This is a genomic window from Microvirga sp. ACRRW (genome assembly GCF_022346925.1).
Taxonomy (GTDB): Bacteria; Pseudomonadota; Alphaproteobacteria; order Rhizobiales; family Beijerinckiaceae; genus Microvirga.
In genome coordinates, this window is the sequence record NZ_JAKRNJ010000005.1 from 57,672 (window position 1) to 171,250 (window position 113,579).

The window sequence follows — 113,579 nt, forward strand, 5'->3', positions numbered from 1 at the left end:
AGCTTGCCGCTCGTCATCCATGCGCGAAATGCCGACGATGACATGATCGAGATTCTGTCGGACGAAATGAGGCGAGGGCGGTTCAGTGCGGTTCTGCACTGTTTCTCGTCAGGCGAGAAACTAGCGCAGGTCGGCGTCGAGCTTGGACTTTATGTTTCGCTCTCCGGGATCCTGACCTTCAGGAATTCGGAGGAAATCCGTCGCATTGCCGCTGCCGTGCCCCGCGACAGGCTGCTCGTCGAAACGGATGCGCCTTATCTCGCTCCGGTGCCGTTCCGTGGCAAAACCAACGAGCCTGCCTATGTGGCCCACACCGCCCATGTTCTGGCGGGTGTCATCGGCGTTTCTGATAGCGAGATCGCGAAGATCACAACTGACAACTTCTACCGTCTGTTTTCCAAGGCGGCTCAGGCCGACATGGTTCGTGATCGGGTTCACGCGCCATGACGCTGAAATTAACCATACTGGGCTGCGGTTCTTCGGCAGGGGTGCCACGTGTCGGAGTCGGCTGGGGAGCCTGCGATCCCGCCAATCCCAAGAACCGCCGCCGCCGCTGTTCGTTGCTCGTTGAGAAGCTGGCAACAAGCGCAACGACAAGCGTTCTAGTCGATACGACGCCTGATCTTAGGGATCAGCTGCTCGGAGCCGATGTGAGGCGCCTCGACGCGGTTTTGTATACCCATGAGCACGCGGACCATACCCACGGCATCGATGACCTGCGGCCGCTGGTCATCGCCATGCGCAAGCGTATCCCGGTCTATGCCGACCGCATGACGAGCGAGCTGCTGCAGATGCGGTTTGGCTATTGTTTCGAGGCACCTGCAGGGAGCAGCTATCCGCCGATCCTGGACATGGGCCTTCTTAAGCCGGGCATAATGACCACAGTGCTAGGGCCGGGCGGCGCCATTGAGGCCATGCCGTTCAGAATGGTCCATGGAGATATCGACGCCTTGGGCTTCAGGTTCGGCAACGTGGCTTATGCGCCGGACGTTAGCCGGATGCCCGAGGAAAGCCTGAGCTATCTGGAGGGTCTCGAAGTCCTCATCCTGGATGCCTTACGCTACACGCCGCATCCGACGCATTTTTCCGTCGCCGAGGCTTTGGAGTTGATCGACAAGGTCAGGCCAAAGCGCGCCATCCTCACAAACCTACATACGGATCTGGATTACGAGACACTACGCCGAGAGCTGCAGCCACAGGTCGAGCCTGCCTATGACGGATTGCAGATTGAGATGTGCTGAGTCGAGAGATGAGCCGCCATCTTTAAGAGGCCACAACAACAGCACGGAAGCCTTAAGGACCTAAGCCTATCTAAGGATACATCAATTTAAGTTCCATAATATATCTTATGCGAATTATATATATGGGCTTTCTATTCCTCCCTCTCCACTTTGGCGACTTATCGTCTGGTGGTTTGCGGACAGCGGACGAGCTCTACCTCGGTTTGACCGACCACAAGCTTCAGGCGGTCTGAGTTCGGCATAGAGATCTTGGCCGTCGTGTTGTAGCTGCTTTCTTCGCCTTCCTCGGCGCAAGACGCAGCAGCTTGCCAGCCGCTCTGTGTTCTCTGGAGCCGCTTAAAGGTACAGACCGAGGCATAGGACTCATAACCCTTCGACGTCAGATCGACGATGCCGTTGTCGGTATCCAAAGTGTCGGCTCCACAGTTCTCAAGTGCGTCCGGTCCCGTAGCCCAGCGCCCTTCCCACACCTCGGCGGCAAAGGCAGCTGGAACCGCGATCCCAGCCGAAAAGCCCAGGATTATGAGAAATGCGAATTTTGCGGTTTTCATAGGACTTACAGGCTCTTAGTCGTCAGCTTTACGCCGCGTCCTCGACGACCGTCCAGTTATGCGTGATCTTGGCGACGGCACCCAGCATGATCGAGGCTGAGCAATATTTCTCTTTGGAGAGCTCGATGGCGCGCTCGACCTTGGCTGAAGCCAAATTCCGGCCTTTGACACGGTACTCGATATGGATCGAGGTAAAGACCTTTGGGCCGGTTTCTGCCCGTTCGCCGCTGACCTCGACATCGCAATCGGTGACATCCTCGCGGCCTTTGCGCAGGATCTGCACGACGTCGAACGCCGTGCATCCACCAAGGCCAATCAGCAGCATTTCCATGGGCCGAATGCCGAGGTTGCGGCCGCCATATTCAGGCGCGCCATCCATGACCACAGCGTGTCCGCTGCCAGATTCCCCGACAAACATCATTCCGTCGACCAGTTTGACTCGTGCCTTCATGGTTTTCGCCCCTGATACCTTGATGTTCTTTGAGCATCTTTTGCTCTGATTCCCCATCGGAATCGGGCTATGAAGCGCCAGACGAGTGAGGAAATCCTGGATGAAGCCTTCTTCCGATATCGCGCGGCTTATTGAGATCATGGCGGCCCTGCGGGCGCCCAAGACAGGCTGCCCCTGGGATCTGGAGCAGGATTTCGCGTCCATTGCGCCCTACACGCTCGAGGAAGCCTACGAGGTCGTGGATGCCATCGAGCGCGGCGATCTAGCCGATTTACGAGACGAGTTGGGCGATTTGCTGCTCCAGGTCGTGTTCCACGCTCGCATGGCCGAGGAGCAAGGCGCTTTCGCTTTTCCCGATGTGGTCGAAGCCATTACGCGGAAGCTGATCCGCCGCCATCCACATGTGTTCGGAGAGGCCAAGGATCTCGCACCGGAGCAGGTCAAGGCTCTCTGGGATGAAATCAAGCGGGAGGAAAAGGCCGAGCGTCGTCTGGCGCGGGAAAAGATGGGCCTGCCGCCGGAAGCTCATGAGACCGGTTTCCTGGGGGGAATTCCAACAGCCCTGCCCGCCCTAACCCGCGCCCAGAAGCTGACGGCGAAGGCTGCCAAGGTCGGGTTCGATTGGCCCGAGGCCATTCAAGTGATCGACAAAATTCACGAGGAATTGGAAGAGGTTAAAGAGGCGTCTTCAAGCGGCGATAGAAATCGCATAGAGGATGAGATCGGAGACCTTCTGTTTTCGGTCATCAATCTCGCCCGGCATTATGAGATTGATCCGGAAGCAGCTCTGCGCCGGACCAATGCGAAGTTCGAACGACGCTTTGGAGCTGTCGAGGATGCGCTGAAGCAGCAAGGCCGCAACCTGAGTGAAGCCTCGCTCGAGGAGATGGAAGATCTCTGGATTCAGGCGAAGCTGGATGAGCGGAAAATTTAGACCACTTTAGCGCCAGGGAACCGGTTCAGGAACCGCGGCTCCTTGCCGGGAACCAGGCGCACCTGGAGGAGGGTGCGTCCATTCTCCAGCGCTTTCCGCTCCAGGATCTCAGTGTTTTCATGAAGCCACGCGAGGCCCTGCCCGTCTTCCGGTGCCACATCGACCTCGTAAGTCTGTCGCCCCATGGCGAGATGCTGCTCAATGGTCTCAAGCAGTTCGGACATGCCCTCCCCGGTCAAAGCCGAAATCAGGATTGGCCTACGCTCGATGCCCGTGCGGTGAGATGCGGTTGCAAGCCGCTCCCGATCTTCCGGTGAGAGCAGGTCGGCCTTGTTCCAGACTTCGATGATCCGCCTGCTATCGTCAGGATCGATCCCGAGTTCCCGAAGGACGATGTTCACGTCGCCAGCCTGAGCCTCCGTCTCTCCATGCGAAACATCCCTCACATGCAGGAGGACATCCGCCTCGACCACGTCTTCGAGGGTCGCGCGGAAGGCCGCGACCAGCATGGTCGGCAGGTCCGAGATGAAGCCCACCGTATCGGACAGGATCGCCTTTTCGCCGTGAGGCAGGTCGATGGCACGCGTCGTCGGATCGAGGGTTGCGAACAGCATGTTCTCGGCGAGCACCTCAGCCCGTGTCATTCGGTTGAACAGGGTCGATTTGCCGGCATTGGTGTAGCCCACAAGAGCCACGATCGGGTAAGGCACCCTCCTCCGGCTCGTCCTGTGCAGGGAGCGGGTTTTGACCACGCTTTCGAGATCGCGCTCGATCCGGTTCATACGCTCCTGGATCATGCGGCGGTCGGCCTCGATCTGCGTTTCGCCGGGGCCACCAAGGAAGCCGAAGCCGCCGCGTTGGCGCTCGAGGTGGGTCCAGGAACGGACCAGCCGTCCCTTCTGGTAGGACAGATGCGCCAGCTCGACCTGAAGGGTGCCCTCTTTCGTACGGGCACGCCTGCCGAAAATCTCAAGGATTAGCCCGGTTCTGTCGATGACCTTGGCGCCCCAGGCCTTTTCGAGATTGCGTTGCTGGACCGGACTGAGCGCGCAATCCATCACCACGAGGCCGACTTCCTCCGCGCGGATCAGGGCCGCCAGCTCGTCCACCTTGCCGCTGCCGATATAAGTGGCGGGGCGAGGCGACGAAAGCGGCGCAATCAGGGATTGGACAACGGAGAGATCGATGGCAAGCGCAAGCCCCGATGCCTCTTCCAACCGGGCTTCGGGCGGGCGGGGATTGGATGCTTCGGCGTCCGTATCAACGGAGCCCGAACGGCGCCTGCGGGTGAGGTAGGGACCGACGACAATCGTGCGCGTACCAGCCGCAACCTCTTTCTCAGGTTCGGCAAGCTCTGCGAGACGATGTTCCCCCGGAGTGCGCGGTTCAGTCACCTCAGGCCTTTTCGCCAGCCTCGTCGATCTGGTCGAACAATTGGACGGGCTGCCCCGGCATGATGGTGGAGATGGCGTGCTTGTAAACCAACTGAGAGTGGCCGTCCCTGCGCAGGAGAACGCAGAAATTATCGAACCAAGTGACGACGCCTTGCAGCTTCACGCCGTTTACAAGGAATATCGTCAGGGGAATCTTCTGCTTCCGGACGTAGTTGAGAAAGGTGTCCTGCAGATTCTGCGCGCGATCGCCCGCCATTGAAGTTGCCTCGCCAGCCCATCGCCGCCGGTCTTGGCTATTGGGCCGTCATTATATGGTTGTCCGCTATCGTGCGGTCGTTGACCGGCATGCCTATTACAGGGCGAAGTTGACCATTCGGCAAGAGGGTCTCGCGTGATCTAACCCCTTAGGAACATATTTTCCGTGGATGAGGCCCGCAGAAAGCAGACCACCTTCCGTAACGTTATGTTCAACAGGTGGCGGAGAGATGTCGCTAGCTGCCGATCCCGAGAGATTTCAGCTTGCGGTGAAGGGCCGAGCGCTCCATGCCGATGAACTCCGCCGTACGCGAGATATTGCCGCTGAAACGGGCGATTTGAGCCAAAAGGTATTCCCGCTCGAAGATTTCACGTGCCTCGCGCAAGGGGAGGCTCATGAGTTTCTCACCCCCTGCCCCGCCCGGCGTCGACGGTACGAGCGTGCCGATTTCAGACGGCAGCATATCCGCCGTGATCTCGGCCTCGGGATCGCCGGAGCTAAGGATCATCAGGCGCTCGACATTGTTGCGCAACTGGCGAACGTTGCCGGGCCAATCATGGGACTGAAGGACAGCCATGGCATCCTCGGCTATCCGCCGTTTCGGCAAGCCGGTGGTGGTGGAGATCTGATCCATAAAGAACTCGATCAGTTCCGGCACATCCTCACGCCGCTCAGCCAGTGAAGGCACGCGGATCGGAATGACGCCGAGACGATGGAAAAGATCCTCGCGGAAGTTTCCGGCCGCAATCTCCGCCGGCAGATCGCGGCTCGATGATGAAATGATGCGGACATCCACATGCACGCGCGTCGTTCCGCCGACGCGCTGGAAGTTTTGGTCTACGAGAACACGTAAGATGCGGTTCTGGGTCTCGCGCGGCATGTCGGCGATCTCATCGATATAGAGAGTGCCGCCGTGCGCTTCCTCGAGCGCGCCAACACGGCGCCCCCCGCCCTCCTCACCCTCTGTGCCGAAGAGTTCGGCCTCCATGGTTTCCGGCGTGATATTGGCGCCGGTCAGCACGACGAACGGGCCGTTGGCACGGGTCGACATGCTGTGAACCGTGCGAGCCGTCAGCTCTTTGCCTGAGCCTGGGGAGCCTGTGATGAGGATTCGTGCATTCGTCGGCGCGGCACGCTCAACGGCCTGCCGGAGTTGGTTGATGACGATGGATTTGCCGGCGATACGGCTTGCCTGAATCGAGCGTGAACGCAGATCGCGCACCTCGCGCTTGAGGCGAGACGCTTCGAGAGCGCGCTCGGCGACGAGAACGAGGCGATCCGCCTTAAAGGGCTTCTCGATGAAATCATAGGCACCGGCCTTGATGGCCGAAACCGCAGTCTCGATGTTGCCGTGTCCCGAGATCATCACGACCGGCAGGTCCGGATGCTGAGCCTTGATAATATCCAGCACCTGAAGCCCATCCAGGCGGCTGCCTTGCAGCCAGATGTCGAGGAAGACAAGGTGCGGACGTCGCGATTCAATCGCGGCCAGCGCGTCGTCAGAGGTGCCGGCCGTACGGGTGCGGTGGCCTTCATCTTCGAGAATGCCGGCTACCAGCTCACGAATGTCGATTTCGTCATCGACGACGAGAATATCAGCGCTCATAGGCTTGCTCTGCGAGTTTCGTTGCGCTCCGAGGCGGCAGGTGCCTCTTCCGCTGCAACTTGCTTTATCTTGGGGATCCACATGCGGACCTGACCACCCCGTCCTGCGGGATTGTCGGCAAGGTCCATGCCTCCGCCATGGTCTTCGAGAATTTTAGCAACGATCGGGAGGCCCAATCCGGTCCCTCCCTCGCGGGTCGTCATGTAAGGCTCCAGCAGGCGCTGGCGGCCCTCCACGGGGAAGCCCTTGCCGTTGTCGGTCACGGCCAGGATAAGATAATCCGGGTGCGTGTCGTCCAGCGTCACCGAAATCTTCGGCTGTCCGCGCTCTTCTTCGGGCACGGCTGCAATCGCCTCGGTGGCATTCTTTACGATGTTCGTGACAGCCTGAGAGATCAATCGCCTGTCGAAGGGCGCGATCACTTGGCCCTCCGGGAATTGATCCGAAAACTCGATTTCCGGGTGCGCGATGCGCATCATGAATGTCACCTGGCGGATCGTCTCGGCCAGATCCTCTTGTCCAATCTTGGGTTTCGGCATGCGCGCGAATGATGAGAACTCATCGACCATTCGCTTGATATCATCCACCTGCCGCACGATTGTGTCGGTACATTGATCGAACACCTCGCGGTCGGTCGTGATGACCTTGCCATACTTGCGACGGATACGTTCCGCCGAGAGCTGGATCGGAGTGAGCGGGTTCTTGATCTCGTGCGCGATCCGTCGAGCCACGTCGGCCCACGCGGATGTGCGTTGTGCCGTAACAAGGTCCGTGATGTCGTCGAGGGTGATCACGAGGTCGCGTTTGTCATTGCGGGCCTGTTCGCTCGTGACGCGTACGTTGATGGTCCGCTCCCGGCCCTTCCGAGCAATCTGGATCTGCTCCTGCATCAGGCGCTGGCGGCCCTGGGTCATCTCCACCACCAATTGAGTGACTTCCGGCAGAGCCTCGGTGATGTCTCGGCCGATCAACTGCTCCCGCGTGGTTTGGAGCAGGGCCTCGGTAGAAGGATTGACGATCGTGATCTGCCCGCGCGCATTGATGCCGATCACGCCGGCTGAAACGCCGGCGAGGACAGCCTCCGTGAAGCGCCGCCTGCGGTCGATCACCTCGCTCGCCGCGGTCAGTCCGTCGTGCTGCCGCCGCAGCTCGGAAGTCATCTTGTTGAAGGTTTCGCCCAAGTGTCCCAGATCGCCCTCGCCTCGACGGACGGGCACCTGGACATAGAAATTGCCGGTAGCAACCTGATCGGTCGCATGAATCAGGCGGCGGATGGGGGCAACAAGGTGATTGGCAAAGTTCAACCCGAACCAGATCGCCGACAAAAGAACAATGAGCGTGATCAAGATAAACATGGAGGCGAAGGCGAACTGGAGCCCTGCCTTTCTCTGATCCAGCGCATCGTAGAAGGCGACACCGCTTTCAGCCACGGCCGGGAATTCCATGGCCTGCCTATCAACTTCACGAGCAACATAAAGAATACGGCCGCTATTGTCGTCGAGTTTCAGAACCGAGCGCAGGATATTGGTGGAACCGGGGAGCAGGCAGACAGGGTCTTGTGTGTTTGCTTCTGAAATATCTGCCAGAGTCAGGTCGGGCAAGTTCGGCAGCGGCTTCACGACGGCCTTTTCGACCACGGCACCGTTCGAATCTACAATCATCGCGACCGGAAGGCCCAGGAGCCTAGCTCGCGTGCTCATGAATGCGCGAAAAAAGTTCTGATCGACGTTATAATAAGCAATGGCGCGGCTGACATCCGCAGCCATCAATTGCGTTTCGCGAGCAAGGGTTCGGCATTGCATCTCGCGATAGGAGTGCGCGATGGCCACCGTGTTGACCATCAGATCTTTGATCTGGCCCGTAAGCCGGGAATCCATCCCGCGCTCGAAGGAAACCGAGGCGACGCCAGCGATAAGAATGGCGGGCACACCGGCAACCAGGCTGAGTAGTCCGACGATCCTTACATGAAGGCCTGCTGCGGCAGCGCCCTGTAGCCTTGCCCGAATAATCTTCTGTGCCTGCCAGGCGACGATTCCGAGAAGCAGGGCAATGAGGGCGGCGTTCACAATGAACACCCCTTGCACAACAGCATTCGTCGGGAGAACAGGAGTTGCACCGGCCAAAATCAGGAAGGTCGCCAATGCCGAAGCAAGGGCGATCGGAACAGCAATATAGCCGACCCAGGCCAGCTTGCTCGGGCCCTGGGCCGGTTCCGCCGCTTGGCGCTGTTCGTGAATGCTCTGGTCGGTCAAGACGTGAGGCCCCGCAAAACAGGGTGCCTCGGTGCAGCACCCTTTAGTGGGTGATGCACCAACACAACACTGTGGTCAAATTATTACAGTTTTCGATTTAACCCCGATTAGTCCGTACCACCATCAATTCCAAGTCTCGCACCTTCTTCCGTAAGGTGTTGCGGTTGACGCCCAGGAGTTCCGCCGCGCGGATCTGATTGCCTCTGGTGGCAGCCAGGGCCGCGCCGATCAGGGGCCCTTCGATCTCGCGCAGGATTCGGTGATAGAGGCCGGGAGGCGGCAGGGTATCCCGGAAGCCGGAGAAATACTCCGCCAGGTGACGCTCCACAGCCTCGGAGAGCCCCTCGGAGCCCGCCTGGGCCTGTGCGGTAGCCTTGCCCACCGGCTGGGGTGGCAGAAGGGGCTGGGCATCGAGTTCCGTGTCGATGATCGCTCCGGTGATCATATCCTGCGGATAGAGGGCAGCGAGGCGCCGAACGAGGTTTTCCAGCTCGCGCACGTTCCCGGGCCAGCGATAGCGCTTCAGCCGGTCCATGGCCTCCACATCAAGCTGCTTTCTCGAAAGCCCCTCCTTCTCCACGAGGGTGAAGAAATGGCGCGCGAGATCGGGAATGTCTTCGACACGCTCGCGCAGGGGCGGCAGCCGCAAGGGAACGACATTGAGACGGAAATAGAGATCCTCTCGGAACAGGCCCTGCTGGATCAGTATTCGCAGATCCTTGTTCGTCGCCGCAACGATACGAACATTCGTCTTGATCGGTACCCTGCCGCCGACTGTGGTGTACTCGCCTTGCTGGAGAACGCGCAGGAGACGTGTCTGCGCTTCCATGGGCATGTCGCCGATCTCATCGAGGAAAAGCGTGCCGCCTTCAGCCTGCTCGAAGCGTCCGGTGTTGCGCGCGGTTGCGCCGGTAAAGGCCCCCTTCTCGTGCCCGAAGAGTTCGGACTCGATCAGTTCGCGCGGGATGGCCGCCATGTTCACTGCAACAAACGGCCCCTGACGGCGCTTGCCGTAATCATGCAGCGCCTTGGCGACGAGTTCCTTGCCAGTGCCGGACTCGCCCGTAATCATCACCGTGAGATCCGTCGGCATGAGACGGGCGAGTGCCCGATAGATTTCCTGCATCGCATGGGAGCGGCCAACGAGAGGGATGTCCTCGTTCTCGACGGGATTGGCGCCCGACACGGCCGTCCTAGGGCGAGAGAGCGCACGGCCCACGACCGCAACCAGCTCCTTCAGATCGAACGGCTTCGGTAGATATTCGTAGGCGCCGCGCTCGGAGGCCTTGATCGCCGTCATGAACGTGTTCTGCGCGCTCATGACGATGATGGGAAGTTCCGGCCGCAGCTTCTTGATGCGCGGCAGAAGGTCGAAGGCATTCTCATCCGGCATCATCACGTCTGTGATGACGATATCGCCCTCCCCTTGTGCGACCCAGCGCCAAAGCGTCGCCGCGTTGCTGGTAGAGCGAACCTCGTATCCCGCCCTGGACAAGGCTTGGTTCAGCACCGTCCTGATGGCGGCATCATCATCGGCGAGGAGAATTTGTCCGCTGGGCATGTATGTCCTCACATATCGGTGTCGCCACCGGCGGTGGCCCGGTGCATGGGCAGGAGAATTCGGAAGGTCGTGCGCCTGGGCGCCGGTTCGCATTCGATGATGCCGCCGTGGTCGCCCACAATTTTGGCGACAAGGGCCAGGCCGAGGCCGCTGCCCTGAACCTTTGTGGTGACGAAGGGATCGAAGAGATCGCTCATCAGTTCCGGAGGAATTCCGGGGCCATTGTCGCTGACGCTGAGTTCGATAGGTAGGCTCACGCGCTCCTGAGCGCCTGGCACCTGAAGTCTGACGCCGGTTCGGAAGGCGGTCGACAGGGTGATCTCCCCTTCCGTCGCATCGATTCCCACTGCTTCGGCGGCATTCTTCACGAGGTTCAGGATCACCTGGATAAGTTGGTCCCTGTTGCCGAGGACCGGCGGCAACGAAGGATCGTAGTTCTCGACAAAGCGGATGTGGCGGGCAAAACCGGATTGAGCCAAACGCTTCACGTGGTCGAGGACGCCGTGAATATTGACGGGGCCGCGCTCGACAGGACGCTCCTCTCCGAAGAGCTCCATTCTTTCGACGAGCTTCACGATCCTGTCCGTCTCGTCGCAGATCAGCCGCGTGAGAAGCCGGTCATCCTCATCCGCCGATTGCTCGAGAAGTTGCGCGGCACCGCGAATGCCTGAAAGTGGATTCTTGATCTCATGCGCCAGCAAGGCGCCGAGCGCAGTAATCGACCTGGCTGCTCCACGATGAGTCAGTTGCCGGTTCATCTTGTCCGCAATGGTGCGCTCCTGCAGCATCACCACGACGTTGTCGCTGCCGTCGCCCAAGGGGGTCGCGAACACATCCACGATCCGCTCAGGCCCCAGTCGCGGACTTCCGATATCGACCCTGTGCTCGCTGACGCTGGAACCTCGTTGCCGCACATCCTCCACGAGGCTCATGACAGGGGAGCCGAAGGGCAGGAAATCCGTGAGCTTCTGGCGCTGCATCATGCGCAGGCTCACTTCGAAGAAAGCCTCGGCGGCGGCATTGGCATGAACGATCTGGTGCTCCTCGCCAATGGTCAGGACCGGCAAAGGCAACGCGTTCATGATGAGATCGTTGATAGCCACCGTCATGCCGCATCCCGCTCTTGATGATTATAAAGGGAACGCAACAGCGACATGACGAAGGTCGGATCGTCCGACGTCACCAACCCGGTCCGAATGCTCTGTGCCACATGGAAACCCGCCTGGATGGCAGCATCGGCATAGGCCGCAAGATGCTTGCGCGCATGCCGAATGCCGATCTTGGCACCATAAAGCGCGAGCAATCCTTCGTAATGCTCCAAAGCCAATGCGGTTTTTTCCTCGGAGCTTGGCTCGGGAATGACGCGACCCTGGAGAGCAGCGCCGATCTGGGCGACGATCCACGGCCGGCCTACCGCTGAGCGGCCGATCATCACGGCATTTGCTTGAGAGAGGGCAAGGCACGCCTGGGCGTCTTCAAGCGTGCCGATGTCGCCATTGGCGATAACGGGAATGCTGACGGCATTCACGACAGGAGAGATGGCACTCCAATCTGCCCGCCCCTTGTAGAATTGCTGCCGCGTGCGGCCATGGACCGTCACGGCCTTGACGCCGAGCGCCTCGGCCCGCTGGGCGAGTTCCGGCGCATTGATGGAATCGTGATCCCAACCCAGGCGCATCTTCACCGTGACCGGCACGGAGACGGCGTTAACGGTTGCCTCGATCAGACGGCACGCATGGTCGAGATCTCGCATCAAGGCGGAGCCCGAATAGCCTCCGATCACCCGCTTGGCGGGGCAGCCCATGTTGATGTCGATGATCCGTGCCCCAGCCGCCTCGGCGACCTTGGCCCCCTCCGCCATCCAGCGCGGCTCGCACCCAGCCAGCTGGACGACATGCGGTTCGATTCCCGCTCCCTCCGCCCGAAGCTGCGCTTCCTCCGAGCCCTGAACGAGCTCGTCGGAGGCCACCATCTCGGAAACGACCAGCCCAGCCCCTAAGCGCTTGGCAATGCGCCGGAAAACCACATCCGTAACGCCGGAAAGAGGCGCGAGAACAGCCGGGAAGCCCATTGTAATCGGGCCTACCTGGATGTTGTCGCCTATTTTTTGATCAGGTTTCATTGTGCCTATTTACTAGCCATTCTCAGTCTGAGCGCAAGCCCCAAGCTGGGGGATTTGCCTTCTTTCTGAGTCACGCTTAGGAGAACTCTCACCCTGGAGAGCCTACTTGATGTCAGTCGCCGCCCTCATCGTTGCAGCAGGACGTGGTTCCAGAGCCGGCGATGGCATCCCCAAGCAATACCGCTCCTTGGGGGGGAGGCCTGTCTTGGCGCGAACGCTGGAAGCCTTCCTGCAACACCCGAGAGTCGAGCGGACGCTCGTCGTGATCCACCCGGACGATCTGGACCTCTATCAAGAAAGCACCGCAGCTCTGCCCGAGGAGCTGGGCGAGCACCTTCTTGCCGTGGCCTATGGGGGAGAGACGCGGCAGGATTCGGTTCGGAATGGACTGGAAGCCTTAAGCGAACTCACCCCTAAGCATGTGCTCATCCACGACGCGGCGCGTCCGTTCGTGAATGCTTCCCTCATCGACCGCGCCGTCGAGGCCGTAGAAGAATGGGGCGGAGCCGTCCCCGGCATAACAGTCACAGACACGATCAAGGTAATCGGATCTCGAAGCGAAGTGGTATCGACGCCGGAACGGGCGAGCTTGCGGGCGGCGCAAACGCCCCAGGTCTTCAACTTCACGCCTTTGCTTAGCGCCCATCGCAAAGCGGCGGCAGCGATGCTCACGAATTTCACGGATGATGGCGCTCTGGCGGAATGGGCCGGCCTCCCGGTGCATGTGTTCCACGGCGATGCGGACAACATCAAGCTCACCCATTCCTCCGACTTTCCAGAGGCCGAGAGGCGCTTGCGAGGCTTATCCATGGCTTATGTGACCAGACTCGGCACCGGTTTCGACGTTCATGCCTTCGGTGACGGCGATCATATCTGGCTCGGCGGTATCAAGGTGCCGCACGACCGAGGCGTGGTGGCTCATTCGGACGGCGATGTCATTCTTCATGCCCTGACGGATGCGCTGCTGGGCGCTCTCGCGAACGGCGATATCGGAACCCATTTCCCGCCAAGCGATCCGCAGTGGAAAGACGCATCCTCCGACCGCTTCCTAGCTCACGCAGTCGAACTGGTGCGCGGTCGTGGAGGATTGGTCGATCATCTGGATGCGACGCTGCTTTGCGAGAAGCCGCGTCTCGGCCCGCATCGGGAGACGATGCGCCACCGGATCGCGGAAATCGCCGGCCTTCGGATCGATCAGGTTTCGCTCAAAGCTACGACGACGGAGAAGCTCGGCTTTACGGGCCGCAGCGAAGGCATTGCCGCTCAGGCTGCGGCGACGATCCGCTTGCCGGAGGTGCCGCATGAATCCTGACCTGAAGCAACGGGCGGCCGATCTGCTCAAGGCTTATGAGCGGAAGGGTTTGAAGATCGCGACCGCAGAATCCTGCACGGGCGGTCTCGTGGCCGCCTTGCTGACCGAGATTGCCGGATCGTCCACTGTGGTGGAACGGGGTTTCGTGACCTATTCCAACGAGGCGAAAACGGAACTGATCGGCGTGTCTGCCGACCTCATTGCCGCTCATGGCGCAGTGAGCGAGCCAGTGGCACGCGCCATGGCGGAAGGGGCGCTTGCTCATTCCCACGCCGATGTGGCGGTTGGCATTACCGGGATCGCAGGGCCAGGCGGAGGTTCGGCAGCGAAGCCCGTTGGGCTCGTACATTTCGGTCTGGCGCGGAAGGGGTTCGCGACAATCCATCTGGAGCGTCGTTACGGGGATCTCGGGCGTGAGGCGGTGCGGAGTAGCGCGGTTGAAGATGCATTGAACCTTTTCGAGCAGGCTCTCTATCTGGGATGAGGCGACCTTCCATCCCTGAGATTATGGGGCAGATCGTCCTGCTCATCCTCTTCGCCGCGTTGAGCGCAGATTTGTTCTCCGCTCTGCATGTGCTGCCCTGCGGGCATCCCGATGCGGGACACGGTTGCTATCCTTGGGGCACAGGAGCCGGTGGAAGCTTCTGGTACTATCGGTCAAAAGAACTTTATGTCGGCTCCGCACTCGTTCAGCTGATTGGTATCGCGCTTGCGGCATTTGCACCGCTATGGGCTCCAAATCCAAGATCCGGTTTGCTGGCCCTGATCCTCATTGCCGTGTCAGTACCTCTGCTCATCCAAGTGATCGGTTTGATCCTCTAATCGATCAGGCTGCCACGCCACCCATTACCCAAAGACTGTATCCGCGCGCTGCTCAAAGGCTTCGGTAAATTTGCGGAAGGCCTTTTCGAAAACGGTACCCATAAGAAGGCTGAGAGCAAAGCTCTTGAACTCGTAGTTGATGTAGAACTCCACCTCGCATCCGCCCGGCGCGTCGCGGAAAGTCCAGCGGTTCTCGAGATATTTGAACGGCCCATCCACGTATTCGACCTGGATGCGCAGGCGCGGCTCGTCAAGAGTGACGCGGGTGGTGAAGCTCTCGTTGATCGCCTTGTAGCCTACGCGCATGGTGGCGACGAGCGTCTCCACGCCCTCCCCGCTCTGCACGCGGCGGATGATGCGCAGTTCCTCGCAGAGCGGCAGGAACTCCGGATAGCGCTCCACATCCGCGACGAGGGCGAACATCTGGGCCGGCTTGTGCTTGACGGTTCGCGTCATGCGAAAGGTCGGCATTCAGGCGGCCTCCTTGACAGGTGTGAGAGCGGCCATCAAACCCGGAATTTCTGAACGGGAGCGCAGCACGAAAGCTCGCTGGCTAGGGCGCAAACGTTCGATCATACGAGCCGTCTTGGGGCGCATCTTGTCGGAATAGGACCAGATCCAGCGCATGAACGACCAGTCGAATTTTTCAGGTCCGGCAACACCGAGATCAGCTCGCGAGCGTCCGTAATTCATCGCCACGCGCCAAAGCACGGACAGTGCGCAGCGCCAGCGCGGCAGGTCGAGCCAGACGATATCAGTGGCACGAGGGACTCGGATGTCGAAGGTCGAAGCATAGTTGCCGTCCATGACCCAGGCGGGGCGAGAAGCGAGAACGGTCACGCGCTCGCGCCATTCGGAGCGCGCAGGCGTAGACCAACCCGGACCGAAATATTCCCGGTCGAGATGGATCAGCGGTAATCCAAGCCGCTCACTGAGTTGGCGCGCCAGGGTGCTCTTGCCCGCACCCGGGCATCCGATGACGAGAATACGCTGCATGCCCCATCCGCTAGCTTTAGCCGAGCTTGGCGAGACGGGCCGCCTTGAGCTTGGCAAAATCCTCGCCTGCATGATGCGAGGAACGCGTCAGCGGGGTCGAGGAGACGAGGGAGAACCCTTTGGCATAGGCGGTGGTTTCAAAAGCCTTGAACTCGTCCGGCGTGACGAAGCGGATCACAGGATGGTGCTTCTTTGTCGGCTGCAGGTATTGGCCGATGGTCATGAAGTCCACATCCGCCGAGCGCAGGTCGTCCATGAGCTGGAGAACCTCGTTCCGCTCCTCGCCGAGGCCGACCATGATGCCGGACTTGGTAAAGATGGTGGGGTCGATCTCCTTAACCTGCTGCAGCAGGCGGATGGAGTGGAAATAGCGCGCGCCGGGGCGGACCTTCAGGTACTTCGAGGGCACGGTCTCAAGATTGTGGTTGAATACGTCCGGCCGGGCCTTCACGACGATCTCCAGCGCGCCGGGCTTCCGTAGGAAGTCGGGTGTCAGAATCTCGATGGTGGTCTTCGGCGAACGGGCGCGGATGGCGTTGATCACGTCAGCAAAGTGCTGCGCCCCTCCGTCGGCTAGGTCGTCGCGGTCCACTGAGGTGATGACCACGTGCTCGAGGCCGAGCTTCTCTACGGCCTTCGCCACGCTCTCCGGCTCGTTCGGATCGAGGGCCTGCGGCAGGCCGGTCTTCACGTTGCAGAAGGCGCAGGCGCGGGTGCAAGTGTCGCCCATGATCATGAAGGTGGCGTGCTTCTTCTCCCAGCACTCACCGATATTGGGGCAGCCTGCCTCTTCGCAGACCGTCACGAGCTTGTTCTCGCGCACAATGCGGTTGGTTTCAGCCCATTTGGGCGAGCCCGGAGCCTTCACGCGGATCCATTCGGGTTTTCGCTGCTGAACAGGCTGATCCGGCCGGTGCGCCTTCTCGGGGTGGCGGGGGCGGTTATCCTTGTTCAGAAGGTCGAGAACGACGGCCATGAATAAAACCCTAAATCGAAGGAGCCCTGCTCCTTCCGGTTGCGCCTGATTTAAGGGTTTTGGTGCCCTTTCGCAAATGCTCAGATACGAGAGGCGATCCCCGCAAACAGCATGGCTGAGGGAAACCCGCCCTTGTCCCTTGAAAGATAGGAGACTTTTCGGCTGGGCCGGCTCACGCCCTTTCGAGCGTAAGGCCCTTTACCAGCCCGGATTCGGATGGGAGCAAAATAACCCAAAAGAGGCCGCTCCCGGAAAAGTCCGAAATCTGGACAGCGGTATCCTGCAGGAGCACACTCTCGCCCGTTGGGAACCCTACCCATTCCGCGCCAGGAGAGACGCCATGCAGATCATCTCCAACCGTGTGCGTGTTTCTTCGAACAGCTCGGCCCCGATCCGGGAGTTTATCTTCCAGTCCCGCTATGCTGAAAGGCGTCATGAGCCAGGCATATGCGACTTCACGCTGGGCAACCCTCACGAAATGCCTTTGCCCGGGATCGTCGATGCGATCCAGCGCCATGCCGTGCCGCACGACAAGGACTGGTTCGCCTATAAGACGAGCGAGCCCGAGCCGCAGGCGTTCCTGGCCGAGTGCTTGACGGAAGAACTGTCGTTGCCCTTCGAGCCTGCCGACATTGCGTTGACCAATGGCGGGTTTGCCGCCATCGCCGTTGCGCTTCGCTTGCTGCTCGATGTCGGGGATGAGGCGATCTTCCCGGTGCCGGCGTGGTTCAACTATGAGGCAATGCTACTGGCGGCAGATTCCGTGCCAAAGAAGGTGAATCTCCAGGGCGCACGCTTCGACCTCGACCTCTCCGCCATTGAAGAGGCTATCACATCCCGAACCCGCCTCGTCATCATCAACTCGCCCCACAACCCGACGGGACGCATTTATGGCCGATCCGAGCTTGAGAGGCTCGCCAGGATGCTGGACCGGGCATCCGAGCGGATCGGACATCGCATCTTGATCCTCTCGGACGAACCCTATCGCCGCATCCGCTTCGATAATCACGAATTCACCAGCCCCGCCAAGATCTATCCGTGGACTTTGATCGCTTACAGCTATGGCAAGGTTCTGCTCGCTCCCGGCCAGCGACTGGGCTATCTGGCCGTTTCGCCTTTGATGCCGCGCGAGGAGCGGCAGGCTCTTCAGCAAAATTTCTTTTCCGCTCAGAAGAACCTGGGATGGTGCTTTCCCAATGCGGTGATGCAGTACGCATTACCGGATCTCGAGAAACTGAGCATCGACATGACGGCCCTCGCAAGCAAGCGTCGACTGATGACAGAGACATTGGGGGGAGCGGGCTACGAAGTGCTTCGGCCCGAGGGAACCTTCTACATGTTCTGCAAATATCCGAACGGTGACGCACAACAGTTTCTCGATGCATTGGCGGATCATGACGTGTTCGTTCTGCCGGGTCGTATCGTGGATGCTCCCGACCACTTCCGCATTAGTCTCACCGCCTCCGCGGACATGGTCGCGCGCAGCCTCCCTATCTTCGCGGATGTTGCAGGAACAATGCGGAAAAAACATCAACCCGCGGCATAACCGTTTGCCCGGACGTGGAGGAGTTTAATGACGATTCCGCAATGGGCGCTGCTCGGCTTTGCCGTCTGGACGCTGCTTGTGCTCTTTGGAACGGTCGGGGTCTATCGCTGGTCGAGGATTCTTACCGGCCGGGCGCGGATTTCAGAATGGCAGGCCAACGTGCCTCAGGGCAGCGACTGGTATCAGCGGGCCATGAGAGCCCACATGAACTGTGTCGAGAATCTGCCAGTCTTTACTGCGATTGTCGTGTGCGCCACAGCAGCCGGAGCGGACAATCCGCTCCTTGACCTGCTTGCCGGCGTCATCCTCGTCGCGAGAATCTGTCAGACGACAGTTCATCTCTCTGTTGCTCAAACCGATAGTGCCGCTTCAGTACGGTTTGCGTTCTTTTTCATGCAATCGGTTTGCATGCTTCTGATGGCTGCATCTGTGGCAGTCACGGCGATTGGGGCCACGGAGTCCGAGGCGCGAGCCCTTGGCAGCGTGTGCAGCCAAGGGCTTTAGAACGTCCGTCTCAAAAGATGTTAGCGGCGAGACCCCGATCCTCCATGGCCATCTCCGGGATCGCCGCGCCCACCATCATGACCAGCGCGTCCGCCGTGGTCTCCTCGGCCACCGCCGTGTCCACCATCGCCGTGACCGCCTCTCCCGCCACCGTGGCCGCCTTTGCCGCCGCCAGGGTCACCGCGTCCTCCACCATGATCACCGCGCCCGCCATCGTCGTCGCCTCGCCCACCGCCATGGCCACCTTTGCCACCACCGTGATCGCCGCGACCGCCACCATCGTCACCTTTCCCTCCACCATGGCCGCCTCGGCCGCCTCCGTGATCATCGCGTCCGCCGCCGTGACCGCCTTTTCCCCCACCATGACCTCCCTTGCCGCCACCATGGTGGTCACCTTTGCCGCCGCCGGGGGAGCCGGTGCCCGGATTGCCAGTCCCTGGGTCGCCATTTCCAGGATTTTCGGTTCCTGGGTCTTCCGTTCCGGGATTATCGTTCCCGGATCCGCCAGTACCAGGGTTTCCCGTACCGGGGCTTCCCGTGCCTGGACTACCCGTACCCGAACCTCCTGTCCCTGGGTTGCTCGTACTGCCCCCAGAGGAACCAGTGTTCGTGCCGCCGCCTCCCGAACCTCCCCCCTTGCCTGAGCCATTGCCAGACTTGCCGCCACCTCCGTCACCGCGCCCGGAGCTGCTACCGCCTGTGCTTCCTCCGCCGGTGTTTCCACCGCCATTGCCGCCATTGCTGTTTACGCTCGGACCGGTATTGCTGGCGACCGTATCGCTTCGACCGCGATCCCCATCTCCACTAAAACCGAGGATACCCGTTGCCGGATCGATCCAGCCGTCGCGCAATGGGGAGCCTACGGCCGAGGAAAAGCCGGAAAGCGAGCCCGTGACGGGAGGATTGAGGATGGTGCGCCGGGCCTGAGGAAGGAGCGCACACCTGCAGAATTCTTGCCCTTGTACGATGCGCAGTCGACAGTTGCCGTACATTGACGGATCGGCGACCGCGGGCACGCATTGTTGCCCAGGCTTTACGGCTTGGGCAATGGATACGGTGGAGGATGCGAGGAAAAGGGCGACGCTAGACAAGGCGAGAGCGTGCGAACGCTTCATGGTTTTACCTACCTAATCTGGAATGTCTAATTAAAGCCACACAAAAGATCTTGACGTGGCTAATTTACGCCAGAATAGGAATGTCGTTCCAATGAATAACGTAGTAATATATGAGTGTTACTCTCAGATAATACCTAGTGAGTATCCACTAATGCTTAAGTTCCCGATGATGAAAAATGAGATCTTATGACCCCCGAAGATCATAAGGATTACGCCAATCAAAGAGTATTCTGAGCCTCTCCAGGCTGCACTGCCCTAGCTTGCCACATGGATCCTAAATCAACTGTCAGTTCGTGAGCGCGCCATGAAGAGAATTGCCCCATGTCGGCAGGCGCCGCGCAGTGGCATCCGTGCGCTGCGCCTGCATCGACAAACTCCCTCTACTTTCCGTGGCGGGCACATCATTTTGAAGGATGGCCACAGGAAAGAGCTGTGTGGGACGCGTTGCAGAAAGCGCGTCAATGCAGAGCCAGCCAGCCCATAGCCTGCTTTATATGACCAGGAAAGCGGCCGCGCTCAGCTCTATCTGTCCGACAATCGCGAACTTGATCTGCGGAGCAGCGCCTGTGCCGTCCGGATCGTAAGACAAAGCCCCTGCACTCTTGTCATAGATGATCCGGTCGGACGCCGTGTGCGCCTTCGCTCCGATCCAGAACTGATCGTTGCTGAGCCGCCCAGTCCGCCCGATACCGCTGAAGATGGAGAGCTTCAGGCGGATCTGATCGGCCCAGGGGTTGAAGTCGGTGATGGCGTCGATGTTGGCGCCGCCGAGGCGCGTATCGAAGACGATAATGTCGTAGCCTTCACCGCTGGACAGAGTGTCCCTGCCGAGGCCGCCATTGAGCGTGTCGTTGCCCGTGTGGCCGTGCAGGATGTCGTTCCCGGTATCGCCGTAAAGAAGATCGTTGTTCCAGTAGCCGTAGAGCACATCGTTGCCGGAACCGCCGAATAGAAAACCGTCTTCTGAGCCGCCATAAAGCGTATCGTTGCCCGCCTCACCGTAAAGGCGGTCGAGACCGTTGCCGCCGTAGAGAGCATCGTTCCCGGAGCCGCCCTGGATAGTATCGCCGCCAAGGCCGCCATAGAGAATGTCGTTGCCACCCAGACCCTTCAGGAGGTTTTCGGCATCGTTTCCGCTGATGGTGTTCTTGCCTTCATTGCCGGTGAGGCGAACGGCACTGTAGCCTGTGGCCATCAGATTCTCGATGGCGCTGTTCTTCGTGAGCGTATAGCTCAGCGCGGTTCTCACCGTATCGGTGCCGCCAGCGGCTTTTTCGATGATCACTGTGCGCGCGTCGTTGATGACGTAAGTATCGTTTCCACGTCCGCCCTCCAGCGTGTCTCGACCGCCCCCTCCGGCAAGGGCGTTCGCGCCGTCACTGCCGATGATGAGATTGGCGAAGCTGTTGCCGGTGAGCGTAAGCTTCTTCAATCCTTTCGATGCCTGAAGAACCTCGATTTCCATTGCCGTGGGCAGCTTATAGCTGACGCTGGCGATGACTACATCGCGGCCTGCACCATGATATTCAAAGATGCGGTCGGCAACGCTGCCGACATAGTATATGTCGTTTCCGGTGCCGCCCACCATCGTGTCGTTGCCGCCGCCACCGTTGAGCGTGTCGTCGCCCGCATATCCGTCGATATAATCGCCCTTGGACGAGCCGCGCATATAATCTGCGCCTGCCAGGGCAGTGGCCGCAGCCAAAGCGCCATTACCGTGGAATGCCGCAAGTCCGTTGCCATACCAGAGCCGGATCATCGTATCCGCGGCACTGCCATAGGTGAGCCACGGCTTGTGGTCGGAGCCGAAGGTGATGGCGGAAACGGAACCTTGCGCGAGTGTTAGGCCGGACCCGTAGTAGGTAACAGGTACCCCACCCTTCTTAGTCTTGACGCTGAAAGTCGCGATGTTCGGCGTGATGTCCTGCGTCAGCGAGATGTCGGTTGCAGGTGAGACGAACAGATCTTTGATGCGGAGGCCCGTTGGGAGATTCCCGAAGAATTGAATATAGGCCATGCCGCTTTCCTGCCGTCAGGGTTAAACAACAATTCTGAAGACGACGGAAATTCATAAGCAAGATTTCTTATGAGCGGCAATACAGGTTCTGTGCGTTTAGAAGATTAAGTGCGTATGTTCGTAATTAATACAACATAATAACATGTAGAGTATGTCGAATTTTATAAGACGAGGAAATCAATTGCTTTAATCCCTGCCTCTCGACGGACGCTCACAGCTCAATGAGAATTTCTGTGGCAATTGCCATTTCGAGAAAACTTTGCTGATACTGAATAACGTTTTCTCTCTTGGGCGCCCCTCATGAGCTTCGATAGCTTCTATTCTACCAATCCCGTTTTGGCTTCTCTCACCGAGGAGCCGGGCCCACGCATATTGGGGTTGAACCACAACAGCATCTTTCCTTCACCTGCCGTAAGCGGGATAGGAATGCCTGTGTTGATAGACCGGTTCCAGAATGCGCAGATCAAGCTGAACGCCGGAAAGCCACTCAAGGAACTGTCGGTTTATTCGGCATACTCTGCCAAACTCGGCATCATGCTGGACGGCACAGGGATCACATTGTCTACCCCTGCGCTGGGTGTCGGCTCCGAGATCAAAATCGCAGGCAAGATCATCGGCCGTGTAAGCCGATACATGGATGGCGATCTCAGGATCGAATTTACTGCAGCGACGACCTCCACGGCGATTGAGGCACAAAGACTTGCAGCCGAAAAGCTGGTTAGAGCCCTCACCTACACCAGACTCGATTCAGACCAATACATGTGGGAGAAAACGATATGGGTCGATCTCACCGATACGGCTGATCTTCGCGGTTATGCAACAGTACTGGTGGCAGACCGAGTTATCGGTGACGCTGGCGACAATGTCCTTGAGATCGACAACAACCATCTCAGCTGGGGCGATGAGGTTATCGGCGGCGAAGGGTATGATGTGCTGAAGCTGACCGGAAGCGGCTTCGTGGATTTCACTCGGCTGGCTCGTTTGGATGGCATTGAGGCCATTCAAGGCTCGGAATACGGCGGCAACATCTTCGTTCATGCCAACCAACTCTCGACCCTACAGAAAATCGACAGCGGAAGCAGCGGGCTCGACAACCTGAAGATCGCCGGCACCACCATTGATCTCCGTGGCAAGGTCATCTCCGGTTTCGACACCATCACTTATGACAGCGATAAAGCGACCGTGATCGTTGATGATCTGCGTATGGCATGTCTCCTCGACGGCTTTTATGCCACGGACGATAAAGTGGTGATCTCCAGCGGTCCGGTGAGCGATCCGGAACGCATATTCCTGCATGACACAATGAATATCGAGATCGTCGTCCATAAGGGTCGCGCCACGTATTACAAAGATCTGGCTGGTAAAAATCTGAAAGGCACAACCAAGAAGGACACCCTCAAAGGTTCGCTCGGGAAAGACAAGCTCAATGGAGGAAGCGGAAACGACACCTTGAGCGGCGGTTACGATAAGGACGTATTCGTGTTCAACAGCGCCCTTGGGTCATCGAAAACCGACCGAAAGGTCAATGTCGATAAGATAAGCGATTTCAATGTGCTCGATGACACAATCTATCTGGAGAACAAGATCTTCCTGAGCCTCAAGAAAACGGGCGTCTTGAACAAGGCTCTTTTCAAGATCGGCGCCAAGGCTGGCGATAAGAACGACTTCATCCTCTATGACAAGAAAACTGGTTATCTGTCCTACGATGCGGACGGCTCAGGCAGGAAACATGCTCCTGTCGAATTCGCCAAGCTGGCCAAGAATTTGCCGCTGACATTCGATGATTTCCGAGTGATCTGAGAGGACGTATCCCTCAAAGAAAATGGCCGGGACAAGCCCGGCCATTTTTGCATTTCCATCTCAAAGCGAGCAGGCTGCACCTGCCCTGCTTAGATGTGAATCGCGCGCCCGTAAGCGTCCATAACGGCTTCGTGCATTGTCTCCGAGATCGTCGGATGCGGGAAGACCGCATGGATCAGCTCTTCCTCCGTGGTTTCCAGGTTCATGGCGATCACGAAGCCCTGGATCATCTCGGTCACTTCAGCGCCCACCATATGCGCGCCAAGCAGCTGGCCGGTCTTCTTGTCGAAGATCGTTTTCACCATGCCGTCCGGCTCGCCGAGCGCGATGGCCTTGCCGTTGCCGACGAAGGGGAACTTGCCGACGCGGATGTCGTAGCCCTGCTCCTTCGCCTTGGCCTCGGTGAGACCGACCGACGCCACCTGCGGGTTGCAATAGGTGCAGCCCGGGATCTTCGCCTTGTCCATGGCATGCGTGTGCAGGCCCTTGATGGTCTCGACGCAGATCACGCCCTCGTGCTCGGCCTTGTGCGCGAGCATGGGCGCGCCCGCCACGTCGCCGATGGCGTAGATGCCGGGCACGTTGGTGCGGCCGAGACCGTCGGTCACCACGACGCCGCGGTCGATCTTCACGCCGATCTTTTCGAGACCGAGATTCTCGATGTTGCCGACAACGCCGACCGCCGAGATCATCCGCTCTGCGGTGATGGTCTGCGTGCCGCCCTTGCCGTCATCGATAGTGGCGGTGACGGAATTCGCGCCCTTCTCAACCTTCGTGACTTTCGCGCCGGTGAGGATCTTCATGCCCTGCTTCTCGAAACGCTTGCGGGCAAGGGCCGCGATCTCAGCGTCTTCGACCGGCATGATCTGCGGCATCACCTCGACCACGGTCACTTCCGCACCCATGGTGCGGTAGAACGAAGCGAACTCGATGCCGATGGCGCCCGAGCCCATGACGAGCAGCGACTTCGGCATGGACGGCGGCACCATGGCCTCGAAATAGGTCCAGATCAGCTTGCCGTCCGGCTCGATGCCAGGCAGCGCGCGAGGACGCGCTCCGGTCGCGACAATGATGTTCTTCGCCTGATACGTGCCCGGCTCCAGCACGCCTTTCGGCGTCGGATGCTGCGGCTGCATGGCCTGCTTCTTCGGCGCGGTCACCGCGACTTCGCCAGGCTTCGAGATCGAGGCCTCGCCCCAGATCACATCGACCTTGTTCTTCTTCAGTAGCATGCCCACGCCGCCGTTGAGACGGCCCGACACGCCGCGCGAGCGCTGCACGATGGCAGCCGCATCGAAACCGATTCCTTCAGCGGACAGGCCGTAATCCTTGGCGTGTTCCATGTAATGGTAGATTTCCGCCGAGCGCAGCAGCGCCTTGGTTGGAATGCAGCCCCAGTTGAGGCAGATGCCGCCCAGATGCTCACGCTCGACCACAGCGGTCTTGAACCCGAGCTGAGCTGCGCGGATCGCGGCCACATAGCCGCCTGGACCGCCGCCGATGACGATGATGTCGTATTGGTTTGCCATATAAAAACTCTCCCTGATCCTGAGAATGGCTCAGGAGCCGGATGGTATCTGTGCGAGAAGGCTGTCGATTGTGGCTGGAGCACCGGAGCGAACGAAGGGAACCTCCTGTCTACGGGACAAGCCAAAGACGTCACCGCGTCTAAGTTCAGTTACATATTTTCCGTAGGCTTTGGTGCGAATGCAATCACCGCCGCCTCGCTGCCCTGTAGCAGGATTATATGAGTTCGGATAATTGAAGCAGATCCTATTCTCGGCCAGCATTATTACACCGCGAGATGCTTCGGCGGGATATTCTTTACCTTTGTTGATGGCCCAAGTGCCGCGCACCACAGCTTTATTCCCAGGATACCAAAGATAGATCTTTCCATCAGGCGATGAATAGGAGACTTGGGATCCGTGACCGAACATAGACGTGATCCTCGTTGAATCGCTGTAAAGCGCGCGCGTTTCCTCAACAGGCGGATCCGATTTGACGTCAAGGAGTGGCCTGCCCGCATTGCAAGCGGCCACGCCTGTCGCAACAGCAAAAAGGACTGCAACTTTACACCAGCCCGACATCAGCACGCTCCTCATCCGCCGGACTTAAACCAGCATCCCCATCGGGTTCTCGATGAGCTGCTTGAAGGCCGAGAGCAGTTCCGCGCCGAGTGCGCCGTCGACCACGCGGTGATCACAGGAGAGCGTCACGGTCATGGCCTGCACGATGGCGGGAGCGTTGTTCTTCACTACCACGCGTTGCTCGCCCGCGCCGACGGCGAGGATTGTGCCGTGCGGCGGGTTGATGACAGCCTGGAAGTCCTTGATGCCGAACATGCCGAGGTTCGACACGGCGGTGGAGCCGCCCGTGTATTCCTCAGGCTTCAGGCGACGGTTGCGAGCGCGGCCCGCCATATCCTTCACCTCGGCCGAGATGGCAGTGAGCGACTTGGATTCAGCCTTGCGCACGACCGGCGTGAACAGGCCGCCTTCGATGGCGACAGCCACGCCCACATCCGAATGCTTCATCTTCAGGATGCGGTCTTCCGCCCACACGGCGTTCGCATTCGGCACGCGCTGGAGCGAGACGGCAAGCGCCTTGATGACGAAGTCGTTCACCGAGAGCTTGTAGGACGGCTTGCCGTCCTTGTCCTTGGGCGCCGCCGCGTTGATCTGCTCGCGCATGGCGAGAAGCGCGTCGAGTTCGCAATCGAGCGAGAGATAGAAGTGCGGAACGGTCTGCTTCGATTCCACGAGGCGCTTGGCGATGGTCTTGCGCATGCCGTCGAGCGGCACTTCCTCGTAAGATCCGGCCTCGTACATGGCCTTGACCTGATCGGCGCCCATGCTCGGGGCAAGCTGCGGAGCAGCCGCTGGCTTCGCCGCCGGAGCACCGGCAGGCTTTGCGCCACCACCCTGGAGGGCCGCGCGCACATCCTTCTCAATGACACGGCCATGCGGGCCGGAGCCCTGCACGGATGCGATGTCGATGCCGGAATCCTTCGCGATGCGCTTGGCGAGCGGCGAGGCGAACACGCGCTCGCCGGATGCAGCAGCCTTCTGCCCTGCCCCGTTCGGCTTCGCGGCTTGCACTGGCGCGGCGGGAGCCTGCGGCTGAGGCGCAGCTGCGGGAGCCGCCTGTGCCGGAGCGGCTTCAGCCTTTGGTGCGGGTGCGGGAGCGCCGCCGCTTGCTGGAGCCGTGATGCTCTTCGGGTCCTCACCCTCGCCGGCGATCAGCGCGATCACCTGGTTGACGGGCACGTCCGCTGTGCCTTCCGGCACGACGATCTTGGCGAGGACGCCTTCATCGACGGCTTCCACTTCCATAGTGGCCTTGTCGGTTTCGATCTCGGCAATCACGTCGCCGGATTTCACCGTGTCGCCTTCCTTCTTCAGCCACTTGGCAAGGTTTCCCTTTTCCATGGTGGGAGAAAGTGCGGGCATCAGGATATTGATGGGCATGGCGTTATGGATCCTGAGCTGAGTTAGTTGATAGCTTGCGAGGAGCTGGGATCGCTCGGATTGTCCAGCTCGGCGTGAATGCCGGACACGATCTCCGCCAGGGCCTCTTCCTCCGAGAGGTCGGTTTCCATGGCGTAGACGCGCGCGGCGTGACGGGCGAGATCCACTAGGAGCACGCCCCAGGTGAACGGATCGTCGAAGGCGCGGCGAAGCGCGATGCTCACCGCCCCATCGACCACCGAAGCCCTCAAAATCTCGACGCCGCCCTTTTCGAGCGCATCAGGCGGGATGTTGAGAGCTTCGAATTTTTTGTCGGTCATGCGCATTTCTCCGAAACGTAGTCGTCTTTCCACCACGTTTCATCGTTGAACCGAGCGGGCACCTTATCCCTCTCTTCCCACGGATCGATTCCAAGGGCCTCAATTGCCTCAAACCATTCGTCTCTCAGAGAACAAGGTAGAGGTTTTCCAGACCAAGGGTCAAAACGAAGGCTGATTTGGGAGAAGCCCCCATCAAGAACGGACACACCGAACTCTCGGGTGCTTGGATCGTAGATGATCGGCACCTGAGTATCGCAAGCCTGCTTTAGAAGCTCAGGATACTCATCGCATAGAACCGACCTTGCCGGATCGAACTGTAGCGCATCCTTTGCTCCTCGTTTGGAGTTGCAAAGGAATGACCACATTCCGATCCAAGCGACAGCCCATTCCTCTTCTTTGTATTCGAGGCCCGAATACTTCCGAAAGGACTCCAGACTGGTTTCCTGATCCGACAACATAGTGCCTTACCGATAGCAAACGGCCTTCGCCGCCTGCACGACCTCGGCCACCGACGGGAGCGCCAGCTTTTCGAGGTTCGCCGCATACGGCATCGGCACGTCCTTGCCAGTGACGCGGATCACGGGCGCGTCGAGATAATCGAACGCGTGCTGCATGATCTGCGCCGCGATCTCGGCGCCGACGCCCGATTGCGGATAGCCTTCTTCCACCGTGATGCAGCGGCCCGTCTTCATGACGGAGGCGACGATGGTTTCGATATCCATCGGACGGATGGTGCGCAGGTCGATCACTTCGGCGGAGACGCCTTCCTTCTCAAGCTCCTCAGCGGCCTTGAGCGCATAGGTCATGCCGATGGCGAACGAGACGATGGTAACGTCCTTGCCCTCGCGATGAATGCGCGCCTTGCCGATGGGAACCGTGAAGTCGTCGAGCTTCGGCACCGGGAACGACTGACCGTAGAGGATTTCGTTCTCGAGGAAGACGACGGGGTTCGGATCGCGGATCGCGCTCTTGAGCAGGCCCTTCGCGTCGGACGCCGTGTAGGGTGCCACGACCTTCAGGCCCGGGATCTGCGAATACCAGGCCGAGAAGTCCTGGCTGTGCTGCGCGCCCACGCGGGCGGCTGCGCCGTTGGGACCGCGGAACACGATGGGAGCGCCGAGTTGGCCGCCGGACATGTAGAGGGTCTTCGCGGCCGAGTTGATGATCTGGTCGATCGCCTGCATGGCGAAGTTGAAGGTCATGAACTCGACGACGGGACGCAGGCCCGTGAATGCCGCGCCGACGCCGATGCCGGCAAAGCCGTGCTCGGTGATCGGCGTATCGATCACACGACGCGCGCCGAATTCCTGAAGCAAGCCCTGAGTGACCTTGTACGCGCCCTGGTACTCAGCCACTTCCTCGCCCATCACCAGGACCTTGTCGTCCTTGCGCATCTCTTCGGCCATGGCATCACGAAGAGCTTCGCGGACGGTCATGGAGACCAGCTCCGTGCCTTCCGGAATTTCCGCCGAGGCGTTGTAGGCCGTGCGGTCCGTAATCACGTAGGGAGCTGCAGGCTCCGCGACCGGAGCCGCATCGGTGCCGGGGATCGCATCCGGAGACGGCCGGTCAGCCATTCCCTCTCGCTGCATGTCGGGCGTGGGCGCTGCCTGCGCTTCCGCCTTGGGAGCAGCCGGTGCCTTGGCCGAAGCGGCGGACACATCCTCGCCCTCGTCTGCGAGAATGGCGATGGGGGTGTTCACGGCCACGTTGTCGGTGCCGTCGGAAACCAGGATCTTGGCGAGGACGCCTTCGTCAATCGCCTCGACCTCCATGGTCGCCTTGTCGGTTTCGATTTCGGCCAGCACGTCGCCGGGCTTGACCTTGTCGCCTTCTTTTTTCAGCCACTTGGCCAGTTTGCCCTGCTCCATGGTGGGCGAGAGGGCAGGCATGAGAATATCGGTCGCCATGAAAGACTCGTTTTGATTGTCGCTGCGGCGAGATGGGGGGAGCGGCGCGCTTCGCGCCGCTTAGAGGAGGATATCCGTGTAGAGCTCGGACGGATCGGGCTCGGGGTCGTGCGTGGCGAACTCCGCCGACTCGTTCACGATCTCGCGCACCTTGCTGTCCATCGCCTTCAGCTCGTCTTCCGACAGCTTCCAGCTCTCCAGCAAACGGCGGCGCACCTGCTCGATGGGATCGTACTCCTCGCGCATGCGGGTCACTTCGTCCTTCGTGCGGTACTTCGCCGGATCGGACATGGAGTGGCCGCGATAACGGTAGGTCTGCATCTCGAGGATATAGGGACCCTTGCCGGAGCGGGCATGCTCGATGGCGCGCTGGCCGGCGGCGTAGACCGCGCGGACATCCATGCCATCAACCTGCTCGCCCGGAATGCCGAAGGACAGGCCGCGCTTCGAGAAGTCGGTCTGCGCAGAGGCGCGCGTCACCGCCGTGCCCATGGCGTAGCGGTTGTTCTCGATCACGTAGACAACCGGCAGCTTCCAGAGCGCCGCCATGTTGAAGCTCTCGTAGACCTGCCCCTGGTTGGCAGCGCCGTCGCCGAAATAGGTCAGGCAGACATTGCCGTTCTCGCGATAGCGGTTCGCGAACGCGATGCCGGTGCCGAGCGACACCTGCGCGCCGACGATGCCGTGGCCGCCGTAGAAATGCTTCTCTTTCGAGAACATGTGCATGGAGCCGCCCTTGCCTTTCGACAGGCCGCCGCGGCGTCCCGTCAATTCGGCCATGACGCCTTTCGCATCCATGCCGCAGGCCAGCATGTGGCCGTGATCACGGTAACCGGTGATCACCTGATCGCCCTCTTTCGTCGCCATCTGCATGCCGACGACGACAGCTTCCTGGCCGATATAGAGGTGACAGAAACCGCCGATGAGGCCCATGCCATACATCTGGCCGGACTTCTCCTCGAAGCGACGGATCAGCAGCATATCATAATAGGCTGCGAGATCCTGGTTCTTGTCGAATTGTGGGATATTGGGAGTGGCTCCGCGTACAGAGCCTTTGCTGGAAGTGGACTTGTTAGCCGCGCCTGTACCGGCACGGCCCGCCTTGCGGGCAGCAACAGCCATCGGTTCCTCCGAAGGGTTTCCTCGACGAAAGTTGTAGCGCAGTCGGAATCGGAAATCGAGAGGGCCAAACGACCTTTTGCGCTGCACAATGAATCGCGCAACGCTTTGATATTACAGACGTATTACCAGTTAACAGAAATTCAGTTAAGCAGTTCTTTGGGGCTATAAATGGTTAAGGGCCTGTGACGATCACCAGATCGTTCTTATGGACACGCCCTAACATTACACGCGCTCTTTCCTCGAGAAGATCTCGGTCAATCTGGTCGCTTCTCAACAACGCGATACGGCGCTCCCAGTTCGTTCGCTCGGCTTTAAGTTCGTCAAGCTCCTTAGTCAGCTGTGCCACCTCGGCCTCGTATTTTTGCTGAGCCTCAATGCCACGTGCTCCGCTATGGGCATGATGAACGAAGTAAGCCGCCACCGCCGCCGAGATGCTGTAGAGCATCAGCGGTATCAAGAATCGTCTCAATCGCCTGCGGATCACCATAGGGTATTTCTACTGGGTGCATGGTTAAGAAGCAGTTAGGAGGTTGCTGGATTGCTGCTATTCCGTGCCGTGCAGTGGTGCGAGAAACAGCAAAAGACATACAAAAAGAAAGGGCCGCCTTGCGGCAGCCCTCCCTTAACCGAATTACGGTTACTTTATATCTTAAGTCAGCGCCTTCAGCGCCGCGCGGCCGGCATAGATGGCCTGCGAGCCCAGCTCTTCCTCGATACGGATGAGCTGGTTGTACTTGGCCGTCCGGTCGGAGCGGGCGAGCGAGCCGGTCTTGATCTGACCGCAGTTTGTGGCGACCGCGAGATCGGCAATCGTGGAATCTTCCGTCTCGCCCGAGCGGTGGGACATGACGGCGGTGTAGCCGGCGCGGTGGGCCATGTCGACGGCGGCCAGCGTCTCGGTGAGCGTGCCGATCTGGTTCACCTTCACGAGGAGCGAGTTGGCGACGCCCTTCTTGATGCCTTCCGAGATGCGCTTCACGTTGGTGACGAAGAGGTCGTCGCCCACGAGCTGGCACTTGTTGCCGACGAGGTCGGTGACGGCCTTCCAGCCCTCCCAATCGTCCTCGGACATGCCGTCCTCGATGGTGGCAATCGGGTAAGCGGAGACGAGCTTCGCGAGATACTCGGCCTGCTGCTGCGGCGAGAGCTTCTGGCCTGTGCCTTCATAAACGTAAGAGCCATTCTTGAAGAATTCGGTGGCAGCGCAGTCGAGGCCGATCACCATGTCCTTGCCGGGCTTGTAGCCAGCCTGCTCGATGGACTTCATGATGAAGTCGAGGGCAGCCTCGGCGGAAGGCAGGTTCGGAGCGAAGCCGCCCTCGTCGCCCACATTCGTGTTATGGCCGGCGTCCTTCAGGGCCTTCTTCAGGGTGTGGAACACCTCGGCGCCCATGCGCACGGCTTCCGCCAGGGTCGGTGCGCCGACCGGCATGATCATGAATTCCTGGAAGTCGATGGGGTTATCGGCGTGAGCGCCGCCGTTGATGATGTTCATCATCGGAACCGGCAGGACGCGGGCCTGCGTGCCGCCCACATAGCGGTAAAGCGGAAGCGTCGAGGCTTCGGCGGCGGCCTTCGCCACGGCAAGCGACACGCCGAGGATGGCATTGGCGCCGAGGCGGGCCTTATTCGGGGTGCCGTCGAGCTCGATCATGGTCTCGTCGATGAGCACCTGTTCCTCGGCGTCAAGGCCACCGATGGCCTCAAGGATTTCGCTGTTCACGGCATCGACGGCATTCTGCACGCCCTTGCCGAGATAGACCAACTTGTCGCCGTCGCGAAGCTCGACAGCCTCGTGAGCGCCGGTCGAAGCGCCGGAGGGAACGGCCGCGCGGCCCATGGAGCCGTCTTCAAGGGTCACATCCACCTCGACGGTGGGGTTGCCACGGCTGTCGAGGATCTGGCGGGCGTATACGTCGATAATCGCGGTCATGTAGGCGGCCTCCCTAAGGCTTGCATAATGGCCGTCAACACAGGTGCGGCCTCACGTCATGCAATGGCTTATTGACCGAAATCATGAAGCGGGCAAGGACGAGAGCAACCGATAAAGCATTGTTCCCAGGTGAAATATGATGACGGAAAGCCACCTCCAGCTAGGGCAGGCCAGCGCCCTGCCCCAGATTCCGGAAGAAGCCCAGCTCGACCGGGTGCCGAACCCGCATGCCGATACCGACTATCTCGCCCGCTTCACAGTGCCGGAATTCACCTCGCTCTGTCCGGTGACCGGGCAGCCCGATTTCGCGATCATCGTGATCGATTACGTGCCGGGCCCCTGGCTCGTGGAATCGAAGTCGCTGAAGCTCTACATGCACAGCTTCCGCAACCACGGCGCGTTCCATGAGGATTGCACGGTCGCCATCGGCAAGCGTCTCGCCAAGCTGCTGGAGCCTCGTTATCTCCGCATCGGCGGCTATTGGTATCCGCGCGGCGGCATCCCCATCGATGTGTTCTGGCAGACCGGCGAGCAGCCGAAGAACCTCTGGCTGCCGGACCAAGGCGTCGCGCCCTACCGTGCCCGCTAAGCCTTAGGACGCCTCAGCACGTATGAGGCGTTCAGGCCCACGACAAGGATGACGGCTGCCGCGATCATGGTCGAAGCGGTAAGACCGATGTTGCGCAGGCCAAAGCCCATGAGCACGACGCCGAGCGCCTGTCCGCAGAAGAACGAGAAGGCGTGGAGCGCGACGGCGGAAGCGCGCGCTCCCGGCGCGACTTCCGTCACCTGAGCCTGGAAGGTGTTGTGCATCATGTAGAAGCCGAGGCCCATGAGCAGCAGGGCGGCAAAATCGAGCTTCCAGTTTCCGGCTAAACCCAGAATGATGAGGGCAAGCGCTGCGAAAAATCCTCCGCCGACAAGAATGCGGCCAATGCCGAGGCGACGGAGCATCCAACTGACAAGGGCGGAATAGACGAGGCCGCCAATGGCAAAGCCGCCGATGGCGAAACCCGCTTCCATCGCCCCGCCCCCTCCGCGCTCCTCAAGCAGCGGCGCGATATAGGGAAAGACGCTGAAGATTGCACTGGATTCCACGAAGACGGAACCGAAAAGAAACAGTGCTCGCGGATTGGAGAGGATGTCCCGATAGCGCAGGATCGCCGTTCTTGGATCGAACCTGCCACCGGGAAGCGCTCCGCGAAAACCGATCACGGTGGCGGCGAGCGCGCAGGCCATCATGATGGTGGAGAGACCGAACACCCCACGCCAGCCGATCCATTCGGCGAGAAGTCCCGCGAGCGACGAGCCGGCGAGCTGGCCGATGATGACGGCGACGAGGTAGCGGCTAAGCGCCACCTGCCTCTGGGACATGTCCACCCGGTCGCCGATGAGGGCGATGGAGAGCGGCACCGCGCCGCCTGCCGCCGCACCTGCAATGATGCGCAGGCCGAAAAGCGTTTCAACGTTGGGGGCGAAGAACGAGCCCGCAAGCATGAGACACAGGAGCGACAGCGCCACTTTCATCACGCGCTCCTTGCCCAGCGCATCGCCGATGGGGCCGAGGATCGGCTGGATGAAGGCATAAGGCAGCGCGAAGGCGGCGGAGAGCAGCGCAACGGTCTGCGGTATCGAGTTCAAATCCCGGGCGATCACCCCGACCATCGGCTCGATGGCACGGGACGAAAAGGTGGTGGCGAAACCGCTGACGGATAGGATCAGGATGAGATTGCGCGAGGACATAACGCTCTAATGAGAAAGGCGCGAATGGAGCCTAGGCACTCCATATCACGGCCTTGTCGGAAGGGGAGAGACAGGAATTGCACGCCTGCCCTCCCGCGAACTCATAAGCGCGCTCTTAAACCGCCCGCCCTTTAGCGAGCGCATCGAACGCCTTGAGCTGCGCAAGCAGAGCTTCTAGCTCCTTCAGCGGCACCATGTTGGGGCCGTCAGAGGGAGCCTTGTCCGGGTCCTGATGAGTCTCGATGAAGACACCGGCAATGCCGACCGCGACCGCTGCGCGGGCAAGCACTGGCACGAACTCGCGCTGGCCGCCGGAGGTCGCGCCCTTGCCGCCGGGCTGCTGCACGGAATGGGTGGCGTCGAAGATCACCGGAGCGCCGGTCTCGGCCATGATCGGCAGGCTGCGCATGTCGGAAACAAGGGTGTTGTAGCCGAAGGACGCGCCGCGCTCGGTCAGCATCACGTTCGGATTGCCAGAAGCGCGCACCTTCTCGGCGACGTTTGCCATGTCCCAGGGCGCCAGAAACTGGCCCTTCTTCACGTTCACCACGCGGCCCGTCTTGGCGGCGGCAACGAGAAGATCGGTCTGGCGGCAGAGATAGGCGGGAATCTGGAGGATATCGACCACCTCGCCAACGGCGGCGCATTGGTCGTTCTCATGCACGTCGGTGATAACCGGCAGGCCGAACTTTTCCTTCACCTCGGCGAAGACGCTGAGCGCCTTGTCGAGACCGATGCCGCGAGCGCTGTTGATCGAGGTGCGGTTTGCCTTGTCGAACGACGACTTGTAGACGAGCCCGAGGCCGAGCTTGCCCGTGATTTCCTTGAGGGCCGCGGCCATTTCCAGCGCGTGATCGCGGCTTTCCATGGCGCAGGGGCCCGCAATGATGCTGAGCGGCAGGTGATTGCCGAAGCGGACGGAGCCTGCCTCGACGACGGCTTGGATCTGTTTGGTATCGGTCATGCGCCTCACCTACTCCGTTTCGGGCCGGACGTGAAGCGGTGATGTAGATCAGGGGAACGTCATCGACGCCGCGTTGATGATACCGCCGGAGAGCGAGGCTGCACCCAGGAACAGGGCGGCAGCCATCTGGCCGGAGGCGATGCGCTGGGAGAGGTTCGGCATCACGAGGCGGACGAGCCAGTAGATGACGATCTGGACCGAGAGTGCCACCAGGCCCCAGACGATCAGATCAACGATGCCCTGAGCATGAACGATGGCACTGCCGAGCGGGAGCGCGAAGCCGACGAGGCTGAATCCCAGGGCTGTCGAGGCAGAGATCACGTTCTGACGGATCAGGGCGAACTCATTGTGCATGGTCGCGAGCGTATAGAGGCCGAGATAGACCGCCACGAGCACGACGGCGATAACGAAATAGACCAGGAAGTCGAACAAACCTGCCAGCATTGAAGTCACGATCAGCCCCTACCATTGAGTTGGCTGATTGCTACAGGGTTATGGTTAAGATTGTGTTGGCTCGAAGGCGATGGCGACACCGAAGGCTGCGCTCGCGGGCACAACGAGCCTGCTTCCCACATGCTGATAGGGAATTTCTGCTGCATCCAGACATTTGGAGGCGACGTGAATATCCTCCACCCGCACCGCGAAGGCGACAAAGGACGGCTGGTCCAACTCGGCTTCGACCGAGACATAGCTTTCGGCGGCATCGTCCGGCGTCATCACATCGAGATGGGCGTCGCCGAGCCGGAAAGACAGATCATGCAGGGCTGGGCTCGTGGCGATAGCATCGGTGAAATTCGTCAGAAACGGCTTGCAACGGTCCGGCTCGGGACATGCCAATGCTACCGTTGCAAGGCCTGTCGCACTGTTCTCATGGGATTGAAAGGCCGGGTTCCAGAAGTTTTCCGGATAGTGATGCTGGGAGACGAAGAAGCCCGCGCGAGGAGCATTTTCGAGCGAGGCGAAGGCCAGGGTGAAGGCCACCTTGGTTTCCGTGCCATCAGGCCTGCGGCCTGTGCGCTCGAAATGGAACGGCTCGAACGTACCGATCCCTCTTTGCGCAAATGCAGCCGCATCCGCCTTGGAATCCTGGCTCTGCAACACCAGCATGGCGAGCCCCTCGCGATCTTGCAGGTAATCGCGAACAAAAGCACCGAAGCTGAAGTGGCCCTGCTTGTGCGCGGGGATCTGAGCGCCCTCACCCACCGTGATCAGCTCAAGGAACGCACCGGGAAATTGCACCAGCCGGTTTTCCGTGCCCCACGAGTGCCGGTTGCGTGCGCCGACCTGGAAGCCGAGACGCTGGTAAAAATCACCGGCCTTGTCGAGGTCGTGAACGGCAATGACGAGATGGTCGATCCGGCGGGACATCAGGCTCTTTCCTGTAGGCTTCAGCCCTAACCTAGGGCGGCAACCGCAAACGCAAAACGAAAGCGCCGGCGGGAGACCCAGCCGGCGCTTTCAGAATTTCGTTAAACCAGTCGGCTCTGTACGACCGCTGCCTTGATGAAGCTCTGGAAGAGCGGGTGCGGCTCGAAGGGGCGCGACTTCAGCTCGGGATGATACTGAACGCCGATGAACCAAGGATGGTCCGCGTATTCCACGATCTCAGGCAGGACGCCGTCGGGCGACACGCCAGAAAAGCGCAGGCCCTTGGCCTCCAGCTTATCGCGGTAGGACATGTTCACTTCGTAGCGGTGGCGATGGCGCTCGGAAATGTCCGTACCGCCATAGATCTCGGCCACCTTGCTGCCGGGAGTGAGCTTGGCCTGATAGGCGCCAAGACGCATTGTGCCGCCGAGATCGCCGCTGGAGGTGCGCTTCTCCAGCTCGTTGCCGCGCAGCCATTCCGTCATCAGGCCGACGACCGGCTCAGGGGTCGGACCGAACTCGGTGGAGTTGGCGTCCTTGATGCCGGCGAGCGAGCGGGCTGCCTCGATCACGGCCATCTGCATGCCGAAGCAGATGCCGAAGTACGGGACCTTGCGCTCACGGGCGAACTTGGCCGCCTGAATCTTGCCTTCCGCGCCGCGCTGGCCGAAGCCGCCGGGCACCATGATACCGTGGATGCCTTCCAAGAACGGAGCCGGGTCCTCGTTCTCGAAGACCTCGCTCTCGATCCAGTGCAGATTCACCTTCACCTGGTTGGCAATGCCACCATGGTGCAGGGACTCGATGAGCGACTTGTAGGCGTCCTTGAGGCCCGTGTACTTGCCGACGACGGCGATGTTCACCTCGCCTTCGGGGTTGTGCACGCGCTCGGAAATATTGGTCCAGGTCGACAGGTTCGGAGCCTTGGCGTCGTCGAGGCCGAAGGCGGCCAGAACTTCGCTGTCGAGACCCGCCTCGTGATAGGCCAGCGGCACGTCGTAGATGGAACGGGCGTCGCGCGCCTCGATAACTGCCGTCTCGCGCACGTTACAGAACAGAGCAAGCTTGCGGCGCTCGTCCTTCGGGATCTCGCGATCCGTGCGGCAGAGCAGAATGTCCGGCTGGATACCGATAGAGCGCAGTTCCGCGACCGAGTGCTGTGTCGGCTTGGTCTTCAGCTCGCCTGCGGATGGGATGAACGGCAGCAGGGTCAGGTGGACGTAGATCGCCTGGCCGCGCGGCAGATCGTTGCCGAGCTGGCGGATCGCCTCGAAGAACGGCAGTCCCTCGATATCGCCCACCGTGCCGCCGATCTCGACCAGCACGAAGTCGAAGCCCTCGTTGCCCGTGAGCACGAAGTCCTTGATGGCGTTCGTGACGTGCGGGATCACCTGGATCGTGGCGCCGAGATAGTCGCCGCGACGTTCCTTGGTGATGATGTCGAGATAGATCCGGCCCGTGGTGATGTTGTCAGCCTTGGTCGCCGGAACGCCGGTGAAGCGCTCGTAATGGCCAAGGTCGAGATCCGTCTCGGCACCGTCGTCGGTCACGAAGACCTCGCCGTGCTGATACGGGCTCATCGTCCCCGGATCGACGTTGAGATATGGGTCGAGCTTACGAAGCCTGACCTTGTAGCCGCGAGCTTGGAGAAGCGCTCCCAGGGCCGCCGAAGCCAGACCCTTGCCGAGCGAAGACACCACGCCGCCGGTGATAAATACGTACCGCGTCATGGACCCCTATCCATTAATAAGGAGCGCCGATTCGCAATGCGCGAATCCTGCCACTCCGAAACCATCCACAAAAGAAGAGGGCCGGAAGCCCGGCCCTGCTGTTCGCTTACTGCTGAGGCGCCGTGGGCGCCGGAGCCGCCGGCTGGTCGCCCTGAAGGCGCTGGAGCTGCTCGAGCACGTTGCCGCCCTGCGGAGCACCGGGAGCCTGCTGCCCGGCCGGAGCCGCCGGAGCGGCGCCGTCGAGGATCGAGCGAGGACCGCGGCTCGATGTCGCCATGACCGTGAGCGCGATGCTCGTGACGAAGAACAGGCCAGCGAGAATCGCCGTGGCGCGGGTGAGCGCATTGGCCTGGCCGCGACCGGTCATGAAGCCGGACACGCCGCCTCCACCACCTCCGCCGAGGCCCATGCCACCGCCCTCAGAGCGCTGCAGAAGGACCACGCCGATCAAGGCGAGCACGATGATCAGGTGGATAATGATGAGAACTGTTTGCATCGTTCCAAAAACCTCAAGCGGCCGCGCCATGGAAGTACCCATGGGCGTCAGCCGCTCGCAATTCGCATGTTGGGGCGGGCTGTAGCATAGGTGTGCGCGGGATCAAAGACCTGCAAGCCGCCTTTTACGGGTTGGAAGCGTTTTGCCGCCTCTATGAGCCGCAAAACGCTTCTCGATAAGCAATTTAGCCCAGATAGGCCCCGGCAATGGCCAGGAAATCGGCGGCCACGAGGCTTGCACCGCCGACCAGCGCACCGTTGACGTTCTCCACAGCCATCAGCTCGGCGGCGTTCGAGGGCTTTACGGAGCCGCCGTAGAGGATGCGGACTTTGGCGTGCTCGGCCTTGCCCACGAGGCGCTTCAGCTCCTCGCGGATGGCGGCATGCACCTCGGCCACGTCGGCGGTGGTGGGGGTCAGCCCCGTGCCGATGGCCCAGACGGGCTCATAGGCCACCACGAGGTTGTGGCTGTTGGAATCGGCCGGGATCGAGCCGCGCAGCTGCTTGCGGACGACCGCAATAGCCTTGCCGGATTCGCGCTCCTCGCGGGTCTCGCCCACGCAGACGATGGCGGTGAGCCCTGCCCGATGGGCCGCGAGGGCCTTCGCGCAGACGTCAGCGTCCTTTTCCTTATGATACTGGCGGCGCTCGGAATGGCCGACGAGCACGTAGGAAGCGCCGGCGTCGGCCAGCATTTCGGCCGAGATGTCGCCTGTATAGGCGCCTGATTCCTTGGCGTGGCAATCCTGGCCGCCAATGCCGACCCGCGTGCCCACGGACATGTGAGCGAAGGCGGAAACGAGCGTTGCCGGCGGGCAGACCGCGAGATCGACCTTGGCTCTCAGGCCAGGGGTATATCCGGCGTGGATTTCAACCAAAACCTTGGCCGAAGACTTCAAAAGGCCGTTCATCTTCCAGTTTCCCGCTACCAGCGGGCGTGGCCGATCGACGCTCATTATGCACTCCTGTCACGCTTGATAAGTTGGCAGTAGCAGAGGCTTGGGGCTTCTTTCAACCAGACTTGCCCTTTTCCCCGGGCCTTTGATGGGCTATCGCCCTGTGAAACGAGTTTTTTGAGAACGGGTTCACGATGCTTCGGAACATGCGCAAGGCCGGTCAGACAGTGTTCGGCAAAGCCATTGCCTTCATCTTCTTTGGCGCCTTGATCGTCAGCTTCGCCATCTGGGGCATCGGCGACATCTTCCGCGCCCAGCCGGCCTCGACAGTGGCGGAGGTGGGCAAGACCACGATCTCGGTCAATCAGGTGCGCAATGCCTACACCAATCAGCTCCAGCAACTAGGCCGCCAGTTCCGCACGGTGATCTCGCCGGAACAGGCCCGCATGCTCGGCCTCGACCAGCAGGTTCTCAACAGCCTCGTCACCGAGGCTGTGATGGCGGAAGAGGCCAAGGGTCTGGGACTTTCCGTCTCGGATGAGCTCGTGGCTCGTTCCATCGTCGACAACCCGGCCTTCAAGGGAGCCGACGGCCAGTTCAACCGCGCCCTGTTCGACCAGACGCTCCGCAATGCCGGTCTCTCCGAGGCTGGATTCGTGCAGGAGCAGCGTGCTTCCATGGCGCGCGCCCATCTGGCGGAGGCTCTCGCAGGCGACGTGACCGTGCCAGTCGCCGCCAAGGACGCCCTTCACCGCTACACCACGGAGCGCCGCAGCGCCGCCTATCTCGTGCTCACCGCAGCCCTGGCCGGCGACATTCCCGCCCCCACCAACGAGCAGCTTCTGAGCTTCTATGAGGAGCGCAAGGGCACCTTCCGGGCTCCGGAATACCGTGCCGTCAACGCCATGGCGCTAGACGCAGCCGCCATCGCGAAGTCGGATGCGGTCTCGGATGCTGACGCCCGCCAGCGTTACGAGCAGCAGAAGGCGAAGTACGGTCAGCCCGAGCGCCGCACGATCCAGCAGATCCCCTTCACCTCCATGGACGATGCGCAGGCCGCTTCCGCCAAGATCAAGGAAGGCACGACCTTCGATGCCGTTGCCGCCGAGCGTGGCGTCTCAGCCACCGGTCTCGAGCTTGGCACGTTCACGCGCGCGGAGATGCTCGACCCTGCTGTGGCCGAGGCCGCTTTCGCGCTAGAGCAGAACGGCGTGAGCGCCCCGGTTTCCGGACGCTTCGGCCCCGTGATCCTACGCGTCACGCAGATCCAGCCGGAAGCCGTGCGTCCCTTCGAGGAGGTTGCTGCCGAAATTCGCGGAGAAGTCGCCCGCGAACGCGCCCAGAGCGAGATCGAAAAGATCCACGATCAGATCGAGGATCTGCGCGCCGGCGCCAAGCCTCTTGCCGACATCGCCAAGGAAAAGGGCCTGGCTCTCATCCAGATCCCCGCCATCGACGCCCAAGGCCGCGACAAGGCCGGGAAGCAGGTGGATGCGCCGGAGCGCGACGTAATCGCCAAGGCGGCCTTCGCCTCCGATATGGGTGTGGACAACGAGGCTCTTCGCACTGCGACCGGTTATGTCTGGTTCGACGTGACGGGCATCGAGCCCTCCCGCGAGAAGACCCTCGACGAGGTTCGCGACCAGGTGGCGGCGCAGTGGCGTGACGACCAGATCGGCCAGCGCCTGACCGAGAAGGCCCGCCAGCTCACTGAGCGTCTTGAGAAGGGCGAGGCCATCGAGGCTGTCGCGCAGGAGGTGAACACTCCTGTGAAAAACGCCACCGATCTCGCCCGCAATGCGAACAAGGACGATCTCTCGGCCGAGGCCGTGAACCGCATCTTCGCTACTCCGGTGGGCAAGGCGGGCAATGCGGCGAACGCTGCGGATTCCCGAGCTGTCTTCAAGGTCACGGCGGCCACCGTGCCCCCGATGGCAGGCACTACGCAGGAAGCGCAGACCATCGATACTCAGCTGCGGAACGGCATGAGTGACGACCTCATCAATGAGTACATCACCCAGGTCCGCCAGAACCTCGGTGTCACCATCAACCAGCAGGCCTTGCAGCAGGCGACAGGCAGCGGTACCGGCGAATTCTGATCCATGAGCATTGCGCCCGATTTCGAGACTTTCGCGAAGGCCTATGATGAGGGCGAGGCAGGTGTCCTGCGCGCCACCCTCGTAGGCGATCTTCTCACCCCCGTCGCAGCCTTCATCAAGCTGCGGCACCATCGGAAGGGCTCCGCCTTTCTGCTGGAATCCGTCGAAGGCGGCGCCACGCGCGGCCGCTTCTCGATGATCGGTCTCGATCCGGATCTCGTGTGGCGATGCCAGGACGGCGTCGCTTCCATCGACCGCAATGCCATCACCCGCGACAAGCAGTTCGTCAAAGACGACCTTCCCGCCCTCGACAGCCTTCGCGCGCTGATCAAGGAAAGCGCCCTTCCGCTCTCCGACGATCTTCCGCCCATGGCGGCGGGCCTGTTCGGCTATCTCGGCTACGACATGGTGCGCCAGATGGAGCGTCTGGCAGAGCCGAACACCGACGTGCTGAAGGTGCCGGACGCCATCCTCATCCGCCCGACGATGATGGTGGTGTTCGATGCGGTGAAGGATGAGATTTCGCTCATCACGCCCGTGCGCCCGCAACCGGGCGTGTCGGCGAAGGCCGCTTACGAGGTGGCTCTTTCGCGCATTGACGAGGTCACGCAGGCGCTCGAATTGCCGCTGCCTATCGAGGATCGCAGCGACCCAACCGCCATTCATTTCGATTCGCCGGTGTCGAACACCACGCCGGGCGAGTTCGAGGCCATGGTGGCGAAGGCGAAGGAATACATCCGCGCCGGCGACATTTTCCAGGTGGTGCTGTCGCAACGTTTCGAGTCGGCTTTCCCCCTGCCCGCCTTCGCGCTCTACCGCTCCCTGCGGCGTGTGAACCCGGCTCCGTTCCTCTGCTATCTCGATTTCGAGGATTTCCAGATCGTCTGCTCCTCGCCGGAAATTCTGGTGCGGATGCGCGACGGCAAGGTCACGATCCGCCCCATCGCCGGCACACGCCCACGCGGCAAGACGGCAGCAGAGGATCGCGCCCATGCGGAAAGCCTGCTCGCCGACCAGAAGGAACGCGCCGAGCACCTGATGCTGCTCGATCTCGGCCGCAACGATGTGGGCCGCGTGGCGGAAATGGGGTCCGTGCAGGTCACGGATTCCTTCTTCCTCGAATATTACAGCCAGGTGATGCACATCGTCTCGAACGTGGAAGGCAGGCTAGACCCCACCTTCGACGCGCTCGACGCGCTGGTCGCAGGCTTCCCGGCAGGCACAGTTTCCGGTGCGCCGAAGGTTCGCGCCATGCAGATCATCGACGAGCTGGAGAAAGATAAGCGCGGGCCTTACGCCGGTTGCGTCGGTTATTTCGGCGCGAACGGCGAGATGGATACCTGCATCGTGCTGCGTACCGCTCTGGTGAAGGATGGGCGCATGGCCGTTCAGGCGGGCGCTGGCATCGTCTACGATTCACACCCGGCCTCAGAGCAGCAGGAATGCATCAACAAGTCCAAGGCCCTGTTCAAGGCCGCCGAAGAGGCCGTGCGCTTCGCAAGCCAAGCGAGGATCGGGCAATGAACTTGACCACCCTCTCTCATTACGCGAACGTCGGTGCGCTATGACCCGCGTTCTCGTGATCGACAATTACGACAGCTTCACCTGGAATCTGGTGCACCTGCTCGGCCCTCTCGCAACCTCGGTGGAGGTTGTGCGCAACGATGCCATAACCACGGACGAGGTCTTGGCCTCGCTGCCGGATGCCATCGTGCTCTCACCTGGCCCCTGCACCCCCAATGAAGCAGGCATCTGCCTCGATCTCGTGAAGCGCGCCTCGCCCACGATCCCGACCTTCGGCGTGTGCCTCGGCCTCCAGGCCATCGGGCAGGTTTTCGGCGGCACGGTTTCCCGCGCGCCGTTGCCCATGCACGGCAAGGTGTCCGAGGTGGAGCATTCCGGGCAAACGGTGTTTCGCGGCATCAACGGCTCGTTCAAGGCGACTCGCTATCATTCCCTGATCGTAGACCGGGAAACCTGCCCGGCAGATCTCACCGTCACGGCGGAAACCGCTGACGGTCTCGTCATGGGTTTGTCGCACCGTTCGCTTCCCATTCATGGCGTGCAGTTCCACCCCGAAAGCATCCTCTCGGAGCATGGGGTGACGATCATGCGCAATTTCTTCGATCTGGCGGCGGCCTGGAATGCCAAGCGCCGCCCGAGCGCTGCTTAACTCCCAAGGCACTAAAGCAATGGAATCCTTCAAGTCCTATCTCGCCAAAGTCGCTACCGGCGCATCGCTGACCCGGGACGAGGCGCGATGGGCATTTGACGACCTGCTCTCCGGCGAAGTGACGCCCGCCCAGGGCGGCGCGTTCCTCATGGCGCTGCGTGTTCGCGGCGAGGCGCTTGACGAGATCGTCGGCGCGGTTTCCGCCATGCGCGGTCGCATGCTTCCCGTTAAGGCGCCCGAGAATGCCATCGACATCGTTGGAACAGGCGGCGACCATTCCGGTAGCTACAACATCTCGACGCTGGCCTCGATCATCGTCGCGTCCTGCGGCGTGCCGGTGGCCAAGCATGGCAACCGCGCGGCCTCCTCGAAATCCGGCACGGCGGACGTGCTTGCTGCCCTTGGCGTGAAGCTCGGCCTCGACCCGAAGGGGTTGGAGCGCTGCGTGAAGGAAGCAGGCGTCTGCTTCATGTTCGCCCAGACCCACCACGCCGCTATGCGCCATGTGGCGCCGGTACGCGTGGAGCTTGGCACCCGCACGATCTTCAATTTGCTCGGCCCTCTCTCCAATCCGGCGGGCGTCAAGAACCAGCTTTTGGGAGTTTTCTCAGAAGCTTGGCTTGATCCTTTGACACAGGTCATGAAGGAGCTGGGCTCCCGCAAGGTGTGGACCGTGCACGGCTCCGATGGCCTCGACGAGATGACCACGACCGGCCCGACTTTCGTGTCCGCTCTCGAGAACGGCGCGATCCGCCGCTTCACAGTGACGCCAGACGAAGTGGGCCTGCCGGTCGCCAAGCTCGACGATCTGAAGGGCGGCGATCCGGAGCACAATGCGAAGGCGCTTCGCGTTGTGCTCGACGGCACCCGCAATGCCTATCGCGATGTGGCGCTTCTGAATGCAGCCGCCTCCCTTGTGATCGCGGATGCTGCGGCAAACCTTCGTGACGGCCTGGAGCGCGCCTCGCAGGCCCTCGACAGTGGCGCAGCGAAGGGTACGCTGGAGCGTCTCGTCAAAGTCTCGAACGCGTGAGGCTGGCATGAGCGACGTGCTGAGCAAGATTGAAGCCTACAAGCGCCAGGAAATCGCGGCGGCGAAAGTGGCCGTCCCGCTCGAAGAGATGAAGCGCCGCGCACTCGCCATGCCGCCGACACGCGGCTTCGCGAAGGCTATCGAGCGCCACCTATCCGAAGGCCGTCCCTCGCTGATCGCCGAGGTGAAGAAGGCAAGCCCCTCGAAAGGCCTCATACGCGCCGATTTCGACCCGCCGAGTCTCGCTAAGGCTTATGCGGATGGCGGCGCGTCATGCTTATCCGTTCTCACCGACGAGCCTTCGTTCCAGGGCAAGCCCGAGTACCTGAATCAGGCGCGCGAGGCCTCCGGACTTCCGGCGCTCCGCAAGGATTTCATGTTCGAGCCGTACCAGGTCTATGAGGCGCGCGCATGGGGTGCCGATTGCATCCTCGTGATCATGGCGAGCGTATCGGACGATGAAGCGCGCGCGCTGATCGACACCGCGCACGAACTCGGCATGGACGTGCTGGTCGAGGTCCATGACCGCGCGGAGCTGGAACGTGCGATCCCGCTCGGCACCAAGCTCGTGGGCATCAACAACCGCAATCTTCGGACCTTCGAGGTATCGCTTACCGTGAGCGAGGAGCTTGCTCCGTTGATCCCGTCCGACCGCATCATCGTCGGCGAGAGCGGAATCTTCACGCTCGACGACATCGAGCGCCTACAGAAGGTGAACATCAACACCTTCCTCGTGGGCGAGAGCCTGATGCGTCAGGCCGATGTAACGGCGGCCACCAAGCGCCTTCTCTTCGGCGAAGCGGCATGACTAAGCTCACGCATCTCGACGTGAGCGGCGAGGCCAACATGGTCGACGTCTCTGAAAAGGACATGACCAGCCGCACCGCGATTGCCGAGGGATGCGTAGTGATGCAACCGGAAACGCTCGCTCTGATCCGTCAGGGCGATGCGAAGAAGGGCGATGTGCTCGGCACCGCGCGCCTTGCGGGCATCATGGCCTCCAAGCGCACACACGAGCTGATCCCGCTCTGCCATCCCCTGCTCATTTCCAAGGTGAAGGTAGATTGCACGCTCGATGACACGCTCCCTGGCGTACGCGTGACCGCAGAGGTGAAGGTGTCGGGCCAGACCGGTGTCGAGATGGAAGCGCTCACTGCCGTTTCCGTCGCGTGCCTGACGATCTACGACATGGTCAAAGCCGCCGACAAAGGCATGCGGATCGAGAGCGTGCGGCTTCGCATGAAGAGCGGCGGGCGCTCTGGAATATACGAGGCGCCATGAGCTTGATTCCGGTCGAAGATGCGCTGTCCCGTGTGCTGGCAAGCGTCGATAAGCCGGTTTCCATCGAGCATGTGCAGTTGAGCCAGTGCGCAGGTCGCGCTCTGGCCGAGGACGTGAGTGCCCTTCGTGATCAACCGCCCTTTCCGGCTTCCGCCATGGACGGTTACGCCGTCCGCAGCATCGATGCGGATCATGTGCCCGCAACGTTGCAGGTGATCGGCACGAGTGCGGCGGGCCAGCGCTTTCCCGGTAATGTCGGACCGCAGCAAGCGGTTCGCATCTTCACCGGTGCGCCTTTGCCGGATGGCGCCGACACGATCATCATTCAGGAAGACACGGAGCGATCCGGCGACCACGTAACCGTCAAGGAGCGCCCGCGCCACGGCCAGCACATCCGTAAAGCCGGACTCGATTTTGCGGCGGGCGATGTGTTGCTGCAGGCGGGTCTCTGCCTCGATGCCCGCCATATCGGCCTTGCCGCCGCCATGGGCCACGGCACGCTGCCCGTACGCTGCAAGCCGCGTGTCGCCATCCTCGCGACAGGCAACGAGCTGGTTCGTGCGGGCGAACCGGTCGGCCCCGATCAGATCACTGCATCGAGCCTTCCCGCCACCGCGCTGATGGTGGAAAAGGCCGGAGGCGAAGCCATCGATCTCGGGATCGCGCGCGACACGCTCGAATCCTTAGGCGAGCGTATCCAGGCCGCGCGCGACGCGAAGGCCGACATTCTTGTCACCCTCGGCGGTGCATCCGTTGGCGAGCACGACCTCGTGCAGCAGGCCCTGCAGCGCCAGGGCATGGAACTCGGCTTCTGGCGCGTGGCGCTTCGCCCCGGCAAGCCGCTCATGCATGGAAAGCTCGGAGACATGACGCTGCTGGGCCTGCCTGGCAATCCAGTCTCGTCCCTCGTCTGCGCCGTCCTCTTCCTCGTCCCCACCATCCGCGCTCTCCTCGGTGATGCACGGCCCGATGCCGACCCGACAGAAGCCGCGATCCTCGGCGCAGACCTACCCGCCAACGGTCCTAGGCAAGATTACATGCGCGCCTCGCTGGCCTGCGAGGATTTCGAAGTCGCACTCACCCAGCGCACCGAGCGCATGCCCCTCCCGGTCGCCACGCCGCACCTGATGCAGGATTCGTCGATGCTCAGCATCCTTGAGCGCTCCGAGGCGCTGCTGGTGCGCCCACCGCACGCGCCCGCCGCCCAGGCCGGAGAGCCTTGCCGGATCATCCGACTCGGGCGATTTTGCTGAATATTCCACTTCAGCTTGAGCATGGACTTGCGGAACACAGCAGGAACGGCTAACTTGTTCTTGCTTTGTTTTTCCAGAATCGCTCCTCTCGGGAGCAGTAAGGGTCTGTCATGCTCACGCGCAAGCAGCACGAATTGCTCCGCTTCATCCATGAGCGGCTGCGTGAAACCGGGGTTCCGCCGTCCTTCGACGAAATGAAGGATGCGCTCGACCTCAAGTCGAAATCCGGCATTCACCGTCTCATCACGGCGCTGGAGGAGCGCGGCTTCATCCGCCGCCTGCCGAACCGCGCCCGCGCTCTCGAAGTGATCCGCCTGCCCGAATCCGTCGGCGCGGCTGCCGGCCAGCGCCGGTTCACGCCGAGTGTGGTCGAAGGCGGCCTCACCGAGAAGAAGCCTGCTCCGCGGCCTGTGGCGGAGGAGCGTTATCGCGACAGCGCCTCGATCCCGGTCATGGGCCGGATCGCCGCCGGTACGCCGATCTCCGCGATCCAGAACCCCAGCCATTCCATCACCCTCTCGGGCGATTTCCTTGCTCAGGGCGATCACTTCGCTCTGGAGGTGCGTGGTGACTCGATGGTGGAAGCCGGCATTCTCGATGGCGACCTCGTGGTGATCCGCCGTCAGGATTCGGCCAATACCGGCGACATCATCGTGGCGCTCATCGACGACGAGGAAGCGACCCTCAAGCGCTTCCGCCGCCGTGGTTCTTCAATCGCGCTTGAAGCCGCCAACCAAGCCTACGAGACCCGCGTGCTCGGCCCCGACCGGGTGAAGATCCAGGGCAAGCTCGTCAGTCTGGTTCGCCGCTACTGATCTCGTCTTCCGGGATATCCTGCTCAGGAACGGGCCGTGCTCTGCGCGGCCTGTCCTGGGTGGAAGTCGGCGATGCTTTCGCTGTGACAGTCCAGGAGCGTGTCTCCTGACCTTTCCTTACGGATTGAATGTCCAGGCCACCCTGCCCGAGACGAATAGCGGTCGCGCCGCGCTCCGCAAGTGCCTTGCGATCCAACACCACGGTCGCACCGCAATTTTCAGGCGCATCGAGCCGCGTGATGACAATGGCAGCGCGTCGGCAATCCTCCTCGAAAGCCGAGAACTCCTGAACAAAGGCGACGATGCGCTGCCCGCTTGTCTCGACAGTGCAGCCCAGCCTGTCGCATCGTGCCGACTGCTTGAGCGAGGCATCGTCCGCATTGCGCGCATCGCCATCGGCTCGCAGCCATTGCTCCGCGACGAAGCCGGAGGGCCTGCCGACCAGGGAGAGCTCTCCGTGTCCGTTGCGGATCGCCGCCCCCGCCACCTCTCGATCTACATAGATGTCGTAACGATGCGGTGTGGCAGCAAAGGCCAGCCCGGCACCGGCGGGAACAAGCGCAAACCATCTGAGATGCGAGGCCGGGATCGTCAACACGAGCAGGCCTAGGCTCAGGAACGCCAAAGCACCGATGCTGAGTGCGGGCACGACAACGGTCGAACCGCTGAAGCCGCCGACCCAAGCGGAAACATCAAGCACCTTTTCGACGGCAAGCCCCATCAACATCCAGACCGGCGCATCGAGACCGAACGGGTAAGCGAGCACACCGAGAACGGCGGCGGGCATCACTACCAGCGACACGAGCGGCAAGGCGAGTGCGTTGCCGATGAGGCCGTAAGGGTTGAGGCTCTGGAAGTGATAGGCCGCGAAGGGAGCAGTTGCGAGACTAGCCACGAGTGTGGTCGTGATGAGGCCGAAGGCGGAACGGCCGGCCCACGAGAATGCTTTTTCGATCAGGGTTGAAGGCGCACCTTCGTCTCTGCGCCATTGCATGAGCGGCACAAGCGCCATCATCGCGGCGACTGCCCCGAACGACATTTGAAAGCTCGGGCCGAGTAAGGCTTCAGGCTCACGCGCGAGCACGATGATGGCAGCAATGGAGAGGTTCCGCATGCTCAGCGCCGGACGATCCGCGAGCACGGCTCCGAACATGACAAGCGTCATGATGAGCGATCGCTCAGTGGCCACATCGGAGCCTGAGAAAATGCAGTAGGCCGTTGCGCCGATCATGGCGGCGACAGCGGCGATTTTCTTCACGGGCCAAAGCAGCACAAGACTTGGGCTCAAAGCGAGCAACGCACGCACGAGCCAGAAGAAAGTACCCGCCGCGAGCACCATGTGCAGGCCCGATATCGAGACGATGTGATAGATGCCCGCCGAGCGCAGGACATCGTTGGTGGGCTCAGCGATGAGTCCGCGCTTGCCTGTAACGAGCGCAGCACCGACACCGCCCGCAGCGCCGCCGATGGCGGAAGCGATGCGTTGCGTCAGCGTATTGCGCGCTTCGTCCACATGCGCGGCAAGCCACAAGGACCAATCGGGCGACGTTGGCGGCGCGCTCTGGCGCACCGTGCCCGTGAACGAGCCAACCGCGCCGATCCCCTTGTAATAGGCATCGCGGGCGAAATCATATCCCCCCGGCCAGGCGGGTTGCGGAGGCGGCAGCAGGCGCGCGGTGCCGCTGATGAAATGGCCGGCCGAGAGGTTGTCTCCCTTCCGGATGGAGACGCGCACGCGCTCCGGACGTTCGATGTCGGTGGTGCCTTGCAGAGAGATGACGCGCAGCAGAATGCGCTTGCCCTCCTCCCGGTCCTCCACCGCCTCGATGAAACCCGACAACGGCGCGATCACGATGCGCGTCAGAACCGGCGCGTCGACGCTGCGTGTGCGGATCACACCTGCCGAAAATCCGGCAAATAGCGCACCAAGGCCGACACAGATGCAAAGAGCGAAGAGATTGTGGCGTAGCCGCACAGCGGCGGCTGTGAATAGCATCAACGCCGCGAGAGGCGCCCATAGCGCCGGACTCTCGGCCTGGAAGAAAAGCACGATACCGAGGCCGAAGCACACGGCGATCCAGGGAAAAACCCGCCTCTGCTCGATCTCCTGCGTGAGGCTTTGTTCCAACCGCCCACGCCAGTCGAGAGCACCCCAGTCGAGCGCCAGACCGGACGGGCGAGGCAACGCCATGGCCCGCGCGAGGCTGCGCGGGATCCGGCTCGTCTCTCCTTTGTTGTCTAGGGTCATGGCTTTGGCTTAACGCGGGGTCGGTTGCATGCTAGACGAGCCCACGCTCCGGCCCAAACCACCCTGTGGATGAGCCGGGAGAACGCGCCACAAGGCCGCGTTAATATTCAAGAATTCCAACCAAGGTTCCTTGCGATGACCGTCGTCACCCGCTTCGCTCCCTCGCCCACCGGCTTCCTGCATATCGGCGGGGGACGCACGGCCCTGTTCAACTGGCTCTATGCCAAGCGGCATGGGGGCAAGATGCTGCTGCGCATCGAGGACACCGACCGGGAACGCTCCACGGATGCCGCCATCGAGGCCATCATCGACGGCCTGAAATGGCTTGGCCTCGAATGGGACGGCGACGTGGTCTATCAGTTCGCCCGCGCTGCCCGCCATCGGGAGGTCGCCGAGACGCTGCTGGCCCAGGGCCGTGCCTATTACTGCTATGCATCCCAGCAGGAGCTGGAGGAAATGCGCGAGCTTGCTCGCAAGGAGGGCCGCCCCTCCCGCTATGACGGCCGCTGGCGCGACCGCGACCCGTCCGAGGCCCCGAAGGACATGAAACCCGTGATCCGCCTGAAAGCCCCCACCGAGGGCGAAACGGTGGTGGAGGACGAGGTGCAGGGCCGCGTGGTGTGGCAGAACAAGGATCTCGACGATCTCGTGTTGCTGCGCTCGGATGGAACGCCCACCTACATGCTCGCCGTGGTAGTGGACGATCACGACATGGGCGTGACCCACGTGATCCGTGGCGACGACCACCTGACCAATGCTGCCCGCCAGACGCAGATCTATCAGGCCATGGGCTGGGATGTGCCGAGCATGTCGCACATTCCGCTCATCCATGGTCCGGATGGAGCCAAGCTCTCGAAGCGCCACGGCGCGCTCGGCGTCGAGGCCTATCGCGCTCTTGGTTATCTGCCCGAAGCGCTTCGCAATTATCTCGTGCGCCTCGGGTGGAGCCATGGCGATCAGGAGATTTTCTCGACGCAGGAGATGATCGACGCGTTCGATCTCAAGAATATTGGCCGCTCGCCGGCGCGCTTCGACTTCGCCAAGCTCGAAAACCTCAATGGCCACTACATGCGCCAGTCAGCAGACGAGGATCTTGTGAAGGCCATCGAGGAGATTTTGCCGGAGATCGGTGCAGAGCGCGGACTTGGCCCGACCTTCAGCCCTGAACTGCGGGAAAAGCTCACTGCCGCCATGCCCGGACTGAAGGAGCGCGCCAAGAATCTCGTGGAGCTGCTCGACAGCGCCTATTACCTCTACGCCCAGCGCCCGCTGAAGCTGGAGGAAAAAGCGGCAGGCCTCATTACCGATGGCCGCCCGCGCCTTGATGGCATCGTGGAGAAGCTACGGGGGCTGAACGACTGGAACGCCCAGAGCGTGGAAGCCGTGGTGCGCGAGCATGCGGAGGCCCTTGGAGCCAAGCTCGGACAGGTCGCGCAGCCCCTGCGTGCCGCTCTCACTGGCCGGGCGACCTCCCCCGGGCTCTTCGACGTGATGGCGGTTTTGGGCAGAGACGAAACCCTGTTGCGGCTTCAAGATCAATTGAAGGATGCGCCTGCTGCATAGCAGGCGCACCTCGCCTTTAGACGTGCTTGCGGGGGTCCAACGGATAAGCTACCGAAGGCCCCACATTCTCCTTCCGACCGGCTGACCTCGGTCCGGCAGCTTAGCCCGGAGGCCCTCCTCCGAGCGCTCGGCTGCTCTAGGTTATGCCCGGCCTCCTGCTGAAAGGGCGAAGACCCATGAGTTCCAACTCCACACTCTCAGTCGACAACAAGGCCGTGGACCTGGCGGTGAAAGAGGGCACTATCGGCCCGAGCGTCATCGACATCTCGAAGCTGTATGGCCAGACCGGGATGTTCACCTACGACCCCGGCTTCACCTCGACCGCATCCTGCGAGTCGAAGATCACCTACATCGACGGTGACAAGGGCGTCCTGCTCTATCGCGGCTACCCCATCGACCAGCTTGCAGAGCATGGCGACTTCCTCGAGACCTGCTACCTGCTGCTCTACGGAGAGCTGCCGACAGCCGCTCAGAAGGCCGATTTCGACTACCGCGTCACGCGTCACACCATGGTGCATGACCAGATGAACCGGTTCTTCACCGGCTTCCGCCGCGACGCGCACCCGATGGCGATCATGGTCGCCTGCGTCGGCGCGCTCTCGGCCTTCTATCACGACTCCACCGACATCTCCGATCCGCACCAGCGCATGGTCGCTTCCATGCGCATGATCGCGAAGATGCCGACGCTCGCCGCCATGGCCTACAAGTACCATGTGGGCCAGCCCTTCGTGTATCCGCAGAACGATCTGGACTACACCTCGAATTTCCTGCGCATGTGCTTCGCCGTTCCGGCTGAAGAGTACAAGGTGAACCCGGTTCTCTCGCGCGCTCTCGACCGTATCTTCATCCTGCATGCCGATCACGAGCAGAACGCCTCGACCTCGACCGTGCGTCTCGCCGGTTCCTCGGGCGCTAATCCCTTCGCCTGCATCGCGGCCGGCATCGCCTGCCTCTGGGGCCCCGCTCACGGCGGCGCCAATGAAGCCGCCCTCAAGATGCTGGAAGAGATCGGCACGCCCGACAAGATCCCGATGTACATCGCCAAGGCGAAGGACAAGAACGATCCGTTCCGCCTGATGGGCTTCGGCCATCGGGTCTACAAGAACTACGACCCCCGCGCGCGCATCATGCAAAAGACAACGCATGAAGTGCTCAGCGAACTCGGCATCAAGGACGATCCGCTCCTCGACGTCGCCATGGAGCTGGAGCAGATTGCGCTGAAGGACGATTACTTCGTCGAGAAGAAGCTCTACCCGAACATCGACTTCTATTCGGGCATCACGCTGAAGGCGATGGGCTTCCCCACCTCCATGTTCACGGTGCTCTTCGCGCTGGCCCGCACGGTCGGCTGGATCGCCCAGTGGAGCGAGATGATCGAAGATCCGTCCCAGCGCATCGGCCGTCCGCGCCAGCTCTACACGGGCTCGCCAGAGCGCGACTACGTGACGGTTGCCCAGCGCGGATAAGACTATCCAATAACGGATACGAGAAAGGGGCCGGAAGGCCCCTTTTTCTTTGTGCGCAATCGTCGCTTATTCCGGATAACCGACGCTCAGCCTCTGCACTCGGGGCTTCACGGCCCGCATGCCCTTTGAGGATGAACTGAAGACGGTATCGCCACCAACCCGGTTCAGAGCCGCTTCGCTTGTATTCTCATCCGGCGCGAACACCACCCGTAAGGTGCAGCCGCCAAGTGCCTCTGCGAGCCTGCCCTTCTTCCAGTCGACCGCCGTCCCGCCATAATCCCAGCTGAAGCCATAGAGCGAGAACGGCTTACCGTTGATGGCTTCGACTTCACTCAGAGACATGCCGACGCGCACGCCCTGTGTGCCAGTCCAGCCTGTGCCGGCGACCTGGATGAAGGATGGGCGGCTCCGACTTTCCTCGTCCCACCACATCACCTCAACACGGCGCTCATGATCCGCAGGAAAGATCACGCTCGCCTTCATCTCGATACCCTCGGCACCGTAGATAGATTCAAGCGTCACGTTGGACGGGCCGAAAGCCTCCACGAGGCGCTTGTGGCTCGTATCCTTCGCGAATGGGCCTTCGCATTTGAGGCTATCCGCCTGCGCGTCGAATACCGTCATGCACAGAGCAAACACGCTGATCACGCCTCTGCCCCATCCCCACTTCACACCCATCGCCGTCCCCCGATCAGAGAGCAAGAACAGAGAAACACAATAACCGACTCTACGCAGCGAGGTATCGAGCATTGTTTTGAAGCGTCTCCTCAACAATCCACTTGTGAGGCATCTTTCGGGGCCTCTTTTCGTTGTTGAGGGCCTATTCTAAGATCGATGCAACATTCTCTCGATCACTGACGAAAGCCTCGATGGCCACTTCAGATTCTGCCCAGCCCACGGCATCCAGGCCGGGTATGGCCTTTATCCGTATCATTGCAATTCTCTGGGCTCTGTTCTCATTTGCCGTTGGGTTTCTGAACATGTTCCAACTCGGCATGATGGGTTTTCCGGATGGATACCGAAGCCCTTATGCGCGAGATATCGAATGGATTGCCGAGATTCTTATCCTCGCCTGCTATGCCCAAGGCCTTTATTTCCTCGTGATCGGTTTTCGCCCCCGGAACACAACGGGTGCGAAGCTCGGTATGAGCGCTCTCGCTGCGCTTGTTCTTATTATGCTTCCGCTACGGCTTGTCTGGACTTGCCCACAGAGCGCCGCGTGCACTTTTGCTTATGAGGCCGTATTCCGGAAAGCCATGGACCACGGACAGGGCGGCTAGGCTCTAGCCTCTGAACGCAGACCTGCCTTCTTCCAAGACCTCATCGACGATCCGCGCTGCCCGCTCGCTCGGCATTTCGTCACCGATCCGCATCAACTCATCGAGGCGCTGCAAAGCGGCCTCCTGCGCATGGCGCTCCGGCGTGTCGGACAGAAGCGGCATTACCGCCGCCGCCAATGTTTCCGGCGTGCAATCCTCCTGGATGAATTCAGGAATTGCGTTCTCGCCGAGTACGAGATTGGTGAGCACGATGGATTGCGCCTTGATGAGCGGTCGCAGGATCAGCGCTTCGATCCACGACACCTTGTAGGCCACGACCATCGGAATGCCGGAGAGGCCGAGCTCTAGCGTCACTGTGCCGGAAGCGGCAAGCGCCGCATCCGCGCTACGGAAGGCCTGCCACTTGGCGGCCTCGCCTTCTACGATACGCGGCTTCACGCTCCAGGAGGCGGTGCCTTCACGGATTGCGTGTACGAGATGCGGCACAGCCGGAATCGTGACCTCGAAGGTACGAGCCGAGCGCTGTTGCAGCAGCTTCAGCGCCTCGCCGAAGGTATCGAGCAGGCGGCTGACCTCGGAGCGGCGGCTTCCGGGCAGGACGAGGAGATTTACGGGCCCGTCCTTGCTGGAATCGCGCTCGCCTTCAACCGGCCTGAACTCCTTCACGCGCTCGATCAGCGGATGGCCCACATAAGTCGTGGGCGGACCGCCGAGGCGCTTATGTGCATCGGGCTCGAAAGGCAGCAACGCCAGCAGATGATCGACATAGGCGCGCATCTTCGCGGCCCGGCCCGGACGCCAGGCCCAGACGGAGGGGCTCACGTAATCCACCACCGGAATATGCGGCGCGCGCTTGCGTACGGCTTTGGCGACACGATGCGTGAAATCGGGGCTGTCGATAATGATGAGAATGTCCGGATTGGCAGCCACCACCGCATCGGCTGTCAGCCTGATCCGGTTGAGCACCGTCGGGAGCCGCGCGATGACGGCGACGATGCCCATGACGGCGATGTCCTCGAGCGGAAACAGGCTCTTCTGCCCTTCCGCCTCCATGGCATGTCCGCCGACGCCGCCGAAGCGCAGACGCTCGGCTCCAAGTCGTGCTTTCAGCGCGCGCATGAGCTTCGCGCCGAGCTGATCGCCCGATTCCTCACCTGACACGATCCAGATGTTCAACGGCTTCGTGTCAGTCACGGTAAGCCTCCATCCACGGCAGATCGACGGCAACGAGGAAGAGGCCGAGGCGGTCGGCGGTGCGAAGGGTTTCCTCCTGCTCCAGCACGAAGGTAGAGCCCGCGCCGATGGCAATGCCGGAGAGGCCCGCTTTCGCAGCCTCGGTGACGGTGCGCGGACCGATGGTCGGCATGTCGACGCGGAGATCCTGACCGCGTTTGGCGGCCTTGATCAGTACCCCGCCCTCCTTGCGGCGGCGAAGGCCGAACCAGGATTGGCGAAAACCGGCCACTCGCACCAGCATGCGGTCGGTGCCCTCAGGCCCCTCGATAGCGAGCACATGATTGCGAGCGATCACGGCGCCCTGTCCGATGTCGAAAGAAGACAGCGATGCGAGAAGATCGAGCCCCACCGTAATGGCCTGCCGGTCATCCTCGTTGGGCGTCAACGAACCGCTCAAGGTGCGCGCAGCAACAAGATCGGGAGCAAGCTCGTGCGCACCGATCACGCGATGCCCGCGCTCCTCGATGAGCATGACGGCGCCCCGCAGAACCTGATCGTCGCCGCGGGTGATGACCTCCTTCACCTCCTGCATGTTGCGCAGGGCCGAATAGGCCCCGAGCAAGGCCGAGAAGCCGGGGCGGCGCACGGCGCCGACGAGGGAGACCGCGCTTGGCTTCCATGCATCCAGGGTGCTGAGAATGGTCTTGAGGTCGAGCAGGTCCACATTCGCGTGGGCCTTCTTGCGCAACTCAGGAGCAGCGAAGCCACGGAAGGCGAGAACGCGATACTCCTGGCCAGTTTTTTCGAGATGCTCGACAACCTGAATCGGAAGCCGTCCGCTTCCGGCGACAATCGCAATCGGGCCGCTTGAATCACGAGCCGGCCCATGGGAGCCGGCTCCTGTTGTTGTTTCGTGCTTAGATTTCATTCGGCCTCAGCCGGCGTTGCTGACCGGGTCCCGGGGCGTGCAGATCGAGCGATCCTTGCCTTCGCGGATGAAGTCCAGAATCTCGTGCACGAAGGGATGATCGTCGAACTCGCCCGCCACGTCCTCGACCCGCTCGGCAAGCGTGCCCTCATCTGCGAACAGCAGACGATAGGCGCGGCGGATGTCGTGAATCTGCTCGCGGGTAAAGTTGCGGCGGCGCATGCCGATGATGTTGAGACCGGCGAGATGCGCACGGTTGCCCATGGCCATGCCATAAGGAATGAGATCGTTCTCAAGCCCCGACAATCCGCCGACGAAGGCATGTGAGCCGACGCGTGCAAACTGGATGACGGCGGAGCCGCCGCCGAAAATCACGAAATTGCCGACCGTCACATGGCCCGCCAGCATCACGTTATTCGACAGGATGCAGTCGTTCCCGACCTTCGTGTCGTGGCCCACATGCGAGCCTGCGAGGAAGGTGCAGCGGTCCCCGATCACGGTGCGCAGGCCGCCGCCTTCAGTGCCCGGGTTCATGGTCACGCCTTCACGGATCATGCAATCGGAACCGATGTCCAGCGTCGAGGGCTCACCGCGATACTTCAGGTCCTGCGGGATGTGGCCGAGGGACGCGAAGGGGAAGATGCGCGTGCGCGCGCCGATCTTCGTCTTGCCGGCGAGTGCTACGTGGCTCATGAGCTGGCAGCCGTCGCCGAGTTCGACCTCCGGCCCGATGGTGCAGAACGGGCCAATCTTCACACCCGCGCCGATTTTGGCGCCATCCTCGATGACAGCGGAGGGATGGATCACGCTTTCCATCAGTCGGTCACCAGCATGGCGCTGACTTCAGCCTCGCAGACGAGCACGCCGTCGACCTTAGCCTCGCCCTTGTACCACCACATGTTGCGGCGGTTGTTGAGCTTCTTCATATGAAACTCGACCCGGTCGCCGGGCTCGACCGGCTTGCGGAACTTCACCTTATCAATCGTCATAAAGAAAACCTGCTTGGGCTTCTCCTGCTGAGCGATCTTGGACTTCACGCAGATCGCGCCCGCGGTCTGAGCCATGGCCTCGATGAGGAACACGCCCGGGAAAATCGGACGCGACGGGAAATGGCCCGTGAATTGTGGCTCATTGAAGGTGACATTCTTGATGCCGATGCACGAATTGTCGCCGTCGATCTCAATGATCTTGTCGATCAGCAGGAAAGGATAGCGGTGCGGCAACAGCTCGAGGATCTCGAGGATATCGGCGGTTTGAAGCGTAGCGGGCGCTTCGGACATGACAGAATACTCCGGATAGGCCTGGCGTTATCTTTGCTTTTAGGAAGATGCGCCGTCGTCTTTGTCGGAATCGCCCTTGGATGCAAGCTTTTTCAGGGCGGTGATTTCGCGGAACCATTCGCGCATCGGCTTGGCAGGAGCTCCGCCCCAGCGCGCGCCGGCGGGAACATCGCCATTCACGCCGCTGGTGGCGGCGATCTGCGCGCCCATGCCGATCCGCACATGACCTCTGACGGCAACCTGGCCGCCGAGAGCGACGTAATCTTCGAGCGTCGTCGAGCCGGCAATGCCAACCTGGGCGACGATCACGCAATGGCGGCCGATGACCACGTTATGGCCAATCTGGACCAGGTTATCGATCTTGGTGCCCTCGCCGATCACCGTGTCGCGGCTCGCGCCCCGGTCCACGGTGGTGTTGGCGCCGATCTCCACATCGTCCTGGATAATGACGCGGCCGATCTGCGGCACCTTGAGATGGCCTTGCGGCCCCATGGCGAAGCCGAAGCCATCCTGCCCGATCCGCACGCCCGGATGCAGGATGACCCGGTTGCCGATGAAGGCGTTGGACACGCTCACGTGCGGCGAGAGCGAGCAATCACGGCCGATCTTCACATGCGGACCGATGACCGTGTGAGCACCGATGACGGTTCCTGCCCCGATCTCCGCGTGAGGCCCAATGACGGCGCCGGGATCCACCGTCACGCCATGTTCGAGGCGCGCGGAAGGATGCACGAAAGAGCCGGGCGAGATGCCCGTGGCGGCAAAAGACGACTCCGGCCGCATGGCGGACGGGAACATATGGCCCATGACCTGCGCGAAGACGCGGTAGGCCAGCGGGGTCACGATGGCGATAGTCTTTGATGGCACCTTCGCCGCGAAGCGAGGCGTGACGAGGCAAACACCGGCCTGGGTCGCTCCCAAGGCGGCGACATAAGCCGGGTTATCCATGTAGGCCAAATCGTTCGGCCCGGCGCTCTCGAGCGGAGCGACGCCTTTAAGCAAAAACTCCCCGTCGGCACCGTCGGGGAGCGTTGTCTGCGCCATCTCCGTGACCTGACGCAGGTTAAGCGTCTGGCGCTGCGGAAAGAAAATTGATTCTGTCATGAAAAAGCGAGGGCGCCCCGAAGGCGCCCTCCCCGATTAGAAGCGTGTACCACCCGAGAAGCGGAAGGCCTGGGTGCGGTCGGCACCGACCCGAGTGCCATTCGCCTGCAGCTCGCCCTCTTCCTTGGAAAGAGCAATCGCGTAGTCGAAGCGGATCGGACCGAGGGGCGATGCCCACAGAAGCGAGGCACCGACCGACGAACGGATCTTGTGGCTGTCGAGAACATTGATGCAGTTCTGCGGAGCATTCGGATTCGTGTTGCAGGTGACACCGCCATCCGGAGCGAAGATGGTGCCGCCATTGACGCCGAACTGGGTCGGGCCCTCATAGCCGTAGAGCGTACCGGCATCGGCGAAGACTGCACCCTTCAGGCCCAGCTCACGCGGCAGACCGAAAATCGGGAACTGCATTTCGAGCGTACCGCCGAAATAGGTGGTGCCGCCGACGGCGTTCGCCGCAGAGTCAACCGTCGAGATATCGCGCGGGCCGATACCGTTCGTGGCGAAGCCGCGAACCAGGGACGGGCCCATGAAGAAGTGGTCGACGATGCGCAGGTCGTTACCTTCGCTGCCGTTGTTACCGATGCCCACGATGTGACCACCCTGGACGCGAGCGATACCAACCACATCCTCGAAGATCTCGCGGTAGTAGCGAGCATCACCGGTGGCGCGGAAGTAGCGCGAGTCGCCGCCGAGACCGGCGAAGTCCGTCTTCGCTTCGGCGTAGAAGCCGTTGCGCGGATCACGGGTGTTGTCGAGGGTGTTGTAGTTGAATGTCAGGCCCGCGAGCGAGGTGAGCGTCTCACCCTGCGATTCCTTGATGGCCAGCGAAGCTTCACCGTTGCCTTGGCAGAAGTTGCGCGATGCAACTTCGCCCGGCGCGCCCGTCGAAATGGCGCCATTGGCAAGTCGGGTATAGCCTGCGATCGGCGCGGAGCAGTCGTTGTACGGCTTCTCCTCGTCGTTCGGGATCTCCAGATCCTGCTGATACAGCGAGTAGCGCAGGGTCAGAGTGAACTCTTCCGTGATCGGCAGGCCGAGACGGAGCTGACCGCCGGTCATGCGGTTCTCGTAACGGGAATACCGGGTCTGGTCGCTGAACTTCGAGAACAGATCGATACCCGCAGCCATGCGGTAGCCGAGGAAGTAAGGCTCCGTGAAGGAGAAGTCGACGCCGTTGCTGCGCTGGCCGAGCTGACCCGCCACGCGGACAAACTGGCCACGACCCAGGAAGTTCGTCTCGGTGACCGCGACTTCACCGATGAAGCCGTCAGCCGTCGAGTAACCACCCGAGATCGAGAAGGAACCGGTGGACTGATCTTCCACGTCCACGTTCACGATCACGCGGTCAGCCGAGGAACCTGGCTCGTTGGAGATGCGGACCTGTTTGAAGTAACCGAGGTTCGTCAGGCGACGCTCGGCGCGGTCGATCATCACCTGGTTGTAGGCATCGCCCTCGCCCAGCTCGAACTCACGACGGATCACGTAGTCGCGGGTACGGCTGTTGCCACGAACGTTGATGCGCTCGATGTAGATGCGCGGGCCTTCTTCGACCACATAGCCGATATTGACCGTGCGGCTCGCGGGATCGCGGGTGCCGACGGGGCGGATCTGCACGAAGGGATTACCCTGGCGACCCACGGTGCGCGTCATGGCTTGCACCGACTTCTGGACGGCGTCGGCGTTGTAGACCGAGCCGGCAGAGATCGACAGGTCGCCGCGCAGAGCCTCGGCGTCCACAGCCGGAACGCGGGAATCGATGTTCACGTTGCCGACGCGGTACTGTTCACCTTCTTCGACCACGATGGTAACGACGTAGCCGCCACGAGCGGCATCGAACGTCACTTCGTTGGAAACGATGCGGAAATCCGCATAGCCGTTCTTGAGGTAGTAGCGACGGATCAGCTCCAGGTCGTTGGCAAGGCGATCAGCGTCATAGACATCCGAGCTCTTGAGGAAGCTGAGGATATTGGTCTCGGTGGTCTGCATGACACCACGCAGACGGCTGGAAGAAACCTGGTTATTGCCGACAAAGACGATGTCCTTCACGCCCGTCTTGTCACCCTCGACGATGGTGTAGACCACGTCGACGCGACCATTCGGCAGGTCCACGATACGCGGCGTCACCTGAGCAAGACCACGGCCCTGACGGCGGTAGATCTCGAGGATCCGCTGCACGTCGGCATCGATGGCGGCCTGATTCACGGAAGTGCGGGCGCGAACCTGAAGTTCTCCCTCGAGAATCGCCTTGTCCACCTTGCTGTTGCCTTCGACGACAACACGGTTGATCAGGGGCCCTTGAGAGACGGAAGCGCGGCGGCCCGTCTGCTGCGCGCGCTGAGCGAGAGCGCTATCCGCAACGGTGAGGCCCGCCATCAGCGCGCTCATGGCGATCACTGCGGTGGCTGCCGGCTTCTTCCGGCGTGGCGTGGTCGTCGACATCATCAACTGGCCCGTTTCTTTATACTTTGTCTATCGCGGGGCTTACCCCCCGCAGAGTGGAGACAGGTGTCCCAACCCTATCGGTGCTGCCCCGCTTGTACAAACTTTCGCCGCTATTGCAAACGGCACTTGCAAAACAGAGTAGCAATTTTTCCACCGGCGTGGCGTCCTTGTCACGCCCAACCCGCCACAAAACTTGTGACAAGGTGAACGAGCCCTCACCCGAACGAGCGGGTCAGGTCGCTCCAGGTCGCCAGGATCATCAGCGTCGCCACGAAGGCAAAGCCTATCCTGAAGCCGATTTCCTGGGCCCTTTCGCTCAGTGGCCGCCCGCGGACGGCCTCGATGGCATAGAATAGAAGATGCCCGCCATCGAGCAGCGGAATCGGGAAAAGGTTAATAAGCCCAATCGATACCGACATGAAGCCGATGAGGTTCACCAGGCTGTAGAGCCCGCCAATCTCATAGGCCGTCCCCGCGATTCGAGCGATCCCGACAGGGCCAGAAAGCTGGTCGATGGATTCGCGACCCAGGATGAGACGGCGCAGGAAGTTGAAGGTGCGGTCCACCTGATTCCAAGTATCGACAGCGCCTGCCTTCAGGGCCTCCAAGGGGCCATAGGAGATGCGCTTGATGGCCGAGCGATCCTGCGGGGCCTGAACGCCGAGAAGGCCGATGCGCTGCTTGCCAAAGGGCGTATCTCTTTCTTCCACCTTGGGAATTGCCGTGAGGCTTACCTCCCGGCCATCGCGATCGACCACGAAGTTGAGCGCCTCGCCCGAGCTGGAGCTGACGATCATCTGCATGTCGGCGAAGGTTTCGATCCGCGTGCCGTCGATGAATCGGATCACGTCATGAGGCTGGAAGCCGGCCGCTTCGGCCGCGCTGCCAGGGATCACCCGCTCGATCACCGGCTCCAGGACCATGCGGCCGCTGAAGTAGTTGAAGCCCGCGAAGATCGCGATCGCCAGGATGAAATTGGCCATAGGACCGGCCGCTACGGTGGCGGCGCGCTTGGCGACACTTTGATGGGGAAAACTGATGGCCCGCAGCTCAGGCGACATTTGTTGAACGCCCTGGCTGTCCGGAACGCTTGCCGCATTCATGTCGCCGACGAACTTCACATAGCCGCCGAGGGGAATCGCCGAGATTTTCCAGCGGGTGCCGTTCTTGTCCGTCCAGCCGATCAGCTCGCGCCCGAAACCGATCGAGAAGGCCGACACGCCGATTCCGCAGCGGCGCCCAACCCAGTAATGGCCGTATTCGTGGATGAAGACGACCACCGACAGCACCACAAGGAAGGCAAAGATCGTCAGGGCGAAAGACCCTGTCATGCCGGCGATTGCTGAAAGCCATTCCATGATGATTCCTTTCGCGCTCCTTCCAAGAGCGCCTTATATGCGTTTTGCAGGAACGAGCCGCCGCGCCAGGGCCCGGGCCTCGCCATCGATGGCAAGAGCATCCGGGACCGTCGCAGGAGCTTTCCCGCCTGCGGAAGAAGTTGAGCAAACCGTCTCAACTATCTCAGATATTGCATAAAATCCTATTTCGCCCGCCATATAGGCCTCGACCGCGATCTCGTTGGCGGCGTTCAGGATCGTCGGCATAGCCCCTCCAGCCTGAAGCGCTGCCTTGGCCAAGGTCAGGCACGGAAACCGCGCCTCATCGGCTCGCTCGAAGGTTAAGCGGCCAATCGCGGCAAGATCGAGACGTGGAAGATCCATGAAAAGTCGCACCCCGTCATGCAGCGCATTGGCGATGGGCACCTTCATGTCCGGAAGGGCAAGCCCGGCGGTGACGGCACCGTCCGTCCACTGCACCAGCCCATGGACGATGGCCTCGGGGTGGACGAGCACGTCGAGGCGCTCGGCTTCCAGGTCGAAGAGGTGATGAGCCTCGATCAGCTCAAGCCCCTTGTTCATCAGGGTGGCCGAGTCGATGTTGATCTTGGAGCCCATGGACCAGACCGGATGAGCGGATGCTTGCTTGGCATCGGCTTTCTCGATCTGGTCCCGGCTCCAGGTTCGGAACGGGCCGCCGCTTGCGGTTATCACCGCTTTTTCCACATCCCGATTACGGCCAGCCGACAGGGCGTGATCGAGGGCATTGTGCTCGGAATCCACAGGCGTGATCTCGACGCCGAGGCGGCGCGCATCGGCCATGAAGGCACTGCCTGCGCAGACAAGGCTTTCCTTGTTGGCGAGAGCAATCCGCCTCCCCGATTTCAGGGCTGCATGCGTTGGCTCCAGCCCTGCAGTTCCGCTGATGGCGGCAAGCACGACATCGGCAGGGCGATCAACGGCCTCGAGCACGGCGGAGCGGCCTGCTCCACATGCAATTCCGGTTCCGCCAAGGGCTTGTCGCAGGTCGGGACCGGCACTCTCATCGGCCAGCGCCGCGAACCTCGCCCCCAGGCGCTTTGCGGTCTCGGCCAAGGCTTGGGCGTTGCGCCCGCCGACGACCGCTTCGACCTGAAACTTCTCCCGCTGAGCCAGAACGACATCCGCCGTGGAGCGGCCGATGGAACCGGTGGCTCCGAGGATCGTGAGAGAACGTGCCATGAAGACTTAAGCAGCTCCGTACGCGGCGAGAAGGGCGATGCCGATGATGAGGGAGACGGCCCAGAAGCCATCGAGACGGTCCATCACCCCCCCATGCCCCGGAATAAGATGGCTCGAATCCTTCACATCGCAATGACGCTTGAGTGCAGATTCTCCAAGATCTCCGATTTGGCTCGCGACGGAGGCGACCATGGAGAGCGCAATGACGCTGATGTGGCTCAGCGAATGGTTCAGCCCCCAGCTTCGACCGGCCCACGCGACCAGAAGTCCCGTCAACGCAGCGGCAAAGAGCCCACCGAGAAAGCCCGACCAGGTCTTCTTTGGGCTAATCGCCGGGCAGAGTTTCGGACCGCCGAAGGTGCGGCCCGTGAAATAAGCGGCGATGTCGGTCGCCCAGACGACACCAAACATCCAGATCAGGCCGAGAATGCCGATTTCCGGATAGTCCCGGACCATGGGCGGCACGAGCACGATCACGACGGCATAGGCAAAGCCAGACGCGGCCCAGAGTTTTTGGCGCGATCCCTTGGTGAGCAGCGTACCGAGAGCGAGAGAAACGAGCGCCGTCGCGCCTCCGACCGCAAAGCCGGCATCGATGAGGTAGAGCCCTGTCAAAGCCAGGAGCCCGAGACCGAAGATCGCTTGCACGGCACGTCGCGGCTCAATGCCCGTCATGTCCGTCCATTCGATCATGATCGCGATGCCGGCGGCGAGCCAGAACAGGGCGAAGGGCCAACCGCCCCAATAGGCCGCTCCCAGAGCCAGGGCGATCATGACGATCGCGGACAGAACCCGGGTTTTCAATTCGCTGGAGGGAGCTTTAGCCAAGGCGGGACCTTCAGTAGCGGCCATATTCAGCTGGCCTTGGCGCTCAGGCCGCCGAAGCGCCGGTCTCGGCGGCCATATTCGTCGATGGCGGCCTTGAAAGCGGTCTCGTCGAAATCGGGCCAGAAAACAGGAAGGAAGACGAACTCGGAATAAGCCGTCTGCCAAGTCAGGAAGTTCGACACGCGCTGCTCGCCCGACGTGCGGATAACGAGATCGGGGTCAGGAATGCCCTTTGTATCAAGGGCGCTCTCGATCATGTCCATGTCGATGGCGGAGGGATCGAGCGTGCCCTCCTTCACCCTTTCGGCCAGGGCGCGCACAGCGCTCACGATTTCCTGACGGCCGCCGTAATTGAAGGCGATCACAAGGGTCAGGCCTGTATTAGCGCTGGTCAGCTGCTCGGCCTCGTCCAGCAGAAGGCGGATGTCGGAAGCCAAGCCCTCACGCTCGCCGATGATGCGGACGCGCACGTTATTGGCGTGAAGCTCCGCAAGATCATGGCGGACAAAGCGCTTGAGAAGCCCCATGAGGAACGAGACTTCCTCCGCAGGCCTGCGCCAGTTCTCTGCCGAAAAGCTGTAGACCGTGAGGTATTGAATGCCGAAGTCGCTTGCGATGCGCACCGCCCGGCGGATCGCCTCGATGCCCTTCCGGTGTCCCTCGAAGCGAGGCAGGCCTCGCTGTGCGGCCCAGCGGCCGTTTCCATCCATGATGATGGCAACATGGGTCGGCATCCCCTCGCCTGTTCCTTCACAGGCAAGGACGGGGGCCGTCCGCTGGGCTTCGCCGCTCATGACACAAGATTCCGATACAAGCCTAAAACTTAGACTTGCATGATTTCCTTTTCCTTGGCCACCAGGAGCTGCTCGATTTCAGCCACGAACTGATCGGTAGCCTTCTGGACTTGGTCGCCGTCGCGCTTGGCATCGTCCTCGCTGATGGCGGAGTCCTTCTCGAGCTTCTTCAGGAGGTCGAGGCCGTCACGGCGGACATGACGGACAGCGATGCGCGCCTCTTCCGCGTATTTGTGCGAGACCTTCACCATCTCCTTGCGGCGCTGCTCGTTCATCTCGGGGATGCGCAGGCGAATGATCTGGCCCTCAGTCTGCGGGTTGAGGCCGAGATCCGATTCACGGATGGCCTTCTCCACGGCGGCGACCATGCCCCGATCCCAGACCTGCACGCTCAGCAGGCGAGGCTCCGGCACGCTGACGGTCGCGACCTGCGAGATCGGCAGCATGGAACCGTAGGCATCGACCTGGATCGGATCGAGCAGGTTCGGCGAGGCGCGGCCCGTGCGCAGGCTGCCCAGGTCGTGCTTGAAAGAATTGATGGCGCCCTGCATGCGGCGCTTCACATCAGCGAGGTCAAAGGTCGTAGCCATGAGATCTTTTCCTTACGCGAACTGTCTAAAAACGGGATTACGCTGCCCAAGGTCCCGCATCAAGTGGCCTGGAGTATCAGTCCCAAAGGTGAACACCACTTTTGGGCCCAATCCGATACTCCCTTTTCAAATGGCGAATGGCTCAGACGGAAAACCGGGCCAGTTTTCCACACCAAGCATCCCGATCAGGGGGCGACGACGGTCGACGGAACTTTTCCGAGGAGAAGATCGGTGATCGAGCTCGGCGCGTGAACGGAGCCGACGAGGATCGAGAGCTTGCTCTCCCGCGCCAGGGCGAAGGCGGCGGTATCCATCACCTTAAGGTCCTTGGCGATGGCCTCGTCATGGGTCAGGCGGTCGTAGCGGACGGCGTTCGGATCCTTCTTCGGATCGGCGGAATAGACGCCGTCCACCTGGGTGGCCTTCAGGACTGCATCGCATTTCAGCTCGGCTGCGCGCAGCACGGCGGCGGTGTCAGTGGTGAAGAAGGGATTGCCGGTGCCGCCGGCCAGCACCACGACTTGCCCCTTGTCCAGGTGATGCAAAGCAGGCTGACGGGCGTAGGTCTCGCAGATCGTCGGCATGGACACCGCCGACATGGTGCGGGCGGGAACACCAGCGGCATTGAGCGAGGTCTCGATGGCGAGCGAGTTCATGACCGTGCCGAGCATGCCCATGGAATCGGCTGTGGGACGGTCGATCCAGCCGGCGGAGCTCATGCGCGCGCCGCGGATGATGTTGCCGCCGCCGATCACGACGGCGATCTCGAAACCGGCCTTGGTGGCCTTGGCAAGATCCCGCGCCAGACGGGAGAGAATTTCGGAGTCGAGCCAATATCCGTCGGGAGCCATCAAGGCCTCTCCCGAGAGCTTCACTAGAACGCGTCGGAATTGTGCCACTGTTGGACTCCCTTGTTTTTCAATTTTGCATCACACCCGAAGGCCCTCGCCTCGGAAGCGCGGTGAACGCGCCGTCCAAAGTAAGGTTCGGAAACTTTGCCGGATTTATAGCCTTCTCATGAAAACGGCGGCTGAGAAGCCGCCGTTTTGAGTTCTTGTTTTAGGCCTTGAGACCGGCCTGGGCTGCGACTTCCGCCGCGAAGTCAGGAGCCTCTTCCTTTTCGATGCCCTCGCCGAGTGCATAGCGGACGAAGCCCTTCAGAGCGACCGGCTTGCCGGCCTTCGACTCGGCTTCCTTGAGCACCTGCGTCACGGTCTTCGACGGATCGTGCACGAAGGGCTGCTCGAGGAGCGTGACTTCCTTGAAGTAGCTCTTCAGGCCGCTCTCGATGATCTTCTGCATGACGTTGTCCGGCTTGCCGGCGTTCTTGTCGCGCAGGATGGCGCTCTCGCGCTCGATCGTAGCAGCGTCGACGCCGGAAGCGTCGAGAGCAACCGGGCTGGTCGCAGCAACGTGCATGGCGATCTGACGGCCGAGCGTGCTCAGAGCATCGACGTCGCCTTCGGACTCGAGAGCGACGAGGACGCCGATCTTGCCGAGTCCGTCGGTGACGGCATTATGCACGTAGGACGCGATCACGCCCTTCGAGACTTCGAGCTTCGCGATGCGGCGCAGAGTCATGTTCTCGCCGATGGTGGCGATGAGTTCCTGCAGGCGGTCCTTCACGGTGGTGGTGGAGCCCGGGAACGTAGCGGCTTCGAGGGACTCGATGGTGCCGTTGCCGTTCAGACCGATCTTGGCGGCTTCGCGGACGAAAGCCTGGAACCCGTCGTTACGGGCGACGAAGTCCGTCTCCGAGTTGACCTCGAGGATGGTGGCGGTGCGGCCCGACGACTCGACGGCGACGAGGCCCTCGGCAGCGACGCGGCCAGCCTTCTTGGCAGCCTTGGAGAGGCCCTTCTTGCGCAGCCAGTCGATGGCGGCTTCCATGTCGCCGTTGGTCTCGGCGAGAGCGGCCTTGCAGTCCATCATGCCAGCGCTGGTCGTCTCGCGCAGCTCCTTCACCATCGCAGCGGTAATGTTCGCCATGGTTCGTCCTTTCAGGGGTTCGTGCATACAGGGAGCCCGGCGCTCATGGAACGCCGGGCTCAATCATTCGTTCGAGCGCTGCGTTAAGCAGCGCCGAGAGATTTACGCCGCAGCGGCTTCGATCATCGTGCGGGCCTGGTTGACCCAGCCATCGCGCTCGAGGCGACCGTTGAGCTTCAGGTCCTTGTCGAGCTGAGCGATGTCGCCAGCCTGCATGGCGGCAAGCTGCCAGTAGTGGAAGATGCCGGCTTCATTCAGCTTCTTCTCGAGCTGGGGGCCGACGCCGTTCAGCTTGGTCAGATCGTCCGGAGCGCCACGGGGAGCAGCCAGACGCTCGAACTGCTCGCCGTCATAGGCGACAGCGGCGGTGTCGGTCGTCGGGAGCTCTTCGGCCATCGGGTTCTCGGAAGCACCGATGTCGATGCCCATGTCACCGGCACCGCGGGAGATGCCGTCAAGAGCGGCGCGAGCAACGAGATCGCAGTAGAGAGCGATCGCGCGACCGGCGTCGTCGTTGGCCGGAACCGGGAAGGTGATGCCGTCCGGGTTGGAATTCGTGTCGACGATGGCGGCCACCGGGATGCCGAGGCGGTTAGCCTCCTGGATCGCCAGCTGCTCCTTGTTGGTGTCGATGACGAAGATCAGGTCGGGCGTGCCGCCCATGTCCTTGATGCCGCCGAGAGCACGCTCGAGCTTTTCCTTCTCGCGAGCGAGCATGAGGCGCTCTTTCTTCGTGAGGCCCTGGCCGCCGCCGGCAAGGATCTCGTCCACCTTGCGCAGGCGGGCGATGGAGCCGGAGATCGTCTTCCAGTTGGTGAGCATGCCGCCGAGCCAGCGGGAGTTCACGTAGTACTGAGCCGAACGCTTGGCGGCATCGGCAACGGCGTCAGCAGCCTGACGCTTCGTGCCGACGAAGAGCACGCGACCGCCCTTGGCGACCGTGTCGCTGACAGCCTGCAGAGCGCGGTGCATCATCGGGACCGACTGAGCGAGGTCGATAATGTGGATGTTGTTGCGGGTGCCGAAGATGTATTGACCCATCTTCGGGTTCCAGCGGTGGGCCTGGTGGCCAAAGTGAGCGCCAGCCTCGAGAAGGCTGCGCATCGAGAATTCAGGAAGCGCCATAGTTTTTCTCCGGTTAAGCCTCCGCGGAACAGTGAACCGGTCTTGCCGGCCACCGGGGGATCCTCATGAGCTCATGAGGGGATTCCGCGTGTGGGATGGGGGCGCATATAGGGGTAAAATGAGCCAAACGCAAGCCGTAAGGAATATTGTGCCCGGCCCTACTCATTTTTCCATCCGAACGATGGAAAAAGCCCCTGGTTGGATATCCCAGGGGCTTTGTGAACGTAAATTTAGGTAGACACTTATAGCAAGCGGCTCAAGTGTCTGCGCTCAGTAGAGACCTAGGGGCTGCTGCGGCCATTTCCTCCACCATTACCGTTGCCATTACCCCCGCCGTTGCCGCCGCCCGGGTTGGATGGATCGGTGCCCTTCACATCCGTGCTGGTGTTGTCGGCCGGCTCCGATCCGTTGCCGAGGCCGTTGTTGTTGCCAGGACCCTGGCCGTTTCCGTTGTTGCCTCCATTGCCGCCACCGTGACCATTGCCGCGGCCCGGATTGGACGGATCACTGCCTTTTACATCCGTATTGGTGTTGTCACCTGGCTCCGAACCATTGCCCAAGCCGTTGTTATTCCCAGGCCCTTGGCCGTTTCCATTATTGCCCCGTCCCCCACCAACGCTCGTGCCGCCGCCTCCAGCGGGCGCGTCAGATGAAACTCCGCCTGGAGAGGATCCGCCCGACGAACTATCGGCTGTCGTTGTGCCGCCTCCGACGCTACCGCCGCCCGATGCAGTTCCACCACCGGATGAGGATACCGCGCCGCCATTCGACGATCCCGTGCCGAGAGAAGACCCCGAGTCAGTTGCACCCAATGTTCCCGAAGCACCCACCGGCGTGCCTGACACCCCGGCAGATGTGCCTGTTGAGCCCCTGGAGCGATCGCCGCCATTGGAAAGGGTTCCAAAGCCCAACGAACGGGAGGGCCTGATCGAACCGGTTGTCAGGTCGCTCCGGTCGTCGTTTTGGCGACGCAGGGCCTGGGGAAGAATGGCGCAACGGCAGACCTCTTCTCCGCGAACGATGCGGAGGCGGCAGTTGCCATACATCGAGGCATCAGCCACAGCCGGTACACATTGCTGACCCGGACGGACGACCTGAGCATAGGATGCAGGAGACGAGGCTAGAAAAAGCGTTGCTGCAGACAAAGCGAGAGCGTGCGAACGTTTCATGGTTCACCTTTACGAACTAATACTGGTGGGAGGCTCATTGGAGATGATGAGCCTAAGTGGCTTGACGACGCTCGAACCGGAATAATGTTCCTAGTCTCAGAAGAAAAAAGACACATCCCGCCATACGGCAGAGTTTGCATCACTCGAGATGCCGAAATACTGAACTTCTTCTAAAGGCGAACTTGCACGATCGATTACCGCATCCGAAGACACATGAAAGACCTTGTGACTTCAAGTGAAGCCACATATCGTTCAAAGCCAGCACGATCCGTAAAAAGGCCATTCTGGATAGAGTTCGGCAACCCTTTTTGGTTGCACATCCGAATTGGCAGGTCAGCTCATCTGCACTTCGACCACGCCCGGAACGGCGCGCAATGCCCCTGCGATCTGCGGAGAGGCCATGTATTTGCCGGGGAGCTTCACCTCGACTTCGCGGTCGCCGTCGTCGAGGATCAGGACGAGTGAAACCTCGCCCTCGCCCCTAGCCTTCAGGCGCTCGTAGACGCTGGGAATGGGGCGCTCGTCGCGCAGGAAAATGCGCATACCCTTCTGGTGTTTGGAGATGGCCTCTTCAAGCGGCTCGGCCATGCCGATGCGCGCCCTCACCTCTTCGCCTTCAAGACCGGCCTGAAGCATGAGGACAACGGCGGTGCCGGGCTCCAATACATCGCGCAGGCGCACGAGGCCTTCCGAGAAGATGATCGCCTCGAACTGCCCGGTCTGATCCGAGAGCGTCAGAATGCCCATCTTGTTGCCGGTCTTGGTGCGGCGCTCCTGCCGGTCGAGCACGGTTGCGGCGACGCGACCGACCGAATTCCCCGCCTTCACGGAGCGGCAGAACTCGGCCCAAGTCTGCACACGCAGTTTCTTGAGCAGCTCGCCATATTCATCGAGCGGATGGCCTGAGAGGAAGAAGCCGACCGCATCATATTCACGCTGCAACCGCTCTGCTGCTGGCCAGGGCTCGTATGACGGAATGCGCAGCTGCACATCCGCCGAATTCATGCCGCCGAACATGTCGATCATGCCGCCATTCGCCGCCTCGTAGGATTGCTGTGCGAGGCTCATCATGGCGTCGATGGAGGCGCAGGCCTTCGCGCGATCCGGTTCCAACTCGTCGAAGGCGCCGGCGGCAATGAGGTTTTCGATGGTGCGCTTGTTGATCGCCTTCGGATTGATGCGCCGCGCGAAATCGGCAAGGTCCTTGAAGGGCTCGTCACCCCTCGCTTCCACCACGGCTTCAATGGCTTGACGGCCTACGCCCTTCACGGCGGCGAGCGCGTAGAGAATCGAGCCGACTCCCTCCGTGTCATAGATGACATCGAACACCACCCCCGAGTGGTTGATGGAGGGAGGGATGACCTTGAAGCCGAGGCGCTGCGCCTCGCGGCGGAATTCGGAGAGCTTGTCGGTGTTGTCGAGATCGAGCGTCATGGACGCGGCGAGGAACTCGACCGGATAGTTCGCCTTCAGATAGGCGGTCTGGTAAGCGACGAGGGCGTAGGCTGCCGCGTGGCTCTTGTTGAAGCCGTAATCCGCGAACTTGGCGAGCAGGTCGAAGATCTCGTTCGCCTTCGCCTTGTCGAGACCATTTGCGACGGAGCCTGACACGAAGCGCTCGCGCTGCGCGTCCATCTCCGCCTTGATCTTCTTACCCATAGCGCGGCGCAGAAGGTCTGCATCGCCGAGCGAGTAGCCGGCGAGGACCTTCGCGACCTCCATCACCTGCTCCTGATAGACGATGATGCCGAAAGTCTCGCGCAGGATCGGTTCCAGCTTGTCGTGCGGATACCAATCTTTTTTGTTGTGCTCGTCCTTGCCGAGCTTGCGCGCACAATAGACCGGGATGTTCGCCATCGGGCCCGGACGATAGAGCGCCACGAGAGCGATGATATCCTCGAAACGGTCGCTTTCCATCTCGACGAGCGCTTTTCGCATGCCCGCGGATTCCACCTGGAACACGCCGACCGTCTCGCCCTTGCACAGCATCTCGTAGGATTTGCGATCATCGAGCGGCAAGGCCGACAGATCGATATGAACGCCCGTGCGCTTGATGAGATCGACCGCCGTGCGCAGCACGGTGAGGGTCTTCAGACCCAGGAAGTCGAACTTCACGAGGCCCGCCTGCTCGACCCACTTCATATTGTACTGGGTCACGCGCATGCCAGTCTTCGGGTCTCGGTAGAGCGGCACCAGTTCCTGCAACGGACGGTCGCCGATCACCACACCTGCGGCGTGGGTCGACGCATGGCGGTGCAAACCTTCCAGCTTCTGCGCAATGCCGAGCAGGCGCTTGACCACAGGCTCTTCATCACGCGCAGCTTGGAGCTTCGGCTCGCCTTCGATGGCCTGTTCCAGCGTCACCGGATTGGCCGGGTTCTGCGGCACGAGCTTGGTGAGCTTGTCTACCTGGCCATAAGGCATTTCGAGGACGCGGCCGACGTCGCGCAAAACGCCGCGCGCAAGCAACGTACCGAAAGTGATGATCTGCGCGACCTGCTCCTCGCCATAGCGCTTCTGCACGTAATCGATCACGCGCTCGCGCCCGTCGACGCAGAAGTCGATATCGAAGTCAGGCATCGACACGCGTTCGGGATTGAGGAAGCGCTCGAAGAGCAGGCTGAATCGGAGCGGATCGAGATCGGTGATGGTGAGCGCGTAAGCGACCAGCGAGCCTGCGCCGGAACCACGGCCCGGTCCGACGGGAATGTCGTGATCCTTTGCCCATTTGATGAAGTCCGCCACGATCAGGAAGTAGCCGGGGAACTTCATCTTGCGGATGATGCCGACCTCGAAGGCAAGGCGGTCGTGATAATCCTGCTCTGTCAGGCCGGGCGCTGGCCCGTGCGCGGCAAGGCGCTTGGCAAGGCCCTCTTCCGCCTGGCGCTGCAGCTCCTCCCCTTCGTCGAGGCTTGCGGCATCCGGGCCCGTGCCGAAATTCGGCAGGATGGGCTTGCGGGTTTTGACGCGCGTCGAGCAGCGCATGGCGATCTCGACTGTGGCGTTGAGCGCATCGGGCAGATCGGAGAACAGTTCCATCATCTGCTGGCGCGTCTTGAAGTGGTGCTCGGGCGACAGGCGGCGGCGGTCGTCGTTGGAGACGATCTGGCCTTCCGCAATGGCTAGCAGCGCATCGTGCGCTTCGTAATCCTTCGGGGACGAGAAGAACGGCTCGTTGGCGGCCACAAGTGGTAAGCCGTTGCGATCCGCGAGCGCGATCAGCTCGCCCTCCACCATCCGCTCCTCATCGAGGTGATGACGCTGGATCTCCACATAGAGCTGATGGCCGAAAGCGTTCTTCAGGATATCGAGGCGCGCCTGAGCTAGCTCCTGACGCCCACCGTTGCGGAGTGCGCAATCGAGCGGTCCAGTGAAGCCGCCCGTTAGTGCGATCAACCCCTCGCTGTGGCGCGCGAGAATGGGCGCTGCCACGCGCGGCTCCTCGCCGAGCGGAACGTCGAAATAGGCCGCGCTCACGAGGCGCATGAGGTTGCGGTAGCCCTCCTCGTTCTGCGCGAGCAGCACGATGTTGGACGGCACCGGGACGACCCGGGCGACGGGATCGGCCTCCTCGAAACAGACGGAAAGCTGCACCCCGGCAATCGGCTGGATGCCGGAACCCGCCATCTTCTCGGAAAATTCCAGCGCGCCGAAGAGGTTATTGGTATCGGTCAGCGCAATCGCCGGCTGCTTGTCGGCGGCGGCGAGCTTCTGCAATTGCGCGATCTTCAGCGCCCCCTCAAGCAGCGAATACGAGGAGTGAACATGCAGGTGGACGAAGCCGATATCTTGAAGAATGCGCGCCATGAAACTCTACTCGATGAATGGCGCGCATATTGCCACGATTCTTGCCCCTGAATGCCTAACGGGGCTTGTGAAGGATTACCTTCCTGTGAATCCCGTGGATCTGTGTGGATTGCGGGTATCAGGCGACCGGCGCCAGCACCAGAGCCCAGATTGCCACGGCGGAGCCGAACATGACGAGAGAGGTGATTTCAGCGGCGGTTTCGAGGACGATGCGAACCATGTTTGATCTCCGTGTTCTCTATGCGTTCAATTATGTTCGATAAATGTTCCCTGTAAAGCGGCTGTGAATTGGGCTGTACGGACGGAGTCAACAAAGGCTTAAAGCGCAAGGAGACAGCCCCTCGGGCGCTCAGGGAGCGGAGGTCTATTGGCAGCTGTGGATAAGCGGTTAAGGCAGCTGGACGATCAGCCCGTCACGGATGGTCACGCGTCGGTCCATGCGGGCGGCCAGTTCCATGTTGTGCGTGGCGATCAGCGCCGCGAGGCGTGAGGCGCGCACGATGGCGACCAGCGTCTGGAACACGCGGTCGGCGGTGTGTGGATCGAGATTGCCGGTGGGTTCGTCTGCGAGGAGCAGTCGAGGCGCGTTGGCGACGGCACGGGCGATGGCGACGCGTTGCTGCTCACCGCCGGAGAGTTCGCCGGGACGGTGCTTGAGACGCTTGGCGAGGCCGAGAAAGGTCAGGAGCTGACCGGCGCGATCCTCTGCTTCCGCCTTATGCAGGCCGCGAATGAGTTGCGGCATCACCACATTCTCGAGCGCCGACAATTCGGGCAGCAGATGATGGAACTGATAGACGAAGCCCAGCTCCTCGCGCCGCACGCGAGTGCGCTCCTGGTCGCTCATATGAGCAGTGGGCTTGCCGCCCACGAAAACCTCGCCGCCATCGGGCTTTTCGAGCAGGCCCGCCACGTGCAGCAGCGTGGACTTACCCGTGCCCGAAGGTGCGATGAGGGCCACGATCTCGCCCGGCCAGATCGCAAGCTCCGCCCCGCGCAGAACCTCTAGGAAGGTATCTCCCTGAGGATAGCGACGCTCGACCTGTGACAGGTGAAGGGCGGGCTGAGTTTGTCCTGACGTCATAACTAACCGTAACGTAACGCTTCGACAGGATCGAGCTTCGCAGCCCGCCAGGAGGGATAGAGAGTCGCCAACAGCGACAGGATGAGGGCCATCGCGAGAACCGTCGCAACCTCAGCCGGATTCACATCGGACGGAATCTGGCTCAGGAAGCGCAATGTCGGGTCCCAGAGGTTTGAGTTCGTGGCCCAGGACAGGAAATCCTGAATGGACTGAATATTGGCCGCGATCAGCAATCCGAGCCCAAAGCCCGCCAGCGTGCCAATCACGCCGATGGATGCGCCCGTAATCAGGAAGATGCGCATGATGGCACCGCGTGTCGCACCCATGGTGCGCAGGATGGCGATGTCGCTGGACTTGTCCTTCACGAGCATGATGAGGCCGGAGATGATGTTCAGCGCGGCGACAAGAACGATGAGCGCGAGGATGATGAACATCACATTCCGCTCCACCTCCAGCGCACCGAAGAAAGTGCGGTTGCGCTGCCGCCAATCGGTCATCATGATCGGCCTGCCCGCCGCCTCGTCGATGGCGGCGCGAGCCTGATCCACCTTGTCGGCGTCGTTGAGATAAACCTCGATCAGAGGCACGTCGCCCTGGCGGTTGAAGTAGTTCTGCGCCTCTGTGAGTGGCATGAACACGAAGGTGTTGTCGAATTCGGACATGCCGATCTCGAACACGGCCTTCACCGGATAGCCTTTGACGCGCGGCGCGGTGCCGAAAGGCGTTGCCGCTCCGCGCGGCGTGATCAGCGTCAGCGTATCGCCGGCCTGAATCGAGAGTGTTTCAGCGAGGCGGCGGCCGATGGCGACGCCCTCGCCTTCCTCGAAGTTCTCAAGCGTGCCCTGGCGCAGATTGCCGGCGATATGCTCGATCTGACGAAGATCGTTTCCGCGTATGCCGCGCACGAGAACGCCGCTGCCGTTGTATTGCGAGGAGCCGAAGGCCTGGCCCTCAACGAGCGGGATCGCGCGCTTCACGCCCGGTACGGCGGCGATGCGGGCCGCCACCTCCGGATAATCCGTGAGCGGGCTCTCGATGGGCGCCACGAAGATGTGGCCATTGATGCCCACGATCTTGTCGAGCAGCTCCTTGCGAAAGCCGTTCATGACCGAGAGCACCACGATGAGCGTCGCGACGCCCAGCATGATGCCCAAGAACGAGAAGCCTGCGATAACGGACACGAACCCTTCCCGCCGCCGCGTGCGCAGGTAACGCCCGGCGAGCATCCACTCGAAGAGCGAGAAAGGTTTGGTTCCGGTCGGAGCTTCTTTGGCCATGGGGCTTATTTATGTGCCGTCAGGCGCGAAACCACCTCATCGACCGACAAAAGCTCACGCTCGCCGGTCGCGCGGTGCTTCAGCTCCACCTTGCCCTCGGCGAGGCCCTTGGGACCGATCAGCACCTGCCACGGCACGCCGATGAGATCGGAGGTAGCGAATTTGCCGCCCGGACGCTCGTCGCGGTCGTCATAGAGCACATCGCGGCCTGCATTGGAGAGCTCAAGATAGAGCTTCTCGCTGGCGGCGTCCGTTCCGGCATCGCCTACCTTCAGGTTCAGGATTGCCACGTCGAAAGGCGCCACGGCTTCCGGCCAGATGATGCCGCTCTCGTCGTGGCTCGCCTCGATGATGGCGGCGATCAGGCGGCTCGGACCGATGCCGTAGGAGCCCATGTGAACCGGCTTCTCCTGCCCGTCCGGCCCCATGACTTTCGCGCCCATGGGCTCGGAATACTTGGTGCCGAAATAGAAGATGTGGCCGACCTCGATGCCGCGCGCGGACATCTTCTTGTCGGCGGGCACAGCGTCGAAAGCAGCCTGATCGTGCATTTCCGAGGTCGCGGCATAGAGCGACGTCCACTTGTCGACGATGCCCTGAAGACCTGCGATATCGTTGAAATTCGTGTCCTCGGACGGGATGTCGTAACCGAGATAATCCGCGTGGCTGAACACCTCGCTCTCGCCGGTGGAAGCGAGAATGATGAATTCGTGGCTCAGGTTTCCGCCGATGGGGCCGGTATCGGCACGCATCGGGATCGCCTTCAGGCCCATGCGGGCAAAGGTGCGCAAGTAAGCCACGAACATCTTGTTATAGGAATGGACAGCGCCTGCCTGGTCGAGATCGAAGGAATAGGCGTCCTTCATCAGGAACTCGCGGGAGCGCATGACGCCGAAGCGCGGGCGCACCTCGTCGCGGAACTTCCACTGGATGTGATAAAGGTTCAGCGGCAGGTCCTTGTAGGAACGCACATAGCCCCGGAAGATCTCGGTGATCATTTCCTCGTTGGTGGGACCGAAGAGCATCTCGCGCTCGTGCCGATCCCGGATGCGCAGCATCTCCTTGCCGTAGGCGTCATAGCGGCCCGATTCACGCCAGAGGTCGGCGGATTGGATCGTCGGCATCAGAAGCTCGATGGCGCCGGAGCGGTTCTGCTCCTCGCGAACGATGGCGTTGACCTTGTTGAGCACCTTCAGGCCCAACGGCAGCCAGGCATAGATGCCCGCCGATTCCTGGCGGACCATGCCGGTGCGCAGCATCAGGCGGTGGGAGACGATCTCCGCCTCCTTGGGCGTCTCGCGGAGGATGGGAAGGAAATAGCGGCTCAAACGCATAGGACGCCTTTAGTTTCGGTCAGAATTGGAAAAATGAGTCACGACTCGTTTCCAGCACACAACACAGGCCTTGAGGAAAAGACAAGCGGCCATCGCTCATGAGGCCTGCGGCGCAATGGATTAGACCAAAGGTTGATACAATAAGTGCCGCAAAATGCATCAAGGTCTGCCTAAAAATGGTGACACCGCAGGGGAAGGCAACTATAAACGAACTCCTAACGCCTCAAGACCTTTCAAAAGGCAGAGGCTGCGGTCCGAGTTTCGGGAGGAACACAGATCCCTAAGCGCCATCGAGGCGCTGGTGCCAAAAAGCCAGGGGTCATAAACAACGCCAAAAGGTGTTTTAGGCAAGGCGAAAGCCTTGCTTTTTCTTTTTCTAGCCCTCGATTTTCTCGGTCTCTTCTTCCTGTCCCATTGGATCGACTCTCCACCAAACCAAGTAGGCAGGTGCTTGGGCGCGCTTGAGGATCGACCTGAAAGAATGGCGCAGGAGATGGGCTGCTCGATAAATTGGGCAGGAAATCGGCCCATTCTCCACGACTCTGGGAGGCTTAGAGTCCCGCCAGCGGAAACACCGCCGCGACGATAATGAGGACCACCGACGATACGAGGCTGGTCCAGATCGCCTTTTCTTGAAGCGCCGGAGCGGATGGCGCTCCCGGCTCGCTGCCGGCGACGACCTCTCCGGTCTCCACCTGACTGCGGATCCCGAAGGGCAGAATGGCGAAAAGCAGGATCCACCAGATCACGAAGTACAGGGCTATCCCGCCCGACACGCGCAGGCCGAACCCGGAGACGACAATGGCGACGGCAATGGCGGAGATGACAGCCACCGCAGCAAGGGTGGACCAAAGCGAGGCCGACAGGGCTTTTACAAATCTTATCAACAGCATGTACTCAGGCTTGTTCGAGTTCGATGAGGGTTCCGTTGAAATCCTTCGGATGCAGGAAAAGCACCGGCTTTCCGTGGGCTCCGATCTTCGGCTCGCCTGAGCCGAGAACTCTGGCCCCGGAATTAACAAGGCGGTCCCGTGCGGCAAGAATATCGTCCACCTCGTAGCAGACATGGTGGATGCCGCCGTCCGGGTTTTTCTCCAGGAATTTGGCGATGGGCGAATCCACGCCGAGAGGCTCCAGAAGCTCGATCTTGGTGTTCGGCAGAGTAATAAACACCACAGTCACACCGTGTTCTTCCAGCGCATCAGGCTCGGATACCTGAGCTCCGAGAGTGCCCCGATAGAGAGCCGAAGCCGCTGCGATGTCGCGGACGGCGATGGCGACGTGGTTCAGGCGACCGAGCATGCTGGCTCCCTCTTCGAACATTCTTCCTTTGGGCGCATGATTTTCTGCGAAAAACCGGGGTCCTCTTTTTCGCATCATGCTCCATGCCGTCTTATACCTCGATCACGAGGACATGGCAGGCGGGCTTCTTGCCCCATTCCTGATTGACCGCAGCGCGCACGGCGCGATGGATGGCCTGCTCCACCGCCTCGGAATCGCGGCGCTTGGCCTTGGACAGACCATCGAGGGTATCGGCCACTGTATCTGCGATGATGTCCGTAAGGTCGCGGTTCTGCCGGTTTTTCTCAGGGAGCCCCATGGCATCCACCACCGGATCTCCTGCGATCTCGCCGCGATCATCGAGGGCAATCGCCACCGTCACGATGCCGGCAAATGCCAGCTTGCGCCGCTCCGGCAAGGCGCGCTCGCCTGCGGGAATGACGATATTGCCGTCCTTGTAGAGGCGGCCTGCGGGAACAGTGTCGACGATCTCGGCCTTGCCGGGGGCAAGACGCACCATGGTGCCATTCTTGGCGCGCACCACCTCCGGAACGCCCTGCTGACGCGCGAACTTGGCATGCTCGGCAAGATGCAGCGGCTCGCCATGGGCCGGAATGGCGATGCGCGGCTTCGTCCACTCGTACATTTTGGCGAGTTCGCCACGACGTGGGTGGCCTGAAACGTGGACGAGCTCCGTGCGGTCGGTGATGACCTCGACGCCCTGCTCGATCAGGCTGTTGATGATGGAGCCGACCGCCTTCTCGTTGCCGGGAATAGCGCGAGACGAAAAGATCACGCGGTCGCCTGCGGTGAGCGCAATGTCGGGATGCTCGTCAGCCGCGACGCGCGCGAGGGCCGCACGCGGCTCACCCTGCGAGCCGGTGAGAACAGCGACGACCTTGTCGCGCGGCATATAGCCGAAGTTCTCGACGGAGCGGAACTCCGGCAGCCCGTCGAGATAGCCGCATTCCTTCGCCACTTCCGTGACGCGATCCATGGCGCGGCCGACAACGACAACCTCGCGTCCGCATTCGCGTGCGGCTTCCGCGACCGAGCGGATGCGCGCGACGTTGGAGGCGAAGGTGGTGATCGCCACACGATGCGGCGCATCCTTGATGAGCGCCGCGAGGTTCTTCGCCACATCCGCCTCGCTCGGGCTCTCGCCCTCGCGCACCACATTGGTGGAATCGCAGATCAGGGCAAGCACGCCCTCCTCGCCCAGCTTGCGGAAGGATTCTTCCGAGGTCAGGCTGCCGAGATAGGGCGTCGGATCGAGCTTCCAGTCGCCCGTATGCACGACCAAGCCTTGCGGCGTGCGGATGGCGAGCGCGTTCGATTCCGGAATCGAGTGGGCGACCGGTACGTACTCGATGTCGAAGTTGCCGAGCTTCAGGCGCTGGCCGGGAGCGATCTCGTTAAGCTCGATCTTCGGTGCGTTGGCTTCCGAGAGACGGCGGGTTTCGAGAAGGCCGATGGCGAACTTGGTGGCATAAACCGGCGCGCGCAGGCGCGGCCACATCTCGACCAGCGCGCCGATGTGGTCCTCGTGCGCGTGAGTGATGAAGATGCCGAGCAGGTTGTGCCGCTCTTCCTCGATGAAGCGCAGATCGGGATAGACGAGATCGATGCCGGGCAGCTGCTCCTCGCTGCCGAAGCCCATGCCGCAATCGACGAGAATCCATTGCCGATCGCTCTCCGGCCCGAAGCCGTAGAGCGCGGCATTCATGCCGATTTCGCCGAGCCCGCCGAGGGGCAGAAAGACCAGTTCGTCCTGGGAGGATGCCATGCTTGATAGAAACCCTGTCGTGCCAGCGCTAAGGCTTGGCTATATCGTGCAGTAAATTGGGAAAATAAAGGTCGCCCGCGTCGATCTGTTCCACGCCTATCGTGGTTTTCAGTTGCAGGCGGCCGAACTTATCGAGTCCTTCGAAGATGCCGCGCTTTTCACCGGATGGAAGACGAAGCGTCACCTCCTGTCCGACACCCGCAGCGCGCTCCAGCCAGAGCCTACGGATCGGCCCGAACGGGTCGGTGGTGTTCATGCGCGCCGCATTGCGCCAGGCCGAGAAGGTTTGGGCGAAGCTCGCAGATAGAGCGCGGAACATATCCTCGCGCGTCAGACTGGATTTGACGCTTTGCAGAGCGAGAGCCGGGTAAGGCGTTCCGGTCGGCGCGAAAGCGACGTTCACGCCCATACCGATGACGATGGCGAGTGGGCCGTTGTTCCCGAGCCTATGACCCTCGAGGAGAAGGCCGGAGACCTTCGCACCGTCGAGCAGAAGATCGTTCGGCCATTTGAGCGACAGACGCGGCGCGCCGACACCCGTGACCGCTTCCACCGCCTCATGCAGGGCAAGACCCGTCACGAAGCCGAGCTGCGGGGCGTGCTGCACCTCGCAAGGGTCGATCAACAGAAGGCTGGCGTAGAGATTGCCTTGGGGCGACGACCATTGGCGGCCATGCCGTCCCCTGCCCGCTCGTTGCTCCCCCGCCACGATCCAGAGCTGGCCCGGATCGCCGGAGCGAGCCGCCTGAAGAACGTCGTCGTTGGTGGATTCCGTCGCCTCGAGCGAGATAAGCCGGTAGCCGGCCATCTCGGCTTCGGGCGACAGTTTCACCATCAGAACAGGGAGCGCGCGGCGGCACCTGCGGCAGAAACCAGCGGAGCCGGAACGATGCCGAAGAGCACCACGAAGATACTGGAGACGGCCAGCACGAACTTCACGCCGATGGGCATGGAGTCGTAGGCGGCACCCGGCTCATCGAAATACATCACCTTCACGATGCGAAGATAATAGTAGGCACCCACGACGCTGGTGACCACGCCGATGATGGCGAGCGCCACGAGGTTGGCGTTGATGGCGGCGTTGAACACGGCGAACTTGGCGAAGAAGCCTGCCAGCGGCGGAATGCCCGCGAGCGAGAACATCATCATCGCAAGGCAGAAAGCCAGAACCGGATGCGTGCGGGCAAGGCCCGACAGGTCCTCGACATTCTCGTACATCACTTTGCCGCGGCGCAGGCCGAGGATGACGGCGAAGGAGCCGAGCGTCATGGCGAGATAGATCGCCATGTAGACGATGACGCCCTGCACACCCTCGACCGTGCCGGTGGCAAGGCCGATCAGCGCATAGCCGACGTTGCCGATGGAGGAATAGGCCATCAGACGCTTGATGTTGCGCTGGCCGATGGCGGCAAACGAACCCAGCGCCATGGAAGCGATGGAGATGAAGACGATGATCTGCTGCCACTGGCCGACGATGTTCGGGAAAGCGTCGATGAACACGCGGGTCGCCATGGCCATGCCGGCCATCTTGGGAGCTGCGGCGAAGAAGGCCGTGACCGGGGTCGGCGAGCCTTCGTAGACGTCCGGCGTCCACATATGGAACGGCACGGCGGAGATCTTGAAGGCGATGCCTGCGGCGACGAACACCACGCCGACGATGGCGCCGACGCCCACCTGCCCCTGCAGAATGCCTGCAATCGCCGGGAAGGACACGTTGCCGGTGAAGCCATAGACCAGCGAAGCGCCGTAGAGCAGCATGCCCGAGGAGAGCGAGCCCAGGACAAAATACTTCAGGCCTGCTTCCGTCGAGCGGACATTGTCGCGGTCGAAAGCGGCGATCACGTAGGACGCGAGGCTGAGAAGCTCAAGGCCGAGATAGAGGGCAATCAGGTCGTTGGCCGAGATCACCATCATCATGCCGAGGGTCGAGAGCACGATGAGGATCGGGTACTCGAAGCGGCTGATGCCTTCGCGGCGCATGTAATCCATGGAGAGGATGACGCCGCCAGCCGAGGCGAGAAGGGTCAGCATCTTCATGAACTTGGCAAAGCCGTCGATCACGAAGGAACCGCTCATGGTCTCCACGCGCTCGCCCGGCAGCATGAGCACGGCCACAAAGGCGACGGCGAGAAGAGCAAGGGCGATGAAGTTCATGCCTTCGCCTGAGCGCTCGCCGCGGATCGCGCCGAACAGGACTAGGACGAGAGCGCCCGCCGCCAGGATGATCTCCGGCAGCACGGGAGCAAAGTTGGGAATGGTGAGGACGGGATTCATCATGACCTCAGTGTGCTGCCACAGCAGCCGTTTTCACGGTGGAAAGCGCGGCCTGGACGTTCTGCATGAGCGCATCCGTCGGCACGGCGAAAGCGTCGAGGATCGGGCCGGGCTGCACGCCGTAATAGATGATCAGCAGGATGAGCGGCGCGAAGGTGATGATCTCGCGGCGGTTCAGATCCGTGATCGTCTGGAGCGCTGGCTTGTCGAGCTCTCCATAAACTACGCGGCGATAGAGCCAGAGCGCATAGGCAGCTGAGAGGATCACGCCGGAGGTTGCGAAGAACGCCACCCAAGTGTTGGAGCGGAATGCACCCATTAGCGTCAGGAACTCGCCGATGAAGCCCGAGGTGCCGGGAAGCGCCACATTGGCCATGGTGAGGATCAGGAACACTACCGCGTACATGGGCATGCGGTTCACGAGGCCGCCATAGGCCTTGATCTCACGGGTATGCATCCGGTCGTAGATCACGCCGACGCAGAGGAAGAGCGCGCCGGAGATGAGACCGTGGGAGATCATGGTGAACATCGCGCCCTGGATGCCCTGCTCGTTCATGCTGAACAGGCCCATGGTCACGAAGCCCATATGCGCTACCGATGAATAGGCGATGAGCTTCTTGATGTCCTCCTGCATCAGCGCGACCAGCGAGGTGTAGACGATCGCGATGACGGACAGGGCGAACACGAAGGCCGAGAAGTACACAGAGGCTTCCGGGAACATCGGCAGCGACACTCGGATGAAGCCGTAGCCGCCCATCTTCAGCAGAACGCCTGCCAGGATGACCGAACCCGCCGTGGGAGCTTCCACGTGCGCGTCGGGCAGCCAGGTATGGACCGGCCACATAGGCATCTTCACCGCGAACGACGCGAAGAAGGCAAGCCACAGCCAGAGCTGCAAGTTGTATGGGAACTTGAACGCGAGCAGCGTCGGGATGTCCGTGGTGCCGGCCTGCCAGTACATGGCCATGATGGCGAGCAGCATCAGCACCGAGCCGAGCAGCGTGTAGAGGAAGAACTTGAAGCTGGCGTAGATGCGGCGCTTGCCGCCCCAGATGCCGATGATGAGGAACATCGGAATGAGGCCTGCCTCAAAGAACAGGTAGAAGAGCACGAGATCAAGCGCGCAGAACACGCCGATCATGGTGGTCTCGAGGACAAGGAAGGCGACGTAGTATTCCTTCACCCGGTGCCCGATGGAATCCCATGAGGCCAGGATGCAGAACGGCATCAGGAACGTGGTGAGCAGGATGAGCGGGATGGAGAAGCCGTCGACGCCGAGCTTGAACTTAATGGTTTCCGCAAGCCAGGGGTGAACTTCCACCAGCTGGAACGAAGCCGATGCCGTATCGAAGCGGTTCCAGGCCACGAGCGAGAGCACGAAGGTCGCAAGCGTGGTGGCGAGTGCCGCCCAACGTGCGTTGGAGCGGGTCGCATCGCTGTCGCCACGGAGCGTCAGGATGAAGGCCGCGCCGACGAGCGGCAGGATGAGAAGGCCGGAGAGGATGCCGAAGCCGAACATTAGTGGGCTCCCCTGAAGAGATAGAAGGTCACGAGAGCCGCAACGCCGATGAGCATCGCGAAGGCGTAGTGATAGACGTAGCCGGATTGCAGTCGCACAGCGCCGCGCGTCACGTCGAGCACGCGGGCGGAGATGCCGTCAGGCCCGAGCCCGTCGATGATCTTCTGGTCGCCAGTGCGCCAGAAGAAGCGGCCGATGGCCATGGCGGGACGCACGAAGATCGCATCGTACAGCTCGTCGAAATACCACTTGTTGAGCAGGAAGCGGTACAGGATCGGGTGATCCGCAGCGATCCGTGCCGGCTGCTTGGAGTCGACGATGTACATATAATAGGCGAGCACGAAGCCGAGAGCCATCATAACTGTCGGCAGGAACGGCACCCAGCCCGGGATGTGATGCATCTCTTCGAGGATGTGGTTGTCCGGACGGGTGTAGATGGCTCCCTTCCAGAACTCCTGATAGCCCTCGCCGATGAAGGCACCGTGGAAGACGAAGCCGGCAACCACCGCGCCGATGGCGAGCACGATGAGCGGCAGCACCATCACCAGCGGGCTCTCATGGGGGGTATGGTCCCCATGGTGGCCATGCTCGTGATCCGCATGGGTCGCGGGCTCCACATCGTGGCTGTGAGCATCATGCTCGGCGCCCTCGTGGGTGCCGTGGGCATGATGGTGGTCGGCATGCGACCAGCGCGCGCCGCCCTCGAACGTCATGAAGAACAGACGCCAGGAATAGAACGAGGTCATGAAGGCCGCGATCACGGTCGCCAGGAAGGCGAACTGACCGGCAGCGCTGTGCGAAGCGTAGGCCGCCTCGATGATCGCGTCCTTGGAGTAGTAGCCTGCGGTGAACGGGAAGCCGGTGAGCGCGAGGGTACCGATCGCCATCATCGCCGTGGTGAGCGGGATGTAGCGGCGAAGGTTGCCCATGTAGCGCATGTCCTGCTCGTGGTGCATGGCATGGATGACCGAGCCTGCGCCCAAGAAAAGCAGAGCCTTGAAGAAGGCGTGCGTGAAGAGGTGGAACACACCGGCGCCATAAGCGCCGACGCCGAGCGCGACGAACATGTAGCCGAGCTGCGAGCAGGTCGAATACGCGATCACGCGCTTGATGTCGTTCTGCACGAGGCCGACGGTGGCCGCGAAGAAGGCCGTGACGCCGCCGATGACGGTGACGACGGTGAGAGCGGCAGGCGCGTATTCGAAGATCGGCGACAGGCGCGCGACCATGAACACGCCTGCGGTCACCATGGTGGCGGCGTGGATGAGCGCGGAAACCGGGGTCGGGCCTTCCATCGCGTCCGGCAGCCAGGTGTGCAGCAGGAACTGCGCCGACTTGCCCATGGCGCCCATGAAGAGCAGCAGGCCGGCAATCGTCAGGGCATGCCACTCGATGCCGAGGAAGTGGAACTTGGCATTGGCGAATTCAGGCACGCGCGGGAAGATGGCGTCGAAAGTAACGCCATTGAACAGCACGAAGACCGTGAAGATGCCGAGAAGGAAGCCGAAATCGCCGACGCGGTTGACGATGAAGGCCTTCATGGCCGCAGCATTGGCCGAGTCCTTCTTGTACCAGAAGCCAATGAGCAGGTAGCTCGCCAGACCCACGCCTTCCCAGCCGAAGAACATCTGGACCAGGTTGTCCGCCGTCACCAGCATGAGCATGGCGAAGGTAAAGAGCGAGAGATAGGCGAAGAAGCGCGAGCGGTGCGGATCCTCGTGCATGTAGCCGATGGAATAAAGGTGCACGAGCGCCGACACGGTGTTGACCACCACCAGCATCATGGCGGTGAGCGTGTCGATGCGGAACGCCCAGTCGACCTGCAGATCGCCGACTGACATCCACTGGGCCACCTGAACCCGGGTCGCACCATCGCCGAAGCCGACGCTGATGAAAGACACCCAGGAGAGAACTGCCGCTACGAAGAGCAGCCCGGTCGTGATGAGCTCGCTGGGCCTCGCGCCGAGAACACGGCCAAAAATCCCTGCGATGAGGAAGCCGACGAGCGGCAGGAAAACGATTGCGTGATACATTTCCGTTTACTTCGCCTTTAGGGCTTAGCCCCTCATCGTATTGATGTCTTCAACCGCGATGGAGCCGCGGTTGCGGAAGAAGACCACCAGAATGGCAAGGCCGATGGCCGCCTCCGCCGCCGCGACCGTAAGGATCAGCAGAGCGAAGACCTGGCCGACGATATCGCCGAGATGGGTCGAGAAGGCCACCATGTTGATGTTCACCGAGAGCAGGATCAGCTCGATGGACATCAGGATGACGATGACGTTCTTCCGGTTTATGAAGATTCCGAAGACGCCGAGCGTGAAGAGCACGGCGGCGACGGTGAGATAATGGCCCAGTCCGATAACCATCGCGTGTCTCCTTAAATGCCCTGGCGGGAGGGAACCTTCCGCAGCTCGACGGCGGTTTCCTGCGTGCGGGCGTTCTGCTTCGTGATGTCCTGGCGCTTCACGCCGACGCGCTCGCGCAGCGTCAGCACGATGGCGCCGATCATGGCCACCAGCAGGATCAGGCCTGCCGCCTGGAAGAAGTAGAAATAGCGGGTGTAGAGCACGTGGCCGAGGGCCTCGGTGTTGGTCATCACGTCAGCGGCCGGGATCGGAACCGCGGGCGAGCGCACGAGGCCCGGATCGATCACATAGGCGCTCACGACGAAAATGAGCTCAATCAGAAGCACGATGCCGATCAGGCCGCCGATGGGCAAGTATTGCAGGAAGCCCTGGCGCAAAGCCGCGAAATCCACGTCGAGCATCATGACGACGAAGAGGAATAGCACCGCGACCGCGCCCACATAGACGATGATCAGGATCATCGCGAGGAACTCGGCTCCCATCATCAGGAACAGGCCCGCCGCGTTGACGAAGGCCAGGATGAGGAACAGCACCGACTGCACAGGATTGCGCGAGGCGATGACCATGAAACCCGACGCGATCGTGATCGTCGCGAACAGATAGAAGAAGGCGGCGGTAACCGTCATGCTCAAACACAAGCCGCCCCGAGAGCGGCCCCTTCCGACGTGACCCCGGCGATTCCGGTGGCCTGTCTATAAAATCCCGATCCGACGGGAACAACCCGCCGGACATGCTTGCCCCCTGCCCTTGCCGGGCAGGACGCGGTTTTTACCGATAAGGCGCGGTCTTCGCGAGGTTGCGCGCGATTTCCCGCTCCCAGCGCTCGCCGTTATCGAGCAGCTTGGCCTTGTCGTAGTAGAGCTCCTCGCGGGTCTCCACGGAGAATTCCAGGTTCGGGCCTTCCACGATGGCGTCCACCGGGCAGGCTTCCTGGCACATGCCGCAATAGATGCACTTCACCATGTCGATGTCGTAGCGCGTCGTGCGGCGGGTGCCGTCGTTGCGGCGCGGACCGGCCTCGATCGTGATGGCCTGAGCCGGGCAGATCGCCTCGCAGAGCTTGCAGGCGATGCAGCGTTCTTCCCCGTTGGGGTAGCGGCGCAGGGCATGCTCGCCACGGAAGCGAGGTCCGCGGTGGCCCATCTCGAACGGGTAGTTGAGCGTGGCCTTCGGCTTGAAGAAGTATTTCATGGTGAGCGCGAAGCCGACCACGAATTCCCGAAGCAGAAGAGAGTTGAGGAATTGACCGATCTTCATGTCGATCTCCTTAGCGCATGCCCGGCGCATTGCCGGTCGCCATCAGCACGCCTGCCACGATGACCACCATGGCGAGCGACAGCGGAAGGAAGACCTTCCAGCCAAGGCGCATGAGCTGATCGTAGCGGTAACGCGGCACCAGGGCTTTCACCATGGCGATGAGGAAGAAGAGGAAGCTCGCCTTCAGCACGAACCAGATCACGCCCGGAACCCAGGTGAAGGGCGCGAACGGGATCGGGGACAGCCAGCCGCCGAGGAACAGGATCGTGCCGAGCGCGCACATGGTCATGATGGCCACGTATTCGCCGAGCATGAACAGCAGGTACGGAGTGGAGGAATATTCCACCATGTAGCCGGCGACGAGTTCCGATTCAGCTTCCGGCAGATCGAAGGGTGGGCGGTTCGTCTCGGCCATGGCCGAGATGAAGAAAACCACGAACATCGGGAACAGCGGCAGCCAGTACCAGCCGAGGATGCCGAGGCTTGAGTTCTGTGCCTCCACGATCTTCGAAAGGTTCAGCGTGCCTGCGCACATGAGCACCGTCACGATGACGAAGCCGATGGAGACCTCGTAGGACACCATCTGCGCCGCTGAGCGGAGCGCGCCGAGGAACGGATACTTTGAGTTCGAAGCCCAGCCGCCCATGAGAACGCCGTAAACGCCGAGCGACGAGATCGCGAAGATGTAGAGAATGCCCACATTGATGTCGGCGATTGCCCAGCCGGCATTGAGCGGAATGACCGCCCAAGCCGCAAGCGAGAGCGTGCACATCACCAGCGGCGCCAGCAGGAACATGCCCTTGTTGGAAGGAGCCGGAATGATCGGCTCCTTCAGCACGAACTTCAGCAGATCCGCGAAGGATTGCAGCAGGCCCCAGGGGCCGACCACGTTCGGGCCGCGACGCAGCTGAACCGCCGCCCAAACCTTACGGTCGGCGTAAAGCGCGTAGGCGATGAAGATGAGAAGCGCGACGAGCATGAGCAGGCTCTTGCCCAGCATGATCGCGACGGCGAGGAGGATATCTCCCAATTCCATGGTTCTCTCTCCTCTCTTACTCGGCCGCTTCGAGCTTCAGCTCACGGGCGAGCGCGGAGCACTCGGCCATGACGCCGGAGGCGCGGGCGATCGGGTTCGTCAGGTAGAAGTCATTGACCGGGCTCGTGAACGCCTCGCGACCGGGCGTACCGCCGAGACCGGCGAGCGCCTGCACAGCCGCAGCACCATCGGCAGGCTGCACCGTGTCAATGGCCGCGAAATGCGGATGAGCCGCATAGAGCTTGGCGCGTAGCGCGTTGAGCGAGTCGAACGGCAGGCGGTGGCCCAGCACCTCCGACAGCGCGCGCAGGATAGCCCAATCTTCACGGGCCTCGCCCGGAGCGAAGGCTGCGCGATTGGCGAGCTGCACCCGACCTTCCGTGTTCACGTAGGTGCCGGACTTTTCCGTATAGGCCGCAGCCGGCAGGATCACGTCGGCGCGGTGAGCGCCACGGTCGCCGTGAGTGCCCTGGTAGATCACGAAAGCGCCGGGAGCGATCTCGATCTCGTCCGCACCGAGGTTGAACAGAACCTCGACGCCGCCGGAAGCCATCTGCTGAGCGGTCAGGCCACCCTCGCCCGGCACAAGGCCGAGATCGAGCGCGCCGACGCGCGAGGCTGCCGTGTGCAGAACCGAGAAGCCGTTCCAGCCGTCCTTCACCGCGTTCACATCGCGAGCGAGCTTGGCCACAGCGGAGAGGATCGCAAGCCCATCCGGACGCGCGAGAGCGCCCTGCCCCACGATGATCAGCGGACGCTCGGCGCCCTTCAGCTTCTCGAGGAAGCTGTGGCGGCCGGAGGCCAGCTCGGCGAGCGTCTCCGCGCCAGCGCCGAGATATTCGCAAGGATAGGTCAGGTCCACATTCTCGCCGATCATCGCGATCGGCGGCGGGGCCACGCGCCAGCGCTTGCGGATGCGCACGTTGACGAGCGAGGCCTCGAAGCGCGGGTTGGAGCCCACGATCAGGATCGCGTCCGCATCCTCGATGCCGGGGATGGTGGTATTGAAGAGATAGGAGCCGCGTCCGTAAGCGGGCGACAGCGCCGTGCCGTCCTGACGGGCATCGACATTCGCCACGCCGAGGCTCTGCATAAGGAGCTTCAGGGCGAACATTTCTTCGACGGCAGCGAGATCGCCGACGATGGCGCCGATCTTCTTTGCGTCCGTGCCCTTCACCTTGGAGGCAATCGTGGAGAACGCCTCCTGCCAGGAAGCGGGACGCAGGCGGCCGTTTTCACGCACGAACGGACGATCGAGACGCTGCAGGCGCAGGCCGTCGACGATCTGGCGAGTCTTGTCGGTGATCCATTCCTCGTTCACCGCCTCGTTCACGCGCGGCAGGATGCGCATGACTTCGCGGCCACGGGAATCGACGCGGATCGAGGAGCCGACGGCATCCATCACGTCGACGGAATCGGTCTTGGTGAGCTCCCACGGGCGGAAGTGGAACGCCTCGGGCTTATGGGTGAGCGCGCCGACGGGGCAGAGATCCGCGATGTTGGCCTGCAGCTCGGAGCCGAGGGCCTTCTCGAGATAGCTCGTGATCTCCATGTCCTCGCCGCGCCAGATCGCGCCCATGTCCGGCACGCCCGCCACCTCGGCGGTGAAGCGCACGCAGCGGGTGCAGTGGATGCAGCGGTTCATGGAAGTCTTGACCAACGGGCCAAGATACTTGTCGGTCACCGCGCGCTTGTTCTCATGGTAGCGGCTGGTGTCGACGCCGTAGGCCATGGCCTGGTCCTGCAGGTCGCACTGGCCGCCCTGGTCGCAGATCGGGCAATCGAGCGGATGGTTGATGAGCAGGAACTCCATCACACCTTCGCGCGCCTTCTTCACGGTCGGCGACTTGGTGGAGATTTCCGGCGGCTCGCCGTTCGGGCCCGGACGGCAATCGCGCACGCCCCAAGCGCAGGATGCGACCGGCTTCGGCGCGCCCTTCACCTCGACGAGACACATGCGGCAATTGCCGGCGATCGACAGGCGCTCATGGTAACAGAAGCGCGGAACTTCCGCACCCGCAGCCTCGGCGGCCTGGAGCAGCGTGTATTCGGCGGGGACGTCGACTTCGACGCCATCAACGATGATTTTAGCCATCTCTATCTCACTCCGCCGCGATCATGACGGATTCTGAATGCGGGTTCGCCGCGTAGTCGTCGATCCGCTTCTCGATCTCATGACGGAAGTGGCGGATCAGACCCTGGACAGGCCAGGCCGCTGCGTCGCCGAGCGCGCAGATGGTGTGGCCTTCGATCTGGGTCGAGACTTCGAGCAGCATGTCGATCTCACGCTTCTGAGCGCGGCCCTCGGCCATGCGGTTCAGCACGCGCCACATCCAACCGGTGCCTTCACGGCACGGCGTGCACTGTCCGCAGCTCTCATGCTTGTAGAAATACGAGATGCGGGCGATGGCGCGGACGATATCGGTGGACTTGTCCATGACGATCACGGCGGCGGTGCCGAGACCCGAGCGCAGGTTGCGCAGGGTGTCGAAGTCCATTGGCGCGTCGATGATCTGGTCGGCGGGCACGCAAGGCACGGACGAGCCGCCGGGGATCACGGCGAGCAGGTTGTCCCAGCCGCCACGGATGCCGCCGCAATGAGTGTCGATCAGCTCGCGGAAGGTCAGGCCCATGGCCTCTTCCACGTTGCAGGGCTTGTTCACGTGGCCCGACACGCAGAAGAGCTTGGTGCCCACGTTGTTCGGACGGCCTATGCCCGAGAACCAGGACGCGCCGCGACGCAGGATCGTGCCTGCGACCGCAATCGACTCCACGTTGTTCACGGTGGTCGGGCAGCCGTAGAGGCCCATATTCGCCGGGAACGGGGGCTTCATGCGCGGCATGCCCTTCTTGCCCTCGAGGCTCTCAAGGAGAGCCGTCTCCTCGCCGCAGATGTAAGCGCCTGCGCCGTGGTGGACATAGAGGTCGAAGGGATAGCCGTGGACGTTGTTCTTGCCGATGAGACCGGCGGCGTAAGCCTCGTCCACCGCGCGCTGGAGCGCGTGCTTCTCAGCGATATACTCGCCGCGAATGTAGATGTAGGCCGCATGCGCGCCCATGGCGAAGGAGGCGATGAGACAGCCCTCGATGAGAAGATGCGGATCGTTCCGCATAATCTCGCGATCCTTACAGGTGCCCGGCTCGGACTCGTCTGCATTGACCACGAGGTAATGCGGACGGCCGTCCGACTGCTTCGGCATGAAGGACCATTTTAGGCCCGTCGGGAAGCCGGCGCCGCCACGGCCGCGAAGGCCAGAAGCCTTCATCTCGTCGATGACCCAGTCGCGGCCCTTTTCGAGCAGGAACTTGGTGCCGTCCCAAGCGCCGCGCATCTTCGCGGCCTGGAGGTCCGGCGAGTGGAGGCCGTAGAGGTTGGTGAAAATGCGATCTCTATCGTGAAGCATCTTAGGTCACCCCTCAGGACGTCTTGTTGTCTTTGTCGACGGTCACGCCCGGCTTGCTCTCGCTGCCGTTATGGCGCGTCTCGGCTTGAGCCGGAGGCGTACCAGCAATGGGCGTCGTGGGGCTTGTCGGAACCGCATCCTTGCCCGGCGTCGTCACGTAGGACTTGCCGCTCTGCGGAGCGGGCTTGGCCACGTCTTCCGTGCGAGCCTCGACCTTCGTTGCGCGGGAAGCGTCAGAGGCTTCTTTCTGGTCGACTGGCTTAACAGGTGCCTCGCCTTCCTTGGCGCGCTTGGCCGGCGTATCGGCCGCATTGCTCTCCTCGGGGCGTCCGGCGGCAGGCTTCGCAGCCTTCGCGGCTTCCGGGACCGATGCGGTCACGGCAGCAGCCTCGCCGGTGGCGGCAGGCTGGGCCTGCTCCTCGAAGCGCTTGCGCCATGCGCCGATCTGCGAGCCATCATAAAGCGACGGGTCCTGCAGTGTTTTGACGCCGTCCACAGGCTCGGAACTCTTGCGGCCGATCTGCGAACCTTTCTTTACCGGGCGGCCTGCGGCGAGATCGTCGAGAAGCTTCTCGAAGTTCTCCGTCGTCAGGTCTTCGTAATAATCGTCGTTGATCTGCACCATCGGGGCGTTGCAGCACGCTCCCAGGCACTCGACTTCGAGCCAGGAGAAATTGCCATCGGCGGTGACGTGGTTCTGCTCGCCGATGCGCTTCTCGAGCACCTTCTTGATGTCTCCCGCACCGCGCAGCACGCAAGGCGTCGTGCCGCAGAACTGGATGAAATATTTTCCAACCGGCTCAAGGTTGAACATCGTGTAGAAGGTCGCCACCTCCATCACGCGGATGTCGGGCATGTCGAGACGAGCGGCCACAGCCTCGATGGCCTTGCGCGGCAACCAGCCGCCGGCCTGCTCCTGCGCCTTCCACAAAAGCGGGATCACCGCCGAGGCCTGACGGCCGGGCGGGTACTTGGCAATCTGCTGCTCAGCAAAAGCTTCCGTCTCGGACGAGAACACGAAGCTCTCGGGCTGCATTTCTTCAGGCGCGAGCTTACGAACGGCCATTTTGACTCTTCTCCTCATCGTCATGGCCGGGCGAACCCGGCCATTCACGACTTGAACTCATTCATCACGCTTTTTCGTAAAGCGCGGTGCCGGACCCGAAATCGAGTCCGGATTATTCCTTACCGGTCCACTTCACCGAACACGATGTCGATGGCACCCAGGATGCCTGCGACGTCGGCCAGCATGTGGCCACGGCACATGAAATCCATGCCTTGAAGATGCGCAAAGCCCGGAGCGCGGATCTTGCAGCGATACGGCTTGTTGGTGCCGTCCGACACGAGATAGACGCCGAACTCGCCCTTCGGAGCCTCGACGGCGGCATAGACCTCGCCTGCAGGGACGTGGAAGCCTTCCGTATAGAGCTTGAAGTGATGGATCAGCGCTTCCATGGAGCGCTTCATGTCCTTGCGCGAGGGCGGAGCGACCTTGCCGTCGAGGGTCGAGACAGGGCCCTTCCCGTCCGGCGCACGAAGCTTGTCGAGGCACTGGCGCATGATGCGTACCGACTGGCGCATCTCTTCCATGCGGATAACCTGACGGTCGTAATTGTCGCCGTTCTTGCCCACGGGGATGTCGAATTCCATCTCCTCGTAGAGCGAATAAGGCTGCGACTTGCGCAAGTCCCAGGCCACGCCGCAACTGCGGACGATGGGGCCGGAGAAGCCCCACTTCCAGCAATCGTCGAGCGTGAGAATGCCGATATCGACGTTGCGCTGCTTGAAGATGCGGCTGCCCATGACGAGCGTGTCGAGATCGTCCAGAACCTTCAGAAACGGATCGCAGAACGCTTCGATGTCGTCGATCAGCTCGGGCTGGATGTCCATGTTCACGCCGCCCGGCCTGAAATAGTTGGCGTGCATGCGCGAGCCGGAGATGCGCTCGTAGAAGATCATCAGCTTCTCGCGCTCCTCGAAGCCCCAGAGAGGCGGCGTGAGCGCGCCGACGTCCATGGCCTGCGTGGTCACGTTGAGGAGGTGCGAAAGCAGACGCCCGATCTCGGAAAAGAGAACGCGGATCAGCTCGGCGCGGCGCGGAACCTCGATGCCGAGGAGCTTTTCCGTCGCCATGCAGAAGGCGTGTTCCTGGTTCATCGGCGCGACGTAGTCGAGCCGGTCGAAATAGGGATTGGCCTGAACGTAGGTCTTGTACTCGATCAGCTTCTCGGTGCCGCGATGGAGCAGGCCGATATGCGGATCGACGCGCTCGACGATCTCGCCGTCGAGCTCCAGCACGAGGCGCAGAACGCCGTGCGCCGCCGGGTGCTGCGGACCGAAGTTGATCGTGAAATTGCGGATATTATGCTCGCCCATGGGTCGCCCTTTCCGCCTTTATGCCTTGGCCTTCTCATCGCCGGGCAGCACGTAATCCGTGCCTTCCCAGGGAGAGAGGAAGTCGAAGTTGCGGAATTCCTGGTTGAGCTTCACCGGCTCGTAGACCACGCGGCCTTGGCCTTCGTCGTAACGAACCTCGACATAGCCGGTGAGCGGGAAGTCCTTGCGCAGCGGGTGCCCCTCGAAGCCGTAATCGGTGAGGATGCGGCGCAGGTCCGGATGGCCCGAGAACAGGATGCCGTAAAGGTCGTAAGCCTCGCGCTCGAACCAGTTGGCCGCCGGGAATTCGCCGACGAGCGAAGGAACCGGGGTCACCTCATCCGTCGCCACCTTCACGCGGATGCGCGTGTTCTTGTAGGGCGACAGCAGGTGATACACCACGTCGAAACGCTGCTCGCGGGCGGGATAATCCACGCCGCAGATATCGATGAAGCAGACGAAACGGCACTGCGGGTCGTCGCGCAGGAACGTGATCACCCGCACGATGTCCTCGCGGCGGGCGACAATCGTCAACTCGCCATAGGCGATGGCGCGATCCTCGATCGCCGCGCCGAGGGACGAGGCGATGTGGTCGCTCAGGGCTTGGAGCTCAGCACTCATCAGACAGACCTTTGCTCAGCGCTCGATGGTACCAGTACGGCGGATCTTCTTCTGGAGAAGCAGCACGCCGTAAAGGAGCGCCTCCGCGGTCGGGGGGCAGCCGGGAACGTAGATATCGACCGGCACGACGCGGTCGCAGCCACGAACCACCGAATAGGAATAGTGGTAATAGCCGCCGCCATTGGCGCAGGAGCCCATGGAGATGACGTAGCGCGGCTCCGGCATCTGGTCGTAGACCTTGCGGAGTGCGGGGGCCATCTTGTTGGTCAGCGTGCCGGCGACGATCATGACGTCGGACTGGCGCGGCGAGGCGCGGGGCGCGAAGCCGAAACGCTCGACGTCATAGCGCGGCATGGAGAGCTGCATCATTTCCACGGCGCAGCAGGCCAGGCCGAAGGTCATCCACATGAGCGAGCCGGTGCGTGCCCAGGTGATGAGATCCTCGGTCGAGGTGACGATGAAGCCCTTGTCGGACAGCTCGTCATTGATGGAGACGAAATAGGGATCGTTCGAACCAACCGGCTTGCCGGTATTGGGATCGAGGATGCCGCGTGGAGCGGGAGCCACCAAGGTGGACTGGTTGTCGGTGATCAATCCCATTCCAGGGCTCCCTTCTTCCACTCATAGACGAAGCCGACGGTCAGGACGCCGAGGAACAGCATCATCGAGAGAAAGCCGAACCAGCCCAGGTTCCCGAACACGATGGCCCAGGGGAACAGGAAGGCGACTTCCAGGTCGAAAATGATGAAAAGAATGGCGACCAGATAGAACCGCACGTCGAATTTCATGCGTGCATCGTCAAAAGCGTTGAACCCGCACTCGTAAGCGGACAGCTTCTCCGTATCGGGCTTGCTGTAGGCGACGATGAAAGGCGCCACGAGCAGGGCCACTCCGATCAGGAGCGACACGCCGATGAAGATCACGAGAGGCAGGTAGTCGGCGAGAAGATTCGTCATACGACACCCAGAAGGAACGGAGCGCGGCCGGAAAGGCCGGCGACATGCCACGCATTTAAGCCACAAAACCGCCCAAAGGGAGGCCCTGCGACAAACGGCGGTTTGTGGGGGTTGGCTTAACCGAGTTCCCCTCTCCTGACAAGGGTTTGAGGTGCCGTAAAAAGAACCATTCCAAACTAAGATGTGGCCTTTTCCGCCGCGTGGGTCGCCTTGCGGTTTGCCCGTCGTTCTGCCCGATTTGCGGCGTTTTCGGCCTTAGCCCTCGCTTCGCATTTATCGCGAATCTCGTCGAGTTCCTCCTGCGTCAGGTGCTCGATGCCGATGAACGAGTCTTGGGCGGCGCTAGCCCTGATCAGCTCGTCTAGCTTGGTTTGAATCGCGGCCCCGTCCCGGTTCTGGGTGTTCTGAATCAGAAACACCATCAGGAAGGTCACGATGGTGGTGCCGGTATTCACCACGAGCTGCCAAGTATCGGAAAATCCGAAGATCGGCCCGCTCACGGCCCATACGAGGATAACGCCGAGGCTGATAGCGAAAGCGACCGGGCGGCCAGTTGCATGTGCCACCCAGTTGGAGAAACTGGTAAAAAGATGCGCAACCATAGGCATAATCCTGCCTTGTGCTCTTCTCCGGCCGGCTTAGACCTTAAGTATCCGGAGTCTCTGGGAGAATGCGCAAAACCCTGAAAAGTGCCACGCTTTTGGCCCTTGGCAGGGATGCAGATACAGCAGAGCGACCGAAAGCGAGGCTTCTGGTTTGCTCTGCCTGAATTGTCTGGAGATTGCCTTCAGAGGAAATGGCGCGGGCGACGGGGCTCGAACCCGCGACCTCCGGCGTGACAGGCCGGCACTCTAACCGACTGAGCTACGCCCGCGCATCGGACCGCCGAAGCGGTGAGTGGGTGCGGTTTAAGGGCCGCCCTGTTCCCTGTCAAGCGCTCCCTGCAAGCATTTTTGAATGGATCGCAAAAACCTGCCGAAAGGCGCTCTCATGCGAATCCCACACGCATACCCTTTGGGAAAGAAAACCGCTTACTCGGTCGCCCCTGCTTCGACCGGAGCCTTCAAAGAGCGCAAAACCCGGTCGCATTCGAGAAGTTCATCCAGAGCCGATCTCAGTTTTTGCAGGGCGTCGTCCGAGAGGAGTGATTCAGAAGGCAGGATAACGGGGCCAGAGGCTTCGGGAACGATCAGTTCCTCATCTTCATCCGCGAAGGTTTCCTGGGACTCCGGCTGCGATGCTGCGGCGACACTCTCCTCGCCCCGGCCTACGGCCTGGACGAAGCGGAGCCCCTCCTCCTTGAGGATGCGCTGCACGCCTTTGATCGTATAGCCTTCGCCGTAGAGAAGGTGGCGGATCCCCTTCAGGAGATCTACGTCATCGGGGCGGTAATAGCGGCGCCCGCCCCCGCGCTTGAGCGGCTTGATATGATTGAAGCGAGTTTCCCAGAAACGCAGCACATGCTGCGGCAGGTCGAGATCCTCGGCCACCTCGCTGATGGTGCGGAACGCGTCGGGGCTTTTGTCCATCGCGCCGCCGGCCATGGGAGCTTAGTCCTCGCGCTCGACGACTTCGCCGTTGATATAGGCTTTCAGCACATTGGACGGCTTGAAGACCATGACCCGGCGCGGGTCAATCGGCACTTCGACACCGGTCTTCGGGTTGCGGCCGACGCGCTCGCCCTTGCTGCGCACAACAAATGAGCCGAAGGACGAGAGCTTGACGGTCTCGCCGGCGGCCAAGCTGTCGCAGATCTCGCCAAGGACACGCTCGACCAGGTCGGCCGATTCGGTCCGGGAAAGGCCCACCTTCTGATAGACGGCCTCGCTCAGATCAGCTCTCGTCACAGTTTTGCCAGCCATTGAGCTCCCCAAGCAGAATGAGTTCTTTGGTGTTTCAAGCGTTTAGAACGCTATGCAGATGGCTCCGTATGGTCAACCTTAGACTTGTCGTCAAGCGGTTACCATATAGGCTAGTTGGCCTATATTCCTACCAACGGATGAGCGCGCTGCCCCAGGTAAAGCCGCCGCCGATGGCCTCGATCATGACGAGATCACCGTCTTTGATGCGTCCATCCTTGCGGGCAACATCGAGCGCAAGCGGGATCGAGGCGGCTGAGGTATTGCCGTGCCTGTCAACGGTGATCACCACCTTCTCGGGTGCGATGCCGAGCTTGTCGGCGCTGGCCGTGATGATCCGCTTGTTGGCCTGATGGGGCACGAACCACTTCAGCTCTTCCGGCGTTGTGCCGCTGGCCGTGAAGGCGTCCTTCACCACGTCTGTGACCATGCCCACGGCGAACTTGAAGACTTCCTTGCCTTCCATCTTCAAGACGCCTGTGGTCTTGGTGGAGCCCGGGCCGCCATCGACATAGAGCTTGTCGCGGTAGCGACCGTCCGAGCGCAGCTGCGAGGTGAGAACGCCACGGTCGGCGGCAGTCCCCTCGCCTTCCTGTGCCTCTAGGACCAGCGCGCCGGCGCCGTCGCCGAAGAGCACGCAGGTGGTGCGGTCGTTCCAGTCGAGAATGCGCGAGAAGGTCTCGGCACCGATCACGAGGGCCCGCTTGTGCGAGCCGGACTGGAGAAATTTGTCGGCGGTCGCCACCGCATAGACGAAGCCGGTGCACACCGCCTGCAGGTCGAAAGCCGCGCCATGGGTGATGCCGAGGCCGTTCTGGATCATCGTGGCGGTGGACGGAAAAGTATGGTCCGGCGTCGAGGTGGCGCAGACAATGAGGTCGATGTCCTGGGCGGTCAGGCCCGCATCGGCGAGAGCGGCCTCAGCGGCCTTGATGCCCAGCACCGAAGTGGTCTCGCTGTCATCGGCAATGTGACGCTGCTCGATGCCGGTCCGCTGCACGATCCAATCGTGCGTGGTGTCCACGATCTTCTCGAGATCCTGGTTGGTCATCTTGCGCTTCGGCAGGTAGGAGCCGACGCCGCGCACAACGGAACGAATGCGTTTCAAGATAATACTTTCCTCAGGCCGAGTGCCCGACGGGATCATGCTCCAGCATGCCCCGGATCGTGTTCATCAATTCAAAATGCGCCATGTCGTAGGCCACGTCGATGGCGCTCGCGAAGCCTAAGTCGTCCGTGCCGCCGTGGCTTTTCACGACCACGCCTTCGAGGCCCAGGAAGAGACCGCCATTGACCTTTCGCGGGTCCATCTTGTCTCTGAGAGCGTTAAAAGCCTGTTTCGCGAACAGATAGCCGATCTTGGCCATCAGCGTACGGCTCATGGCGGAGCGCAGGTACTGGCCGATCTGCTTGGCCGTCCCCTCGGCGGTCTTCAGGGCGATGTTGCCCGTAAAACCCTCGGTCACGACCACGTCCACCGTTCCCTTGCCAATATCGTCGCCTTCCACAAAGCCGCGATATTCCAGGTAAGGAACGTTCATATCCTTGAGAATGCGGCCGGCTTCCTTGACCGCCTCGATTCCCTTGATTTCCTCCGTGCCGACATTGAGCAGGCCCACGGTCGGGCGTTCCAGGTCAAACACGATGCGCGCCATGGCGGCGCCCATGATCGCCATATCGACCAGATGCCCCGCGTCGGCGCCGATGGTCGCGCCCACATCGAGCACGATGCTCTCGCCCCGCATGGTGGGCCACATGGCCGCGATCGCCGGGCGCTCGATATGCGCCATCGTCTTCAGGCAGATCTTGGCGGTCGCCATGAGGGCGCCCGTGTTGCCGGCGGAAACGCAAGCATCGGCCTCCCCGTCGCGCACCGCCAGAACGGCCTTCCACATGGAGGACTTGCCACGGCCCATGCGGATCGCCTGACTGGGCTTCTCGTCCATGGCGATGGCCATGTCCGTATGGCGAAGCTCGGTCGCGGCCTTTAGCTTGGGGTGCGCATTCAGGAGCGGCGCGATCACCGCCTCGTTGCCGAACATGAGAAAGCGGATATCCGGATGCCGCTCAAGGGCCAGGGCCGCACCAGGGATCACGATCGACGGGCCATGGTCTCCCCCCATCGCATCGAGCGAAATACGCACTGGCTTCGACATAACCGGTTTTTCTTTCTTTCGGCGTGAACAGGGGGCGGAAAATACCGGTTTGCGGGTGTATCGCAACCGAATTCTATAGCCCCCTGCAAGGACTCACCAAGCCAGGAAAGCGCATCAAGTCCTTGCTTCAAACAACTCGGCTACTCACCCGTCTTGATCTTGCCGAGGGCCGCGAACGGCGAATCCTTCTCATCTTTGGGATCGCGATAGTCGAAATCCACGCCGGGCTTACGCGGGTACGGATCCAGGCCCAGAGCCAAGAACTCAGCCGTGAGCGCGCCAAGGTCGACCTGGCCGTTGCTGATCTCATCCGGCGGCTCGTATTCGTTGATATCGGTGGGAGGCTCGGCAGGCATTCCGGAAGGCTCCGCGAAATCCACCTCGACCTCCTCCTCAATGTCGGAATCGAACGAATCGAGGGTAACGACGCAGACCTGCGTGATGGAAGCCTTCACAACGCCCGTCACATGAATGCCCTTGGCGGAATTGGTGAGCTTGAAGTCTCCCGACAGGGCCTGGATGCTTGGCAGTCCGAAATCCTTTGCCAGGGCATTCCGCTCCTCGGTGCTCGTCTCCACACGAATTTCCTGCCCACGAGACGGAATATTCATGACGTCCACGAGGCGGGACAGGGGACCTACGGTTTCAGGGGTCATCGGTTTCCCTTCTCTGCAAAGGCCTCGGGCGCTGGGAAAGCGGGCCCGGATTCGAGTAATACGTCAAGCGCGACGGTCTGAAGACCCTTGTCCGCCGCCAGAGCATAACGCGCAAGCGCAGTGGCAGGTGCCTCTGCGCCCAGGGCATTCCGCCCCAGGGCCTCCGCCAGCTCGGCCTCGTTGGCGGCATTCAGGGCCGGGTCATAGGCATGGGCTCTGCCATAAAAGGACGCAGCCATCTTCTTCATGCGCTTGGGCACCACCGTATCGCCTACGCCCATTTCCCGTAAGGAGGCGTCCATGTCCCTGAAAAAGGCGTCCGTCAGGTCCTTGGCGACATCATCCGCAGGAGCCGGAAGCTCCCGTAACGCCCTTAAAGAAAGGACCATGTGGAGCGAAAGGGATTCAAAGCGCCCCTCCAGGCTGTCCGGAATGCCGAGTGCCGCATAAAGCCCCGGATTGCGGGAGGCGTTAGCGATTCTCGCATAGAGAGCCGCGATGGCCACGCGCCGGGGATCCTTGCGGAAGAGACTGAATATCACAGCCTTTTCCCTTCCAAGCTTGTCAAAACCGAAACCTCGGGTTACGCCATCACGATCCATAGGCGCAAGCACATCCGCGCCGCATTCCTGGAAGAACCGTACGATGCGTCGATATCATACCCTTTTGGTACGCTTGGCCACTGCGACTTTCCTGGCCGCCTCCGTTGCCGCCTGCACCATGGGCGAGGAGTTTGCCCGCGGATACCAGCTGGACGAGAATGCCGTGGCCCAGGTGAAGAATGGCATGGGCGCCGACAAGGTGCTCGAGACCCTCGGCACTCCCTCGACGGTGTCCACCGTCGGCAACCGGACCTGGTACTACATCAGCCAGCGCTCCCGCCGCACCCTCCAGTTCATGGGCGAGCAGGTGGTGGATCAGCGCGTGACCGCTGTCTATTTCGACAAGAACCTGCGCGTCGAGCGCGTGGGCCTCTACGGCATTCAGGACGGCAAGGTGTTCGACTTCATCAGCCGCACCACCCCGTCGGGCGGCGAGGAGACGAGCTTCCTCGGCCAGATCTTCAAGGGCGCCAACAACTTCAACCCCTTCGGTTCGTAAGATCAATCTTATCTCTCAATGGAAAAGGCCGGGTCACAAGCCCGGCCTTTTTCGTTGGATGCCCCTGACCTTTTACTGCGGATCAGGCTGGCTCGACGGCTGCTGCCATGACGAGGAAGCCCATGCATTGGCGGCCATGCTTGGCCTGCATGGCCTCGAAGGCGTTGGCTTCCTCGGCGAAGGGGTGCTGGCCGTTCGCGTCGGCATGATCTCTGAGGGTCTGGAAGTACGGCCCTTCATAGCCGTCCCATTCCTCCGCGCTACTCAGGTGCTCGTAGCGCACGGTAAAGCCGGCCCTCTCGACCTCCCGCACAAGCGCTTCTTGCGACATGAGCTCGCTCTCGTCCGCTCCCAGGAAGGCCAGGTATTCTGGATCGGGCTTGCTCGCCCATATGCCTTCACCGAGAAGCACGACGCCTCCAGGCTTCAGGTTGGCCCTTCCATAAGCCAGCACCTCGTACAGCGAGCCGATGGCGTGCGTCGCTCCTAGAAGCGCGATGGCATCAAACTTCTCGGATGCCATCCATTCACGTCCATCGGCGACGATCATTTGCAGACGATCCGAAACGCCATCCCTCCTGGCTAGCACTTCGCCCTGAGCGGCGAGAACCGGGTTGCGCTCAATGCAGACAGCAGATGCGGCAGGATCCTTCTTCAAGAGATGGCGGGCCAAGGCAGCCTTCCCGCATCCCATATCCAACATGCGTGCTCGCGCCGGGATCTGCGCGATGAGTCCGCTGAGCGTTTTCTCGGACATGGGCGACATCAAGTCGATGGATGCGTGCCCGATGACAGTGCGCTGCTCGCGAGCCGAGATCGACGCCAGGGCCTCTGCTGCGAAAGGATCGGTATAAGTCACGGTCTTGCCTGTCGAAATAAAGAAAGCCTCGCGGCATGAACCGCGAGGCTTTGGATTGTATGAAACGAGCGATCTTACGAATGCGCCAGGATCGCCAGCAGCATTAGGGCGATGATGTTGGTGATCTTGATCGCCGGGTTCACGGCAGGGCCTGCCGTGTCCTTGTAGGGATCGCCGACGGTATCGCCCGTCACGGAAGCCTTGTGTGCATCCGAACCCTTATGGTGCGTCGTACCGGAAGCATCCGTGAAGCCGTCCTCGAAGGACTTCTTCGCATTGTCCCAGGCACCGCCGCCGGAGGTCATGGAGATCGCGACGAAGAGACCCGTCACGATCACGCCAAGCAGCATCGCGCCCACGGCCGAGAAGGCCTGCGACTTGCCAGCGACCCACAGGATCACGAAGTAGGTCACGATCGGAGCAAGCACCGGCAGAAGCGAGGGTATGACCATTTCCTTGATCGCGGCGCGGGTGAGCATGTCCACTGCGCGGCCGTAATCGGGACGCTCGGTGCCCTGCATGATACCCGGCTTCTCGCGGAACTGACGGCGCACCTCTTCCACAACCGCGCCTGCCGCGCGACCTACCGCCGTCATGGCGATGCCGCCGAACAGGAACGGGATAAGGCCACCGAACAGGAGTCCGACCACTACGTAAGGATTGGTGAGCGAGAAGTCCGGAGCAACGCCCTGGAAGTACGGATATTGCGCCGCATTCTTCGTGAAGAAGGCGAGATCCGAGGTATAGGCAGCGAAGAGCACGAGAGCGCCGAGGCCCGCAGAACCGATCGCATAGCCCTTCGTCACCGCCTTCGTGGTGTTGCCCACCGCGTCGAGAGCATCCGTGGACTTGCGCACTTCCTTCGGCAGGCCAGCCATTTCGGCAATGCCGCCCGCGTTATCCGTCACCGGGCCGAAGGCATCGAGCGCCACGATCATGCCGGCGAGAGCCAGCATCGCGGTCACGGCGATGGCGATGCCGAAGAGGCCCGCCAGCGTGTAGGCGATGATGATGCCTGCGATGATCACGATGGTCGGCAGCGCCGTCGATTCCAGCGAGACCGCGAGTCCCTGAATCACGTTCGTGCCATGGCCCGTCACCGAGGACTGAGCAATGGAACGCACGGGGCGGAAGCCGACGCCGGTATAGTACTCGGTGATCACGACGATGAAGGCCGTGACCAACAGGCCGATAATGGCGCACCAGAACAGGTCCTGGCCCGTAAACTCGGCACCCGCGATTGGGCCGAAGCCGATCATCTGCCAGGTCACGAGGCCGATCGCGATGGCGGAAAGGATGCCGGTTGCAATCAGGCCCTTGTAGAGCGCGCCCATGATGGACTCGTTCTGACCGAGCTTCACGAAGAAGGTGCCGATGATCGACGTGACGATGCATGCTGCGCCGATAGCGAGCGGATACATCAGCATCGAGTCAAGGATGCCCTGCCCTGCAAAGAAGATCGCAGCCAACACCATGGTGGCGACCACGGTCACCGCGTAGGTCTCGAACAGGTCGGCCGCCATGCCGGCGCAGTCGCCGACATTGTCGCCCACATTGTCGGCAATGGTCGCGGGATTGCGCGGATCGTCTTCGGGGATGCCTGCTTCCACCTTGCCCACAAGGTCGCCGCCGACGTCCGCACCCTTGGTGAAGATGCCGCCGCCGAGACGGGCGAAGATCGAGATCAGGGAAGCGCCGAAGCCGAGAGCCACGAGGCTGTCGATCACCACGCGGTCAGCGGGATTCAAGCCTGCGATGCGGGTGAGATAGCCGTAATAGAGCGCCACGCCTAGAAGCGCGAGGCCAGCTACTAGCATGCCCGTGACTGCGCCTGCCTTGAAGGCCACATCGAGACCGCCGCCGAGGGATTGGGTTGCGGCCTGCGCGGTGCGCACATTGGCGCGAACGGAGACGTTCATGCCGATGAAGCCTGCGACACCCGACAGGATCGCACCGATGGCAAAGCCGATGCCGACACGAAGGCCGAGGAAGTAAGTGATAATGGCAAACAGCACCACGCCCACGATGGCGATGGTCGTATACTGCCTGCGAAGATAGGCTTTCGCGCCTTCGGCAATCGCGCCTGCGATTTCCTGCATGCGCTGCGAACCGGCGTCCCGCTTCATCACGTCGCTGATGGCCCAGAGGCCATACGCAATCGAGAGAAGCCCGCCCAAGATAATAAGGGTGAGTGCCATCATGCCATCCTTGTTATGGGAAAGCAGAAAGCCGGTGCTCAAGGCCTGAATTTTGGCCTTGAAATGGCCTCCACCCCCGCGAAGTATATATTTGGTGGCAAAAAAGAAGGCGCTTCGCAACGATGCTTGGCTTTTAAATCACAGGAAGCCTGTAAGACTTTATGCTGGTACTGCTGCTCGCGCCCTATACTGCCAAGCCAGCAGAAGTAGTGCGACCACGACCGGTGGAAAGACCATCCAGTTCACGGTGTCCCAGCCGCCCGCATTCAAGAGTTTCCCTGAGGAGAAGGACGCGACGGCGACGGAGCCGAAGACCAGAAAATCGTTGGCTGCCTGGACTTTCGTGCGCTCCTCGGGCCGGTAGCAATCGGTGACCATGGCGGTTGCGCCGATGAAGCCGAAGTTCCAGCCGATGCCGAGGATAATGAGCGTTGCCCAGAAATGGGCGATCTCGATACCCGACAGGCCTATAGCCGCCGAAATGGCAATAAGGACCAAGCCCACGGCCGTGACCCGCTCCTTGCCGAAGCGGCTGATCAGGCGTCCAGTGAAGAAGCTGGGGCCGAACATGGCCAGGATGTGCCACTGAATGCCGAGCGCCGCCGCCTCGATGGGAAGGCCGCAGCCCACCATGGCCACGGGAGCAGCTGTCATCAGGAAGCTCATGAGGGAATAGGAAACCAGACCCGCCACGGCCGCCACGATGAATCTGGGTTGCTTTACGATCTCGCTCAAAGGCCTGCCGCCCGATTTGGGAGCCGCACTGACCGGAACGGGGCGCAGAAACGAGACGACCGCCATGGACATGAGAGCCAAGGCCGCCTGCCCGAGGAAAGCGCCAGCGAAGGGCGCGGTTGGAGCGGCATCCCGCAGCCAGATCACCGTCTGCGGCCCTATCACGCCAGCAGCAAGCCCGCCGGTCATCACCCAGGAGATCGCCCGTGCCTTGAAGGATTCTGAGGCCGCATCGGTGGCAGCGAAGCGATAGCTCTGGTTGAACGAGCCATACATGCCAATGATCAGGGTGCCGAGGCAGAAGAGTACGAAGCTGAAAGACGCGATGCCGAAAGCAGCCAAGCACCCGCCGAAGAGACCAATGCCTGCGCCTACCACATAGCCGATGCGCCGCCCTGCCCTGCGCATGAGCATGGCCGCGGGAATGGTACCAATCGCCAAGCCCAGATTGAGCAGACTGACGGGAAGCGTTGCGAGTTCCTTGTTGTCGGCGAGACTTTGACCCACAAGACCGCCGAGAGACACCACGATGGCGGGGCTCGATCCGCCGAGTGCCATAGCAACGGCCAGAACGATGGCGTTGCGCTTGGCGAGTGCGTCAGAAGTGGGAGTATGAACCTGCATCGTAGCGTCTTTCAGAGTTCTTCATCCGAAAGACCGGGATCTCATTCCCTTGAACGACTCGGCCTATGGCGGACATCATGATGCCCACGCTATCGGCCTGTTTCAGCAGGCTGTCGAGCTGATTTTCCGGCACGGTGCAAAGAATTTCGTAATCGTCGCCGCCCGTCACGGCGAGGTCGTAGAGACTAGGTTCGGCCGCGATCGCCGCTTGCACGGCGGACGAAAACGGCACCTTCTCAGCATCGATCTCAGCGGAGACGCCACTCACTCGCATCATCTTGGCAAGATCGCCCGCAAGCCCATCGGACACATCCATGGCCGCATGGGCATGCTCTCGGACAGCGCGCGCCAGCCGATGTCGCGGCTGCGGATGGAGATAGCGGTCGTCGAGATGTGCCTTTTCATCGGGGGATAAGCTATTGGCCCAAGCGGGATCCTTACGCAGCTTCAAGCCCAAGGCCGCATCGCCGATGGTGCCGCTCACGCAAATCACATCACCGGCCTGAGCATTCGTGCGCCGGACCATGCGCCCGGGAGGCACTTCACCGATGGCCGTCACCGAAAGCGTGAGAGCGCCCCTCGCCTTCACCGTATCGCCGCCAAGCAGCGGACAGGTAAAATCGCGCGCGGCCTCTCCGAGCCCTTCGGCAAACTTCGCAAGCCATTCTTCCGTCCAGCCTTCGGGAAGCGCGAGGCTCAAGAGAAAACCTGCGGGATCGGCGCCCTTGGCGGCAAGATCCGACACGTTCACGCCTAGGGCCTTGCGGGCGATGGAGGCGGGTGAATCTTCGGGCAGGAAATGAACCGACTCCACCAGGGCGTCGGTCGTCAGCACGAGATCGTGCCCGGACTTCGGAGAAAAGGAAGCGGCGTCGTCCTTCAGGCCAAGAGCGCCCTCACCCGCCAGCGGCGCGAAAAAACGGGCGATGAGCCCGTCTTCGGTGAGGCGCTGGGAACTCATGGCCTGACCATCCCTGCCATCGGGAGCCTTAACGCTTTGCCTGCCCGGCGGCCTTCTTTTCCAACTCGCCGGGGCGAACGTCGCGGGCGAGCGTATCGAGGACGGCGTTCACGAGGCCGGGCTCGTCCTCGCCGTAGAAGCCGTGGGTCACATCCACGTATTCGGTGATGGCGACGCGAGCAGGCACGTCCTTGCGGAACATCAGCTCATAGCCGCCCGCGCGCAGGATGGCGCGCAGAACAGCCTCGACGCGGCGCAGCGGCCAGCCTTCGTCCAGGGCCTTGTCGATCTTCACGTCGATGGCGCGTTGGTTCTGCACCACGCCCGAGATCACATTGCGGAAGAACTCGATGTCGGACGGCTTGAACTCGATTCCTTCGACCTCGCGGCCGATCCAGAAGGCCTCAAACTCGGCGAGAGCGTCCACGACAGTCTTGCCGGAGAGGTCCATCTGATAGAGGGCCTGGACGGCAGCAAGGCGAGCGGCGGAACGCTCAGCAGGCTTCGTCATGATCAGGCCTCCAGCTTGTTCTTGATGCGCAGGACAGCGAGCGCCGCTTCGACCGCACCCGCCCCCTTATTCAATTCATTCACGCGAGCCCGGGTCCAGGCCTGCTCCTCATTCTCCACGGTCAGGATGCCGTTGGCGAGCGGGATCTTGCGGGCGACCGACAGGTCCATGAGGGCACGGGCGCTCTCGCCTGCCACGATGTCATAATGTCCCGTCTCGCCGCGGATCACGCAGCCGAGCGCCACGACAGCGTCGTAGGGCTTGCCTGCCTTGGCGGCGGCATCGAGGGCAATCGCCACGGTGGCCGGGATTTCGAGAGCGCCGTCGAGGGTCAGCACTTCCATGGTCGCCTGGGCGGCTTCGACCGCGCCTTGCACGCCTCGCAGAAGTTCGTCTGCAATATCGTCATAGAACCGCGCCTCGACGACGAGGATGCGGGCGCCGGGAACGGGCGGGCGGGAACCTTGCGGCTTGGCGGAATGGGAGAGCATGGAGCTTCTTAAAACCTTTGTCATCGTCACCCCTCATCCTGAGGAGCCGCAAAGCGGCGTCTCGAAGGAGGGTCCAGAGAACTCTGGAAGCGCCCTCGTCTTTCGAGACGGCCTGACGGCCTCCTCAGGATGAGGGCTGCGTAGTGGATCCTGGAAAATGTTGGCCGTTCCCTACCCCGCCCGGCGGGCGTCCGCAAGGCGTGCGGCGTAGCGGGCCATGAGATCGACCTCGATATTGAGCTTGTCACCGTCTTTGCGCTCGCCCCAGGTGGTCACGGCGAGCGTGTGCGGGATGATGAGCACGGTAAAGAGATCGCCCTCCACCGAGTTCACGGTGAGCGACGTGCCGTCGAGGCAGACGGAGCCCTTTTCGGCGATGAAGCCCGCCAGATTGGACGGGGCCTTGATGGTGAAGCGGGCCGTTGGCCCCCAAGGGTTATCGCCCGCTGTGATCGCCTCGACCTTTAGGATGGTGGCAAGCCCGTCCACGTGGCCGGTGACGATGTGGCCGCCGAGTTCATCGCCGATCTTGAGCGAGCGCTCCAGGTTGATCTTCGTACCCGTCCTCCACTCGCCGACCGTGGTGCGTTCCAGGGTTTCGGCGGCAGCATCCACATCGAACCAGCAGCCGCCCTCTCGCGGCTCGACCGCCACCACCGTGAGGCACGGACCTCCGCAGGCGATGGATGCGCCGAGCGCAATCGTCGCGGGATCGTAGGACGCGTTGATGCGCAGGCGCTTCAAGGTTCCCTGCGCGCCTTCTGCCGAGACGACCTCGCCGACATCGGTGACGATACCCGTGAACATCAGGGTTTCTCCCAAAACATGAAAAGATCGGGACCGACCTGCTCGTCGGCATAAAGGTTGAGTTCGTCCATGCGATCCTGCAGCGCGAAGCTGAGAGCAGGCACATCGCCCTGCCCGCGCGCTGAACGACCGGTGACGAGGATCAGCTCATCGATCAGATCGGCTTGCGCCAACGCATCCGCCAGACCGGGGCCGCCCTCGCAGAAGATGCGCGTCAGGCCACGCATACCGAGAAGCTGAAGGGCCTCAGGCAAGGATACATGACCAGCCTCGTCCGCAGAGACGCGCAGCACCTCGACGCCTTGGGCGACGAGCGCATGCTCGGCTTCAATGGGCGCGCCGACGCTCGTGACGATCCAGGTCGGGATTTCTCGCGCGCCTGTCACGATGCGAGCGCCCGGCGGCGTGCGCAGATGCGTGTCGATGACGATGCGGATAGGCGAGCAGCTCTCGAGCCCCGGCAGGCGCACGTTCAGCAACGGATCGTCCACCAGTACCGTGCCGACGCCGACCATGATCGCGTCAGCATGTGCGCGCATCAGGTGCACTTTGGCGTTTGCGATCTCTCTCGTGATCATCAGGCGCGGACCTTGTCGCGATCCCGCCAGACCTTCGGTCGTCCGGGCGAGTTTCACGGTGATTGCGGGGCGGCCTTCCGTGACGCGGGTGATATGTCCGCGATGAGCACGACGAGCGAGAGGCCGCAGGCATCCCGCAACAACTTCGATACCCGCAGAACGCACGCGCTCATGGCCAAGACCGGCAACACGCTTGTCCGGATCCTCAATCGCGGAAACGACGCGGGCGAGCCCGGCTTCAACTACGGCATCTGCGCAGGGCGGCGTCTTGCCGTGGTGTGAGCATGGCTCCAGCGAGACATAGAGCGTTGCGCCTTTCGCACGGTCTCCTGCAGCGGCGAGCGCAACGCGCTCCGCATGCGGACGACCGCCTGGCTGGGTCGCACCCTGCGCGATGATGACGGGAGCATCGCCGCTTTCATCCACGATGACAGAGCCGACGGATGGATTGGGCCATGTGAGCCCGAGATTGCGCTCGCCGAGGGCAATGGCGAGGCGCATGAAATGCTCATCCCGCTGTGTTCGGGCGTCGCTCATTGCTCGGACTGCGCGGGCTTCTTCTTCAGGCGAGGAGGCTCTTCCGGCTCTTCCGCCAACTTCTCAAGGATCTCCTCGAAGTCCTTGGCCTCGCGGAAATTTTTGTAGACGGAGGCGAAGCGCACATAGGCGACATCGTCGAGGCCTTTCAGGCCTTCCATGACGAGTTCTCCCACGGTTTCGCTCGGCACATCGCCTTCGCCCATGCTCTCCAGCTGGCGCACGATACCGTTGATCATGCGCTCCACGCGCTCAGGATCGACCGAGCGCTTGCGCAAGGCCACGTCCACCGATTGCTGGAGCTTGTCGCGGTCGAACGGCACGCGTCGTCCAGAACGCTTCACCACAGTCAGCTCGCGCAGCTGCACGCGCTCGAAGGTCGTGAACCGTCCGCCGCAATCCGGGCAGATGCGGCGGCGGCGGATGGAAGAGGAATCGTCCGTCGGCCGGGAGTCCTTCACCTGGGTGTCGAGACTCCCGCAATAGGGACAGCGCATCGGTCAGTCCGAATGTTAAGCGTAGATCGGGAAGCGGCGGGTCAACTCGTGGACGCGGGTCTTCACCGATTCCTCCGTCGCGGCATTGCCCTCTTCGCCGTTCTTGGCGAGACCATCGAGAGCCTCGACGATCAGCTCGCCGACCTTCTTGAACTCGGCGACGCCGAAGCCGCGCGAAGTGGCGGCGGGAGTGCCGAGACGGACGCCGGACGTGACCATCGGCTTCTCAGGATCGAAGGGAACGCCGTTCTTGTTGCAGGTGATGTGCGCACGGCCCAAAGCTGCCTCAGCGGCCTTGCCGGTGAGCTTCTTCGGACGCAGGTCCACCAGCATCAGATGGTTGTCCGTGCCGCCGGCAACGATGGCATAGCCGTTCGCAAGCATCGTGTCGGCCAGCACCTTGGCGTTCTCGACAACCGAGCGGGCATAAAGCTTGAACTCAGGGCGCAGGGCTTCACCGAAGGCTACAGCCTTCGCGGCGATCACGTGCATGAGCGGGCCGCCCTGGAGGCCTGGGAAGATCGCGGAATTGACCTTCTTGGCGATGTCCTCGTCATTGGTGAGGATCATGCCGCCGCGCGGTCCGCGCAGAGTCTTGTGGGTGGTGGTGGTGACCACATGGGCATGGGGGAACGGCGATGGATGCGCGCCGCCTGCCACGAGACCGGCGAAGTGAGCGATGTCGACCATGAAGAACGCGCCGACCTCATCCGCGATCTCGCGGAAGCGTGCGAAATCCCAAAAGCGGGAATAGGCCGAGCCGCCGGCCACGATCACCTTCGGCTTATGGGTGCGGGCGAGTTCCGCCACCTCATCCATGTCGATGATCTGATCGCTCTCGCGGACCTTGTAGCTCACCACGTTGAACCACTTGCCGGACATGTTGACCGGGGAGCCGTGGGTCAGGTGGCCGCCGCAGGCGAGGTCGAGGCCCATGAAGGTGTCGCCCGGCTTCATGAGAGCCATGAACACGGCCTGGTTGGCCTGGGAGCCGGAGTTGGGCTGGACGTTGGCGAACTTGCAGTCGAACAGGCGCTTGGCGCGGTCGATGGCGAGTTCCTCGGCGATGTCAACGAACTGGCAGCCGCCATAGTAGCGGCGGCCCGGATAGCCCTCCGCATACTTGTTGGTCATCACCGAGCCTTGGGCTTCCAGAACGGCGCGGGAGACGATGTTCTCCGAGGCGATCAGCTCGATCTCGTCGCGCTGGCGGCCGAGCTCGAGCCCGATGGCGCGGGCGATCTCGGGATCGCTGTCGGCAAGGCTGGCCGAGAAAAAGCTGTTGGAGAGGTGATTTCTTGCTTCGCTCGCACTCATGATCGTTCTCGCCTTGCTGTGAGCCGGGGTCCCACCGGCTGCTCGTTCTTGAACTGACAGGCCTTTACCATGGGCCGATGGAACCCGCCAACCCGGCTAAGGCATCCCTGCCCGGCTTTTGAAAAGCAACAGCCCGCCGGATGGGCGGGCTGTCATGGGTTAGGCCTGAGGCCTTAGTTCTGGAGGAACATTTCCTCGTCCGGCTCGGTCGGGGTGCGGCTGGCCACCGGGATGGAGGCGCCGAGACCGTCCTTGTTGTAGATGTCGTCGCGGAACTGCACGAGGCCGTCCGGGGTCGCCCAGGCGGTCATGTAGATCCAGTGAATCGGAACCGCAGTCGCCAGACGGGCATCGATGCGCTCGCCGGACTTGAAGGTAGCGTCGATCTGCTCGCGGCTCCAGCCGGGCGTATCCTTCAGAAGCCACTCAATGTAGTCGCGCACGTTCTGGATGCGGATGCATCCCGAGGAGACGAAGCGGAAATCGTCGCCGAAGATGCCCTTGGAGGGCGTGTCGTGCATGTACACGCCATGCTGGTTCGGGATGTTGATGCGCACGAACCCCATGGAGTTCAGTTCGCCGCCCGGATCCTGACGGAAGCGATAGCGGGTCGCCTCGTCCGAGAACCAATTGATCTGGCTGGAGGGGACCTCCTGACCAGCACCATTGAAGATGCGGATGCGGTTCTCGGTCAGGTAGTTCGGCTCCTTCTG

At 61.7% G+C, this 113,579-nt stretch carries 108 protein-coding genes and 1 tRNA gene (2 of these 109 cut by a window edge); 22 read left to right on the forward strand and 87 right to left on the reverse strand.

Annotated elements, in window-relative coordinates; all coding sequences use genetic code 11:
* Both MHY87_RS13095 and MHY87_RS13100 read left to right on the forward strand, forming a co-directional pair.
* Window positions 1-447, forward strand: partial view of a TatD family hydrolase gene (locus tag MHY87_RS13095; RefSeq protein ID WP_239352353.1) — the 3' portion only. It extends 363 nt beyond the left edge of the window; only the last 447 of its 810 coding nucleotides appear in the window; its start codon lies off the left edge, out of view; its stop codon occupies window positions 445-447.
* Entirely contained in the window at window positions 444-1,241 is a 798-nt protein-coding gene (locus MHY87_RS13100; protein ID WP_239352354.1) for an MBL fold metallo-hydrolase, read from the forward strand. Before MHY87_RS13095 ends, MHY87_RS13100 begins: the two co-directional genes overlap by 4 nt.
* Window positions 1,242-1,399: 158 nt before the next feature.
* On the opposite strand, the gene MHY87_RS13105 is transcribed toward MHY87_RS13100, so the two are convergent.
* Window positions 1,400-1,792 (reverse strand): hypothetical protein, encoded by a 393-nt coding sequence (locus MHY87_RS13105; protein WP_239352355.1) that lies wholly within the window; start codon window positions 1,790-1,792, stop codon window positions 1,400-1,402.
* Window positions 1,793-1,820: 28 nt separating this feature from the next.
* Entirely contained in the window at window positions 1,821-2,243 is a 423-nt protein-coding gene (locus tag MHY87_RS13110; protein ID WP_239352721.1) for an OsmC family protein, read from the reverse strand.
* A 100-nt stretch (window positions 2,244-2,343) separates the two neighbouring features.
* Here MHY87_RS13110 and mazG point away from each other — a divergent pair, with 100 nt between their 5' ends.
* Window positions 2,344-3,177 (forward strand): nucleoside triphosphate pyrophosphohydrolase, encoded by an 834-nt coding sequence (mazG, locus tag MHY87_RS13115; protein ID WP_239352356.1) that lies wholly within the window; start codon window positions 2,344-2,346, stop codon window positions 3,175-3,177.
* Here mazG and hflX read toward each other — a convergent pair.
* The 7 genes from hflX to dusB form a co-directional block, all read right to left on the reverse strand.
* Window positions 3,174-4,571 (reverse strand): GTPase HflX, encoded by a 1,398-nt coding sequence (gene hflX, locus MHY87_RS13120; protein WP_239352357.1) that lies wholly within the window; start codon window positions 4,569-4,571, stop codon window positions 3,174-3,176. The two genes, mazG and hflX, sit on opposite strands and share 4 nt — an antisense overlap.
* A gap of 1 nt (window position 4,572) precedes the next feature.
* Window positions 4,573-4,827, reverse strand: a complete 255-nt coding sequence (gene hfq, locus MHY87_RS13125) for an RNA chaperone Hfq (RefSeq protein ID WP_009491222.1) — start codon at window positions 4,825-4,827, stop codon at window positions 4,573-4,575.
* Window positions 4,828-5,062: 235 nt separating this feature from the next.
* The gene (locus MHY87_RS13130) at window positions 5,063-6,433 is read right to left on the reverse strand and encodes a sigma-54 dependent transcriptional regulator (RefSeq protein ID WP_239352358.1); all 1,371 of its coding nucleotides are present in this window, start codon (window positions 6,431-6,433) and stop codon (window positions 5,063-5,065) included.
* The gene (locus tag MHY87_RS13135) at window positions 6,430-8,685 is read right to left on the reverse strand and encodes a PAS domain-containing sensor histidine kinase (RefSeq protein ID WP_239352359.1); all 2,256 of its coding nucleotides are present in this window, start codon (window positions 8,683-8,685) and stop codon (window positions 6,430-6,432) included. Before MHY87_RS13135 ends, MHY87_RS13130 begins: the two co-directional genes overlap by 4 nt.
* A 97-nt stretch (window positions 8,686-8,782) precedes the next feature.
* Window positions 8,783-10,246: a nitrogen regulation protein NR(I) gene (ntrC, locus tag MHY87_RS13140; protein WP_239352360.1), complete on the reverse strand. Its 1,464-nt coding sequence runs from the start codon at window positions 10,244-10,246 to the stop codon at window positions 8,783-8,785.
* An 8-nt stretch (window positions 10,247-10,254) separates the two neighbouring features.
* Window positions 10,255-11,355: a nitrogen regulation protein NR(II) gene (locus MHY87_RS13145; protein ID WP_239352362.1), complete on the reverse strand. Its 1,101-nt coding sequence runs from the start codon at window positions 11,353-11,355 to the stop codon at window positions 10,255-10,257.
* Window positions 11,352-12,368 carry a tRNA dihydrouridine synthase DusB gene (dusB, locus tag MHY87_RS13150; protein WP_239352364.1) on the reverse strand — a complete coding sequence of 339 codons (1,017 nt, stop codon included), beginning with the start codon at window positions 12,366-12,368 and terminating at the stop codon, window positions 11,352-11,354. The genes MHY87_RS13145 and dusB overlap by 4 nt, the downstream gene beginning before the upstream one ends.
* 109 nt (window positions 12,369-12,477) lie before the next feature.
* Here dusB and MHY87_RS13155 point away from each other — a divergent pair, with 109 nt between their 5' ends.
* The 3 genes from MHY87_RS13155 to MHY87_RS13165 are packed head-to-tail and all read left to right on the forward strand — an operon-like array spanning window position 12,478 to window position 14,502.
* Entirely contained in the window at window positions 12,478-13,680 is a 1,203-nt protein-coding gene (locus tag MHY87_RS13155; RefSeq protein ID WP_239352366.1) for a bifunctional 2-C-methyl-D-erythritol 4-phosphate cytidylyltransferase/2-C-methyl-D-erythritol 2,4-cyclodiphosphate synthase, read from the forward strand.
* Window positions 13,670-14,164: a CinA family protein gene (locus MHY87_RS13160; RefSeq protein ID WP_239352368.1), complete on the forward strand. Its 495-nt coding sequence runs from the start codon at window positions 13,670-13,672 to the stop codon at window positions 14,162-14,164. The genes MHY87_RS13155 and MHY87_RS13160 overlap by 11 nt, the downstream gene beginning before the upstream one ends.
* Window positions 14,165-14,187: 23 nt before the next feature.
* Window positions 14,188-14,502: a hypothetical protein gene (locus MHY87_RS13165; protein ID WP_239352370.1), complete on the forward strand. Its 315-nt coding sequence runs from the start codon at window positions 14,188-14,190 to the stop codon at window positions 14,500-14,502.
* A 24-nt stretch (window positions 14,503-14,526) separates the two neighbouring features.
* On the opposite strand, the gene MHY87_RS13170 is transcribed toward MHY87_RS13165, so the two are convergent.
* Genes MHY87_RS13170 through lipA form a run of 3 tightly spaced genes read right to left on the reverse strand, consistent with a single transcriptional unit; the run spans window position 14,527 to window position 16,474 of the window.
* Entirely contained in the window at window positions 14,527-14,973 is a 447-nt protein-coding gene (locus tag MHY87_RS13170) for a type II toxin-antitoxin system RatA family toxin (protein ID WP_239352372.1), read from the reverse strand.
* On the reverse strand, window positions 14,974-15,498 hold the full coding sequence (locus tag MHY87_RS13175) for an AAA family ATPase (protein WP_239352374.1): 525 nt from the start codon (window positions 15,496-15,498) through the stop codon (window positions 14,974-14,976).
* 16 nt (window positions 15,499-15,514) lie between these two features.
* The gene (gene lipA, locus MHY87_RS13180) at window positions 15,515-16,474 is read right to left on the reverse strand and encodes a lipoyl synthase (protein ID WP_239352376.1); all 960 of its coding nucleotides are present in this window, start codon (window positions 16,472-16,474) and stop codon (window positions 15,515-15,517) included.
* Window positions 16,475-16,814: 340 nt separating this feature from the next.
* Here lipA and MHY87_RS13185 point away from each other — a divergent pair, with 340 nt between their 5' ends.
* Both MHY87_RS13185 and MHY87_RS13190 read left to right on the forward strand, forming a co-directional pair.
* Window positions 16,815-18,020, forward strand: a complete 1,206-nt coding sequence (locus MHY87_RS13185) for an aminotransferase class I/II-fold pyridoxal phosphate-dependent enzyme (protein WP_239352378.1) — start codon at window positions 16,815-16,817, stop codon at window positions 18,018-18,020.
* 27 nt (window positions 18,021-18,047) lie between these two features.
* Window positions 18,048-18,524 carry an MAPEG family protein gene (locus MHY87_RS13190; RefSeq protein ID WP_239352380.1) on the forward strand — a complete coding sequence of 159 codons (477 nt, stop codon included), beginning with the start codon at window positions 18,048-18,050 and terminating at the stop codon, window positions 18,522-18,524.
* Window positions 18,525-18,534: 10 nt separating this feature from the next.
* Here MHY87_RS13190 and MHY87_RS13195 read toward each other — a convergent pair whose 3' ends face one another.
* On the reverse strand, window positions 18,535-19,254 hold the full coding sequence (locus MHY87_RS13195; RefSeq protein ID WP_239352743.1) for a hypothetical protein: 720 nt from the start codon (window positions 19,252-19,254) through the stop codon (window positions 18,535-18,537).
* Between the two features lie 875 nt (window positions 19,255-20,129).
* Complete coding sequence (locus MHY87_RS18855; RefSeq protein WP_304611124.1) at window positions 20,130-21,656, reverse strand: calcium-binding protein; 1,527 nt, start codon at window positions 21,654-21,656, stop codon at window positions 20,130-20,132.
* Window positions 21,657-21,956: 300 nt separating this feature from the next.
* Here MHY87_RS18855 and MHY87_RS13210 point away from each other — a divergent pair, with 300 nt between their 5' ends.
* A complete protein-coding gene (locus MHY87_RS13210) occupies window positions 21,957-23,456 on the forward strand; it encodes a calcium-binding protein (protein ID WP_239352382.1) in 1,500 nt (499 codons plus the stop codon).
* 89 nt (window positions 23,457-23,545) lie between these two features.
* Here the strand turns inward: MHY87_RS13210 and lpdA are convergent, their stop codons facing one another.
* The 8 genes from lpdA to eno all read right to left on the reverse strand — a co-directional run bounded on the left by lpdA (window position 23,546) and on the right by eno (window position 32,208).
* On the reverse strand, window positions 23,546-24,985 hold the full coding sequence (gene lpdA / locus MHY87_RS13215) for a dihydrolipoyl dehydrogenase (protein ID WP_239352384.1): 1,440 nt from the start codon (window positions 24,983-24,985) through the stop codon (window positions 23,546-23,548).
* A 582-nt stretch (window positions 24,986-25,567) separates the two neighbouring features.
* Window positions 25,568-26,923 carry a pyruvate dehydrogenase complex dihydrolipoamide acetyltransferase gene (locus MHY87_RS13220; RefSeq protein ID WP_239352386.1) on the reverse strand — a complete coding sequence of 452 codons (1,356 nt, stop codon included), beginning with the start codon at window positions 26,921-26,923 and terminating at the stop codon, window positions 25,568-25,570.
* A gap of 23 nt (window positions 26,924-26,946) precedes the next feature.
* Entirely contained in the window at window positions 26,947-27,243 is a 297-nt protein-coding gene (locus MHY87_RS13225) for a DUF5076 domain-containing protein (protein WP_239352388.1), read from the reverse strand.
* Entirely contained in the window at window positions 27,240-27,701 is a 462-nt protein-coding gene (locus MHY87_RS13230; protein WP_239352390.1) for a hypothetical protein, read from the reverse strand. Before MHY87_RS13230 ends, MHY87_RS13225 begins: the two co-directional genes overlap by 4 nt.
* 6 nt (window positions 27,702-27,707) lie before the next feature.
* Entirely contained in the window at window positions 27,708-29,153 is a 1,446-nt protein-coding gene (locus tag MHY87_RS13235; RefSeq protein WP_239352391.1) for a pyruvate dehydrogenase complex E1 component subunit beta, read from the reverse strand.
* A gap of 60 nt (window positions 29,154-29,213) precedes the next feature.
* Entirely contained in the window at window positions 29,214-30,275 is a 1,062-nt protein-coding gene (gene pdhA / locus MHY87_RS13240) for a pyruvate dehydrogenase (acetyl-transferring) E1 component subunit alpha (RefSeq protein ID WP_239352392.1), read from the reverse strand.
* A 172-nt stretch (window positions 30,276-30,447) separates the two neighbouring features.
* Window positions 30,448-30,762 carry a septum formation initiator family protein gene (locus tag MHY87_RS13245; RefSeq protein ID WP_239352393.1) on the reverse strand — a complete coding sequence of 105 codons (315 nt, stop codon included), beginning with the start codon at window positions 30,760-30,762 and terminating at the stop codon, window positions 30,448-30,450.
* Between the two features lie 162 nt (window positions 30,763-30,924).
* Entirely contained in the window at window positions 30,925-32,208 is a 1,284-nt protein-coding gene (eno, locus tag MHY87_RS13250; RefSeq protein ID WP_239352394.1) for a phosphopyruvate hydratase, read from the reverse strand.
* 139 nt (window positions 32,209-32,347) lie between these two features.
* Here eno and queF point away from each other — a divergent pair, with 139 nt between their 5' ends.
* Complete coding sequence (gene queF / locus MHY87_RS13255) at window positions 32,348-32,797, forward strand: preQ(1) synthase (RefSeq protein ID WP_239352395.1); 450 nt, start codon at window positions 32,348-32,350, stop codon at window positions 32,795-32,797.
* Here queF and MHY87_RS13260 read toward each other — a convergent pair.
* The 7 genes from MHY87_RS13260 to tpiA form a co-directional block, all read right to left on the reverse strand.
* On the reverse strand, window positions 32,794-33,951 hold the full coding sequence (locus MHY87_RS13260; RefSeq protein WP_239352396.1) for an MFS transporter: 1,158 nt from the start codon (window positions 33,949-33,951) through the stop codon (window positions 32,794-32,796). The two genes, queF and MHY87_RS13260, sit on opposite strands and share 4 nt — an antisense overlap.
* Before the next feature lie 115 nt (window positions 33,952-34,066).
* Window positions 34,067-34,915, reverse strand: coding sequence for a 3-deoxy-8-phosphooctulonate synthase (kdsA, locus tag MHY87_RS13265; RefSeq protein ID WP_239352397.1), 849 nt, complete (start codon window positions 34,913-34,915; stop codon window positions 34,067-34,069).
* A gap of 48 nt (window positions 34,916-34,963) precedes the next feature.
* Window positions 34,964-35,359, reverse strand: a complete 396-nt coding sequence (locus MHY87_RS13270) for a DUF350 domain-containing protein (protein WP_239352723.1) — start codon at window positions 35,357-35,359, stop codon at window positions 34,964-34,966.
* A 54-nt stretch (window positions 35,360-35,413) separates the two neighbouring features.
* Window positions 35,414-36,283 (reverse strand): VOC family protein, encoded by an 870-nt coding sequence (locus MHY87_RS13275; RefSeq protein WP_239352398.1) that lies wholly within the window; start codon window positions 36,281-36,283, stop codon window positions 35,414-35,416.
* A gap of 101 nt (window positions 36,284-36,384) precedes the next feature.
* Window positions 36,385-38,013 (reverse strand): CTP synthase, encoded by a 1,629-nt coding sequence (locus tag MHY87_RS13280; protein WP_239352400.1) that lies wholly within the window; start codon window positions 38,011-38,013, stop codon window positions 36,385-36,387.
* Between the two features lie 106 nt (window positions 38,014-38,119).
* Window positions 38,120-38,509, reverse strand: coding sequence for a preprotein translocase subunit SecG (gene secG / locus MHY87_RS13285; protein ID WP_239352402.1), 390 nt, complete (start codon window positions 38,507-38,509; stop codon window positions 38,120-38,122).
* A 184-nt stretch (window positions 38,510-38,693) separates the two neighbouring features.
* Entirely contained in the window at window positions 38,694-39,464 is a 771-nt protein-coding gene (gene tpiA, locus MHY87_RS13290) for a triose-phosphate isomerase (protein WP_239352403.1), read from the reverse strand.
* Window positions 39,465-39,598: 134 nt separating this feature from the next.
* Here tpiA and MHY87_RS13295 point away from each other — a divergent pair, with 134 nt between their 5' ends.
* The 8 genes from MHY87_RS13295 to lexA all read left to right on the forward strand — a co-directional run bounded on the left by MHY87_RS13295 (window position 39,599) and on the right by lexA (window position 48,058).
* Window positions 39,599-41,503, forward strand: coding sequence for a peptidylprolyl isomerase (locus tag MHY87_RS13295; protein WP_239352404.1), 1,905 nt, complete (start codon window positions 39,599-39,601; stop codon window positions 41,501-41,503).
* 3 nt (window positions 41,504-41,506) lie between these two features.
* Window positions 41,507-43,027, forward strand: a complete 1,521-nt coding sequence (trpE, locus tag MHY87_RS13300; protein WP_239352405.1) for an anthranilate synthase component I — start codon at window positions 41,507-41,509, stop codon at window positions 43,025-43,027.
* Window positions 43,028-43,067: 40 nt separating this feature from the next.
* The gene (locus MHY87_RS13305; RefSeq protein WP_239352406.1) at window positions 43,068-43,676 is read left to right on the forward strand and encodes an aminodeoxychorismate/anthranilate synthase component II; all 609 of its coding nucleotides are present in this window, start codon (window positions 43,068-43,070) and stop codon (window positions 43,674-43,676) included.
* A gap of 19 nt (window positions 43,677-43,695) precedes the next feature.
* Window positions 43,696-44,709 (forward strand): anthranilate phosphoribosyltransferase, encoded by a 1,014-nt coding sequence (trpD, locus tag MHY87_RS13310; protein WP_239352407.1) that lies wholly within the window; start codon window positions 43,696-43,698, stop codon window positions 44,707-44,709.
* Between the two features lie 7 nt (window positions 44,710-44,716).
* The gene (trpC, locus tag MHY87_RS13315) at window positions 44,717-45,517 is read left to right on the forward strand and encodes an indole-3-glycerol phosphate synthase TrpC (RefSeq protein ID WP_239352408.1); all 801 of its coding nucleotides are present in this window, start codon (window positions 44,717-44,719) and stop codon (window positions 45,515-45,517) included.
* A complete protein-coding gene (moaC, locus tag MHY87_RS13320; RefSeq protein ID WP_239352409.1) occupies window positions 45,514-45,990 on the forward strand; it encodes a cyclic pyranopterin monophosphate synthase MoaC in 477 nt (158 codons plus the stop codon). The genes trpC and moaC overlap by 4 nt, the downstream gene beginning before the upstream one ends.
* Entirely contained in the window at window positions 45,987-47,243 is a 1,257-nt protein-coding gene (glp, locus tag MHY87_RS13325) for a gephyrin-like molybdotransferase Glp (protein WP_239352410.1), read from the forward strand. The genes moaC and glp overlap by 4 nt, the downstream gene beginning before the upstream one ends.
* Before the next feature lie 110 nt (window positions 47,244-47,353).
* Window positions 47,354-48,058, forward strand: coding sequence for a transcriptional repressor LexA (lexA, locus tag MHY87_RS13330; RefSeq protein ID WP_239352411.1), 705 nt, complete (start codon window positions 47,354-47,356; stop codon window positions 48,056-48,058).
* On the opposite strand, the gene MHY87_RS13335 is transcribed toward lexA, so the two are convergent.
* Window positions 48,036-50,306: a ComEC/Rec2 family competence protein gene (locus tag MHY87_RS13335; RefSeq protein WP_239352412.1), complete on the reverse strand. Its 2,271-nt coding sequence runs from the start codon at window positions 50,304-50,306 to the stop codon at window positions 48,036-48,038. The two genes, lexA and MHY87_RS13335, sit on opposite strands and share 23 nt — an antisense overlap.
* Window positions 50,307-50,441: 135 nt before the next feature.
* On the opposite strand from MHY87_RS13335, the gene gltX reads away from it, so the two are divergent.
* Together gltX and gltA are read left to right on the forward strand one after the other, a co-directional pair.
* A complete protein-coding gene (gltX, locus tag MHY87_RS13340; RefSeq protein WP_239352413.1) occupies window positions 50,442-51,869 on the forward strand; it encodes a glutamate--tRNA ligase in 1,428 nt (475 codons plus the stop codon).
* Between the two features lie 176 nt (window positions 51,870-52,045).
* Window positions 52,046-53,335, forward strand: coding sequence for a citrate synthase (gene gltA / locus MHY87_RS13345; protein WP_239352414.1), 1,290 nt, complete (start codon window positions 52,046-52,048; stop codon window positions 53,333-53,335).
* Between the two features lie 66 nt (window positions 53,336-53,401).
* On the opposite strand, the gene MHY87_RS13350 is transcribed toward gltA, so the two are convergent.
* Window positions 53,402-54,013, reverse strand: coding sequence for a hypothetical protein (locus MHY87_RS13350; protein WP_239352415.1), 612 nt, complete (start codon window positions 54,011-54,013; stop codon window positions 53,402-53,404).
* A 191-nt stretch (window positions 54,014-54,204) separates the two neighbouring features.
* Between MHY87_RS13350 and MHY87_RS13355 the strand changes: the two genes are divergently transcribed.
* On the forward strand, window positions 54,205-54,615 hold the full coding sequence (locus MHY87_RS13355) for a hypothetical protein (protein ID WP_239352416.1): 411 nt from the start codon (window positions 54,205-54,207) through the stop codon (window positions 54,613-54,615).
* 3 nt (window positions 54,616-54,618) lie between these two features.
* Here the strand turns inward: MHY87_RS13355 and lpxB are convergent, their stop codons facing one another.
* The 45 genes from lpxB to MHY87_RS13580 all read right to left on the reverse strand — a co-directional run bounded on the left by lpxB (window position 54,619) and on the right by MHY87_RS13580 (window position 102,192).
* Complete coding sequence (lpxB, locus tag MHY87_RS13360) at window positions 54,619-55,809, reverse strand: lipid-A-disaccharide synthase (RefSeq protein ID WP_239352417.1); 1,191 nt, start codon at window positions 55,807-55,809, stop codon at window positions 54,619-54,621.
* Window positions 55,802-56,719: an LpxI family protein gene (locus MHY87_RS13365; protein WP_239352418.1), complete on the reverse strand. Its 918-nt coding sequence runs from the start codon at window positions 56,717-56,719 to the stop codon at window positions 55,802-55,804. The genes lpxB and MHY87_RS13365 overlap by 8 nt, the downstream gene beginning before the upstream one ends.
* A gap of 6 nt (window positions 56,720-56,725) precedes the next feature.
* The gene (gene lpxA, locus MHY87_RS13370; RefSeq protein ID WP_239352419.1) at window positions 56,726-57,535 is read right to left on the reverse strand and encodes an acyl-ACP--UDP-N-acetylglucosamine O-acyltransferase; all 810 of its coding nucleotides are present in this window, start codon (window positions 57,533-57,535) and stop codon (window positions 56,726-56,728) included.
* Window positions 57,535-57,999, reverse strand: a complete 465-nt coding sequence (fabZ, locus tag MHY87_RS13375; protein ID WP_091134855.1) for a 3-hydroxyacyl-ACP dehydratase FabZ — start codon at window positions 57,997-57,999, stop codon at window positions 57,535-57,537. Before fabZ ends, lpxA begins: the two co-directional genes overlap by 1 nt.
* A gap of 39 nt (window positions 58,000-58,038) precedes the next feature.
* Window positions 58,039-59,103 (reverse strand): UDP-3-O-(3-hydroxymyristoyl)glucosamine N-acyltransferase, encoded by a 1,065-nt coding sequence (gene lpxD, locus MHY87_RS13380; protein WP_239352420.1) that lies wholly within the window; start codon window positions 59,101-59,103, stop codon window positions 58,039-58,041.
* 36 nt (window positions 59,104-59,139) lie between these two features.
* The gene (gene bamA, locus MHY87_RS13385; RefSeq protein ID WP_239352421.1) at window positions 59,140-61,548 is read right to left on the reverse strand and encodes an outer membrane protein assembly factor BamA; all 2,409 of its coding nucleotides are present in this window, start codon (window positions 61,546-61,548) and stop codon (window positions 59,140-59,142) included.
* 215 nt (window positions 61,549-61,763) lie between these two features.
* Complete coding sequence (gene rseP / locus MHY87_RS13390; protein WP_239352422.1) at window positions 61,764-62,906, reverse strand: RIP metalloprotease RseP; 1,143 nt, start codon at window positions 62,904-62,906, stop codon at window positions 61,764-61,766.
* A gap of 33 nt (window positions 62,907-62,939) precedes the next feature.
* On the reverse strand, window positions 62,940-64,106 hold the full coding sequence (dxr, locus tag MHY87_RS13395) for a 1-deoxy-D-xylulose-5-phosphate reductoisomerase (RefSeq protein WP_239352423.1): 1,167 nt from the start codon (window positions 64,104-64,106) through the stop codon (window positions 62,940-62,942).
* Window positions 64,107-64,112: 6 nt separating this feature from the next.
* Entirely contained in the window at window positions 64,113-64,934 is an 822-nt protein-coding gene (locus MHY87_RS13400; protein ID WP_239352424.1) for a phosphatidate cytidylyltransferase, read from the reverse strand.
* Window positions 64,935-64,960: 26 nt separating this feature from the next.
* Entirely contained in the window at window positions 64,961-65,728 is a 768-nt protein-coding gene (locus MHY87_RS13405) for an isoprenyl transferase (RefSeq protein ID WP_239352425.1), read from the reverse strand.
* A gap of 29 nt (window positions 65,729-65,757) precedes the next feature.
* On the reverse strand, window positions 65,758-66,318 hold the full coding sequence (frr, locus tag MHY87_RS13410; RefSeq protein WP_239352427.1) for a ribosome recycling factor: 561 nt from the start codon (window positions 66,316-66,318) through the stop codon (window positions 65,758-65,760).
* A 185-nt stretch (window positions 66,319-66,503) separates the two neighbouring features.
* On the reverse strand, window positions 66,504-67,217 hold the full coding sequence (gene pyrH / locus MHY87_RS13415; RefSeq protein WP_370644931.1) for a UMP kinase: 714 nt from the start codon (window positions 67,215-67,217) through the stop codon (window positions 66,504-66,506).
* A gap of 160 nt (window positions 67,218-67,377) precedes the next feature.
* On the reverse strand, window positions 67,378-68,307 hold the full coding sequence (gene tsf, locus MHY87_RS13420) for a translation elongation factor Ts (RefSeq protein ID WP_239352429.1): 930 nt from the start codon (window positions 68,305-68,307) through the stop codon (window positions 67,378-67,380).
* Between the two features lie 102 nt (window positions 68,308-68,409).
* On the reverse strand, window positions 68,410-69,432 hold the full coding sequence (locus tag MHY87_RS13425; RefSeq protein WP_239352430.1) for a 30S ribosomal protein S2: 1,023 nt from the start codon (window positions 69,430-69,432) through the stop codon (window positions 68,410-68,412).
* A 281-nt stretch (window positions 69,433-69,713) separates the two neighbouring features.
* Window positions 69,714-69,992: a hypothetical protein gene (locus MHY87_RS13430; RefSeq protein ID WP_239352431.1), complete on the reverse strand. Its 279-nt coding sequence runs from the start codon at window positions 69,990-69,992 to the stop codon at window positions 69,714-69,716.
* A gap of 942 nt (window positions 69,993-70,934) precedes the next feature.
* Window positions 70,935-74,408 carry a DNA polymerase III subunit alpha gene (dnaE, locus tag MHY87_RS13435; protein WP_239352432.1) on the reverse strand — a complete coding sequence of 1,158 codons (3,474 nt, stop codon included), beginning with the start codon at window positions 74,406-74,408 and terminating at the stop codon, window positions 70,935-70,937.
* Window positions 74,409-74,796: 388 nt separating this feature from the next.
* The gene (locus MHY87_RS13440) at window positions 74,797-75,492 is read right to left on the reverse strand and encodes an ABC transporter ATP-binding protein (protein WP_239352433.1); all 696 of its coding nucleotides are present in this window, start codon (window positions 75,490-75,492) and stop codon (window positions 74,797-74,799) included.
* 2 nt (window positions 75,493-75,494) lie between these two features.
* Window positions 75,495-76,769: a lipoprotein-releasing ABC transporter permease subunit gene (locus MHY87_RS13445; RefSeq protein ID WP_239352434.1), complete on the reverse strand. Its 1,275-nt coding sequence runs from the start codon at window positions 76,767-76,769 to the stop codon at window positions 75,495-75,497.
* Between the two features lie 5 nt (window positions 76,770-76,774).
* Window positions 76,775-78,103, reverse strand: coding sequence for a proline--tRNA ligase (gene proS, locus MHY87_RS13450; RefSeq protein ID WP_239352435.1), 1,329 nt, complete (start codon window positions 78,101-78,103; stop codon window positions 76,775-76,777).
* 551 nt (window positions 78,104-78,654) lie between these two features.
* Window positions 78,655-78,996: a DUF1467 family protein gene (locus MHY87_RS13455; protein ID WP_239352436.1), complete on the reverse strand. Its 342-nt coding sequence runs from the start codon at window positions 78,994-78,996 to the stop codon at window positions 78,655-78,657.
* A gap of 4 nt (window positions 78,997-79,000) precedes the next feature.
* Complete coding sequence (mce, locus tag MHY87_RS13460; protein WP_239352437.1) at window positions 79,001-79,405, reverse strand: methylmalonyl-CoA epimerase; 405 nt, start codon at window positions 79,403-79,405, stop codon at window positions 79,001-79,003.
* 91 nt (window positions 79,406-79,496) lie between these two features.
* A complete protein-coding gene (locus MHY87_RS13465) occupies window positions 79,497-81,170 on the reverse strand; it encodes a ribonuclease J (RefSeq protein WP_239352439.1) in 1,674 nt (557 codons plus the stop codon).
* A 28-nt stretch (window positions 81,171-81,198) separates the two neighbouring features.
* Window positions 81,199-82,005 carry a biotin--[acetyl-CoA-carboxylase] ligase gene (locus tag MHY87_RS13470; protein ID WP_239352441.1) on the reverse strand — a complete coding sequence of 269 codons (807 nt, stop codon included), beginning with the start codon at window positions 82,003-82,005 and terminating at the stop codon, window positions 81,199-81,201.
* A complete protein-coding gene (gene nuoN, locus MHY87_RS13475; RefSeq protein ID WP_239352726.1) occupies window positions 82,005-83,444 on the reverse strand; it encodes an NADH-quinone oxidoreductase subunit NuoN in 1,440 nt (479 codons plus the stop codon). Before nuoN ends, MHY87_RS13470 begins: the two co-directional genes overlap by 1 nt.
* 7 nt (window positions 83,445-83,451) lie before the next feature.
* Window positions 83,452-84,963, reverse strand: a complete 1,512-nt coding sequence (locus MHY87_RS13480; RefSeq protein WP_239352443.1) for an NADH-quinone oxidoreductase subunit M — start codon at window positions 84,961-84,963, stop codon at window positions 83,452-83,454.
* A complete protein-coding gene (nuoL, locus tag MHY87_RS13485; protein WP_239352445.1) occupies window positions 84,963-86,996 on the reverse strand; it encodes an NADH-quinone oxidoreductase subunit L in 2,034 nt (677 codons plus the stop codon). The genes MHY87_RS13480 and nuoL overlap by 1 nt, the downstream gene beginning before the upstream one ends.
* 24 nt (window positions 86,997-87,020) lie before the next feature.
* A complete protein-coding gene (nuoK, locus tag MHY87_RS13490; protein ID WP_239352447.1) occupies window positions 87,021-87,329 on the reverse strand; it encodes an NADH-quinone oxidoreductase subunit NuoK in 309 nt (102 codons plus the stop codon).
* Between the two features lie 11 nt (window positions 87,330-87,340).
* The gene (locus MHY87_RS13495) at window positions 87,341-87,955 is read right to left on the reverse strand and encodes an NADH-quinone oxidoreductase subunit J (RefSeq protein ID WP_239352449.1); all 615 of its coding nucleotides are present in this window, start codon (window positions 87,953-87,955) and stop codon (window positions 87,341-87,343) included.
* A 142-nt stretch (window positions 87,956-88,097) separates the two neighbouring features.
* Entirely contained in the window at window positions 88,098-88,586 is a 489-nt protein-coding gene (gene nuoI / locus MHY87_RS13500) for an NADH-quinone oxidoreductase subunit NuoI (RefSeq protein ID WP_239352450.1), read from the reverse strand.
* Window positions 88,587-88,596: 10 nt separating this feature from the next.
* A complete protein-coding gene (gene nuoH, locus MHY87_RS13505; RefSeq protein WP_239352451.1) occupies window positions 88,597-89,622 on the reverse strand; it encodes an NADH-quinone oxidoreductase subunit NuoH in 1,026 nt (341 codons plus the stop codon).
* Between the two features lie 16 nt (window positions 89,623-89,638).
* Complete coding sequence (gene nuoG, locus MHY87_RS13510) at window positions 89,639-91,717, reverse strand: NADH-quinone oxidoreductase subunit NuoG (RefSeq protein ID WP_239352452.1); 2,079 nt, start codon at window positions 91,715-91,717, stop codon at window positions 89,639-89,641.
* A 7-nt stretch (window positions 91,718-91,724) separates the two neighbouring features.
* Window positions 91,725-93,026, reverse strand: a complete 1,302-nt coding sequence (nuoF, locus tag MHY87_RS13515) for an NADH-quinone oxidoreductase subunit NuoF (protein ID WP_239352453.1) — start codon at window positions 93,024-93,026, stop codon at window positions 91,725-91,727.
* Between the two features lie 13 nt (window positions 93,027-93,039).
* The gene (gene nuoE / locus MHY87_RS13520; RefSeq protein WP_239352454.1) at window positions 93,040-94,092 is read right to left on the reverse strand and encodes an NADH-quinone oxidoreductase subunit NuoE; all 1,053 of its coding nucleotides are present in this window, start codon (window positions 94,090-94,092) and stop codon (window positions 93,040-93,042) included.
* 119 nt (window positions 94,093-94,211) lie between these two features.
* A complete protein-coding gene (locus MHY87_RS13525; RefSeq protein ID WP_239352455.1) occupies window positions 94,212-95,402 on the reverse strand; it encodes an NADH-quinone oxidoreductase subunit D in 1,191 nt (396 codons plus the stop codon).
* 18 nt (window positions 95,403-95,420) lie between these two features.
* Window positions 95,421-96,023, reverse strand: coding sequence for an NADH-quinone oxidoreductase subunit C (locus MHY87_RS13530; RefSeq protein ID WP_239352456.1), 603 nt, complete (start codon window positions 96,021-96,023; stop codon window positions 95,421-95,423).
* 15 nt (window positions 96,024-96,038) lie between these two features.
* Window positions 96,039-96,623 (reverse strand): NADH-quinone oxidoreductase subunit B family protein, encoded by a 585-nt coding sequence (locus MHY87_RS13535; protein ID WP_239352457.1) that lies wholly within the window; start codon window positions 96,621-96,623, stop codon window positions 96,039-96,041.
* Window positions 96,614-96,979, reverse strand: coding sequence for an NADH-quinone oxidoreductase subunit A (locus tag MHY87_RS13540; RefSeq protein ID WP_134499569.1), 366 nt, complete (start codon window positions 96,977-96,979; stop codon window positions 96,614-96,616). Before MHY87_RS13540 ends, MHY87_RS13535 begins: the two co-directional genes overlap by 10 nt.
* Window positions 96,980-97,155: 176 nt before the next feature.
* Window positions 97,156-97,581, reverse strand: coding sequence for a low affinity iron permease family protein (locus MHY87_RS13545; RefSeq protein ID WP_370644932.1), 426 nt, complete (start codon window positions 97,579-97,581; stop codon window positions 97,156-97,158).
* Between the two features lie 195 nt (window positions 97,582-97,776).
* Window positions 97,777-97,853, reverse strand: a tRNA-Asp gene (locus MHY87_RS13550).
* 157 nt (window positions 97,854-98,010) lie between these two features.
* The gene (locus MHY87_RS13555; RefSeq protein WP_239352727.1) at window positions 98,011-98,508 is read right to left on the reverse strand and encodes a MerR family transcriptional regulator; all 498 of its coding nucleotides are present in this window, start codon (window positions 98,506-98,508) and stop codon (window positions 98,011-98,013) included.
* Between the two features lie 21 nt (window positions 98,509-98,529).
* Window positions 98,530-98,841, reverse strand: coding sequence for an integration host factor subunit alpha (locus MHY87_RS13560; RefSeq protein ID WP_239352461.1), 312 nt, complete (start codon window positions 98,839-98,841; stop codon window positions 98,530-98,532).
* Window positions 98,842-98,968: 127 nt separating this feature from the next.
* A complete protein-coding gene (locus MHY87_RS13565; protein ID WP_239352463.1) occupies window positions 98,969-99,946 on the reverse strand; it encodes a beta-ketoacyl-ACP synthase III in 978 nt (325 codons plus the stop codon).
* A 13-nt stretch (window positions 99,947-99,959) separates the two neighbouring features.
* Window positions 99,960-100,994, reverse strand: a complete 1,035-nt coding sequence (gene plsX / locus MHY87_RS13570; protein ID WP_239352465.1) for a phosphate acyltransferase PlsX — start codon at window positions 100,992-100,994, stop codon at window positions 99,960-99,962.
* Between the two features lie 140 nt (window positions 100,995-101,134).
* Entirely contained in the window at window positions 101,135-101,650 is a 516-nt protein-coding gene (locus tag MHY87_RS13575; protein ID WP_239352467.1) for a DUF177 domain-containing protein, read from the reverse strand.
* Window positions 101,647-102,192, reverse strand: coding sequence for a ubiquinol-cytochrome C chaperone family protein (locus tag MHY87_RS13580; protein WP_239352469.1), 546 nt, complete (start codon window positions 102,190-102,192; stop codon window positions 101,647-101,649). Before MHY87_RS13580 ends, MHY87_RS13575 begins: the two co-directional genes overlap by 4 nt.
* A 103-nt stretch (window positions 102,193-102,295) precedes the next feature.
* On the opposite strand from MHY87_RS13580, the gene MHY87_RS13585 reads away from it, so the two are divergent.
* Entirely contained in the window at window positions 102,296-102,751 is a 456-nt protein-coding gene (locus MHY87_RS13585; RefSeq protein ID WP_239352471.1) for an outer membrane protein assembly factor BamE, read from the forward strand.
* An 82-nt stretch (window positions 102,752-102,833) separates the two neighbouring features.
* On the opposite strand, the gene MHY87_RS13590 is transcribed toward MHY87_RS13585, so the two are convergent.
* The 11 genes from MHY87_RS13590 to MHY87_RS13640 form a co-directional block, all read right to left on the reverse strand.
* Window positions 102,834-103,610, reverse strand: a complete 777-nt coding sequence (locus MHY87_RS13590; RefSeq protein ID WP_239352473.1) for a methyltransferase domain-containing protein — start codon at window positions 103,608-103,610, stop codon at window positions 102,834-102,836.
* Between the two features lie 74 nt (window positions 103,611-103,684).
* The gene (locus MHY87_RS13595) at window positions 103,685-105,811 is read right to left on the reverse strand and encodes a sodium-translocating pyrophosphatase (protein ID WP_239352475.1); all 2,127 of its coding nucleotides are present in this window, start codon (window positions 105,809-105,811) and stop codon (window positions 103,685-103,687) included.
* Window positions 105,812-105,967: 156 nt separating this feature from the next.
* Window positions 105,968-107,167, reverse strand: coding sequence for an MFS transporter (locus MHY87_RS13600; protein WP_239352477.1), 1,200 nt, complete (start codon window positions 107,165-107,167; stop codon window positions 105,968-105,970).
* Window positions 107,142-108,128 carry a thiamine-phosphate kinase gene (gene thiL, locus MHY87_RS13605; RefSeq protein ID WP_239352479.1) on the reverse strand — a complete coding sequence of 329 codons (987 nt, stop codon included), beginning with the start codon at window positions 108,126-108,128 and terminating at the stop codon, window positions 107,142-107,144. Before thiL ends, MHY87_RS13600 begins: the two co-directional genes overlap by 26 nt.
* A 28-nt stretch (window positions 108,129-108,156) precedes the next feature.
* Window positions 108,157-108,639, reverse strand: coding sequence for a transcription antitermination factor NusB (nusB, locus tag MHY87_RS13610; protein WP_239352481.1), 483 nt, complete (start codon window positions 108,637-108,639; stop codon window positions 108,157-108,159).
* 2 nt (window positions 108,640-108,641) lie between these two features.
* Window positions 108,642-109,130, reverse strand: coding sequence for a 6,7-dimethyl-8-ribityllumazine synthase (gene ribH, locus MHY87_RS13615; protein ID WP_239352728.1), 489 nt, complete (start codon window positions 109,128-109,130; stop codon window positions 108,642-108,644).
* Window positions 109,131-109,301: 171 nt separating this feature from the next.
* On the reverse strand, window positions 109,302-109,937 hold the full coding sequence (locus tag MHY87_RS13620) for a riboflavin synthase (RefSeq protein ID WP_239352482.1): 636 nt from the start codon (window positions 109,935-109,937) through the stop codon (window positions 109,302-109,304).
* Complete coding sequence (gene ribD, locus MHY87_RS13625) at window positions 109,937-111,052, reverse strand: bifunctional diaminohydroxyphosphoribosylaminopyrimidine deaminase/5-amino-6-(5-phosphoribosylamino)uracil reductase RibD (RefSeq protein WP_255726600.1); 1,116 nt, start codon at window positions 111,050-111,052, stop codon at window positions 109,937-109,939. Before ribD ends, MHY87_RS13620 begins: the two co-directional genes overlap by 1 nt.
* On the reverse strand, window positions 111,049-111,549 hold the full coding sequence (gene nrdR, locus MHY87_RS13630; protein ID WP_239352484.1) for a transcriptional regulator NrdR: 501 nt from the start codon (window positions 111,547-111,549) through the stop codon (window positions 111,049-111,051). Before nrdR ends, ribD begins: the two co-directional genes overlap by 4 nt.
* A 15-nt stretch (window positions 111,550-111,564) precedes the next feature.
* Window positions 111,565-112,866 carry a serine hydroxymethyltransferase gene (glyA, locus tag MHY87_RS13635; RefSeq protein ID WP_239352485.1) on the reverse strand — a complete coding sequence of 434 codons (1,302 nt, stop codon included), beginning with the start codon at window positions 112,864-112,866 and terminating at the stop codon, window positions 111,565-111,567.
* A 173-nt stretch (window positions 112,867-113,039) separates the two neighbouring features.
* A protein-coding gene (locus tag MHY87_RS13640; protein ID WP_239352486.1) for a murein L,D-transpeptidase crosses the window boundary here: on the reverse strand, window positions 113,040-113,579 show its 3' portion. The gene runs 720 nt beyond the window's last position; 540 of the gene's 1,260 nt are visible here — the last part of the coding sequence; the start codon falls outside the window, past its right edge — the gene reads right to left on this strand; it ends in the stop codon at window positions 113,040-113,042.

Bases quoted from the DNA above. Each gene is read 5' to 3' on its own strand.
- MHY87_RS13100 (WP_239352354.1), top strand. From the start codon at position 444: ATGACGCTGAAATTAACCATACTGGGCTGCGGTTCTTCGGCAGGGGTG.
- MHY87_RS13105 (WP_239352355.1), bottom strand. From the start codon at position 1,792: ATGAAAACCGCAAAATTCGCATTTCTCATAATCCTGGGCTTTTCGGCT.
- MHY87_RS13110 (WP_239352721.1), bottom strand. From the start codon at position 2,243: ATGAAGGCACGAGTCAAACTGGTCGACGGAATGATGTTTGTCGGGGAA.
- mazG (WP_239352356.1), top strand. From the start codon at position 2,344: ATGAAGCCTTCTTCCGATATCGCGCGGCTTATTGAGATCATGGCGGCC.
- hfq (WP_009491222.1), bottom strand. From the start codon at position 4,827: ATGGCGGGCGATCGCGCGCAGAATCTGCAGGACACCTTTCTCAACTAC.
- MHY87_RS13130 (WP_239352358.1), bottom strand. From the start codon at position 6,433: ATGAGCGCTGATATTCTCGTCGTCGATGACGAAATCGACATTCGTGAG.
- ntrC (WP_239352360.1), bottom strand. From the start codon at position 10,246: ATGCCCAGCGGACAAATTCTCCTCGCCGATGATGATGCCGCCATCAGG.
- MHY87_RS13145 (WP_239352362.1), bottom strand. From the start codon at position 11,355: ATGACGGTGGCTATCAACGATCTCATCATGAACGCGTTGCCTTTGCCG.
- dusB (WP_239352364.1), bottom strand. From the start codon at position 12,368: ATGAAACCTGATCAAAAAATAGGCGACAACATCCAGGTAGGCCCGATT.
- MHY87_RS13155 (WP_239352366.1), top strand. From the start codon at position 12,478: ATGTCAGTCGCCGCCCTCATCGTTGCAGCAGGACGTGGTTCCAGAGCC.
- MHY87_RS13160 (WP_239352368.1), top strand. From the start codon at position 13,670: ATGAATCCTGACCTGAAGCAACGGGCGGCCGATCTGCTCAAGGCTTAT.
- MHY87_RS13165 (WP_239352370.1), top strand. From the start codon at position 14,188: ATGGGGCAGATCGTCCTGCTCATCCTCTTCGCCGCGTTGAGCGCAGAT.
- MHY87_RS13170 (WP_239352372.1), bottom strand. From the start codon at position 14,973: ATGCCGACCTTTCGCATGACGCGAACCGTCAAGCACAAGCCGGCCCAG.
- MHY87_RS13175 (WP_239352374.1), bottom strand. From the start codon at position 15,498: ATGCAGCGTATTCTCGTCATCGGATGCCCGGGTGCGGGCAAGAGCACC.
- lipA (WP_239352376.1), bottom strand. From the start codon at position 16,474: ATGGCCGTCGTTCTCGACCTTCTGAACAAGGATAACCGCCCCCGCCAC.
- MHY87_RS13185 (WP_239352378.1), top strand. From the start codon at position 16,815: ATGCAGATCATCTCCAACCGTGTGCGTGTTTCTTCGAACAGCTCGGCC.
- MHY87_RS13190 (WP_239352380.1), top strand. From the start codon at position 18,048: ATGACGATTCCGCAATGGGCGCTGCTCGGCTTTGCCGTCTGGACGCTG.
- MHY87_RS13195 (WP_239352743.1), bottom strand. From the start codon at position 19,254: ATGGCGGTGGAAACACCGGCGGAGGAAGCACAGGCGGTAGCAGCTCCG.
- MHY87_RS18855 (WP_304611124.1), bottom strand. From the start codon at position 21,656: ATGGCCTATATTCAATTCTTCGGGAATCTCCCAACGGGCCTCCGCATC.
- MHY87_RS13210 (WP_239352382.1), top strand. From the start codon at position 21,957: ATGAGCTTCGATAGCTTCTATTCTACCAATCCCGTTTTGGCTTCTCTC.
- lpdA (WP_239352384.1), bottom strand. From the start codon at position 24,985: ATGGCAAACCAATACGACATCATCGTCATCGGCGGCGGTCCAGGCGGC.
- MHY87_RS13220 (WP_239352386.1), bottom strand. From the start codon at position 26,923: ATGCCCATCAATATCCTGATGCCCGCACTTTCTCCCACCATGGAAAAG.
- MHY87_RS13225 (WP_239352388.1), bottom strand. From the start codon at position 27,243: ATGACCGACAAAAAATTCGAAGCTCTCAACATCCCGCCTGATGCGCTC.
- MHY87_RS13230 (WP_239352390.1), bottom strand. From the start codon at position 27,701: ATGTTGTCGGATCAGGAAACCAGTCTGGAGTCCTTTCGGAAGTATTCG.
- MHY87_RS13235 (WP_239352391.1), bottom strand. From the start codon at position 29,153: ATGGCGACCGATATTCTCATGCCTGCCCTCTCGCCCACCATGGAGCAG.
- pdhA (WP_239352392.1), bottom strand. From the start codon at position 30,275: ATGGCTGTTGCTGCCCGCAAGGCGGGCCGTGCCGGTACAGGCGCGGCT.
- MHY87_RS13245 (WP_239352393.1), bottom strand. From the start codon at position 30,762: ATGGTGATCCGCAGGCGATTGAGACGATTCTTGATACCGCTGATGCTC.
- eno (WP_239352394.1), bottom strand. From the start codon at position 32,208: ATGACCGCGATTATCGACGTATACGCCCGCCAGATCCTCGACAGCCGT.
- queF (WP_239352395.1), top strand. From the start codon at position 32,348: ATGACGGAAAGCCACCTCCAGCTAGGGCAGGCCAGCGCCCTGCCCCAG.
- MHY87_RS13260 (WP_239352396.1), bottom strand. From the start codon at position 33,951: ATGTCCTCGCGCAATCTCATCCTGATCCTATCCGTCAGCGGTTTCGCC.
- kdsA (WP_239352397.1), bottom strand. From the start codon at position 34,915: ATGACCGATACCAAACAGATCCAAGCCGTCGTCGAGGCAGGCTCCGTC.
- MHY87_RS13270 (WP_239352723.1), bottom strand. From the start codon at position 35,359: ATGCTGGCAGGTTTGTTCGACTTCCTGGTCTATTTCGTTATCGCCGTC.
- MHY87_RS13275 (WP_239352398.1), bottom strand. From the start codon at position 36,283: ATGTCCCGCCGGATCGACCATCTCGTCATTGCCGTTCACGACCTCGAC.
- MHY87_RS13280 (WP_239352400.1), bottom strand. From the start codon at position 38,013: ATGACGCGGTACGTATTTATCACCGGCGGCGTGGTGTCTTCGCTCGGC.
- secG (WP_239352402.1), bottom strand. From the start codon at position 38,509: ATGCAAACAGTTCTCATCATTATCCACCTGATCATCGTGCTCGCCTTG.
- tpiA (WP_239352403.1), bottom strand. From the start codon at position 39,464: ATGAGCGTCGATCGGCCACGCCCGCTGGTAGCGGGAAACTGGAAGATG.
- MHY87_RS13295 (WP_239352404.1), top strand. From the start codon at position 39,599: ATGCTTCGGAACATGCGCAAGGCCGGTCAGACAGTGTTCGGCAAAGCC.
- trpE (WP_239352405.1), top strand. From the start codon at position 41,507: ATGAGCATTGCGCCCGATTTCGAGACTTTCGCGAAGGCCTATGATGAG.
- MHY87_RS13305 (WP_239352406.1), top strand. From the start codon at position 43,068: ATGACCCGCGTTCTCGTGATCGACAATTACGACAGCTTCACCTGGAAT.
- trpD (WP_239352407.1), top strand. From the start codon at position 43,696: ATGGAATCCTTCAAGTCCTATCTCGCCAAAGTCGCTACCGGCGCATCG.
- trpC (WP_239352408.1), top strand. From the start codon at position 44,717: ATGAGCGACGTGCTGAGCAAGATTGAAGCCTACAAGCGCCAGGAAATC.
- moaC (WP_239352409.1), top strand. From the start codon at position 45,514: ATGACTAAGCTCACGCATCTCGACGTGAGCGGCGAGGCCAACATGGTC.
- glp (WP_239352410.1), top strand. From the start codon at position 45,987: ATGAGCTTGATTCCGGTCGAAGATGCGCTGTCCCGTGTGCTGGCAAGC.
- lexA (WP_239352411.1), top strand. From the start codon at position 47,354: ATGCTCACGCGCAAGCAGCACGAATTGCTCCGCTTCATCCATGAGCGG.
- MHY87_RS13335 (WP_239352412.1), bottom strand. From the start codon at position 50,306: ATGACCCTAGACAACAAAGGAGAGACGAGCCGGATCCCGCGCAGCCTC.
- gltX (WP_239352413.1), top strand. From the start codon at position 50,442: ATGACCGTCGTCACCCGCTTCGCTCCCTCGCCCACCGGCTTCCTGCAT.
- gltA (WP_239352414.1), top strand. From the start codon at position 52,046: ATGAGTTCCAACTCCACACTCTCAGTCGACAACAAGGCCGTGGACCTG.
- MHY87_RS13350 (WP_239352415.1), bottom strand. From the start codon at position 54,013: ATGGGTGTGAAGTGGGGATGGGGCAGAGGCGTGATCAGCGTGTTTGCT.
- MHY87_RS13355 (WP_239352416.1), top strand. From the start codon at position 54,205: ATGGCCACTTCAGATTCTGCCCAGCCCACGGCATCCAGGCCGGGTATG.
- MHY87_RS13365 (WP_239352418.1), bottom strand. From the start codon at position 56,719: ATGAAATCTAAGCACGAAACAACAACAGGAGCCGGCTCCCATGGGCCG.
- lpxA (WP_239352419.1), bottom strand. From the start codon at position 57,535: ATGGAAAGCGTGATCCATCCCTCCGCTGTCATCGAGGATGGCGCCAAA.
- fabZ (WP_091134855.1), bottom strand. From the start codon at position 57,999: ATGTCCGAAGCGCCCGCTACGCTTCAAACCGCCGATATCCTCGAGATC.
- lpxD (WP_239352420.1), bottom strand. From the start codon at position 59,103: ATGACAGAATCAATTTTCTTTCCGCAGCGCCAGACGCTTAACCTGCGT.
- bamA (WP_239352421.1), bottom strand. From the start codon at position 61,548: ATGATGTCGACGACCACGCCACGCCGGAAGAAGCCGGCAGCCACCGCA.
- rseP (WP_239352422.1), bottom strand. From the start codon at position 62,906: ATGGAATGGCTTTCAGCAATCGCCGGCATGACAGGGTCTTTCGCCCTG.
- dxr (WP_239352423.1), bottom strand. From the start codon at position 64,106: ATGGCACGTTCTCTCACGATCCTCGGAGCCACCGGTTCCATCGGCCGC.
- MHY87_RS13405 (WP_239352425.1), bottom strand. From the start codon at position 65,728: ATGAGCGGCGAAGCCCAGCGGACGGCCCCCGTCCTTGCCTGTGAAGGA.
- frr (WP_239352427.1), bottom strand. From the start codon at position 66,318: ATGGCTACGACCTTTGACCTCGCTGATGTGAAGCGCCGCATGCAGGGC.
- tsf (WP_239352429.1), bottom strand. From the start codon at position 68,307: ATGGCGAACATTACCGCTGCGATGGTGAAGGAGCTGCGCGAGACGACC.
- MHY87_RS13425 (WP_239352430.1), bottom strand. From the start codon at position 69,432: ATGGCGCTTCCTGAATTCTCGATGCGCAGCCTTCTCGAGGCTGGCGCT.
- dnaE (WP_239352432.1), bottom strand. From the start codon at position 74,408: ATGGCGCGCATTCTTCAAGATATCGGCTTCGTCCACCTGCATGTTCAC.
- MHY87_RS13440 (WP_239352433.1), bottom strand. From the start codon at position 75,492: ATGACGTCAGGACAAACTCAGCCCGCCCTTCACCTGTCACAGGTCGAG.
- MHY87_RS13445 (WP_239352434.1), bottom strand. From the start codon at position 76,769: ATGGCCAAAGAAGCTCCGACCGGAACCAAACCTTTCTCGCTCTTCGAG.
- proS (WP_239352435.1), bottom strand. From the start codon at position 78,103: ATGCGTTTGAGCCGCTATTTCCTTCCCATCCTCCGCGAGACGCCCAAG.
- MHY87_RS13455 (WP_239352436.1), bottom strand. From the start codon at position 78,996: ATGCTGTTGATAAGATTTGTAAAAGCCCTGTCGGCCTCGCTTTGGTCC.
- mce (WP_239352437.1), bottom strand. From the start codon at position 79,405: ATGCTCGGTCGCCTGAACCACGTCGCCATCGCCGTCCGCGACATCGCA.
- MHY87_RS13465 (WP_239352439.1), bottom strand. From the start codon at position 81,170: ATGGCATCCTCCCAGGACGAACTGGTCTTTCTGCCCCTCGGCGGGCTC.
- MHY87_RS13470 (WP_239352441.1), bottom strand. From the start codon at position 82,005: ATGGTGAAACTGTCGCCCGAAGCCGAGATGGCCGGCTACCGGCTTATC.
- nuoN (WP_239352726.1), bottom strand. From the start codon at position 83,444: ATGAATCCCGTCCTCACCATTCCCAACTTTGCTCCCGTGCTGCCGGAG.
- MHY87_RS13480 (WP_239352443.1), bottom strand. From the start codon at position 84,963: ATGTTCGGCTTCGGCATCCTCTCCGGCCTTCTCATCCTGCCGCTCGTC.
- nuoL (WP_239352445.1), bottom strand. From the start codon at position 86,996: ATGTATCACGCAATCGTTTTCCTGCCGCTCGTCGGCTTCCTCATCGCA.
- nuoK (WP_239352447.1), bottom strand. From the start codon at position 87,329: ATGGTTATCGGACTGGGCCATTATCTCACCGTCGCCGCCGTGCTCTTC.
- MHY87_RS13495 (WP_239352449.1), bottom strand. From the start codon at position 87,955: ATGACGGTTACCGCCGCCTTCTTCTATCTGTTCGCGACGATCACGATC.
- nuoI (WP_239352450.1), bottom strand. From the start codon at position 88,586: ATGAAGATCGGTCAATTCCTCAACTCTCTTCTGCTTCGGGAATTCGTG.
- nuoH (WP_239352451.1), bottom strand. From the start codon at position 89,622: ATGGAATTGGGAGATATCCTCCTCGCCGTCGCGATCATGCTGGGCAAG.
- nuoG (WP_239352452.1), bottom strand. From the start codon at position 91,717: ATGGCTAAAATCATCGTTGATGGCGTCGAAGTCGACGTCCCCGCCGAA.
- nuoF (WP_239352453.1), bottom strand. From the start codon at position 93,026: ATGCTTCACGATAGAGATCGCATTTTCACCAACCTCTACGGCCTCCAC.
- nuoE (WP_239352454.1), bottom strand. From the start codon at position 94,092: ATGGCCGTTCGTAAGCTCGCGCCTGAAGAAATGCAGCCCGAGAGCTTC.
- MHY87_RS13525 (WP_239352455.1), bottom strand. From the start codon at position 95,402: ATGGGCGAGCATAATATCCGCAATTTCACGATCAACTTCGGTCCGCAG.
- MHY87_RS13530 (WP_239352456.1), bottom strand. From the start codon at position 96,023: ATGAGTGCTGAGCTCCAAGCCCTGAGCGACCACATCGCCTCGTCCCTC.
- MHY87_RS13535 (WP_239352457.1), bottom strand. From the start codon at position 96,623: ATGGGATTGATCACCGACAACCAGTCCACCTTGGTGGCTCCCGCTCCA.
- MHY87_RS13540 (WP_134499569.1), bottom strand. From the start codon at position 96,979: ATGACGAATCTTCTCGCCGACTACCTGCCTCTCGTGATCTTCATCGGC.
- MHY87_RS13545 (WP_370644932.1), bottom strand. From the start codon at position 97,581: ATGGTTGCGCATCTTTTTACCAGTTTCTCCAACTGGGTGGCACATGCA.
- MHY87_RS13555 (WP_239352727.1), bottom strand. From the start codon at position 98,508: ATGGACAAAAGCCCCGACGCGTTCCGCACCATCAGCGAGGTGGCCGAG.
- MHY87_RS13560 (WP_239352461.1), bottom strand. From the start codon at position 98,841: ATGGCTGGCAAAACTGTGACGAGAGCTGATCTGAGCGAGGCCGTCTAT.
- plsX (WP_239352465.1), bottom strand. From the start codon at position 100,994: ATGTCGAAGCCAGTGCGTATTTCGCTCGATGCGATGGGGGGAGACCAT.
- MHY87_RS13575 (WP_239352467.1), bottom strand. From the start codon at position 101,650: ATGACCCCTGAAACCGTAGGTCCCCTGTCCCGCCTCGTGGACGTCATG.
- MHY87_RS13585 (WP_239352471.1), top strand. From the start codon at position 102,296: ATGCGTCGATATCATACCCTTTTGGTACGCTTGGCCACTGCGACTTTC.
- MHY87_RS13595 (WP_239352475.1), bottom strand. From the start codon at position 105,811: ATGATGGCACTCACCCTTATTATCTTGGGCGGGCTTCTCTCGATTGCG.
- MHY87_RS13600 (WP_239352477.1), bottom strand. From the start codon at position 107,167: ATGCAGGTTCATACTCCCACTTCTGACGCACTCGCCAAGCGCAACGCC.
- thiL (WP_239352479.1), bottom strand. From the start codon at position 108,128: ATGAGTTCCCAGCGCCTCACCGAAGACGGGCTCATCGCCCGTTTTTTC.
- nusB (WP_239352481.1), bottom strand. From the start codon at position 108,639: ATGACGAAGCCTGCTGAGCGTTCCGCCGCTCGCCTTGCTGCCGTCCAG.
- ribH (WP_239352728.1), bottom strand. From the start codon at position 109,130: ATGCTCTCCCATTCCGCCAAGCCGCAAGGTTCCCGCCCGCCCGTTCCC.
- MHY87_RS13620 (WP_239352482.1), bottom strand. From the start codon at position 109,937: ATGTTCACGGGTATCGTCACCGATGTCGGCGAGGTCGTCTCGGCAGAA.
- ribD (WP_255726600.1), bottom strand. From the start codon at position 111,052: ATGAGCGACGCCCGAACACAGCGGGATGAGCATTTCATGCGCCTCGCC.
- nrdR (WP_239352484.1), bottom strand. From the start codon at position 111,549: ATGCGCTGTCCCTATTGCGGGAGTCTCGACACCCAGGTGAAGGACTCC.
- glyA (WP_239352485.1), bottom strand. From the start codon at position 112,866: ATGAGTGCGAGCGAAGCAAGAAATCACCTCTCCAACAGCTTTTTCTCG.